The sequence below is a fragment of the Pseudomaricurvus hydrocarbonicus genome, assembly GCF_011602365.1.
Lineage (GTDB): Bacteria > Pseudomonadota > Gammaproteobacteria > Pseudomonadales > Cellvibrionaceae > Pseudomaricurvus > Pseudomaricurvus hydrocarbonicus.
In genome coordinates, this window is record NZ_JAAONZ010000009.1 from 57,672 (window position 1) to 173,014 (window position 115,343).

The window sequence follows — 115,343 nt, forward strand, 5'->3', positions numbered from 1 at the left end:
CTGTCGTTGCCCATCGATTCATGGTGCCAGTATAAGGGATTTATTGTTGCTGTGTGTAAACAATGCTTTGATATTTGGGGGGCTAATCATTGGTAGGGAAACAATATATAGTTGCCATCATCTGAGTAAAGCCGATGATAGGCTCTCTCATTTTTCGCTATTCTTCGTTTTGACGATGATTCAGATTTGGAGTTCTCACCATGAAAACACGCGCAGCCGTGGCCTTTGGGGCCGGTAAGCCACTTGAAGTTGTAGACGTCGACCTGCAAGGCCCAAAAGCCGGTGAGGTCATGATTGAGCTGAAAGCCACCGGCATTTGTCATACCGATGCCTTTACCTTGTCCGGGGATGATCCCGAAGGTGAGTTTCCTGCCATTCTGGGGCATGAGGGGGCCGGTATCGTGGTCGAAGTTGGGGCTGGCGTAACGTCTGTTAAGCCCGGCGATACGGTCATTCCCCTGTATACCCCGGAGTGTCGGGGCTGCGAGTATTGCCTGAACCCGAAAACCAATCTGTGTCAGGCCATTCGGACAACTCAGGGGCAGGGGTTGATGCCGGACGGCACCAGCCGCTTTTCACTGGACGGTCAGCCGCTGAAGCATTACATGGGCTGCTCGACCTTTGCCAACCACACGGTATTGCCCGAAATCGCCGTGGCCAAGATCCGCGACGATGCGCCTTTTGATAAGGTCTGCTACATCGGTTGTGGTGTCACCACGGGGGTTGGCGCTGTAATTTTTGACGCCAAAGTGGAGCCGGGCTCCAATGTCGTGGTGTTTGGTCTGGGGGGAATCGGCCTGAACGTTATTCAGGGCGCACGTATTGCCGGGGCCAATCAAATCATCGGTGTCGACATCAACCCTTCCAAAGTGGAGTTGGCACGAAAATTCGGTATGACCGGCTTCATCAATCCCAAAGAAGTGCCGGATGTGGTTGAGGCGATCGTGGAAATGACCAAGGGTGGGGCTGATTACAGCTTTGAATGCATTGGCAACGTCAACACCATGCGCCAGGCGCTGGAGTGTTGTCACAAAGGCTGGGGTGAGTCCATCATCATCGGTGTCGCCGGTGCGGGTCAGGAAATCTCCACGCGGCCATTTCAGTTGGTTACCGGTCGGGTCTGGCGCGGGTCCGCGTTTGGCGGCGCCCGAGGACGTACCGATGTGCCGAAGATTGTGGATTGGTATATGGACGGCAAGATCAACATTGATGATCTGATCACCCATACCATGCCACTGGATGACATCAACAAGGGTTTTGATTTGATGCATGCGGGCGAGAGTATTCGCTCGGTGGTTTTGTATTAGCAGTCAGTGTCGAGATGCTAGTCACTAGTAGCGAGTAGCGAGATCCTGGAAACTAGAAACTAGAAACTAGAAACTAGAAACTAGCAAAAGCAGATGAGAATGGGGTGTGATTTTGGAAATAGTTGCTGAGAACAAGTGCTTTGGGGGACGGCAGTTGCAGTTCACTCATGAGTCTTCGGCTCTGAATTGTACGATGCGTTGTTCCATTTTTGTGCCGCCGCAGGCTGATACGAGCAAGGTACCCGTTTTGTACTGGCTGTCGGGGCTGACCTGCACCGATGAAAATTTTGTGCAAAAAGCCGGTGCGCAACGCATTGCCGCCGAGCTGGGGGTGGCCATTGTGGCACCCGATACCAGCCCGAGGGGCGAGGGGGTGGCGGATGATCCAGAGGGCGCCTACGACTTTGGCCTGGGGGCGGGGTTTTATCTCAACGCCACCCAGCCGCCCTGGAACCAGCATTACCGCATGTACGATTACATCAGTGCCGAACTTCCGGATTTGATTGCGTCGTCGTTTGCGGTGGATGCCGAGCGGGCGGGTATTTTTGGACACTCCATGGGCGGGCACGGCGCCTTGACCATTGGTCTTAAGAATCCGCAGCGGTTCAAGTCGATCTCCGCCTTTGCCCCGATTGTCGCTCCGACCCAGTGCCCCTGGGGCGAGAAGGCTCTGAGCGGCTATCTGGGCGATGATCGCGAGCGGTGGAACGCTTACGACGCCTGTGAGCTGTTGCAAAGCGTTCAGCAGAAGCCCGCGGCGTTACTGGTTGACCAGGGCGACGCGGATAACTTTTTGGTGGAGCAACTGAAGCCGGAGCTGTTGCAACAAGCCTGTGATGCCGCCGGGGTGCCGCTTACCCTGCGTTTGCAGCCGGGTTACGACCACAGTTATTTCTTCATTGCCAGTTTCATCGAGGATCACCTTCGTTTCCACGCAGACCAGTTGTAAGCCCCAGACAGAAAGACAACCCACCCTTGGGCTGTCTTTCTGTCTCCAGGCGTTAGCCTAACTTCGTCACTCGTCACTCGTCACTCGTCACTCGTCACTAGCCTTGCCAGAGTTGCGATCAATCACCCAGCCTCCTATTATGCATGCCCCTGAAAAGGAGTAGTGCCCAATGACTGAAGGCGACAACCCCAAGACTGTGCCACCCCGTTCTGTACTTAACATCGGTTTGGATGGTATTGCTGAAGCCAATCTGGAAAGCTTACAGCGTATTTTTACCATTCCTGAAAGCGGTGACTCCACCCTGGCACAAATTGATGCCGCCATTTCCAGTAATTTGGATGGTTTTCTCCACGAACACATCGTGGCCATCGAAAAGCCTCTGTCAGAGATTGAAACAGCGTTTGCCTCGGCAGAGATACCGCAGCAGCCGTTTTATGTCTCGACCTATACCGACTTTATTCTCAAGCAGCTGGTGTCTCAGTCCGTGCACACCTCTGCACCGGGTTTTGTGGGGCATATGACTTCGGCACTGCCGTATTTTATGTTGCCGCTGGCAAAAATTGTTACGGCGTTGAATCAAAATCTGGTGAAAGTCGAAACGTCCAAGGCCTTTACTCCGATGGAGCGTCAGGTATTGGGCATGCTGCACCGCTTGGTCTATGGGGAAAGCGAGACGTTTTACGATCAATGGCTGCACAATGCCCGCCACGCTCTGGGGGCGTTCTGTTCCGGCGGCACTGTGGCGAATATCACCGCGCTGTGGGCTGCCCGCAATCATCGATTGGGCGAACAGCAGATCGCTCGCAAAGGGCTTTACGGTGCGCTGCAGGCTGCGGGGCTGAAAGGTCTGGCGATTCTGGTGTCGAAGCGGGGGCATTACTCGTTGGCCAAGGCGGTGGACTTGTTGGGCATTGGGCGGGATCAATTGATCGCCATTGACACGGATGAATACTATCGCGTCGATATTGAAGCCATGCGCGCCAAAGCCCATGACTTAAAATGTGACGGTATCGCGGTACTCGGCATTGTGGGGCTGGCAGGGGCTACGGAAACCGGCAGTATTGATGATTTGGACGCGCTGGCAGACTTGGCGCAAGAGCTGGGTTGTCATTTTCATGTGGATGCCGCCTGGGGGGGCGCCACGTTATTTTCCCAAACTTATCGATCGCTGTTACGGGGAATAGAGCGAGCGGATTCCGTGACTATCGATGCTCACAAACAGTTCTATGTGCCGATGGGGGCGGGGATGGTGTTGTTTAAAGATCCGGAACGCCTGTCCAGCATTGAGCATCACGCGGAGTACATCATCCGCCAGGGTTCCAAGGACCTGGGAAGCCACACACTGGAGGGGTCCCGGCCGGGCATGGCGCTGCTGGTTCACGCCGGACTCAATATTATTGGCGCTAAGGGCTACGAGCTGTTGATTGACCAGGGGCTTGAAAAAGCCCGGTATTTTGCCGCTCAGGTCCAGCAGCATCCGGATTTTGAATTGGTGGTAGCCCCGGTGTTGAATATTCTGGGTTATCGCTATGTGCCCGGCTGGCTGCAATCGCTCCTGCCCACATTGCCTGTGGAGTCTGTGTCCAACATTAATCTGTTGCTGGACCAGATCACGCAGTGGATTCAAAAGTCCCAGCGTGCTGCGGGCAAGACGTTTGTGTCCCGCACGCGGGTTAATGCTCCACGACATCAGCAGCAGGTCGTCACCGTTTTCCGGGTGGTGTTGGCGAACCCGCTGACGACGCACGATGTGCTTGACTCGGTACTGGCGGAGCAGCTGGAGCTGATCAACGCGCCGGAAGTGGGCCTCTGGATGGATCAAATTCGGGACCTCGCCGAATCCTAGGACTTGTGTCTAGCCTGTGCCGTCATCCCGCCGGCCGTCCTGGTTGGCTACAGATCTCCGTTCTGAATACTCGCTGACCTGGGCCGTTTCATCTGCCAGGGAGGCTGTCACGGCCCGTTCTACAGCTGCACATTTATTTAATTTAATTAAATTTATGGTTGTAATCGTAGGGTTTTATACTTTATTATTTAACTCAATTAAATAAAAGAGCCGAACGCAATTGCGCTATTTTCGGTAAACGAATGGGAATTGGTAGTGTATGTTTGATCCTCTAGAGTCGCTTTCGCAAGCTGACTTGCCCGCAGTCTGGGAACGGTTGGCGCAAATCGCTGAGGCACAGGGTGAGCTGAATATTCGTGCGCAATTTGACCGTGACCCTGAAAGGATATCCCGTTTTACCCGGGAAGCCGTTGGGCTTAAGCTGGATTTTTCACGCCACGCCATCACCCCCGAATCCTGGACTGCCCTGATTGACCTGGCGAGCACCGCCGAAGTGCCTCAGGCGGTGACGCAAATGCTGTCCGGCGCGGCCATTAATCATACGGAAGGGCGTAAGGTCCTGCATTGCGCCCTGCGTGGGGGCACAAACAAGTCCCTTGAAGAGAGTGTACTGGTTGCTGAAGTGCGTGAACGCCTGGCGGCGCTGGTAAACAGCGTATTACGCGGTGAGCGCACGGGCTTTTCCGGTGAGGCCTTTACCGATGTGGTGAACATTGGTATCGGTGGCTCCGATTTGGGGCCGGCAATGGTTAGCGAGGCTCTTACGCCTTATCACCAGCACCTAAAGGTGCATTTTGTGTCCAACGTTGATCCATCGCATATGGTCAATACGCTGGCCCAGCTTAATCCGGCCACAACGCTTTTTATCATTGCGTCCAAGACCTTCACGACGCTGGAAACCTTGGCCAACGCAAAGGCCGCCCAAGGTTGGTTGCAGGCAGCGGCAGGCAGTGAGCAGTCATTGTCTGATCACTTTGTGGCGGTCTCTTCGAATGTGGCTAAGGCCGAAGAGTTTGGTGTCGATGTGGACTCAATTTATCCCATGTGGGATTGGGTCGGAGGTCGTTATTCGCTCTGGTCTGCCATTGGGTTGCCGATTGCGATAGCGGTGGGTTGGGAGAACTTTAACCAGCTGTGTGAAGGTGCCGGGGCGATGGACGAGCATTTTGCGTCGGCGCCGTTGAGCGACAACCTGCCGGTGATTCTGTCGCTATTGGAAATCTGGTCGGTGAATATGTTGGGCGCGCAATCCCACGCCGTTTTGCCTTATGACCAAAATCTATGTCAACTGCCGGCATTCCTTCAGCAGTTGACGATGGAAAGCAACGGCAAGCAGGTGGATCGGTCCGGAAAGCCGCTGGGTCGGGCGTCGTGTCCGGTTGTCTGGGGGGCGGCGGGCACCAACGGACAGCATTCTTTTCATCAGCTGTTGCATCAGGGGACACAGCCCGTGCCGGCCGATTTTATTGTTCCGATGCAAAGCCATAATCCTTTGGCAGATCAGCATACGCATCTGGTGACCAACTGCATGGCCCAGGCGCGAGCGCTGCTGTTTGGAAAGTCTTTGCAGCAGGCTGCCCAGGAGTTGAGCGATGCAGGGTATTCTGACGAAGCAGTCCAGGCTCTGGCTCCGCACAAAGTGCTGCCCGGGAATCGCCCCAGTCTGACCATTTCTTATGACAAAACATCACCTTACCGTTTGGGGGCATTAATCGCGCTGTATGAACACAAGGTATTTGTGTCCAGTGTTATTTGGGGATTGAATGCCTTTGACCAGTGGGGGGTTGAGCTGGGCAAACAGATTGGTGTGGAAATTTACAATGAGATTGAAAAACGGCGCTCAGGAATTCCGGGCGACGCGGCATTCGATCCGTCAACTGAGGCATTGTTGAATCAGTTGTTGGCGTCGGAGCAGATTGAAAACGCCTTGTGAAGGCATTGAATGTAATTGGTTTGAACCGCTGTTAAAGATTTTTTTGAGTACTGTGTTCTTGTCTCTGCACTTTTACAGTTTGTAAAAATGTGGCTTATGGCGCTTCGTTTGAAGCGCCTTTTTTTACCCGTTACTTTTGAATTCTGGATTTTTTCCTGCAGTCCCGCTGCTTCATGGGGCGTGATCTTATTGTTGGTTTTAGGGACTGCTGAGTTTAAACTGTTGTCTCAATAATAACTAAGCTCATTGAGCCAGCCGGATTCACAAGAGGCTGTAGTGTGGGAGGTCTATACATGAAGACAGAGGGTGAAGGGGATTGTCCGTTTGCGTTTAACTTTGAAGCGGACACCTTTAAGGTCGGAGATACGGTCAGTTACCGGGTGCCGGAAGGCTTTGACGAGATGCCGTTTGTGGGGATTCTGTTGGAAGTGGCTGAGGATTATGTCGTCATCTCGCCGAATGATCCGTCTGATCCGGATCGAAGAATGCGGGGTACTCGGGAAAGCCGTCCTGTGGTCAGTATGAAAGAGGCGACAGGCTGACGGAGATTGCCATCGGGGGCCGAGGAGTCTATCGGTACCCGATGCGATCTTGGGGCGGCGCTGTATTGATGCGCGCTTTTTAAGCAACAGGCTTATTTCTGGCAGAGACTATTTTCGCTCCGCCTTGGTGTTGTCTAAGCTTTCTTTGATTTTCTTCAGGTGTTCATCAATGCCTGGGCTGCGCTTTAGCGCCAGGCCCGTCGCCAGAATATCGATAATCGTCAGGATCATGATTCGAGTCGTCATCGGAACATAAATGGTGGTGTCTTCCAGCTCACTGCCAGAGGTGATGACAATATCACTGGCGGCCGCGAGGGGAGAGTTGGGCTCGGTGATGGCAATGACCTTGGCACCGCTGAGCTTGGCGGTGTGCGCGGTTTCAATGGTGGCGTGGGTGCGACCGGTAAAAGAGATAAACAGAATCACGCTGTGTTCATCGGCGGCGGCCGCCGCCATCCGTTGTTTCAGGTTGTCTTCGTAGGCAATGGTGGGGGTGCCCAGCCTAAACAGCTTGTGCTGTGCATCCTGAGCGATAGAAGAACAGCCTCCCATGCCGAAGATCTCAATTCGCTTGGCTTTGTCCAGGGCTTCGACGGCAGCTTCGATGGTGCTGATATCCAGCTCCTTGCGCAAATACTCCAGTGCCCCCTGGTTGGCGCTGATCAGCTTGTTGACGTAAGTGTCGGCATTGTCATTTACGGATACAGAGCGGGTAACGTAAGAAGTATTTTTGGCCAGGTTCTGAGCTAACTGAACCTTGAATTCCGGAAAGCCTTTACAGCCCAGCCCACGGCACAGACGGGATATCATGGGATCGCTGACTTCAGCTTTTCGGGCAATTTCGGCCGTAGTGGCGTGTACCGCAGCTTCCGGGTCGGCAAGAATGACTTCGGCAATGCGCCGTTCGGATTTGCTCAGGTTGTCAAGCTCGTGTCTGAGGCGGGTCAATATCATCTTTATCCCTGCAGATATTCTATTAGGCTATTAATAGCCCTTCGTTAAAGGTGCAACTGTAACAGTAACCGAATTTCAGGCGAACAATTTGTTTTCTGTGATTTAACTTAGTTAAACAAAAGTCATTGTTAAGTGCCTTTTCGATGGGTATAATTTAACTCAATTAAATGGTTTCAGCCAGACCGAAGTGCATTTTTTTGCGTAATTTAAGGTCAGCTGGTGTCTTTGAGGCTAGTGGTCCAAGGTTTGAACAGGCTTTTGGGAGTTTTCCAACTAGAACTCTGTCGCAATAGAATCTTCAGTTTGGTTTGAAAGCATAAGACTATATTACAAATAGTGAATAATAGTTTATAGAAACCGTGATTCGATCCGAAAATGGGTGGTTGTCGATGAAGCGGAAAGCTGGTTCACACATTGCATTGATAAAGTATCAGCTTCGGGCCGGGCCACTCATGACCGGCTGCGAGCCTGGGTGCGGTCTGTAGCACTTAAACACATAAAAACGTTAGAACGTTGGGAGAAAGATGCATGACGCACGACTTTGATATGGTCATTTTCGGTGGTTTGGGTGATTTGTCGTTGCGCAAATTATTGCCTGCTTTATACCGCTCTGAAGTGGCTGGGCACCTTCCCCGCAACGGACGTATCTTTTTGATTTCCCGCGCTCTGGGTGAGCGGGAAGAGGAATTGACGCGTATCCAGGAGTGGCTGACCAACCAGCTGAAATCCGGTGAATCTCCCACCTCACACTGGCCCGAATTTGAGCAGCGCCTGCACCTGTGTGCTTTCGATGTGACGGAGGATGGCGAGGGCTGGGCTGACCTGGAGCAACCTCTGCTAGAAGTGGACGCCGCCGAGGGCAAGCGTGATCGAGTGTTCTATCTGGCTATGCCTCCCAGCCTGTATGGCACCATTTGTGAACAGTTAAGTGGCAGGGGGTTGATTAATGAGACGTCGCGTGTCGTGCTGGAAAAACCTTTAGGTTACGATCGCACCACCGCGAATGAAATTAATGCTCAGGTCGCTAAATATTTCCCCGAAAACAGCATCTTCCGAATTGATCATTATCTGGGTAAAGAAACCGTTCAAAATCTGTTGGCACTGCGTTTTGCCAATATCATGTTTGAACCGCTGTGGAATGGCAACTACATCGATCATGTACAAATCAGCTTGTCGGAAGAGGTAGGCCTGGAGGGACGCACTGCCTTTTATGACCAAGCCGGCGCCATGCGTGACATGATCCAGAATCACTTGCTGCAGCTCTTGTGTCTGGTGGCTATGGAGCCGCCGCATAAATTACAGGCTGACAATATTCGTACCGAAAAGCTTAAGGTGTTGCAGGCGCTGCGGCCGCTGCAGGGCTATGAGGTTCAAAGCCATACCGTCAGAGGCCAATATGTGGATGGCATGATGCACGGTAAAGCTGTACCGGGTTACCTGGATGAGCTGGGTAAAGACAGCCAGACGGAAACCTTTGTAGCCATCAAGGCACACATTGATAACTGGCGCTGGAGCGGGGTGCCATTTTATTTTCGCACCGGTAAACGGCTGCGTCAGCGCTGTGCTGAAATCGTCATCCAATTTAAGTCGCTGACTCACAATGTCTTTGATGGCGCATCCACACAACTTTCGGCCAACCGTTTGGTGATCCGTTTGCAGCCCGATGAGGGCATCGAAATGACGGTCATGGCAAAAGAGTTAAATCAGCTTGATATGCGCTTGCAGGAAGTGCCCCTCAATCTGAACTTTGCGGAAACCTTCCAAAATATACACAGTGATTCGTACCAGCGTTTGCTGCTGAATGTCATCGATAACGATTTAAGTTTGTTTGCCCATCGCGACGAGGCCGATCTTGCCTGGGCCTGGGTTGACCCGATCATTAACGCCTGGAATAAGTGTGGGACACCTGTGCAAGCGTACGAGGCCGGTAGTTGGGGCCCCGACGCTTCGGCTGCACTGCTGCACAGCGATAAGCGGGCATGGCACAACAATGGCGGCAGCAAGCGAGGCAAACGATGATCAATGAATTTCGTTTTGATTCCAAAGAAGCCTTGTTGAACTGTTTGTATGACGATGCACTGGAGTGCATTGGCGCCGATCTTGAGCACAGTGGCAAGGCGACCATCTTGTTGTCGGGTGGTTCGACGCCAGGGCCCTTGTACGAACGTTTGTCCAAAGCCGAGCTGGACTGGGCAAATGTTCATGTTGCGCTGGTGGATGAGCGTTGGGTAGAGCCGGATCATACCGCCAGTAACGAGCGTTTAATCAAGCAGACCTTGCAGCAAAATAATGCGGCAGCCAGTAGTTTTATCGGTATGAAAAATGCCTCAAAAACCCCCTTTGAGGGTCAGCTTGAGTGCAATGCGCAGTATCAATTATTGCCGCAGCCATACAGTTTCTGTTTGTTGGGCATGGGGGGAGATGGTCATACGGCGTCACTGTTTCCACACGCGCAAGGGCTAACCGAGGCGTTAGCGTCTCAACAACTGTGTGCTGGAATATTGGCGAAGCCTTCTGATGTGACGGGGGTGAATTTAGAGCGCATGACTATGACTCCCCAGGCCATCTTGCAATCGAAGAAGGTCGTGCTGTTAATCACCGGCGACGATAAATGGGCGGTCTACGAACAAGCTCGAGTGAATAGTCAGGTTGAAGACACGCCAGTGAGTGTATTTCTGCAACAACATCACGTGGACATTGATGTCTACTGGGCACCGTAACACGGCATGGCAGGGTTAAGCCGTCCCAAAGTTAACCATTGATGTGCCCGAATCTATACGGACGCCCGTGAAAGAACGAATTTAAGAGGTGAAAACAAATGAGCAAATTGCACGAAACACTGCAACAGGTCACGGACACGATTATTGAGCGGAGTCGCACGAGTCGCAACGCGTACCTGAAGCGTGTGGATGCCGCCGTACAAAAAGGACCCCATCGAGGCGAGTTGGCGTGTGGGAATTTAGCTCACGGTTTTGCCGCCTGCAGCCCGGGTGAAAAAGCGGATCTGACCGCCGATGTAAAATCGAACATTGCCATTGTGTCGTCTTACAACGATATGTTGTCAGCCCATCAGCCATTTAAAGATGCCCCGGATCTGATTAAGGCCGCCATCAGTGAAGCGGGTGGCGTTGCGCAATTTGCCGGCGGTGTTCCCGCCATGTGTGATGGCGTCACACAAGGGCAGCCGGGGATGGAGTTGTCGCTGTTTAGCCGCGATGTGATTGCCATGTCGACGGCGGTTTCACTCAGCCACAACATGTTCGATGGAGCATTGTATCTGGGCGTTTGTGACAAGATTGTTCCAGGGCTTTTAATCGGTGCGCTGACGTTTGGTCATCTGCCGGCGGTATTTGTGCCAGCCGGCCCAATGACCACGGGTATGTCGAACAAAGAGAAGGTGCGTATCCGCCAGTTGTACGCGGAAGGGAAAATTGGCCGCAAGGAGCTGCTGGAAGCCGAATCCAAGTCATACCACGGTCCGGGCACCTGTACTTTTTACGGGACCGCCAACAGCAACCAGATGATGGTTGAAATCATGGGGTTGCACCTGCCCGGCAGTTCATTTATTAATCCCTACACCCCACTGCGTGATGAGTTAACCAAAGCGGCCGCCAGGCAAGTGCTTAAATTTACGGCGCAGGGCCAGGACTTCCGTCCTATCGGCCATGTGATTGACGAGAAGGCGATCGTTAATGCGATTGTGGGATTACTGGCGACCGGCGGCTCTACCAACCACACCATTCACTTGATTGCCATTGCCCGGGCAGCGGGTATCAAAATTAACTGGGATGACTTTGATGCGTTGTCCAAAGTTGTACCGTTGGTAACTCGTATCTATCCAAACGGTCAGGCGGACATCAATCACTTCCAGGCAGCGGGTGGCATGGGGGTTTTGATCGACAAATTACTGCAGGCGGGCTTGTTGCACGCTGACATTATTACCATAGGCGACGATCGAGGCCTGCAATATTACAACCGTGAGCCGGTTTTGCGTGAAGGTTCTCTGGTTTGGCAGGCCTCGCCTGCAGAGTCGCTGGACCGGGATGTGCTGCGTGGCAGTGATGAGCCTTTTGACAACACCGGTGGCCTGCACCTGTTGCAGGGGAATTTGGGGCGCGGGGTGATTAAAGTCTCTGCGGTTCAGCCAGAGCATCGCGTGGTCGAAGCCCCGGCGATTGTGTTTGATGACCAGAATGACATTGTGGCGGCATTTAAAGCCGGCAAATTGGAAAAAGATTTTGTCGCGGTGCTGCGTTACCAGGGCCCGCAAGCGAACGGTATGCCTGAGCTGCATAAGCTGACGCCGCCACTGGGAGTGTTGCAGGATCGCGGATTTAAAGTGGCACTGGTTACGGATGGACGTATGTCAGGGGCCTCCGGGAAGGTGCCTGCGGCGATTCACCTGACGCCGGAATGTGCGGCCGGAGGCCCTTTGGCAAAAGTTCAAACTGGCGACCTGATTCGTCTGGATGCGAATACTGGCCGCCTGGAAGTGGTGCTGGATCAGCAGGTCCTGGATTCCCGTATTGTACTGGCTTCATCAGAAGGCAGTCATCGATTTGGTATGGGGCGTGAGCTGTTTGGAGGCTTCCGCCGTCAGGCTTCTTCCTCCGAGTTGGGCGCGTGTACCTTATTTTCAGAATTTGATCTGGAAGATTAACCCTGGCGCCGGAGGCTTGTCCGGACTGTTCAGTTGATTTTGCAATAAAACATTCGACCCAGTTGAATGAAACGAGAGAACGAAAGACTATGGCTATTGCTATCAAAGATATTATGGAAACATCACCGGTGGTCCCTGTGATGGTGATTGAAAACCTGGAAGACGCGGTGCCGCTGGCAAAAGCTTTGGTAGAAGGCGGGCTGAAAGTTTTGGAAATTACCTTGCGTACGGCGCCGGCACTTGAAGCCATTGCGGCGATCAAGGAATCAGTACCCGATGCTATCGTTGGCGCGGGAACAATTATCAATGTTGAAACCCTGCAGGCTTCTCTGGATGCCGGTGCTGAGTTCATTGTGACCCCTGGATCCACGCCAGCCATCATTGATGCGGCGCAAAAAGCCGGCGTTTCCATTCTGCCGGGCGTGAATTCCCCCAGTGAAGCGATGGTCTTGCTGGAGAAAGGTATCACGGCGATGAAGTTCTTCCCAGCGGAAGCGGCGGGCGGCATACCGATGTTGAAATCCATTGCTGGACCGTTACCGCAGATCTCTTTTTGCCCCACGGGTGGTATCGGTCCAAAGAACGCCAAGGACTATCTGGCACTGCCTAATGTTGCCTGTGTTGGCGGTTCATGGATGGCGCCGACAGATTTGGTGAAAGCGAAAAACTGGGTTGAGATTAAACGTCTGGCGGCAGAAGCTGCAGCTCTTAAACCTTAAATTTTGATACTGGGTGGAATGACTGTTGTTGAATGTGTTTTTCTTGGCAATCAGCCGCTCAGAGGTTGCAGTTTGAGTTGCGTAGCCCAATTGAATACTAGTTTTGAACCCGTCTTAGCGGGGTAGAAAATCAAGATGAGCGAGGGAGTTCACCCTCGCCAACCATACAAAACCAGAAATGGTATAAGAGCCGGTACAACGGCTCACCCTAAGTTGTGTGCAGTGAGTTTTCAGGACTGCAGGCAAGCTCCAAGGTGCAAGAGACAGGTACTTTTAACTGGAATAGGGTGATTATTATGACAATTCGCGTAGCAATTAATGGATATGGCCGAATTGGCCGAAATGTTTTACGAGCACTGTACGAATCTGGTTATCGAGAGCAGATTCAAATTATAGCGATTAACGACCTGGGTGATACCGAGTTTAACGCACACCTGACAAAGTATGATTCGGTGCATGGGCGTTTTCCGGGTGAAGTGAGTGTGGATAATGATGCGCTGGTGGTGAATGGCGATATCATTAAAATATTCAGCGAGCGTGACCCGCATAACTTGCCCTGGGGCGATCTGGCGGTAGACGTGGTCTATGAATGTACGGGTTTTTTCACCAGTCGTGAGAAATCACAGGCGCACATTGAGGCCGGTGCAAAAAAAGTCATTATTTCAGCGCCGGCATCCGGAGTGGACGCGACCGTGGTCTATGGCGTTAACGACAATGTCTTGACCGCGTCCAGCCAGATTATCTCTAACGCGTCCTGTACCACCAACTGTCTGGCACCGGTGGCCAAGGTTCTGAACGATGTTATCGGCATTGAGCAGGGATCCATGACGACCATTCATTCATACACCAATGATCAAAAACTGCACGATGTGTATCACTCTGATATCTATCGCGCACGCTCGGCGACCCAGTCGATGATTCCCACCAAAACCGGTGCGGCACAAGCGGTCGGTCTGGTGTTGCCAGAGTTGGACGGTAAGTTGGATGGTATGGCGGTGCGGATCCCTACCGCCAACGTGTCTCTGGTGGATCTTCATTTTATTGCCAAACGTGATACTTCAATTGAAGAAGTTAACGCCGCGATAGCTGAGGCCGCCGGCTCTGCGCCATTACAGGGTGTCCTGCAGTATAATGTTGAGCCTTTGGTGTCGATTGACTTTAACCATAACCCGGCTTCTTCCAGCTTCGATGCCACCCAAACGCGGGTTAATGGGAAAATGGTCAAAGTCATGGCCTGGTACGACAATGAGTGGGGTTTTTCCAATCGAATGTTGGACAATACACTGGCGTTAATGCAGGCTGAATAACTGAGCATGTGGTTGTAAGTTAGGTGTGTTTTGAAAACACTTCAGGCACAGAGCAACGGGTGTTGGTTTAAAACCAATTAGCCTCTTTTGAGTTAAGGATTGATTTTGATCAGACGTACTAAAATAGTTGCAACGCTGGGGCCGGCAACGGATTCACCGGAAGTACTTGAAAGCTTGATTCACGCCGGTGTGAATGTTGTACGCTTGAATTTTTCTCATGGGTCTCCTGAAGATCACATGGAGCGTGCCGCTCTGGTTCGAGAACTGGCGGCCAAGCATCATCGAACGGTGGCGATCCTTGGTGATCTGCAGGGTCCGAAAATCCGCGTGTCGCGCTTTTCGGAAGGGCCAATACAATTGTCCGTTGGCGATGAGTTTTATCTGGATGCTTCGTTGGACCGGGATGCCGGCAACCATATTGAAGTGGGGATCGACTATCCCCAGTTGCCGGATGATGTCACGGCCGGTGATCGTTTGTTGCTGGATGATGGTCGAGTAGTACTGGAAGTCACCGGTGTTGAAGGCCCCCGGATTGCCACTAAAGTGGTGGTGGCGGGTAAGCTGTCTAACAACAAAGGCATTAACCGGGAAGGCGGTGGCTTGTCTGCCGACGCCTTAACGGAAAAAGATTTTCGCGATATTGAGTTGGCGGCAAAGCTGGAAGTGGACTATCTGGCGGTGTCCTTTGTTCGCAGTGGTGCGGATCTGAATAAAGCCCGGGAGCTGCTGCATAAAGCCGGAGGTGATGCCGGTTTGGTGGCCAAAGTGGAGCGGGCCGAAGCCGTCCTTCCCGAGGTGCTGGATGATATCATTCGGGCGTCGGATGCCGTGATGGTGGCGCGGGGTGATTTGGGGGTAGAGATCGGCGATGCTGCTCTGGTCGCTGTGCAGAAGCGCATGATTGACCGCGCACAATCCCTGAATAAACCCGTGATTACAGCGACTCAAATGATGGAGTCCATGATTGAAAGCCCGCTGCCTACGCGCGCGGAGGTGTTTGATGTGGCCAACGCCGTTTTGGATGGCACGGATGCGGTTATGCTGAGTGCCGAGACCGCAGCCGGCAGTTTTCCGATAGAAGCAGTGGAGGCGATGCATCGGGTTATCGTTGGTGCAGAACTGCAGCCTTCGGCGATGATTTCCAAGCACCGGCTGCATGAAAGCTTTGGCAGTATTGATGAAGCTATCGCCCTGGCGGCCATGTACACGGCAAACCACCTGGAGGGAGTGAAAGCGATCATCAGCTTTACCGAGACCGGACGCACCCCTCTGTATATGACCCGAATTGACTCTGGGCTGTCGGTTTTCGCTTTTACAGACCATAAGCGCACGGAAAACCGTTTGGCGTTATACCGCAGTGTGGTCCCCGTGACCTTTGATACCTCAAGTTTTGCCCCTGAGCAATTGAACCAGGCTGTGGTTGATGAGCTGTTGCGCCGTGAGGTTGTGGAAAAAGGCGACTTGGTGATTATCTCCAAAGGTGACTTCCTCAACGTCCATGGTGGCACAAATACCATGAAAGTGGTTCGGGTTGGGGATGCGATTCGCTAGGTATTTGGACGCCAGTAGCACGAACGCGCTGCTGGTTTAAAAGCGTACAATCTGATGGATATTTGAATTGTGCGCCAGATGCTGTATTATGCCGCCAGCTGAACATGCGGCTTGAGGACAGTTGATTGATTTACTTGCCGTGAATCGCTCGACCAGCTCCTTAAGCCAGTAAAAGCTCACCCATTGGATGAGCTTTTTTTATGCTTGCTGTTTGCCCCTGTTGCGGGGGCGCTCCAACAAGTTCTCTGTGAGATTCGATGTGGCTCAGGCCGTGTGCATTGAGGAGAGCCTTGGGATGGGCGATAAAGCCGTGTGTGAAACCTAGATGTGCTTATACGCGTTTGCGGTGGGCAGTTTTTACCTGAAGAAGTAACAGGAGCTCTGATGCGTCCATTGATTAAGTTGGTGGTATTGAATCACCGTGTCATCGCCAAAGGAAAACTTGGTGGCCTGATGATGGTTGAGGGGCAGAGAAACGGCGGATTTTGGTTTTAATCCCCCGGCTGGCTCTAATACCGGGGTAGTACTTGGCCAGACTGGCCGGCAATGCACGGAGTGAGGGCTAATGACCTCGGGTGACTTCGTGCATTGTGTTCTGGCTCAATACTTCTTTTCAACTGTGTTGCCCGGGGCGTGAGTTAAAACGTATAAGACGCACCGACCGAGTAAAAATCGGTTTCAAACTTATCCATATCGAAATATTCATATTCTGCACGGATGGCAAACGAACCAATCTGGAATCTTGCTCCAATTCCGTACACCGGGTCTGTGCCAGAGTCAGAATCGCTACCGCCAAAATCCAGATCAACATCAGTGTCCCAGTTGATGACACCACCTTTGGCAAACAGGCCAAACGGCCCAAATTTTAGACCTACCAGGCCAGTGGCAGTCCAGCCTGTGATATCCACGTCGGCCCGTAGAGCATTATTGATATCACCCTTTTGAGAACCGAAATCCACGTATGATCCTTCAATCGCAAGGTCAATCAGGGGAATGATGCCGAAGTTGAAGCCGCCAAATGCCTTGTAGGCGGTGTCGTCCTCGTTAAATTCAACCTTTCCAAAGTTGGGGACTCTGTCGGAATAATCCACTTCGGCGTTACCAACGGAGCCGCCAATATAAAAGCCGCTATCTGCGCCAGCCCAGGCCATTCCGGCGGTAAACATAAGAACAGATGCGGATAAAAGGGATGTTAGACGTTTCATGGTGAACCTCTTCTCAGTCGTATCTCGGACTGTAATAGATGGTTGGTGTTACTGTTTAATGAATGGTTCTTCTTTGGCCGTAGGTGTCACTTCAATCAGCTTGACGCTTAAAATGTATAAGTTTTATTGAGTCACCTGTTTAAAGCTTTGGGTGAGTTATGCAGCGCTTTTTTCATTTTTTTACCGTTACGGTTTGATCTCCTCATAACCTACTAATGAATAGTAGAACATCTTACCGAAACAACAATTCGGTGGCTCAGACGCTGTGGCATTCGCCACGGATATTGGCGTGTAACCCTACTGTCGGGCGAAAGCGGCGTTTATTCCTTGGTGTTGTGAGCTAAAGCGTGAGCGGTGTCATGAACCTTTGTTGTGACAAGGGGGCGAAGGCTGTAAAAAAGTAGACGCCGTAACGTGATGGTGTGTCAAAAGTGTTGCGGACGGGTGTAGAGCAGAGGATGCTCCGGTATGTCTGTTTCAGCGAATCCTTCCCACTGCTGTCTTGTTGCGGTATTCAGCGGGAGAAAGGCGTGTAATTGCAATTCGCCCACAGAGGCGTTGCGTTCCGGTTCTACCCCGGTAATCATGGTGCGACTGGCGAAGATTTCCTCGTTGACCGGTGTTTTATAATAGACATCATAAAAAGAAACCTGCCGGGCTCCTTTAGCGCGCTGCGCCCAATTTTCCGGTAATCCCGGGTAAGCCTGCAGCCAGGTGCTGAGTTCTTTCAGTTTAGAGTCGCCTGTGAGCAGGTGTTGCTCTTTGATTTTCAGTAACAGAAAACAGGCGAGCTCTTCCCAGTTAACAATATGTTGTCGCAGGCCAGCCTCTGAAAAATAAAAATCCAGAAGGTTTGCCGCCGGTTGTTCAAATTGCTCCAACGAGTTGGTGCTCCTGATCATTGCCAGCCAGGCGCGATTACACAGCACAATGTCACCAATTGGATTGATAACCAGAGCAGGGAAGGGCTCGTGTTTAGCCAATATCATGCTGAGACTGTCTTTCAGGGCTCTGTTTTTCGCGTCAGTCAGGTCAAGAGGGGCTGGATCGTGAGTAAATCCGGCAGCCAGTAACAGGGTTCCCAGGTTCCGTTCTCCCAGCGTCAAGGCCTGAGCCAGTCGCAACACCATTTCGCGGGTGGGCTTGGAGCGTCCCGTTTCAAGGAAGCTGATATGGCGCGGTGCAGCTTCGACACTGGCGGCCAGCTGGGCCTGGGAAAGTTGCAGGGTATTGCGCCAGAAACGAATTAGCTGACCAAAGGCATTTTCACTAGAGGGTGGCCGGGCTGGGGGGGTGCCAGGTGAAGCGTGGTGGTTAACAGTAGTGTTTGAAGACATTGAGTCCGAGTGCTTCCCTGTCAGGTAATTGCTGCTGATTATAGGCTGTGTCAGACTGGGGCTCAATCGTCATCAGATCGATATAGGGAGTGGGTCGTAACCCCATGACAGCACAAGAAAAAATACCTGAATCACTGTCAATAAAAACCACCCGGCCCTTGCGGATTTGCCTCCTGGGCTACCGCAGTCACCCTTTTGTTGGTGGGCAAGGGATATACCTCAATTACCTGAGCAAGGCATTGGTGGACATCGGACACCGGGTGGATGTAATGTCCGGGCCGCCTTACCCTCAGCTTGACCCACGGGTCACACTAATCAAGGTGCCCAGTCTGGATTTGTTTGAAGCCCCCAGTCATGTTACCGCGCTGCGCCTAAAACATCTGAAATCGTGGTCGGATTTCTTTGAATGGTGGTCGATGCTCACCGGTGGTTTTGCTGAACCGTATACTTTTGGCCGGCGCGTGGCCAAATTAATGAAAAGTGTCGGTCACCACTATGACATCGTGCATGACAATCAATCTCTGGGCTATGGCTTGTTGGCCCTCCAAGAACAGGGAATCCCCACGGTAGCCACTGTCCATCACCCGATTACCCGGGATTTGAAGCTGGCATTGAATGCGGCACCGAATTGGCGGCATCGACTGCTGGTGAGACGCTGGCACTCGTTCCTTGGCATGCAGAAAAAGGTGGTGCAACAGCTCCGGCACATTGTGACGGTTTCGGAGTGCTCCAAACGAGATATTGCCGAAGCGTTTTCCCGACCGATAGATACCATTAGCCTGATTCATAACGGCATTGACACGGAAACCTTTCAACCCCGGGCTCACATTGCAACGATTCCTTTTCGTGTCATGACCACCGCCTCTGCGGATCAGCCTTTAAAAGGCTTGCGATTTTTGCTCGAAGCCATTGCCGAATTAACCCCACGTTACCCGGACATCGAGTTGCTGGTCGTCGGGAAATTGAAACAGGGTGGGCAGACCGAAGCATTACTGAAAACTTTGGGTTTAAAAGACCAGGTCCGGTTTGTGTCAGGTATTTCGACGGAAGCGTTGGTGGATTATTATTCTGCCGCCAGTGTGGTGGTCTCACCGTCGCTCTATGAAGGATTTGGATTGCCGGCGGGTGAGGCAATGGCCTGTGGCTGTGCGGTGATTTCGTCGGACGGTGGCGCCTTGCCTGAGGTGGTCGGCGATGCTGGCATCATCGTCCCTGCTGGAGACAGTTCCGCATTGTCAGAAGCTCTGGGCCGAGTCCTTTCGGATGAGGTGTTGCGCAAATCCATGCAGCTCAAGGGCCGGCAGAGGATTCTCGAAAAATTCTGCTGGAAGGTTGCCGCTCGTGAATTTACCGATTATTACCATCAGATTTTGGGGCCGGTGTCATCTCCTGATCCGCAGCAGGGTGGAGTCTTAAAACATGCAAACCATTGATTACGATCGCCTCCACTTGCGCGATGGCGATCGCGTTCTTGATGTGGGGTGTGGGGAGGGGCGCCACACCATCGGGGCTTATTTGTTCGCCAATATTGACGCAGTGGGAGTGGATCTTAGTGAAAAAGATTTGCAGACAGCGCGACAGCGATTTTCCGATTTTGAGGTGCAAGACACCCCTGGTAAAAGTTTGGTATTCCAGCAGGCTGATGCGCTGCATCTGCCATTTGCCGATAATAGCTTTGATAAAGTCATTTGCTCCGAAGTGCTTGAGCACATTCCTGATTATCAGGGGGTACTGGCTGAAATAAACCGGGTATTAAAGCCTGAAGGGCTTCTGGCTGTGAGTGTCCCGCGCGCCTGGCCAGAAGAAATTTGCTGGAAACTGAGTAAGCCCTATCGTCAGGTAGAAGGTGGGCATATCCGGATTTTTAACGCCACTCAGCTCCGTCATGATGTTGAAGACCTGGGGTGGAATCGCTATGCACGCCACTGGGCCCACGCGTTACATTCGCCTTTTTGGTGGTTGAAGTGTTGGTTCTGGGGTAGGGATGACGTGAAAGTGGTGCATTGGTATCACCAGCTGTTGGTCTGGGATCTGATGGAGCGCCCCTGGCTAACGCGCAATCTGGAAAGACTGTTGAACCCGCTCATGGGCAAAAGTGTGGTGATGTACTTCAAACGGGGTACAGACGTTGATTAAACTGCAAGGGAGGGACGTCGACAATGGATAGTCTTTTGCTCAGCAAAGGAATTTTTCCTGAAACTTTTCTGCGCAAGACCGTTGATTATATCCTGTCGGTACAACAGGACAATGGCTGTATTCCGTGGTTTGTCGGTGGTAAAGCCGATCCCTGGGACCATACCGAAGCCGCTATGGGGCTCAGTATCGCCGGTGAATGCGAGGCGGCCGAAAAGGCTTACCAGTGGTTACAGCAAGCACAATTGGCCGACGGCAGCTGGTACGCAAATTATCAGGATGGCGAGCCGCTGTATTGTGAGAAGCGTGAAACCAATTTTGTGGCCTATGTCGCGACTGGGGTCTGGCATCACTATTTGATCAGCCAAAACAGAGGCTTTTTGCTACGTGTTTGGCCCATGGTAGAAAAAGCCATGGAGTTTGTGTTGCGCAATCAAGCGCCGACCGGTGAAGTCTATTGGGCGGTCAGTGAAGAGGGCGCGCCGCTGCGAGACGCCTTAATTACAGGCTGTTCTTCTGTCTATAAAAGTCTGGAGTGTGCCGTCAATATAGCGACGGTACTGGATCAGGATAAGGCTGCGTGGCGAACCGGTTATCACCGGTTGGGCAAAACCCTGCGTCACCACCCGGAGTGTTTTGATCGCACTTGGGAAAGCAAAGAACGCTATTCCATGGATTGGTTTTATCCCATTCTTGCCGGGGTATACCGCGGAAGTGAAGCGAAATCCCGAATTCAGGAGCGCTGGGAAACCTTTGTCAAAAAAGACATGGGATGCCTGTGTGTCAGCGACGAACCCTGGGTGACGGTGGCGGAGTCTTGCGAGCTGACGATGGCGTTGCTGGCAGCGGGAGAGCGGACCAAGGCCATCAGCCTGTATGGCTGGTTGCATCAGTGGCGCGATGGCGATGATGGTGGCTACTGGACGGGCTACCAGTATGTGGAAAATATTATTTGGCCAGAAGAGAAAACCACCTGGACGGCAGGCGCCATTTTATTGGCGGCTGACGCCATCACTGAGCACACTCCGGCGGCCAGATTGTTTTTGGAAAACAATCTGTTGCCCGAAGCTCAAGTGGCGCAGGCGGCAAGGGAAGTGAGGGCTTGAAGGCAGGTTCCAGTATCCAGTGGCGAGCTGCGAGCAAGAGGGGCTGAAAAATTTAAGACGAGCGGTGTTGATATTAGCCGCTCACCTTGTATCCCAGTTAGGGTTGAGCGTTATTTTCTGCGAAACAGGCCGAGGGTGTTGACGGTTGGAAGCTCTTCGAAAAGACCCGACGCTTTTGCCAGTTTCCAGATGTTGTAGGGCGCTTGGCCGCCGTCCTCGGGGTTGGGGAAGATGTCATGAATGGCGAGAATGCCGCCGGGTTTGATGTGGGTCGACCAGCAGCGGTAATCGGTTTGAGCCGCTTCTTCACTGTGACCGCCATCAATGAATACCATGCCCAGTGGTGTTGCCCAGTGGCGGGATGCTACTGCAGAAGAGGAGACAATCGGTACTACGGTGTCTTCCAGTTGTGCTTCTCGCATGGTGATACGAAAGGTGCGAAAGCTGTCCATCAATTCGATGCCGGCATCATACAGGTCGGGGTCATGGTATTCCTCACCTAGCTGGTGCTCTTCTGAGCCGCGGTGATGATCCAGTGCGTAAAGTATGCTGTTGTTTTGTTGGCAGGCTGTTGCAAAGTAGATAGTGGATTTTCCACAATAGCTGCCGATTTCCAGGCAGGGCCCTAACTTGGACGCGGCCAGTGCGTATTGGTATAACGCGAGGCCTTCATCTGCGGCAAGAAAACCTTTTACGCTATTGATGTCAATGGGAAGATTTAAGTCAGCGGGCATATTGATTCTCGGGTTTGTATTGCTTTATGAAAGAGCAGTAGTGATTTTGAATGTAAATATTAACGCAATATTTAAGCGCCGACATTAACCAGAGCGTCACAGAATAACAAGTTCTATTGGTGAGAATAGAAAGGTTATACATTATATGAACGCGATTTAAGAAAGGGATATCAGTTTGCGACGTAATCACAGTCCGTACTTTATTAAAAAAATGTCAGGTCTATGGAATGACTTTCTGGTCAGTCATTTTTTTGTGAAACACTTTGATTGTTTGGGAAAGCACCCGATGGTGGTTGCACCGATGTCCGCCGAAATATTTGGGCGTAACATTGAGGTGGGAGATTACCTGCATTTGATCAGTTCGAAAGATAATCCCGTGCGATTAACCACCTGGAGTGGTAAAGGCATGGATGGAAAAATTACCGTGGGCAGCTATTGCTTAATGTCTCCTGGCACAACGATCACGGCGGCAGACAGTATTCACATCGGTGACAATTGTATGTTCGCGGCCGGCTGTTATATTGCCGACAGCGACTGGCACGGGATCTATAACCGGTTGCGTCCTTTTCGCTGTACCAAACCGATTGTGTTGAAAGATAACGTTTGGATAGGACATGGGGCCAAGGTTTGTAAGGGTGTTACCATTGGTGAAAACAGTGTGGTGGCAGCGGGATCTGTTGTTGTCAAAGATGTCCCGGATAATGTGGTAGTGGGCGGCAATCCGGCCAAGGTGATAAAGACGATTAACCCGAAACGCCGGATGTTGAAACGGCAGCGATTGTTTGAACGGGGAGAGTTCTATGCGCAAAACCAAAAAGCTCTGGATCGCTATGTGCTGAGCGGTAATACGTGGTGGGATTGGTTGCGCTCTATGGTCTTTCCTACACGCCAGGATTGAGGCTGCCTCTGCGTTTAACGCCCCAGTTGTATTCGAAAGGCCTCTTCAATATCGTCTGCCAGACGCAACTGCTTAATGCGCTCGAAAAAATCGTTGGCCGCAGGGTATTGCAGTCGTAAATAGGCCAGCCACTGTTTGATGCGATTGCCCAGAAATTTGTGCGGGTATAGGGCTTTGGTGGTTTGATAGTACTGATACAGCATGCTGACAACCTGCGCCCAGCTCATTGCCGGATTGATTGTCGCGCTGTGGCTGCCTTGCCCCAAACAAGTGTGTGCCTGTTCGGCGAGGTATTCGGCGTGGATGGCCAGGGCCAGATCCGGACGAGCCAGTAGCCCACGCCCCAGCATAAAGTCTTCACAGCCCGATTGTTCGCGACAGCGACGCCAATCGTCAACACTCCAGATTTCTCCGTTGGCGATCACGGGAATGCTGATCTGTTCTTTTATCCGGCCAATGTACTCCCAATAGGCGGGCGGCTTATAACCGTCGGCTTTGGAGCGAGCATGGACGGCCAGTTCGTTGGCGCCAGCTTCATAAATGGCGCAGGCGTTATCCAGATACAGGCTTCGATCCTCAAACCCCAGGCGGATTTTCGCACTGACTGGGACATTGGCAGGAACTTCTGCCCTGACAGCCTTGACGATCTCAAAGACTCTCTGCGGCTCTCGCAGGAGGCTGGCGCCACCGTCACTGTTATTGACGGTTTTGGCTGGGCAGCCAAAATTCAGGTCTATGGCGGTGGCACCGACTTGTACCGCTTTGGCGGCATTTCGGGCCAGTGCCTCCGGATCACCCCCCAATAACTGCAGGCGCACGGGAGTGCCAGAGGGGGTTCGGCAGCCGTGCGCGAGCTCTGGGCAGAGCTTATGAAAGACCCTGTCGGGCAGTTGCTGGGAGCCACTGACCCTGACAAACTCGGTGACACAGACATCAATGCCGCCAATTGCGGTTAACAGTTCGCGGACATGGTGGTCAACAACACCTTCCATTGGGGCTAAGAACAGTCGCATAGGTGATTCTGTAACGTTAAAGGAGGAATAAGCCTGCCGAAATATTGGTCTGATTGGCTATGAGTTGATGAGTATGTCTGCCGTGAGAGGCCATTGTAACCATGCGCTGAGTGAAGAACCACCGGTAAGAACCAATACTCGAAGAGCTCGTCCCTGAAGTTTGGCGTAGTCCCCTGAGTCGCTATCGATTCATGGCGCCATTGCCTGGGGGGATTGGCGGCAATATATACCTTAATGGGGTTAGATTTGGCCATTCAGGCTTGAATACTGGCCGTGCCGTGATAGTCTGAGTAGTTATTAAATGGGTGGGAATGGCATTTTGTAGTAATTAAGAAAATTTGCCTACAAAGCGACTTCAGGCTACATTCCTGCTCCCCTACAAAGGGGATGCGTAAAACGCCCGCAATTGAGTATGATATAGCCGTATTGTGCATGTATCGGTCAATTTTGAGAGGCGCTGAGCTTATCCGGCTCAAAAACGTAACACTAATGAGACCAGGCAGGTGTCCAAGAGACACATTGCTATCCCCAGTGCCATGGATCTGACCCCATGGTTTGGGACTTAAGAGGCTGAACTTACCCATGCAACAAGAAATCATGCAACAGGGCGTCGATCTGATGCTCTTCGGAATGGGATCTGTTTTTGTATTCCTGACCGTTCTGGTGATCGCCACCATGATCATGTCTTCCCTCGTTCAACGCTTTTTCCCGGAACCCGTGCCCCTGCCGGTTCCTGCTGCCAAAGCACCTGTTCCGGCAGGCGTTAACGATCCAAAACTTTTGGCCATTATTAAAGCCGCCGTAGACAAGCACCGCGCAAAAAAATAACCACTGTTTCGAGTTGGTTTTGCGTATTGCCTTTTTGAAGGCTGCGGGCGGGGTGTTGGAAGCATTCTGAAAAATGTCATGCCGCATTGAATGCAATGGGCGATATTGGCGGCTTTGAGGCCGTTTGCTTTCGACACACGTTCCGAACTACGGCTCCTTTGGATGGTATGGCTGGTGACTTAGCTAACGATAGCCAAGATCGTTAAAAAGCCAAACCAAAGAGCAAACACTATTTTGATTGATAAAAAACTAAGGGCTTTCTCATGACTGAGAACAAAAAACCATTAGGGATTACCGACGTTGTGTTGCGTGATGCACACCAATCGCTGTTTGCGACGCGTATGCGTTTGGACGACATGTTGCCAATTGCTGCAAAGCTGGATGATATTGGCTTTTGGTCATTGGAAACCTGGGGTGGGGCTACCTTTGATGCCTGTATCCGTTACCTGGGCGAAGACCCCTGGGATCGTATTCGTGAACTGAAAAAAGCCATGCCCAAGACCCCGATGCAAATGCTGTTTCGCGGGCAGAATATTCTGGGTTACCGCCATTACGCCGATGACGTGGTGGAAAAATTTGTAGAGCGTTGCGCTACCAATGGTGTGGATGTGTTCCGTGTGTTTGATGCGATGAACGACATGCGCAACATCGAAACCGCACTGAAAGCGGTCAAGAAACAAGGCAAGCACGCTCAAGGAACCATTTCGTATACCCTGAGCCCGGTTCACACTGTGGATATGTGGGTCGAGCAGGGTAAGAAGATTGAAGACATGGGCGCAGACTCAATTGCCATCAAAGACATGGCCGGTCTGTTAAAGCCTTATGTGGGTTATGAGTTGGTCAGCCGCTTGAAGGCCTCCTGTGATATTCCCGTTCACATGCAGTGTCATGCGACTACGGGCTTGTCGACGGCTACCGCCCTGAAGTGCGTTGAGGCCGGCATTGACAATATTGACACCGCTATTTCCTCTATGTCCATGACTTATGGCCATAGCCCCACCGAGTCGGTCGTGGCCATTCTGGAAGGGACTGAGCGTGATACCGGCCTGGATCTTGAAAAGCTGGAAGAAATCGCCAATTACTTCCGTGAAGTCCGCAAGAAGTACGCCAAGTTTGAAGGTTCGCTGCGGGGTATCGATGGTCGTATCCTAACCGCTCAGGTGCCGGGTGGCATGCTGACCAACATGGAAAGCCAGCTCAAAGATCAGGGCGCCGAGGACAAGTTTGGCGAGGTTCTGGCTGAAATCCCACGAGTCCGTGAAGACCTGGGTTTCATTCCTTTGGTGACTCCAACCTCTCAAATTGTTGGGACCCAGGCGGTTCTGAACGTATTGACTGGCGAGCGTTACAAGTCCATCTCAAAAGAGACGCAAGGCATCTTGAAGGGTGAATACGGCGCGGCGCCGGCACCTTACAACAAAGAGTTGCAAGCTCGGGTGTTGGATGGTGCTGAGCCAATCACTTGTCGTCCAGCGGATCTTTTGTCCCCTGAAATGGATAAGCTGGCCGCTGAACTGAAAGCCGTTGCCGCTGAAAAGGGCATCAAACTGGCTGCGGGCGATCAGGAAATAGATGATGTACTGACCTACGCGCTGTTCCCGCAGATTGGTCTGAAGTTCCTGGCAAACCGCGGCAATCCCGACGCGTTTGAACCGGCGCCGACGGGTAAAGAAAGCGCCGTGGTCACTAATGACGCGGGTGAAGAAGTTTATACCGTTGAGGTGGAAGGTGCTTCGTACACCGTGACGGTGTCCAATGGCGGCGATTTGACTGGCATTGTTCCTGTGGGTGGTGCATCGCTAGCGGCACCGGCACCGGCGGGCGCACCGGCAACCGCTGGCGAACCTCTGCTTGCGCCACTGGCGGGTAATATCTTCAAGGTCCACGCGACTCCGGGGCAAGCGGTACAGGAAGGTGACCTGGTGATAGTTTTGGAGGCCATGAAAATGGAAACCGAAATTCGTGCCTTCAAGACCGGTACCATCGGTAGTGTGAATGTTAAGGAAGGTGACGCTGTCGTTGTTGGCGATGCGCTGCTAACCATTGCTTAAGTCCTGGGAGATGATTTGATGGATAATTTGATAGGACTTTGGCAAGACTCGGGGCTGTATTTGATGGCCCCGGGGCAGGTTGTCATGATCTTGGTGGGTTTGCTGCTGTTGTTTTTGGCCATCAGCAAGAACTTCGAGCCCTTACTGCTGGTGCCCATTGGCTTTGGTGGTATTTTGGCGAACATTCCCGGTGCCGAGCTGGCCTCATCTGCGGTTGATGCGGCCTTACACGCTGCCAACCCGGATGTAATGGCTGCCTTTGCGCACTCGTTGGGATTGGATGGCCTGGCGTCAGTGAAAGAAATTAAGCACGCCTTTGAGCTGTCTACGCTAGCACAGCACACGGCTATAGAGCAGCTGGCGGGAGATTTCGGTTACAGCAATGGCATGTTGTATAACTTCTATTCTGTAGCGATTGCATCGGGGGTCGCCCCGCTGGTTATTTTTATGGGTGTGGGGGCCATGACGGACTTTGGTCCGCTGCTGGCGAACCCTAAAACCCTGTTTCTCGGCGCGGCTGCTCAGTTCGGTATTTTTGCCACCGTTTTGGGCGCGGTGGGGATGTCATATTTAGGTTGGATGGATTTTACCATTGCTGACGCGGCCGCGATTGGCATCATCGGGGGGGCCGATGGCCCGACTGCAATCTATGTCTCCTCCTTATTGGCGCCGGAGCTGCTGGGGGCCATTGCGGTCGCTGCCTACTCCTATATGGCGTTGGTGCCGTTGATTCAGCCGCCTATCATGCGTGCCCTGACCACCGTCGAAGAGCGCAAGATCACCATGACCCAGCTTCGTGTGGTGTCCAAGCGTGAGAAAATTGTTTTCCCGATTGTGGTGTTGATTCTGGTGGCTCTGTTTTTACCTTCAGCAGCACCTCTGCTCGGCATGTTCTGCTTTGGTAACCTGATGAAGGAATGTGGTGTTGTTGATCGTTTGAGCGACACAGCCCAGCATGCCCTGATTAACATTACGACCATCTTCCTCGGCTTGTCCGTGGGCTCAAAGCTGGCTGCCGACAAGTTCCTGGACCCCAAAACCATGGGGATCCTGGCGTTGGGGATCGTTGCCTTTGGTATTGGTACCGCCATGGGCGTTTTGATGGCCAAGCTGATGAATAAATTCAGCACCCAGAAGATTAACCCACTTATTGGTTCGGCAGGTGTTTCGGCCGTTCCTATGGCGGCCAGAGTATCAAATAAGATTGGTTTAGAGGCCAACCCTCAAAACTTCCTGTTGATGCATGCGATGGGGCCGAACGTGGCCGGTGTTATTGGCTCGGCGGTGGCTGCTGGGGTGATGATTTCCATGGTTCAAGCGATGGGCAACTAATATCACTGCCCAACCGGAACCAAATCACAGTAATCAAAGTTGAAAGCCCTGTCGGAAACGACGGGGTTTTTTCGTATGCCCGAGACATTATTATGATCGGTGCAATACTATATTGAACATAATATAGTGTGTCGCGGCACAAACCTGTTAAAAAATAATAAGGAGTTAAAATGGCTTACAAGGTCCTGAGTGCAGGAATAGGACTTTTGCTCTTGGCTGGTTGTATACCCTTGACGCCGCCGCCGGATCAGAAGCCGGTCGAGGCACCCATGGAGTGTCCCGTCGTTGAGCCCGTCGTGTGCCCTGAGCCTCCGAAAGTGGTGGAAACCAAACCTACTACTAAAATTGAGCCAAAACCTGTTACAGTAGAAAGCTGTCCTAAGGTAGGCTCCGGGAAAGGTAAAATGAACCCGTTGGGGCAGGTAGAATATGTTGATATCCTACCGCTGGGGTTTCGGCAAAAGGCCAGAATAGACACCGGAATTGAGATTACCTCGGTTGAGGTGTTTGAGCTGGTTGAGTTCGAGCGGGACGGCAAACCCTGGGTTAAGTTTTCCCTGGTAGATCGTAGCAATGGCGAAGGCATTACCATGAAAGAGCCAATCAAACGAACGGTTCTGGTCAAGCAAAAGGGGCAAGGCGACATTCGCCGGCACGTGGTTTTGCTGACGCTGGCCATAGGTGACCTCAAGGATGAAGTGGAAGTTACACTGGCGGGTAATGAGAGTTTTGAGTACCCGATTTTGATCGGCCGTAACTTTTTGCAAGGCAGGGCGATGGTCGATGTCAGTCGGAAATTTTTAGCATTAGAGAAGTAATATCGCGGAGTAAAGGCATGCTTTCATCGGCCAGACAAGTTCAATTGTTAGTTGGACTGCTTTTTGTAGTTGGGTTTGGCGCTGCGGCCTATAAGCATTTTTTCCTGGGCTTCCCGCTGTTGGCATCGGAGACAGAAACCGTTTGGCAGCTCGAAGGTCGAATTGTATTCGAACCCGGAGAGGGGCCTGTTGAGGTTCGCCTGAACTTGCCTGACGGTAATGCCGCACGTCGGGTGGTGTCTTCAGACTTTGCCTCTCCGGGTTTTGATTATGAGGAGATTGTCGAAGACGGTGTTTGGTTGGGGCGCTGGAAGGCTGAGCGGGCCAGCGGAACACAGGTCATCTACATTCGTTCACAGAGCTATTTTGCGGATACCGCCGAAGAGGCCGAGAGACCTCTGTCAAAACCGATGACGGTCAATCTGGACGATGCACTGAAAGTATCAGCAGAGGCGTTACTGAAAGATCTGGATCAGACCGTCAGTCAGGAAAATGCGTTAAAAATACTGCGCAAGTTAAACCGCCCTGGCGACTCGCGGGTGGCTACCCTGTTAAGAGACAATTCCAGTCCAGCCAAACGCACACAAATTGCCGGTCAACTGTTGACCATGGCGGGGTATTCGGTACAGCATGTTCGCGGTATCTTTCTGGACGATAAGGCCCGCAGCCAATCCATTTACAATTTTCTCGAGGTGTCGCTGGGGGACAAAAAAATCCTGCTGGATGCGCGAGAAAACGCCAGCATTCCCTGGGACCGCGTTATCCTGTTACAGCGGGGCGACGAGCCCTTGCTGGAAGTGTTTGGTGGCAATAATTCCCGCACGACTTTTGCGACCACTAAAGTGCAGCGGGCAGCCTTTACTTCGGCGGTAGAGGCGGCAGGGCATGCAAAAAATCCGTTGATCGATTTTTCCATTTACAGCTTGCCACTGTCGGAACAAAACACTTTTAAACTGCTTTTGGTGATGCCGCTGGGTGCTTTGGTGGTGGTGATTTTGCGTAACCTGGTGGGGATCAGAACCTCCGGGACCTTTATGCCGGTGTTGATCGCGCTGACTTTTCTTCAAACCTCACTGATCACCGGGTTGATGCTCTTCATCATCGTTGTCGGTGTTGGCCTGGTCATGCGCTCCTACCTGAGTTCTTTGAATCTATTGCTGGTTCCGCGAATTGCCTCTGTGCTGGTGTTTGTCATTATTATTTATGGCGCTATTGGGGTCATGAGTACCAAAATGGGCTGGCAGGGCGGTTTGAAAGTGACATTTTTCCCGATGATCATTTTATCGTGGACTATCGAGCGGATGTCGATTCTTTGGGACGAAAGTGGCCCTCATGAGGTCATGATTGAAGGCTTTGGCAGTCTGTTGACGGCGTCTTTGGCTTATCTGCTAATGAGTAATTCATTTGTGGCTGATACGGTGTTTTTGTATCCGGAATTGCTGTTGGTTTTACTCGGAGTGATTATTGCGATAGGGACCTACAGCGGTTACCGACTGTCAGACTTGCGCCGTTTTGAACCGATGGAGCGCCACTGATGTTTTTGGGGTCTTTATTGGGGTTGGCCTCGCCGAAAGCGCTGCGGGAAAGCGGCATAGTGGGTATGAATCAACGCAACGTTCGTTACATTGCCCGCAATAACCCCCGCCGTTTATACCCCAAAGTCGATAACAAATACCTCACCAAGTTATTGTGTGCTGAGCATGGCATCGCCGTGCCTAAATTGCTGGGGGCCTGTCGCTTGCAGGGGCATATCAAGGAGCTGAAAGAATTCCTGAGCCCGCTGCCCTGCTTTGTGATTAAACCGGCTCAGGGAAGTGGCGGCAAAGGTATTCTGGTGATTGCCGGGCGCGATGGAGAGGATTACCTCAAGCCGAACGGCAAGCGAGTGACACACGATGAACTCTGCCGGCATGTTTCAAACATTCTGAGCGGGTTGTTCAGTTTGGGCGGCAAACCGGATATTGCCCTGATTGAAGATATGGTGAAATTCACCGACGATTTCCAGGGCTTTTCCTTTGAGGGGGTGCCGGATATTCGGGTGATTGTTTACAAGGGGTTCCCGGTGATGGCGATGACCCGTTTATCCACCAGCGATTCCGATGGCAAAGCCAACCTGCACCAGGGGGCTGTCGGGGTGGGTATCGACATGCTCAAAGGCGTGGCACTACGGGGGGTTCAACATGGCCGCCCGATTGAAAAACACCCGGACACGGGTAAGTTGCTGTCTACGTTAAAAGTTCCGCACTGGCGGGATTTGCTGATGTTGGCGGCCAGAGGCTACGAGGTGAGCCAAATGGGCTATTTGGGGGTCGATATCGTCCTTGACCGGCATGAGGGGCCTTTGCTGTTGGAGCTCAATGCGCGACCGGGGCTGGCGATTCAAGTGGCCAATGGCCGGGGGTTGAGGCCACGACTGGATTTCATCGATAAAGCCCCGGCAAACCTCTCCTACAAAGACCGCGTTAATTTTGTGCTGGAGCACTGGGATCAATAATGAGTGACGTCACGGTCCAATTGGCCGACTTTTCCAACCGCCAAGACCGGCAAGCGCTGCAGGATTTAATGCAGGAGTACGCCACCGATCCGATGGGAGGGGGGGAGCCGCTGAGCCCGATCGTGCTGGAGACGCTAGCTGATAAATTACTGGCTTACCCGGGCGCCTTCAGTGTCATCGCCTGGCGGGGCGATACCCCCCTGGGATTGATCAATACCTTCGAAACCTTGTCGACGTTTAAAGCCAAACCGCTGATTAATATCCACGATGTGATCGTCACTCGTGATTGTCGGGGCATGGGGTTGGCTCACAAAATGTTGGTGGCTGTTGAACAGCGGGCAAGAGAAAAAGGCTGCTGTAAGCTTACCCTGGAGGTGTTAGAAGGAAACGAACGCGCCAGGCACGTTTACCGGGAGTTTGGTTTTTCGGGGTACGAGTTGGATGAACGTTTTGGCAAAGCCATGTTTTGGGAAAAGCCACTCCTTTAACGTTGCGGTACTTACCGTACGGTCGCTATTTTCTGTCTCTTAAACCTTTCTGGTACTGCCCTGGCGACATGCCGGTCCAGCTTTTAAACGCGCGTATAAACGAAGCGGTTTCGGTGTAGCCAACTTTTTCCCCCGCCTCGGCGATCGAGGCGCTGTCCTGACTCAGCCAGTAGATGGCCTGATCCCGGCGTAAATCATCTTTCATTTGTTGAAATCGACTGCCTTCGGCGGTGAGTTTGCGGCGCAAGGTTCTCGAGGTCATGTGCAATTGTTCAGCAATGTCCTCCAGAGTGGTTTGATGGGGGCTGCTGGACTGTTCCAGAAGTTGCATGACACGTTCAGTTTGAAAATCGGCAAAGCGCTGCTTGCGAAACCACTGCAGGGGAATCTGGGCAAGGTAGCGTTTCAGTTGTTCCATGTTGCGATGAACGGGAAGCTCCATGACATGCTTGGGCCAAACCAGTGTGTTGTGCGGCTGGTTGAATTCCCGCTGGGTGGGAAACAGCAATCGATACTCTTCGGCGTGCTGCGGTGCAGGGTAGGCCAGTTGAACGCGGGTCAATGGAATCACCTGGCCGATCAGCCAGGAGGGAAAGCGATGCCAGATCAGCAATAACAGTTCTATCAGGACATGTTCAGGGTCCAGTTCTGGCTTATCCAGCCTGAGACTTACCCGGACCTCGGTATGGCTTTCTTCTATTTCAAATCGAATGGCGCGCGTAATCAGTCCGTAAAAACGCCGGGTTTCATAAATGGCTTCACCCAGTGTGCGGGTGTGAATCAAGTGTTCGCAGAGCAGCGGGAATACGCCAAAGCGACAGGGTTCTGACGCCAGCCCCAAAAACTCATCGTCGGCCTCCGTCATGATTTTGATCAACAGGCGTGCCAATTGTCGGGGTGCCAGGCGGGAGCCTTGTTGCTGCAGGAGCGAAGGGGAGAGCGCAGCAAATTCCAGCAGCGCCTGCTCATCCAACCCCAGCCGCAGGCCATTTTGCAGGTGCGCACGGGCAAAGTAGCTGGAAACAGTATGGCGTATGTCGTGGGCTTCTATCATGTTTGTCGTGCGACCTTGAAGGGGGAGTGTTGTGTCCGTATTTGATAGTGTAATCGCTTAATTTGACCAATATTAGCACTACTCCTGTGTTTTATAGAATTTTATTGTCCGTTTATGCTAACTGAATGACAGTATTGAACATTGTCGCCTGGGGGATGGCGGCGCACAATGTGGCTAAGATACCGAGTGCGCTTGTTATCTCGAATGGATAGTAAGCGTGATAACTGGCTTGATACACACGAGGCACCCCTAATGACCGACCCGGCAGTGAGCAATGAAGAATTAGAGTTATTCCGCGACATGGTTTTGCGCTTTTTCGAACAGGAAGTTCACCCCCACTACGAGCAGTGGGAAAAGGATTGTATGGTGCCGCGCCAGCTGTGGAATACCATGGGACAAGCTGGCCTGTTGTGTGTGGATATGCCGGAAGAGTACGGTGCCGCTGGTGCATCGTTTGAAATCAATCAAATGATTGAGTGGGAAATGTCGCGTCTGGGGTATGGCGGTCTTGGCAGTGGCTATAACATCCACTCCAATATTGTGGCGCCATACATTTTTAACCTCGGCACCGAAGAGCAGAAAAACGAGTGGCTGCCAAAGCTGGTGACCGGGGAGGCCGTGGGCGCGATTGCCATGACTGAGCCAGGCGCTGGCAGCGATCTTGCGGGTATGCGCACGACCGCAGTTCGGGACGGTGACGAATTTGTTATTAACGGGTCTAAGGTGTTTATCACTAATGGCATCCATACGGACCTCGTGATTGTTTGCGCCAAGACAGATCCGGGAGCGGGTTCTAAAGGGGTTTCCCTGTTTCTGGTGGATGCCTCCTTGCCCGGATTTTCCAAAGGTCAAAAAATTGAGAAAATCGGCCAGCACGCCAGTGACACGGCGGAGCTGTTCTTTGACAACCTCAGAGTTCCGGCTTCGGCTTTGCTGGGGGGCGAAAATCAGGGCTTTATTCACCTGATGGAAGAGCTGCCTCGTGAACGTTTGGGGTGTGCGACTCAGGCGGTTGCACAGGCACAGGGTGCCTTTGACCTGGCCGTTGCTTACGTTCAGGAGCGCCAGGCGTTTGGTCAGCCCATTGCCCGTTTTCAAAATACCCGATTTAAACTGGCGGATGTCAAAGCGGACATCGCGCTGAGTAAAGCGTTGCTTGATCAGAACATGGCAAAATTTAAAGCCGGCACCATGACGGTTGATGATGCCGCGATATTAAAGCTGACAACCACCGAAATGCAGTTGCGTGCGGTGAATGAGTGTCTACAATTGTTTGGAGGCTATGGTTACACAACGGAATACCCCATTTCACGCTTCTATGTTGATGCGCGTATCCAGACCATATATGCAGGAACCTCAGAAATTATGAAAGAAGTGATTTCTCGTGGTATCCTTGGCCGCTGATTTTTTGAACACTGGGTTATGGGCATTTCAGTAGAGTCCATAACCATCAGAATGAGATTGCTAAGGGCGTCAAGCTCGGAGAGATTAGCAAGATCTATAGCCCGCCTCGTGCGGGTTTTTTTTTGCCTTTTGCTAATACCAACCGCCTCCGAATGGTTGTTGTTTCGCGACTTGGGGCTTTTGTCAGTAAGTTGGCCGATTTGGGCAATGTGTACTGACCGCTCCCTGGTCAATAATGGCGATAAGCAAGAGCGATAACATTAACAGTCAAAGGCAGTATTCAGTACTGCCTTATAAAGAATTGGACAACAAGCAGGAGAGCCTTATGAGTGACTTGGTGAAATACGAAATCGACGGCAATATTGCCACCATTACTTTTCAAAATGGCAAGGTCAACGCCATGTCGCCAGACCATCTGACGGCTATCGATGCCGCTTTGGATAAGGCTGAAGCCGCAGGTGCCGTGGTTATGCTGGTGGGGCAGCCGGGTATTTTTTCAGCCGGATTTGATTTGAAAGTATTCCAAAAAGACCCCAAAGAAGGGGTTGAGATGGTTACCCAGGGGTCTAAACTTTGTCGCCGGTTGCAGTCATTTCCTACTCCGGTGGTGGGTGTCTGCACCGGCCATGCGATTGCTCAGGGTTGCTTTACTCTGTTGTCCTGCGATTATCGAATTGGCGTCGCCGGTCCGTTTCAGTTGGGGCTGAATGAAGTTCAGATTGGTATGACCATGCACCACGCCGGTATCGAAATGGCAAGATTCCGTCTGACACCTTCCTTCTTCCAGCGTTCTGTGATTAATGCCGAGATGTACGATCCGGCTATGGCCGTGACCGCCGGCTTCCTGGATAAAATAGTGCCTGAGGAGGATCTGATGGTGGCCGCCAAGGCGGAAGCCACACGGTTGGCGGGTCTGAATTTACCTGCTCACAAGGCCTCTAAGCTCAAAGCCCGCGCCGCGCAACTGGATGCTCTGGATCAAGCCATCGCCACGGATCACAAAGATCAAATGGCGTTGTTGGGGGGCTAAAATCGTCATTGACGCAAGCCCGGTAAGCGATGCGAGACAGTTGAATTCGCCGCTGTTTCGCCGCTCAACTCAAGTGAGTGGCACCCATCACCCCAGCGTATTTCCGCCCGCGGGAAGAGGCTGGCTGACGCGCCTCTCTATTTCTCTGGGTGATACCCTCGCATTAGGCAAATAAACTTATCAGCCTCCGGTGGGTGTGCTTAGATGATGCCATTAGAACAACAAAAATTAGCCTGTTGCTGCGGAGAGAGCCATGTCTGACGAAATTATCACGCATTATCGTGCCTGCCATTTATGCGAGGCCATTTGTGGCCTGGAAATCAAAACTCAGGGTGCGCAGGTCCTGTCGATCAAAGGGGATAAAGAAGACCCATTCAGCCGGGGCCATATCTGTCCAAAAGCCACCGCGCTGCAGGATCTGCACTTCGATCCAGACCGCCTGAAGCATCCGGTAAAACGTGTGGGTGACGGCTGGCAACAGATCAGTTGGGAAGAAGCGTTCGACACGGTTGCCGAGAACCTGGTTCGCGTCCAGCAGGCCGGCGGTAACAATGCCGTGGCGCTGTATTCCGGCAACCCAAACGTCCACAACTATGGCAGCCTGACCCATGGCGGTATCCTGCGCAAGGTGCTGCAGACCCAGAATAACTACTCCGCGACGTCACTGGATCAGTTGCCGCATCAACTCATTTCTTATGCGATGTACGGTCACCAGTCACTGATACCCATCCCGGATATTGATCGCACGCAATATATGCTGATCATTGGCGGCAATCCGCTGGCTTCCAACGGCAGTATTATGACTGTACCGGATGTCAGCAAACGCTTGAAAGCGATTCAGGCTCGAGGCGGCAAGTTTGTGGTGATCGATCCGCGTCGTACTGAAACCGCGGCGATTGCCGATGAGCATCATTTTATCCGCCCTGGCAGTGATGCCTTTTTGTTAATGGCCGTCATCCACACACTGTTTGAAGAAAACCTGGTACAGCCAGGGCATTTGGCTCCGGTTCTGGATGGTCTTGATGAGGTCAAACAGGCAGCGGCAGGCTTTACCGCCGAGATGGCGGCTGAGCAAACCGGTATTGATGCCTCGGCGATTCGACAAATGGCCCGGGACATGGCCGCCGCGGAAGGCGCCGTGTGTTATGGCCGCATGGGGGTATCGGTACAGCTGTATGGTTCGCTGTGCCAATGGGCCATCCAGGTGATAAATATTCTGACCGGTTCGCTGGACGTTCCAGGCGGCGCCCTGGTGACGTCCCCCGCGTTTGGCTACATCAAGCCAGGGGAGTCCGGAGCGGGCAGTTTTGGGCGCCGACACAGTCGAGTGAAGGGGCTGCCGGAATTCAGTGGTGAGTTTCCCAGTTCGGTCCTGGCAGAAGAAATCTTAACCCCGGGCGAAGGCCAAGTGCGGGCTCTGGTGACGCGGGCGGGCAATCCGGTGCTGTCAGCGCCCAACGGCAATGAAATGGATCGGGCACTGGAAAGCCTCGATTATATGGTGGCGGTGGACCTGTACATCAACGAAACCACTCGGCATGCGGATATTATTCTTCCGCCCACAGGGCCGCTGGAGCACGATCACTACGACATTGCTTTCCACCGTTTGGCGGTGCGCAACACCACCCGTTATAACGAGCCGGTGTTTGAGCCTGAGCCAGACAGTCGCCACGACTGGGAAATCTTCAACGAATTGTCCGCGCGAATTGCCGCGCTGAAAAATATAGAGTTCAAGCCTTTGCCAGCCCCTGACCAGTTGCTCGATTTGGCTCTGCAGTATGGCCACTATGGCAAAGCCACAGGCGCTCAGGAAGCCCTGACGTTAGAAAAACTGAAGGAATATCCGCACGGTCTGGATTTGGGCCCCCTGCAGACGGGCTTGGCGGAACGTTTGTGCACGCAAGACGGTCGCATTCACATGAATGTGGAGTATTTGTTGGCAGACGTTGAGCGCTTGCGTCACAACCAGACAGAGTGGAATGCGGATGAATTGTTGTTGATTGGTCGCCGTCACGTGCGCAGTAACAACTCCTGGATGCACAATTATCAGCGGTTGGTGAAGGGGAAGCCTCGCTGGCAGCTGTTGATGCACCCGGACGACCTCGCCCGGCACCACTTGAGTGACAACAGTGAGGTGACCATTGAATCCCGTGTGGGTAAGGTCACCACTACGGTAGTGGCCAGCAACGAAGTCATGCCGGGCGTGGTGAGCCTGCCGCACGGCTGGGGTCACAAGCGCAAAGGGGTGCAAATGGGAATCGCCGCTGAACAGCAAGGCGTGAGTTGTAACGACTTGACCGATGAGCAGCGGTTTGATCCGGTGAGCGGGAATGCCGTCCTGAACGGAGTCCCGGTTAAGGTTTTTGCGGCCGATCAGTAGGGAGTCTGGCGCCAGCCCCAGCCTTGAATTTGTCCTGCAGATGTTTCACGCTCTGGGCGTAGTGGTGGTCGGTGCGGATGGCGCTGACCACCGCTGCGGAGCCGACACCGCACCTCAGTACTTCTTCAAGGTTGTTGTGGGTGATGCCGCCAATGGCGACCAGCGGGAACGTTGAAGCCAATACCTGGCACCAGGCTGTTAAATTTGCCAGTCCGATGGTTCGGACGGTTTTAGTTCCTGTCGGGAACACCGAGCCCATGGCAATGTAGCTCGGGTTGAAGTTTGCCGCTCGCAGCCATTCGTACTCGCTGTGGGAGCTCAGCCCCAGCCGCAAGCCACTTGCTTGAATCGTTTTCAGCGGCGCTGTATCCATGTCTTCCTGGCCGAGATGCACTCCATAGGCTTGATGTTTGATGGCCAGCTGCCAGTGGTCGTTGATGAATACACGGGCGTTGTACTGCCTGCCCAGTGCCACAGCTCTGCCAATTACTGTATCCAGATAACCCTGATCCAGACTTTTCACCCGCAGTTGCAGGGTGGTGATGCCCAGTGCCAACAAGCGATCTAACCATTCCACCGAGTTGACGATGGGGTACAACCCCAGGAGGTGAGTATTGCAGCTGGCGAAGGCTGGCTGGTCAAAGCCCTGTGGGGTGTTTGAAACTGCAGGGTAGTGGCAATAGTCTTGTGGCCAGCCGGTATTCGCGAGTCGGCCATGTTTTTGGCCGATCGCAAAGCCGCGGCTGATCCCCTGATGAACGTAAGCACTGGCCAGTACCACGGCATCGGGCAGGCGTTTTCCCTGTGCCACAAAGCTGGCAATGGCGGAGGCCAGAGTACAACCCGTGCCCCGGGTATGCTCGGATATCAGGCGAGGTTGCCGCAGCCAAACTTGATGGGTGCCATCGTCGAAATAATCCAGAACGTGGTCCGAGACACCGACGCATTCATCGCGGTGGCCTCCTTTCAGCAGTACCGCTTGAGCCCCCATCTGACGTAACTGGGCGGCGGCAGCGATCATGTCATCATCGGTTTGTATCTGCCGGTTGAGCAGCCGCTGAGCTTCAGGAATGTTGGGAGTGATCAGGTCTGCGGCAGCGATCAGCGTCGAGTAAGCTTGCAGTTGCGCCTGAGAACTGAAATCGGTTCCGGTGGTGGATGACAACACCGGGTCAACGATCACGGCACAATCAACCTGGCGGGCGAATTGAGCCGCCTGCACAACCTGATCGGCCGATAGCAACAGGCCTATTTTGATGGCCTGGACAGAGAGGTCCTGTCGGATCGCGTCCAGCTGGGCGGCAAAGCTTTGCTTGGACGCTGGTTCAATGTGTGAAACCGCTTGCGAGTTTTGTGCAGTGAGTCCACTGATGACGCTGGCACCGTGGACCCCCAGATCCTGCATCACCCGCAAATCACATTGAACACCGGCATGGCCACTGCAGTCCGAGGCGGCAATGGCACAGGCTACGGGGAGAGCGAGGTTAAGCGCTGCGTCAGGTTTTTTCATGGTGGATTACGACTGGTGCCAAAAGGGTTGCCCGAGAGTCGGGGTGGAAGGGGAGGCGGTCTGGCTCTTGTGGATCAAACCGGCCAAATGGGCGTCGCGGCCGGCTTCAATGGCTTGCGCAAACGCGTGTGCCATGCGCACCGGATCACTGGCTTTCGCCACCGCGGTGTTTAACAGTATGCCGTCAAATCCCATTTCCATGGCCTCGGCTGCCTGCGACGGCGCACCCAGACCGGCGTCAATAATGAGGGGGGTGTTGGGAAGACGTTCACGCAATGTGCGCAGGTTATAGCGGTTCATTAACCCCTGACCCGTGCCGATCGGGGCACCCCAGGGCATTAATACTTCGCAGCCAACATCCAGCAGTTTTTGTCCCAACACAAGATCGTCCGTGGTGTAGGGCAAGACCTTAAAACCGCGTTTAACCAGCTCGGCGGCGGCTTCCACCAGACCAAAGGGGCAGGGTTGCAGATTGTAATCGTCCCCGACCACTTCCAGTTTTAGCCAGTTGGTGTTGAAAATTTCACGACTCATTTCAGCCAGGTTGATGGCTTCTTTGGGGGTTTTGCAGCCGGCCGTATTCGGCAGTAATCGACAGCCGGAGTCGCGGATGTACTGCCAAAACGTCTCGCCGTCCTGTTGGCTTTGATCTTGCTGAGGGCTTTGCCCTTGCAGTTGGCCGCTCCCGGTTGTTGGGTTCTGCCGGCGTAACGATAATGTAACCATGCCGGTGCGGGCTGCGCTGATGCTGTCACGCATCGTTTGCGGGGAGGGGTACAGCGCTGTCCCCAAAATAAAGCGGCTACTTAAGCTCTCACCGTAGAGGGTGAATGGAGTATCGGAAAATGCCGGCTGAGTTTCTGGGTTAAGTGAAGGCTTACGAGACATGCCTAGCCACCTCCTACGGGTTTCACAATATCAATTTGGTCGCCTGCGGACAGTGTCACCTGGTGGTATTGGCTGCGAGGAATGAACTCCCCATTGATGGCTGCCGCTGCCAGCGTGTCACTCAGTTGCCAGTGCGCCAGAGCCTCGGTCAGGCTCATGGTTCCGGGCAAAGTATGAGGTTCGTTATTCAGACTAACCGTTAACATAGTGAATGTTCTCTATTCGATGGCGAAGGCTTTTGGTTCGATGGCGAACGCTTTAACGATGTCGATATTCCCCGGGTTATGTGCGAAGTAAACACACTGGCCTCAAGTTCTAACACTTCGGCCAGTATGCACTCCACCACCGCCGGGGCCAGCAGGTAGCCGTGGCGGTACAATCCGTTGGCTCTGACTAAACCGGGCTGACGTTCAAGCCGGGGCCGGTTGTCCATCAGTGATGGACGTAAATTCACATCGGTCATAACGACGCGAGCTTCGGCAAAGGCCGGGTTTAACGCATAGAGCGCACTGGACAGTTCCAGATGGGAGCGCAAGCTGATCGGTGATCGATCCTCCGATTCAATTTCGGTTGCGCCAATAATGAACTGCTGGTTGGGCTTGGGTACGACGTAAAGCTTGTAACGGGGGTGCATAAATCGCACCGGGCGTTGCAACTCAAGCTCCGGGGTTTGCACCCATAAAACTTCCCCGCGGACACCGCGCAAATCCTTGATGTCAGGTTTAGCCCCAACACCGCGACAATCAATCACTTCATCAAAGCTGAGGCTTTGATGCTGGGTGTCGACCCGGTGGGCTTGCAGGCTCTGCACCGGGGTGTGCTCAAGCGTGCGCCCCCCCAGCGCCTGAATGTCGGCCAGCAGTTGATCGAGCAGCGCGTGATTGTCGAGGTGGGCTTCCGTGCGCAAATACAGGGCGCGATGAAAGTGGCTCAGATCACTTTCCAGTCGGGCAATTTGTGACTGCTCCAGCCATTCATAGTCGCTGCCGCACTGATCGCCGAGATGATGCTGCAGTTTGGCGGCGAATTGGGTGAGCTGAGAGGCATCCTGGGTGTGGGCGAGTACCAACGAGCCGCGTTCAGAGTAGCTGATCGGTCGTTGCAGTTGCCGGTTCCAGGCAGGCCAGAGTGCTAAACCGGCCATGCCCATGTCGTAAATCAGACGCTCACTGTCGACCACTTCCGACAGCGGTGAAATCATCGCGGCGGCGGTGCGCGCAGCGCCGGGACAGACACTCAAAGAGCCTGCCTCAAACAGTGTCACGTCACAGCCAGCCTGCAATAAACGCCAGCTGGTGAGGCGACCTAACAGGCCGCCGCCCACAACTCCAATGTTTTTCATGCGCGTTTACCCATTGATTGTGCTCAGACTTCTTTGTAGAGCTCGCTGCCCTGCGCTTTAAACTGTTGAGACATGGTGGCCATGCCTTCAACGGCTTCCCGACTTTCAGCGTCAAGCTTTAAAGAGCCCTCAGCGTTTATTAAAGAGCCCTCAGCGTTCAGCTTCGCCGAATAGTCACGGACTTCCTGAGTGATCTTCATGGAGCAAAACTTCGGTCCACACATGGAGCAGAAGTGCGCTACCTTGGCCGAGTCTTTGGGTAAGGTTTCATCGTGATAGGCGCGGGCGGTGTCCGGATCAAGACTCAGGTTGAACTGATCTTCCCAGCGGAATTCGAAGCGGGCTTTTGACAGCGCGTTGTCACGAATCTGCGCACCGGGCATGCCCTTGGCCAGGTCACCGGCGTGTGCCGCAATTTTATAGGTGATGATCCCTTGTTTAACGTCTTCACGGTTGGGCAAGCCCAGGTGTTCCTTGGGGGTCACATAGCAGAGCATGGCGCAACCGAACCAGCCGATCATGGCGGCACCGATGCCGGAGGAGAAGTGGTCGTAACCGGGGCTGATGTCAGTAATCAGGGGGCCCAGGGTATAGAACGGGGCCTCGTGGCAATGCTTCAGCTGTTCGTCCATGTTTTCTTTCACCATGTGCATGGGGACGTGGCCCGGACCTTCGATCATTACTTGCACATCGTGCTTCCAGGCAATCTGGGTCAACTCACCCAGGGTGCGCAATTCGGAGAACTGGGCTTCGTCATTGGCATCCTGTAAGCAGCCCGGGCGCAGGCCATCACCCAGGGAGAAGGAGACGTCGTACGCCTTCATGATTTCGCAGATGTCCTCAAAGTGTGTGTAGAGAAAACTCTCTTTATGGTGGGCAAGACACCACTTGGCCATGATGGAACCGCCGCGGGAAACAATACCGGTTAAGCGTTTGGCGGTCATCGGTACGTAGCGCAGCAGGACGCCGGCGTGAATGGTGAAATAATCCACGCCCTGTTCGGCTTGTTCGATCAAGGTGTCACGGAAAATTTCCCAGGTCAGGTCTTCAGCCACGCCGTCCACTTTTTCGAGGGCCTGATAAATGGGTACCGTGCCAATGGGGACCGAGGCGTTGCGCAGAATCCATTCCCGAGTTTCGTGAATGTGTTTGCCGGTGGACAAGTCCATCACGGTGTCGGCGCCCCAGCGAGTACCCCAGACCAGTTTTTCGACTTCTTCTTCGATGGACGAGGTGACGGCCGAATTACCAATGTTGCCATTGATTTTGATGTGGAAGTTGCGGCCGATGATCATGGGTTCCAGCTCAGGATGGTTGATGTTGGCTGGAATGATGGCACGGCCTTCGGCCACTTCTTTGCGAACAAACTCCGCGGTGATTTCCTGGGTGACGTTTGCGCCCCAGGTCTGCCCCGGGTGTTGATGGTTGATCACGTCGTCCTGGCTTAACTGGGCACGGACAATGTTTTCACGGATGGCAATGTATTCCATCTCAGGAGTGATGATGCCCTGGCGGGCGTAGTGCATCTGGCTCACGTTGTGACCGGCTTTGGCAATACGGGGCTCGTGTTTACCATTAAAGCGCAGGTTTTCCAGCGCAATGTTTTGCTCGCGAATCTGGGTGTATTTGGAGCTGGGATTGGTCAGGACTTCAGTGTCGTTGCGTTCCAGAATCCAGTTCTGACGCATTTTGGGCAAGCCTTTACGGACATCGACATCTACATTGGGATCGGTGTAAGGGCCGGACGTATCATAGATGCGGATGGCCGGATTAATTTCCAGAGAGCCATCTGCCAGGTGCGTGGGAGCCAGTTCGATCTCACGCATGGGGACCTGAATGTCCGGGCGTGAACCTTCAATGTAAATCTTTTTCGAGGCGGGAAACGGGGCGGTGGTGAGCTCCTGAACGCTGGCGGTTTCGCTCAGTCTGGGAATGCCGGATTTGGTTTCGGAGCTGTTGGTGTTCTTGGTGGTGGCGTTGTCGATAGTGGCGCTGGTCATGGCAATGATTCCCTGAGTGATGCAATGATCGTCGGGGGCTGCCTGACCTTGGCTTTTGAAGAAACCGAGGTCTCACTATTGGCTGATGCTCAACGTATTAAGCGTTTAATGCCGCTTGGTCTGTTGCTCAGTTGAAACTCTTTTACATCAACCGAGGCTGACGCTGAGGGTCATAGTGAACTACTTGATTCCTACGCAGGTGCTAACCTGATCAGGTGCAGCGGGTTTCTTTTGATCTCAGCCAGGCCGTTTGTAGCAACGGTCCGGCACCCCGACAAGTGGGATGAAGCCTAGCGATTTTTTTGATTGGCCGCAAGCACCCCGAGTGATTTTTTTATTGCTCGGTGTGGTGTGGACGATTTTTTGTGAGACGAGAGAGCGTTTTTGTACGAAGGATTTTTAATCTTGAAGGGCGTTTAATAAGTTTTTGAGACGTTTTTCACACTTGTCCACGTACTCAGGCTGCTTCAGTGTCAGCCACAACCATTCCGTGAAACGTACGACAAAGCGAAACAATTTCAGTGAGTTATGATGACTGGTTTCGCTTTTGGTTTTCAAGGATTTAAGTCCGCTGTTGCTCCAGTAGGTGTTTGAAAGCAGTTGGGTTTGTTTTTCCGAAAGGTTAAAAAACTCCGCAAGGCTGGCGAGCTCAAAGTAGGGGGAGTTGTAACAGGCATATTCCCAGTCGAGGAAATAAAATGTCGAGTTCCGGTACAAAATATTGTCCGGGTTCAAGTCGTTGTGGCACAAACACTGATCGGGATGTTCATCAAGGATCTTCACCAGTGCGTGTCTGGCTTGAGCAAAAAGACGGATGGAGTCCGGTGGCAGCTGTTTGCCCGAAGATTGAATGACGCTGTCCCAATAGCGATCACAGTGTCGCAGTAAATCAAAACTGGGCAGCTCGCAGTTTTGGCTGTGCAGCTGGTGCAGTGATTGACACAGGACATCGAGATTCTGAATGGGTTGCCAGGGTTCGCCCTCAATGTATGCCGTTACCAGAGAGGCTGAATCCGCCCAGACAATGCCGGGGGCGAGATTGTCGACCAAACCCATTAAGAAAATTTCTTGCTCCCTGGTCATGGCCAGGGCACGACTTCCATGGTTTTCGATGCGTACGGCAAACAGCGTCTCATCGTTGCCGACGAGGTACGTCTGATGACTCAACCCGCTGTTGAGGGAACCTTTCAGGTGTGGCTCACTTTGCAGTTTCGAGGACCACTGGGGCCATCGTCGAAGTGTCTCTCTCAGCGGCTTGGACACCGGTATTGGCACTGACGGGTTACCGTGTTCAGCCATTGGAAGCAACCAGCTTTGTGTCTTTTTGCGTGAGCTCGTCCTTTAGCTGGCGCTGCCAATTGAAAAAGCCAAACACACAAATGACCAGATAAGCGACAAACAGCACAGCAGTTAAATGCAGGCCGCGATCCAGATACATAAAAATAGAGATGCCATCAATGACCAGCCAGTAAAGCCAGTTTTCCAGCACTTTGCGAGTCACCATATAGGTGGTCAGTATACTGCCCCAGGTGGTGAACGAATCCACATAAGGCCAGGCAGCCGTCGTGTTTTCATGCAGTAAATAGCCACTGCAAGCGGCAACAAGGAGGACCGCGGAGATGGCCGACAAGTGGTGTTTGCCGCTCCAGGTGTGGATGCGGATGCCGTGATGATCGGTGGCCCCAAACTTCCATTGATACCAGCCGTAAACCGCCATTACCAGGTAATAGATTTGCAGAGCCGATTCCATCAGCAGGCTGGCGTCCCAGAACAGGGCAATAAAGATCAAGGTACTGAAGAAGGCTGCGTACCAACACCAGAGGCTTTCTTTCATGGCCAGCAGTAGGTACAGCACGGCGAGGATGACCGCGACAGCTTCCCAGCCTGACATGGCGTGTAAGGCCGACACAATGGATTCTGGCCAACCGGTCATCCAGTCGCTCATCTAAAGGGCCTCATAGGCCGGCAAAAATTTGGTGACGAACACACCCATACCGTGTTTTTCCCGGTGGGCCTTCATCTCGACTTTTAGGATGTCCATCACCCGGTCAAAGTCACCCATGACAACCGTCGCGGTGGGAAAGGTTTGCACCTCAACGTCGTTGTATGTGTTGAGTCGATCAATGAAATCCTGAATGGGTGGAATAAAATCTTCCTGATTCGGGTAGAGGCTGATATCAACGCTGACTTTCATAATAAACACTCACTCTTTCACTGCTGTTAACCATTGTAGACCCCTTAATGATACGTCATTGCGAGCGGAGCGCGGCAGCGAGGTAAATTGCCCGGCGAGCCGCGCATCGCACTAACCACGCATCTTTCTGAATACCATTACCGTGCTTGGCCCGCAATGGCCTATATCTGTATTTTAGGGGGTCTGATCTACATTGTACGTTTAAAAACTGTAGCTGCCCCTGACACCGACGATACGCGGTTCACCGTATTGGTAGTAAGGTTCGGTGGCGTAGAATTTCCGAGGGTCATTGCCAAAGCCGCCAAAGCCGCGCACCTGGTAATCCTCATCGGTCAGGTTGCGGCCCCAGAGTGCCAGCTGCCAGTCTTTTGCGTCATAAGTGATGTTGGCATTCCACAGTTCATAAGCGTCAGATTGTTCGTCGTGGTTGTCGGAAAAATAGAACTTGTCTTTGCCTTCCACCTCCAGTCGAGCGCTTAGACGTTCGGTGAAAAAGTATTGACCGCCCAGGCTGAATTGATAAGCCGGGGCGTGAGCCTGCTCGCGGCCATCCAGGTCTTTGCCGTCGGCGTTGACGAAATCTTTCAGCTCCGTATTCAATAAACCGAGACTGCCATCAAGCTGCCAATTGGTTGAGACCTGCCATAAAAGCTCCAGCTCCAGTCCGTAGTTATTCCCTTGCGCCGCGTTGGCCTGATAATCAATAAATTCGCAAGGGCAACTGCTGCCTGCATTGGGCACCAGCGTAGACTGCTTTACTTGAACATCATCGCGCTGTTGGTAAAACAGGGCTATCTGCGCATGCAGGCTGTTGTCGCGCAGGCTGAATTTGGATCCGACTTCGTAATTGAGCATGTGCTCGGTATCGTAATCGCGCAACTCGTTAGGTAGGCTGGGGTTGTTGTTGACGCCGCCGGTTTTGTAACCGCGGGACACCAATCCATAGACCATGGTGTCAGCGTCGAGTAAATATTCCAGGGCGAGTCGACCGCCCCACAGGTCTTCATCCCGATCGAACGTGATCAGGTTGTTGTCGCTGAAGTCGGATTCGTGTTGCTCCAGGCGCAAGCCCGCCGTGAGCGTAAGCTGGTCAGTCAAATGCGTTTCCAGCTGAGAGAAGACGCTCATATTGGAGGTTTCGTAATCGCTGAGATAATCCTGGCTGGCGTAGGTGTATTCGCGCTCTAGGTCTTCATCCTGATGGCGATAGTAAATTCCTGCAACCCAATCCGTTGTGCCATTGAACAGTTTACCGTCCTCGGTTGATACCAGTCGCACCTCGGCAGTTTGCACGCTTCGGTTACGGATGTAATTGTCCTTGCTGTTGTACTCCCAGCCGTCACAGGCCTGGCCGGCGCAGATGGCGGGGTAGGCCCAGTCTTCATCGTAACCGTATTCCATGTTGGTGTTGGACGCGCTGGCCAGGACCTGGGTCTCAAACGCTTGGGCACCGCTGTAGGTGGCTTTTACGCCTGCTGCCACGCTTTCCTGGTGATCGTGCCCGGGTTCGTCCGATAACGTGTGACGGGTATTGTCCAGTGAAAAACCGTCGTAGCCATTGTCGACATCCACATAAAACAGATTGGTGTCGACGGTGAGTACGTCAGAGGCCAGCCAGCGAAGTTTGCCGCGCAGCGTTTGTTCATCACGGTTATTGGTGTCGTCACGATTCAGGTAATCGTTCTCGATATAGCCGTCGCTGAGGTTTTGCTGAGCGGAAAAGCGGTACAGCAGGGCGTCTGTTAACGGGCCGCTGACGACGGCGCCGAGGGAGTAGGAGTCATACTCGCTAAGGCTGGATTCAACCCGCCCTTCAAAATTTTCACTGGGATCGGCGGTTTTCAAATTGATCAGCCCGGCGAGTGCGCTGGCGCCAAAGCGTGTTCCCTGGGGACCGCGTAATATTTCCACCTGTTTGACATCCAGCAGGGTTCCGGCCGTGCCTAAACCGCTGAAATCCATGTCGTCAATGATGACACCAACCGACGGATTCAGCGGCTCAACAAATTGGCTGCGCTCGCCAATACCCCGTATCTGGTAAAAACGGGCTCGGGACGCACCACTGGCGTAATTGACGTTCGGCGCCAGGTTTAAAATCTCTTCGAGATGCAAAGCGCTGCGCTGTTCGATCACTTGTTCACTGATCACCGTTAGGCTGGAGGGGATTTCGGTGACTTTGGCGTCGCGGAAATCCGCTGTAACGTTAACGATGGGCAGGTCATTGCTCGTCGCAGACAGCACCTGAGTGCTGGCAAAACTGGCGCTCAGCAGTATGAAGGGCAGGGCTAAAGGGGGAAATTTGGGGTGTTTCACGGCGGTCTCCACTACAGTTATAGAGACCCGGATGAGATGCGTATTATTAAGGTGAGTGGCGGCCTGTGGGTGTATTCTTCACTCGTGCTCGAGTGTCGTGACAGGCTGCCTCCTATCCCTACGCCGGCATGATCCGGATCAGGTTCAAAGGGTCAGCAGCGTGACTGCTTCTCAGGTCCAGGACCTCCCCTTAGGAATGCCGCCATTGTATGCCTTAGTCGAGGGTGTCACAAGCGGTCTGCACGCCGTAACCTGTGCCTCGTGCGAGCAATGGGAGAATCAGCAAGAACGAGTACGTCCTGAGGCTAATATGTTGAGTCTAATGCGGTGGTGTCCATGTCGGTGGCCGCAAGCGGTATCCCGCCGCTAGCGTTGGCCGACACGGCGTTGCGCCAGGTCTGGGAGGTCCAGGGCCTGGTGCTTTTTCAGCAACCCGTCAATTTGGGTTTTGATCGTGGGTGGGAATGGCTGTGTTCGCCCTGAGTCCGTATCGACATACAGCACCAACAGTTCGGTAAACGCGAGCTCTTGTTGGCTGTCACTGTGAATCATTCGATGACAAAAACGCAGCTTTTTATCACCGCTTTCCAGCAGTTGCGTGATCACAATGAGGGGCTCACCCAGGCTGACTTCCTGCAAATAATTGATGTGGGCCTCAACGGTATAGGCTGAGCAGTGATTCTGCTGGCGGTATTCGCTGCCGATGCCAAGCTGTTCATAGAGGTTATCCGTGGCATACCCAAACACCAGTACATAATAGGCCTCACTCATGTGGCCGTTGTAATCAATCCACTCCGCAAGCACGGGTCCCTGATAGGTTATGGGGCGTGAATCCGTCGGCTGGAGAGGGGCTTGGTGTTGTTCGGACGATGAGTTGAGGGACATAGGGGCAGTTCGCGTATTAGACAGTCGGGTTGTTATGGTAATCTTGCCGGGTCTAGACTGTTGATTGTAATCGACACAAAATTGTTCATTTCCGACAGGTGTTAGCCGTGTTTGCCGATCGTACCCCACAGTTGCCGTTGCGTATTACGTTTCTCCTGATTCCGGGGTATTCCATGATCGGGGTGTCCGCCATGATTGACCCCTTGCGCTGGGCAAACCGAATCAAGGAGAAAGATGTTTACGAGTGGGAGATTGTCTCGCTGGAAGGTCAGTCGGTGTGTGCCAGTAATGGTCTGATGCTTGAGTCCGTGCGTCGGTTTGCCGATGTCGAAAGCACGGACATGCTGGTGGTGTGTGCCGGGTTTGATCCGCAAAGCCATGAAAGCTCTGCGGTCTTTGGCCCTCTGCGGCGACTGGCACAGATGGGAACCTTACTGGGGGGGCAGGATACCGGCAGCCACCTGTTGGCTGCTGCAGGCTTGCTGGACGGCTATCGAGCGGCCATGCACTGGGAGCATCTCAACAGTTTTACCGAGGATTTTCCGGACGTTGAGGCCGTCGACGACATCTACGAGGTCGACCGGGACCGTTTTTCCTGTTCCGGGGGCTTGTCAGGGCTGGATCTGATGCTGTACCTGATAGAGACTATGTACGGCAACGAACTGGCTCTGGCGGTGTCCGATGAGCTGATTTACACCCATCGCCGTCAAGCGGACCACCCGCAGCGCATGACGATTCAGGCCCGTTTTGGTATCAACAACGCCAAGCTCATCTCGGCGATTAAATTAATGCAGCGCAAGCTGGAAGACCCTTTGAGTATCGGGACCCTGGCCAACCAGGTGCATGTCTCCGAACGCGAGCTAGAAAGGCTGTTCCGTAAGTTTCTGGACACTACGCCGGCAACATTTTACCGGGATTTACGCCTGGAACAGGCGCGCCTGCTGCTGCATCAAACCGCCCGTAACATCACCAGTGTCGCGGTGGCCTGCGGCTTTACTTCAGTATCCCACTTTTCCCGCTGTTACAAGGCCCGCTATGGCCGCACACCCAGCAAAGACCGGGTGGCGGAAAGTTACAGTGCCTCTTGATCCAGCGTTTTGTCGGTTTTTTGACAAAATACGTCGGCTGCGTGCCGGGGCGGGAATATAAACCCGGTATATTAGCTCACTGTTTTGCCTGGTGTTGGCTAGAGGCACTATGTCCACCGCACCCAGGTGCCCTAAATACAAACAGTGAGGCCTCCTATGAATCATGAAGTCATTATTACCTGCGCCGTGACCGGCTCCGGGGATACCGTAGGAAAGCACCCGGCCATCCCGGTCACCCCGAAAGAAATTGCCGACGCCGCCATTGAATCTGCCAGCGCCGGCGCAGCGGTGGCACACATCCACGTCCGCAATCCGGAAACCGGGCAGTTTACCCGAGAAGTTGCCTATTACCGCGAGGTAGTGGAGCGTATCCGGGAGAGCAGCAGTGATGTGATTATTAATCTGACGGCCGGCATGGGCGGGGACCTGGTTCTGGACCCGCAAAACCCTTCGCAGTTCATTGCCGGTACCGATCTGGCCAACGCCACGGAACGCCTGGTACATATCGAAGAGTTAAAGCCTGAGATCTGCACGCTGGATTGCGGCAGCCTGAACTTTGGTGAATCCATTTACATCAGTACCCCCGATATGTTGCGGCAAATGGCGGCTCGCGTGAAAGCGTTGGGGGTTAAGCCCGAGCTGGAAATCTTTGACACGGGTAACCTGATGTTTGCCCTGCAGATGATGAAAGAGGGCTTGCTGGATGAGAAGCCGCTGTTTCAATTGTGTCTGGGTATCCCTTGGGGGGCGCCGGCCGATACGGCGACCATGAAGTTGATGGCTGATTTGCTGCCAGAACACGCGAACTGGGCTGGCTTCGGTATTTCCCGTATGCAAATGCCCATGGTGGCCCAGGCAATGTTGCTGGGCGGCAATGTTCGGGTGGGGTTGGAAGATAACCTGTTTTTGAAAAAAGGTGTTTACGCCAGCAACGGTCAACTGGTCGAGCGCGCCGTGAGCATCATTGACAATCTGGGAGGGGCTGTGGTCACACCAGCCAGGGCCAGGGAAATACTCGGCTTGCGAGGTACCCAGTAATGCAGGATATGAACGTGAATGGGGGACAGTCAGAACGTCCAGCTCCGGCAGACGTCACCGCCGTCGGCATTTTGGGTACCGGTGTTATTGGCGGCAGCTGGGCCTGTCATTTTTTGCGGTATGGCCTGGACGTCGTGGCTTTTGATCTGGCACCGGGAGCAGAGGAGCGGTTGCGTAAGCGGGTACTAGACGTTTGGCCACAGCTGGAAGAGCTGGGGTTAAAAGGTGATGCCAGCCCGGGTAAGCTGCGTTTCGTTGACAGCCTGAAAGAATTGGGTCAATCGGTTTCCATCATTCAGGAAAGTACCCCGGAAGATTTGGCAGCCAAACAAACCCTGTTTGCCGAAATTGATGCGGCAGTACCGGGCCATGTTGTGATCTCGTCCAGCACTTCCGGTTTTCCCATGACTCAAATTCAGGCGCTGTGTGCCAATCCTGCGCGCACCGTTGTCTGCCACCCATTTACGCCGCCGCACATTGTGCCGTTTTGCGAAGTCGTGGGTGGTGAAAAAACCGCTGTAGAAATCGTCGATTGGGCAGCGGATTTTTTTCAACACTTTGGTAAACAAGTCGCGAAAATGGACCAAGAGCTTTATGGCTTTATTGGCAATCGCTTGCAGGATGCCATTTGGCGTGAAGCCCTGCACATGGTTGCGAATAACGAATGTTCCGTGAGTGATATTGATAAGTCCATTGCCTATGGTCCCGGACTGCGCTGGGCGATTTTTGGCCCCTGCATGAATATGGCGATGTGCGGTGGTGAGGGCGGTATGGCACGAATGCTGGATCACTTTGGTCCATCATTGAAAGAACCCTGGACACGACTGGAATCCCCGGAACTCACCGATCAGCTCTACGCTGATATGGTGGCGGGTGCGGATGAAGTCCTGGCCGGTCGCTCCATGACTGAGTTGATGCAGGAGCGGGATGAATTGCTGATTCGTATTCGTAAAACCATCGAAGACTACCGGGCTGAAAAGCAAAAGCAGTAGCAAATTAAAGCTATTCGTCTGTGGTGTAGTGATTTTGGGGTGGATGTAGCCAATTTTACGTGCGTACTGGACGTGTTGGTTGCCCGCCTTGAAAGGCATTACTCGCTGTGCGAGTATTCACCGGTTGGGTATTCCATTGGTGGTGCAGGAGCCCCGCCAATGGAATACCCAACCCGCATTTAACGCCGAGGAAAACGGTTGGTTAAATGCGTTCGACGTACAAGGTAACGTAAGGTTTGTCAGAAGCGTACGACTGGAAGTTATGATCGACACGCTGTGACGATGTGCTGTGAGAAAATAGTCATATCAAAGGTCGGTGTAGTTATCCACTTACTGACCCTTTGAGTGTTAAATTGCAAGCTTTACCTTGTTTGTCCTTTTTATCTCAGAGCCACTGCCCGTTGGTGTCCTGATGATTTCTTAAAGTGCTCCTGTTGATCGTCAAAAGTTTAATATTAAGGTTGATTACAACGTGGAAGCTCAAGCGGACTCTGATACGGGCCTGTCCAACCCGACAAAAAACTCTTCACTGGATTTTTCTGTTTTCATCCCGTCCTTGATAGTGACATTCGCTGCTGTTTTTTTTCTGCTCAGTGATCGAGAGCTGGCGGCTTCTGTCGCGAGTGGTGCTATGGCGGCGGTGACGGGAAATTGGGGATGGGTATTTTATTTTTTTTGCTTTAGCACTTTCGTTTTTTCCATATGGCTGGCTTTTGGCCGTTTTGCTCATGTGAAGTTAGGCCGGGCCGAAGAGGGCAAAGAGTTTTCTGAGCTCAGCTGGGCTGCGATGATGTTTTCCTCGGGTATCGGTATTGGCCTGGTGAGTTGGTCCTTTGTAGAACCTATTTATTATTTGCAAAGTGCGCCCATGAATATTGCTGCACACTCTTCGAAAGCGGCTGAGTGGGGGCATATGTATGCCTTGTTTCACTGGAGTTTTGTGCCCTGGGCATTATACGCCTTGCCCGCTGTCGCAGTGGCTTATGGACTCTATGTTGAGCGCAAACCATCGTTACGCATCAGTTCTGCCTGCAGTCGTGTTCTTACAGGTCGTACAGCAAAGCCATTAAACTCGCTCATCGACACTCTGGTCATTCTGGGTTTGGTGGGTGGAGCCAGTACCTCACTGGGGCTGGGGGTACCTTTAGTGTCCGCCTTTGTGGCCAACATATTTGATGTTCCGGATACTTTCTGGACCCAGATGGGGGTCCTGCTGGTCTGGACAATAATTTTTGGTACAAGCGTGTACAAGGGATTAAAAGCCGGTATTCGAATTCTGAGTGATATCAATATTTTTCTGGCGATTGCGATTGTCCTGTTTATTTTGTGTGTGGGGCCAACCGTTTTTATTCTCTCGATGACTTCCAACAGCTTTGGGTTGATGCTGAATAATTTTACCCGCATGAGCTTTTGGTCAGACCCTATCGAGCACTCGGGTTTTCCTGAGAGCTGGACGTTGTTTTATTGGGCCTGGTGGGTGGCCTATGCCCCTATGATGGGGTTGTTCTTTGGACGAATATCGAGAGGCAGAACCATTCGTCAGCTGATTTTAGGGGTGGTCGGTTGGGGCAGCCTGGGCTGTGTTTCTTTTCTCTCGGTCTGTGGCGCCTATGCTATTGATCTGGAGCTAACAGGGAAATTGCCCGTGTCAGATCTTCTGTCCGCCAATGGAATTCCCCAAACGGTCGTGGCTATTGTCAATACCCTGCCTTACAGCGGCATTATTTCCACCTTGTTCACATTGTTGAGTTTTGTCTTTTTGGCCACCACGCTGGATTCTGCGGCCTACGTGTTGGCCAGTATCAGCACCAAGAATTTGAAGGGCAATGAAGAGCCGGCTAAATACAATCGCCTGACCTGGGCATTTGCTCTGGCTGCAGTGGCGGTGGGGCTGCTGCATGTGCAGGGGCTGAAAATCGTTCAGTCATCGACCATTGTCACGGCATTGCCGCTGATCCCGGTGTTAGGTCTGTTGCTCTGGTCCATCACCCGATCCCTGAATGAAGACTTCGGTCAACGGTTAGGCCACAAAGCAGTCTCAATCGACGATAAACGGAAAGAATGATCGGTTCTCGGCGGATTTAGACGGGTTTTGAGCGGATTTAGTCATAAATCCAGAACGCTATCACTCTACAGTTTACGGCTTAAGTTTAGAGTTCTAAGCTTTGAGACCCGAAGGCAGGATGGGCGAGTCTCAAACCTCAGGTACTCCGGACGTTATTGGTGTGTAACTCAGGAGAAATTAATGAAAAGATCCATTTTGGGCGGTGCCGTTGCCGCTGTGGCTCTATCCGCAACTGCTGGCGCTGACAACTTCGCTATTGAAGAAGTCGTCGTCACGGCACAAAAGCGTGCAGAAAGCCTGCAGGATGTGCCGATCGCCATTACGGCTTTCAACAGTCAAATGATGGCCGAAGCGGGCATTGACGGCATCGATAATGTGGCACAGTTCACTCCTGGCTTCGCCATGACCTCTTACAACAAGTCCACCCCGCAACCGTACATTCGCGGGATTGGCACCAACACTTCGGGAGCCGGTGACGACGCCTCGGTTGCCATGTTCATCGACGATGTCTATATCAGCCGAGCGGGTGCCTATGACAGCAACCTGTTTGATCTGGAGCGTGTCGAAGTGCTGCGTGGCCCACAGGGCACTTTGTACGGTAAAAATGTGGTGGGCGGTGCGCTGAACATCACAACTCGCAAGCCAAATATGCAGGAGTTTGAAGGCCGCCTTCGAGTCGACCTGGGCAACTACAACAAGCGTGATTTTCAGGCTTATTTCTCTGGCCCACTGACAGACTCGCTGGCCGGTAAGATCTCACTGGCCGATGCCAAACGCGATGGCTACATTGAAAACACCCATACCGGTAATGATGTACAGGACGAAGACTCACAGGCCGTTCGCGCAGGATTGCTGTGGGATGCGGCCAGTAACATTACGGTGAACTGGGGTGTTGATGCCTCTAAAGTTCGGGAATCCGGCGTGGGGCGCGTGTTGAACGGCGATCCCATATTTGGCATCTCGGCCACATCGCCAAACATTAACGATCGTGACAAAACCTTCAGCCCCCATGATGGTTTCACCGATCGTGATGTGGCGGGCACTTCCCTCAAAGTCGATTGGGAAACTGACTACGGCACCGTAACGTCGGTCACAGGCTACCGCACGTCCGATTATCAATTCTATGATGACCTGGTACCCGCGGTGGATTTGAGTGGTCGAAACTTGAGTTATGCCAGCAACTATACCGACGAAAATGAGAAACAGTTTTCGCAAGAAGTCCGACTGGTGAACCCGCTCAGCGACAGCCCCTGGGAGTGGACCGTGGGTTTGTATTACTTCCATGATGACATAGACCGCCTGGAACAGTGGGGCACAGAAGCTCTGGGCGGCGGCACTGCAGATTTTGATGCCACCAATACCACAGAAAGCAAGGCGGTGTTTGGTCAGCTTAGCTACAACCTGAATGACTGGCGTTTTACCGCCGGTGGCCGTTACACCAATGAACGCAAGGACTTTACCCTGGATACATCCGGTTACGAGCCCTATTTTACCGCGATGTACAGCCCGTTTAGTGTAGACGCCGATAAAAGCTGGGATAACTTTTCCGGTAAGTTCAGCATCGATTACATGGGGATTGAAAATGTCCTCATCTACGCCTCCATGAGTGAAGGCTTCAAATCCGGTTCGTTTAATTCCCTGGCGCCAGCCACTGATGTGGCGGTTCAGGCTTTGGATCCTGAATTGGCCAGACAGTATGAGTTAGGCCTGAAGTCCCAGTGGTGGGATGACCGTGTGCGCTTCAATGCGGTGGCGTTTAATATCGATTATCAGGATTTACAATCGTTCCTAACTGACAGTAGCGGACAAATTATTGTAGAAAACGCGGGTAAAGCAACGTCACAGGGGATTGAGCTTGAACTGACCGTTCTGCCTCTTGAAGGACTGGAATTGAATGCTACCTACTCTTACCTGGATGCCACCTATGATGAGTATGTCTCTGGCGGTGCGGATTACTCCGGCAATCGCCTGACCCGTGCGCCCAAAAACACCTATACGCTGTCCGGCAGTTACACTTTTGCGATTGGTGAGAGTGGGGATCTGAGCTTGCGTCTAGATTACCTGAATCAGGGGGATATATTCCGCACCGCTGACAATGATGACAACAGCAAGATCGACGGTTACGGGTTGTTGAATGCCCGGGTAGGGTTTACCTCCTACGACGGCTCTTGGGAAGTTGCGCTCTGGGGTAAAAATCTGACCGACAAGGAGTACGCAGTTTTTCGCAATGACTTCTCGGTACTGAATTCTTTCTACAGCAACGATGGTGTGACCACTTCGGATATTTTGGGGGCTCCCCGTACTTACGGCCTGACCCTTACTTACAATATGTAACAGGGGAGGGAGTGACATAATACCGTCGCGTAAAACGAACGCCTCCTGTTGGGGGCGTTTTTTGTACCAATTTCTGGAACGCTGTTCCTATCATCAGGAGAAAACTATGCGCTGGACTCAAACAGCACTGGGCCTATTGAGTGTTTTGGCGATGATGAGCCTGCTGGGCTGCCAGAAAGCCGCCGTTGAGCAAGAGTCGGCCGGACTTAAGGCTACGGACTCGCTTTACAGTGTGGGTAATACCACCGTGTTTATTCACGATAAGTCACGAGCATATGATTCCGTTGCCGGTGTGAATACGGGCGTTCGTACCTTGATTACTGAAATCTGGTACCCCGCAGATAGCGTTGAGGGCGTCCGCCGGGCGACCTACGGTGACTATGTATTTGGCAGCCGCGAAGCACACAAACGCATGATGACGGAAACCACATTTTTTCATTTAACGCCGGAAACTGTTCGTGAAGGTGTAACCGCGCAGCAGATGAATGCGGCCATGGACGAGCTTTTTGAACGTGAGCGTGCTAGCTATGTGGATGCCACGCCGGCGTCTGCGGGCGAGCCATTTCCCGTGGTGGTGATGACCCACGGTGATGCCGGCAGCCGATACAACATGCAGGGTGTATGCGAACTGCTCGCAGCACACGGTTATATTGTCATAGCGCCTGAGCATACCGGTAATACCCCATACAGCATGACCGGTGAGGATCCGGCTCTGTGGGAAGAAGGGGGCGATCCCGAGTTCAAAGCTGAAATGGCAACAGTACTGCCGCTGTTGGATGAAATGGGCATGTACAATCACAACGCCCAGTGGGGACAGACCTACGCGCCGGGCAAAGATTTGATGACGCCTGCGGGTCTGCAAGCTTTCGACGCCGAATTGCTGGAGCGGGTCAACGATTTACGTGCGGTGATTCAGCAGTTGGACGTCATGAATCAGGGGGGACGCTTCGAAGGTAAAATTGATCTCGACAAACTGGGTCTGATGGGACGCTCATTTGGAGGGGCCACGACCCTGGCTGGACTGGCATTGGTAGACCAGTTCAAAGCGGGTATGGCGGTGGTGCCCCCGGTGTTGCCGGATTTTCGAGGTATGTTCCCGAGCGACATGCTCAAGCCGCAAGGCGTTGAATCGACGATCCTGGCCAGCCGCGGCGAGACGATATTTGACCGCCTGCACAAGCCCACCCTGTTGCTGTCCGGGGCAGAGGATAAAACCATCATTGGGATTGAAGTGATGCTGGCGTCCGCCCTGGAAGCGCCAAAGCCGACACCCAAACAGCCACTGCCCATGCTGTATCAGTTGTTTAAAAATTCTGAGCAGCCTGCGTATTGGGGGCTGCTGGCGAATACCAATCATGGCTCTTTTGCCGAGTCCAGCCCCTATTGGTGGCCAGACATCAAACCGGACACATTCCCCCGAGTGTTGACCGAGGGTGAAGACTATACCTTACTGGACGCCAGCAAAGCGCACCAAATTCAGCAACAAAAAGCACTGCAGTTTTTCGATGTGTATGTAAAACGGGACGTTGCTGAAACGCCCAAACTGATCGCCAATCCTTTTGCCGCTGATGGGTTGGAATGGGAGGTCAAAACACGTTAAAGCACCAGCGATCATGGCGCATTGCATGGTGTCAACCAGGCACAAAAAAAGGGGCTGTCAATGGCCCCTTTTTTAATTGTCGGTTTTGAATGGTCAACGCTGCTATCGGCTGATATGAGATTGACACACGCAATCTTTGATAAAGCCGGTGATGTCATTGACGGTCATGTTGGCGGTATTCCTTCAAGGCGTTATACAGCCAGTCATGTGATGTCAGCTGCTTGCCGTCTGCGGTCACCACCGTATAGGGCTTGCGGGTGATTGAGCTTTTACTGGCCAGGTTGTCAATGAAGTCTTCGGCGGTCCTGGCGTAACGGGCCGCTCGACGGTATTTCATCGCGAGATGCTCTGCCGCATCTTTGGCGGTGTGGTCACTGCCATTGCGGGTGAAGGTCGCGTTACTCTCGGCAATGTAGCGAATTAAATAGTCTATTTCCTGCCTGGCGGCAATGTCTTCTTCAGTTTCACCGGCATAGGCCCTGGAAGGTGGAGCGGCCAGAAACAGGCTGCTCAGGAAAAGAGTCGCCAGCAGCATTGTCAGCCGGGTGCATCGGGTGAGAGGCTCAGTGCTCAATAACATTCAGAACATCCGGTAACGTTTCAGGCGTGACTGTGCCTATTTTAGCGAGGGCATTCTTAGCCAGGGCATTGCTGGCCAGGGTGGCTGGCGTGGGTTTATTCACAGGGCTCAGGTCAACGTTCACCAACAATGGGTTGTGGTCCGAACTGGAATAGGTCGGCACTTCAGTATCACTGATGTCTATGCCCCGGACCCAGACATGATCCAGGGGTTGTCCCCAAAAACGGGTGCGGTTATCGTGGTGAAAATCGGCCGAGACGAGACCCGCTGACTGCAAGCGTTCATCCAGTAATTTACCTCGGCGAAGGCTCCAGCTGTTTAAGTCACCCGCAAAGACGACGGGGCCCTGATGCTGCTGAATGATGGCAATTACGTCATCCAGTTGCTGCCGGTAATCTGCCAGCCCCAGAGAAAAATTGATCGCATGTAAATTGATGGCCAATAAACGCCGCCCATCACTGATCACATATTCGACCACATTGGTGGCTTTGGGGGTCCTGAGCCAAGGTTCCTGATGGACAAAGTGACAGTGCACCGTGGCAGGCCAGCGGCTCAGTGTTAATACGCCCGATTGAAGAGTGCCATCGCTATAGCCGGGCGCAAAGCGCCAATAGGGTTTGAGCCCCACCAGCTCATGATTGAGCAGTGCCTCTTGCAGCAAAACGATATCAGCCTGGCTGTTGAGCTGAGCCAGATCCCGTGTCAGGTTTTCACCTTGGGCCTTGTATATATTCCAGCTGACCAGGGCGATCTGATCAGGCAGTGCGTAATTGTCGGGGTAGGTATTGGCCTGGCTGGTCCGCAGCTTTTGAATGCAGTTGTCAGGTGCCAATACCAGATCTGTCCGCCCGGCGCGATCATCGGAGGTTAATGCACCCATAACGTCAAGCGTCGTCGTTATCGCGTTAGTCAATACCGCGTCTGCAGGTAGGGCAACAGAACCCGTGCCGGTGTTTGGGCTGGGTAGCCGTCCAGCGAATGCCGCCGGCACTGACTTGTTAGACGCTTGTGAGTTCTCCGTGACCGTGCACCCGGCTAATGTCAGGCTGAGCAGGGTGGCAATAGCTGAGAGTAACAGGTTAAATTTGGTCAATGGGTTCGCCCGACGTCAATAAGAAACCGTTAGAGTTTATTGCAGTACCTTTTGTTCCACTAGGAACAAATAATTCTACCTTCAAAAGTATCGCTCTGTGTACGGTATAAGGCAGCGCAGAACAGGGTTGTTGGCTACGCTTTAAGCTTAAACCGCTAAATTGACTGCTGAAATGGATAACTGCTCAGATGTATGAACGCTTTTGCTTCATTGTGAACCGGATTAAAGAACGCCTGTGGGTCAAGCCGTTGTTGATGTGTGGTTTATCCATTGTTGCAGCTTTTCTCGCCCAAATGGCGGATGACGTGAGTTTTATGAGTATTCATGCGCCAGATGTGGCGCCGGAATCGGTCGAAACCCTGCTCACGGTCATGTCTTCCAGCATGCTGGTGATCGCCACCTTTTCGGTGGGGTCCATGGTCACGGCATACGCCTCGGCGAGTAACACCGCCACACCTCGTTCCTTTCCTCTGGTGATCGCGGACGATGTTTCCCAGAATGCCTTGTCGGCGTTTGTCGGTGCTTTCATCTTCAGTATCGTCGCGCTGGTCTCGGTGCAAAACAGTGCTTACGACAAGGCCGGACGCTTTGCCCTGTTTGTGCTGACAATATTGGTCTTTGCTCTGGTCATTGTCATGTTTGTTCGTTGGGTTGATCGCATTGCCCGCTTGGGGCGCCTGGGGTCCACGGTCGACAAGGTCGAGGCGGCGACGGCCAGCGCCCTGACGTTGCGACGGCAGGCGCCAACCTTAGGCGCTTCTGCCGTTGTCGGACGCAGCGACCTGGCCGCTGATCCAGCAGCTGTGGCCATATACTCAGAATCCATTGGTTATATTGAGAGAATAGATGTACCGGCGTTACAAGAGTTGGCCCAAAAAATGAGTATCCGGGTTGAGGTGGCTGCGTTGCCGGGTACCTTCGTAGCACCGGGTCGAGCTTTAGCGTATGCGTGTGAGCAGCTGGATGGCGGGAACGGCAAAGACAAAGACAACCCCGAAGCGTTTGACTTGAGCAAGTTAGCCGCCCCCTTTTTGATTGGCCGCACCCGCACTTTTGATGAAGACCCCCGTTTTGGGCTGGTGGTGTTGTCGGAGATCGCCAGCCGAGCGTTATCCCCGGCCGTGAATGATCCCGGCACTGCCATTCAGGTGATTGGCAGTTTTGTGCGTTTGTTTTCGCTGTGGGGCGAGTCGGCGGACACAGGGCAACAGCCCGAGGTGAAGCACGATTTAGTCTCAATGCCGGAGCTGTCCGTTGATGACCTGTTTGAGGATGCCTTTGTGGCCATAGCTCGCGATGGCGCGCACAACATAGAAGTGGTCCTGCGTTTGCAAAAAGCGTTGCAGGCACTCGCGTTGATCGGTGACGAGCCGATGCGAAGCGCGGCCATCCAGCAGGGGCTGCTCACCTTGCAAAGGGCGGAGCTGGCACTGGATTGCGATCGGGATTTACGCCTGGCCAGAGAATCTGCGGGTTTTGCTCTCACGGGTGGCAGCAAAACCCCATAGCGGGATTATACGCATAGCTCGTGTAGATAAGGTGTCGTCAGTATTTGGCTCATGTTCGGGGGCACCGTCTGTAAAACGGCCCGTTGGCTGGATACGGTGAGGATCAGGGCTTGAAGGTGTTACAGCAATGTTATCTGAGGGGTGTAGAGGCGTACTTCGTCGCCCACTGCAATCTTCCCGCTTTGCAGGATTTTACAGCACAGACCCCCATAGCCGAACATGGCAGCCAGACCGCCCGGGCCCAGGGCGTGTTCCATTCTGATACAGGGGTGGCACAGCGCATTGGCCTCAAAGATCGCTTCCCCTATTTGAAACTTTTGGTGCCGCAAGGCATTCAGGTTAATGCCCTTAACGACCAGGTTGCGGCGTAACAACTTGGGGTCAATGGGACCGGTGTCGGGATCAGGATTGTTGCGCAGCTCCCGGTTGAGGTTCAAATAATGGGCGGTTAATTGAATGAATTCTTTGCTGATGAGGGTGACCTGGCGGGATGACCCCGGAGTTTTCTGCATGCGGTGGTCACCCTCCAGGCCTAAATCCATGACGGCATTGGCGGACTGGACAACCGTCATCTCCGCTTTTCGCTCCGGCCGCAGACCAATCCAGGTCAGTTGTCCCGGAGGTAATTTGCCAATGTAGCGTGACATGAGTTGTTGCTGAGAGTTCATGTATGCACCGGTTGATCGAACACAAATGATTGGCTTTTCTTTTTAAAGGATAGCTTATGACGCCGTGTCCAGCTGTTGCCAAAGGGTCTGGTAAATGGTCAGCACACGCCGGGCTTCCCGGGCGTTTTCTCCCAGAGTTCGTCGCTGGTAATGTCGGATCAGTTTGGACAGGTAGCGATGATGCACTGCGTCGTTTAAATCCCAGTGTTCACCGGTTTTGCTGACTGGCTGGGGATGTGGCTGTGGTGAGTTCCAGCGTGCACAGATGATTTCATAATCCCGGCCTTTCTCTGTCACCATGGTTTCATGCTGCAGTTCAAACGGCTTTTCCGCCAGATATTCGCGCAGATCAAACTGGGTTGTGGTCGGGCAAAAGAGGAAGTCCAGAGAGTGACCCTGATGATTGTGCAGAATTTGATGAATGATATCGATACTGAGCTCTCCGCCAATACCCGCAATGATGATCAGCGGACGTTTATCGGGGGCCAGTTGCAGCTGGCCGGCGTCGGCGGTAAACGCCTGGTAGCGGTCAGCAGGATACACTTTGAGTCGCTGTTGTAAGTCGTCAATAAGGTGCCGCGCCTGATCCACAAAGTAGACCTGTTCGCAGAGTTCCTGGGCCAGTATTTTGATGCCAAGATAGCCGTGGTCGCAGCAGCAGTCCCAAATTTCCTGGTAAGATTGAATGGCCTGAGCCGACTCTATCCATTCATAGATGGCTCTCAGACGTGCGCCCAGGTAGGGCATTTTAGGCTGGATAACAGCTGCTTGAGTGGGTGCGGACATCGACTTGGTATCTGGAGGGTGAAAAGGACGCTATTCGGAGCCGCCATCTTAAGGAATCTGCCATAGGATAGCTACCAGTGGATAGTCGCTGAAACAGGAGCTAAGGTCTTAATGGCCTCAGTTTAGCCGCCCAGGATTGGCTTGCTGAATGTGACACAAGCAGCGCTTTGGCGCGCCCGAAGGCGACTTTAAGCCTGTTTTAGCGTTACCACTGGTCTTGGGATGGTCAAATCGCAAGACCTGCAGTCGTGTAAAAAGACCATGACCGCTGTACACTTCTGAACGGATTGACGTTCACCTGGGGTATGGGGTGCAACTTGCCCATTATTGAGATGGTTTATCGAGAGTGTAGTGAATGAAAAATTGGGTCTTTTTGCTGTTTGCGATTGTGTCTGAGGTGGTGGCAACATCTGCCCTGAAGCAAAGCGAAGAATTCAGCAAAGTAGGCCCCACCATTGTGGTTGTGGTGGGGTATTTGATTTCCTTTTATTTTTTGTCTCTGACGTTGAGAACGATACCGGTTGGGATTGCTTACGCGGTCTGGTCGGGTGTCGGGGTGGCTCTGATCAGCCTGGTTGGCTGGGTGCTATTTGATCAAAAGCTGGACGCACCGGGAGCCTTCGGTATCGCGCTCATTGGCGCGGGGGTGATAGTCCTGAATGTGTTTTCAAAAACGGCTGTGCATTAGACCTGGTGGCCTTTGAGGCCGGGTAATGTTTGAGCAGGGAGGCAGGCACACAGGCCCGTCGTGCAGGCTGTCTGAAATGCAAGCAGTGTCTGAAATGTAAACAGTGTCTTTAATGAGAACAGTGTCTTTCATGTGAGCAGTGACTGTAACGTAAAGCGTAGCTGCCAGCAGTCGCAGTCAACATGGTTTTTTTTGAACAGGGTCACATGGCAATCATAGTTGCCGGTTAAGCTGACCGGCACCAGTATTTGACGGATTAGGGATAGGCAGATGGCAGGTACTAGTTTGCTGGCATTGCTGGATGATATTGCCAGTATGTTGGATGATATTTCCGCAATGACCAAAGTCACGGCCGGTAAAACCACGGGTTTACTGGGGGATGACTTGGCTTTAAACGCCAATCAATTGACGGGACTCAGGGCCGAGCGGGAGTTGCCGGTGGTGTGGGCGGTGGCTAAGGGGTCGTTCATCAACAAGGGGATCCTGCTGCCCTTGGCGTTCCTGATTTCTGCCTTCATTCCCTGGTTGATACAACCACTATTGATGTTGGGTGGCGCTTACCTGTGTTTTGAGGGCGCTGAGAAAGTCTGGCACTTTTTGGCTCGTGGTAAAAAACACACTACGCCGGCAGTGGTTGTTGCTGGAAACACCGCTCACGATGCAGCCGCTGCCCAGCTAACCGAAACCCGAAAACGCACAGAATCGACCCGTAATAAGTTGACTAAATCGCGCGAAGAGCTGCTGGTGTTCGAGAAAGATAAAATCAAAGGGGCCATTCGCACGGATTTTATCTTATCCGCTGAAATTATTGTCATTGCGTTGGGGACGGTTCAGCACATGGCGTTAATGGGGGCGATTGTTGTCGTCTCATTGATTGCTGTTCTCATGACAGTTGGGGTCTACAGTTTAGTTGCCGGGATCGTCAAACTGGACGATGTGGGACTGTATTTAATCACCAGAGCCGGTGACGATACGGGCGCGTTTTCGGCCAGGCTGGGACGTGGAATTTTAAGCATGTGCCCGGGTATGATGAAAACCTTATCCATTGTGGGGACACTGGCGATGTTCCTGGTGGGTGGCAGTATCCTCATGCATGGGGTTCCTGTTTTTGCGCATGGGGTGGAAGAGTGGTTTCATGCCCAGCATCTGGCAGCCTGGGTGAACTGGATCGGCATTTTGCTGGTCGAAATGCTGACGGGCCTGGTTCTCGGCAGTGTTTTGGTGGTTATCATTTCGGCCATCATGCCCGCCTTTCAAAAAGAAAAAGCTTAGAGGCGAGGGTGTTGATGTCTCTGGACTTCGATGCGCCCAAGGCTCAATGCAATCAACAGTTCAAGGCAGTCCACAGCTCAGTGAAATTCACAGCTCAGTAAAATCAGAATTTTAGCCAATGAGGGTAGGTGTTTATGCTATATAAGAAAAGTGTTCAAGGGCTCACTTGGCAGGCTGGTATTAACGCCTCAGCCGCAGTATTGCTCTGCGTATCCACGTTGAGTGTTATTGGCTGTACTTCTGAGGCGAATAAGGATCAGGCGCCTGGTGAATCGGTGCACGTGCCAGACCCACAGCAAGCGGCGTCCATTCAGCAGTTGTCGATTCAAAATTTGCACCACCCGGAATCAGGCGTCTACTCCAGTGGTCAGCCCACCAAAGACGACTTCATTAAACTCGCGGATGCCGGAGTCAAAAACATTATTAATTTGCGCCCAGATGATGAACTGGACTGGAATGAAGGCGAGTATGTAGAGCTGTTAGGGATGAACTACTATTCTCTGCCGATCACCACAGCTGATGATCTGACCGTCACCAACGCCACCGTGCTCGATGCCCTGTTGCGCAACCTTGACGGTGAAACGACCCTGGTGCACTGCTCGAGTGGTAATCGGGTGGGAGGTCTGATTGCCGTGCGTGAGGCAGCGATCTATGGGAAAGATACAGAAGCTGCGCTGGAAACGGGTGAGGCATGGGGGCTGACGCGCCTGAAGCCCATTGTTGAAAAAATCCTCAAGGCCGAAAACCCGGAATAAACACTTCGGGGATGGCGGCCTCGTTCACTCCTTTGTGTCACGCCGTAGTTCAAATCTATTGCCAATAGGGTTCAAGTCAGTGAATTGAACCCTGGCCCGAGTGCACTAAACCGACAGCGCAACGCCTATTCGGACTCTATGCTGGAGGGTGTCGTGGCCTTGCTGGTTGGGAGGTCCGCCGTACTGCCCGGTTCCTCGTTTAACACCTTATCGGCTTGCGACAGGTCAGCATCCAGAGGCTGGGAGGTTTCAGTATCATCGGCAGGCACGGCCTTGGTTTCATCTTTCGCAGCAATGCCGATATGGTAGGCCGCAAAACCCGGCAACATCACCTGGTTGAGGGCCATGCCTAAAATGCGGCCTTGGTGTGGAGACACCACATCGTGACTGACATTCGTAATGGGGTCAGTGACCGTGCCCAGGACATCACCGGCACTGATTTTTTCACCAAGCCGCGCCTTACTGAACAGGATGCCGCCATGATTGACCCGAATCCAGCTGGATTGGTAATACACCGGCTCGGGTTTGCCCCAAAAGCTGAACTTTTTGATCATACCCATGCTGTTGAGGAGAGTCTGAACCCCCGCAACGCCGTGACTGACAATGCTTTCCTGAAGTCGGTTGGGGCCTCCGGCCTCCAGAGTGACGGCGGGGATGCCATTTTCAGCGGCCGCACGGCGCAATGTGCCTTCCGCTCCCGTGCTGTGCAGTACGACGGTCGCACCAAAGTTATGGGTTAACTTGGCAATGTCCTTGTCCCGCAGGTCTGCTCGCAGTTGAGGTAAATTCGTTCGATCGAAAGAGCCGGTGTGTAAATCCACCAGAGCATCACAATGACTGATGACGCTGTTGAAAAAGGAATGTGCGATCCGGGATGCTGAACTGCCGGTATCATTGCCTGGAAAATAGCGATTGAGGTCACGGCGATCGGCCAGGTAACGGGAGTTTCGGCGGAAGCCTTGCAGGTTCACAATGGGGACACCAATGACTGCGCCGGACACTTCTTGCGGATCAAGACTATAAAGGACGCGACGTACAATCTCGATCCCGTTCAATTCATCCCCGTGGACTGCGGCGGTCAGGCACAGGGTCGGGCCGTTTTTTGCTCCGTTGACCACCAGTACAGGGGTGGGCATGGAAAGCCCTTCAAACGACAGACTGGGGGACCAGGCTAAACGAGTCGACGTCGAGGGCGGTACCTTGGTGCCGAGGATTAGCAGCGTATCGGCTGCTGGAATGTTTGCACTCAGCTCGGTTTGTGGCGTTTGGTCTGCGGTAGGCTTGGGGGTTTGTTTTGGGGTTGCATCATCTGCTGGCACGCCAGCTTCAGCCGCAGTTTTGGTTGCGGCCGCACCTTCTCCGGCGCTCGGCCGTCCAATCGCAGGGGGTTCGGTATGGGGGGGCTCTTCAACCGCGTTCAAGTCTTCTGTGGAAATGGGTTCGGCAAGATCGACGCTTTTGGCTTCGGGGACTGCCTGATCCGTTTCGGGGGGAGACGCGGGGCCACTGTCAGCCAGAGAGAGCGCTGCGCCCTGGCTGACAGTGGCGGCGTTGGTTGTGCGCGTTGGATTGTCGATACCAATGTGGGTGTTGTCACGGGGTGCGGAGGTTTTGACAATCAGTGTTCTGGCTTCTTCAGCAATATTTCGGGCTTCGATTTCATTCGCTACCGCCGCGTGACTGAAAAAAGCGACCGTTGCGGCACATAGCAACAGGCGACGCAAAGAGAATGATAGGTCTTTTACGGACAAACCTGAAATTTGATTAACAGGAGAGTGAAAAGGATCTTCCCTTTTTTGAACTTGTTTTTGAAAAAACGTTGCGCGCTTAATGGTCATTAATTGATAAACCTGAGGCCATAGCCGTGTTAAGAATAGTCTCTCGCTGTTAACTTAAAAAGTGTTATATGCGGTTGCCCCAATTATATCTAAAAATTGATCAAAAGTGCGCTAAATAATAAAAAATGCTGTGAGTACGAGGCTTGTTATTAAAATGAAACAGACGACAAAAATTGAAACTATTAGGTCAAAAGTGGTCGGAAAGTTCCCTTTTGCTTTGTTGTTGTCTGCCCGGGCTTTGTGGAAGCCAGAGCTGAAATTTAGCTTTACGCAATAGTACTGCAGCATGGTTTGTTGCCACAGTTGCTGTGTAACTTAAATGCGCCAGCTCTCCGGTAGCGATATGTTGGAAATATCATTACCAGGAAGAAAAGCGCTCAGGGAAGTTAAGAGATATAGCGAGAAACCAGAATCAATAGGGAAGGGTTCACTTTAGCCGGAGGCGTGCTGGGATGAGTGGAAAAACGGGATGCTCGTTGAAAGTTTCGAGTGATTTTTTTGATGGCATGTTTGCAAAGATAAAGTTCGATGATGTGCCGTGACACCATTTTTAAAATGCTGCGGACGGAGTCGCGTTTTCGCTATTAGTAATGGAGCTTCCGCCTTCCACAACCTGTTCGTCAACAGGTTGTGGTTTGTCAGTCATCTTCAGTGTTTGGAGTGGGCCGCTCGGTGAAGGCGTGATTTCGATTTGCTTCCTCGATTGAATGTTACTTGCCGGGTCCAGTGACGTTCTCCGTGGCAGTCACACACGTTGTTGCAATTTGTGGCAATGACCCTTTTTGGGGTTTGCAGCCTTTCAGACCGTAGTGGGTAATGTAGATGTAACATATCAGTGGTAGGTAAAAGGCCAGTTGCAGGCCCACGGCATCAGCAAACATGCCATGAAGGACGGGAATAATGGCTCCGCCAACAATGGCGCAACACAGGATTCCGGAGCCATGACTGGTTGCCGATCCAAGTTGGTTTAGAGCGAGACTGAAAATCACAGGGTACATGATAGAGTTAAAGAACCCCACTGCGAGGATGCTCCACATCGCGGTTGAACCCTCGCTATTAATAGCAATGGCAATCAAGAGCGCCGCCATACAGCTGTTAAACGCCAACACCTTGCCCGCGGGAATTTGACGCATTAGGGCTGCACCGATAAAACGGCCCACCATGGCACCGCCCCAGTAGTAGGTTATGTATTTTGCCGCCTGGGGTTCAGGCAGTCCCGCGATATTGGCTTCGCCTAAAAAATTGACTAAAAAACTCCCAATAGAAACTTCGGCGCCAACATAAACGAAAATCCCCACAGCGCCTAACACCAGGTGACGATGAGACCATGCCGAGTCGCGTGAAGAGCCCGCATCTTCCCGGTAGGTGATTTTGGGGAGTCTCACGCAATAGAAAATGAGCGCGAGGCCGGCCAGAGTCAAACCTAAAAATACATAGGGCCCTTTTACGCTGGCGGCTTCATTGCCGGCGGTAGCCGCCGATAAGATCAGAACGGCGCCGAACCAGGGCGCGATGGTTGTGCCCAAGGAATTAAAAGCCTGCGTCAGAGTCAACCGACTGGAGGCGGTGCCAGCGGAACCTAATGCCGTTACATAAGGATTGGCGGACACCTGAAGGATAGTAATGCCTGAGGCCAGGACGAACAGCGCCATCAGAAACAGCGGGTAGGTGTGATACGAACCCGCAGGAATGAACAAAAAGCACCCGATGCTGGCAATGGCCAAGCCGATCACGATGCCGTGTTGGTAACCGATTTTTTTTATCAGTCGGCCGGCGGGGATTGAGACTACAAAATAGGCACCAAAAAAACAAAATTGAACCAGCATGGCCTGGGTGTAGCTCAGGTCGAAGGCCGTTTTCAGGTGGGGAATTAATATGTCATTTAAGCATGTGATGAACCCCCACATAAAAAACAGGCTGGTTAAGGTCACCAATGCAAAGGTGTAATTGGAAGAGGTGGGTTCGTCGATTTCTACGTTGGTGGCAATCACTTCAGCCATAGGGTTCTCCGGATCGTTTTTTATCGTGGGTGCATTTAAGGGGTATTTGGTGCTCTTTAAGTCCGTCGATTTTTCCGCGTACAGGATTAGGACGCATGGCGGTTTGAATTCCGCCCGCGCAATATTTTATCGCTAACCCGGGTGAGTTCAGACGGCCAGGCTGGTGCTATTGCCGGATGTTTTGTGAGTCGGGCCTGGGGGAGTCAGGTGCCGGGGCGGATTGCAGAGGACTGTGCGTCTTACAAGAAGCTGATACAAACAGATTACTGGGGGGCAAATGAACAAATACCAAAAGATAGGTCAAGCCACGTTGGCACTGTGTGTTGTGATGATGTGCCTGCAGGGGTGTGATAGCGACATCACCGATGAGGCAACGGCGTCAACGGTGCTGCATCCGCCAGGCCGTTCCCAGGCAACGGTCAACGCTGCAGTCTCGGGCGTGTCAGCAGTGTCGGGTGGGGCGCAAGCCGCCGAGTGGCCCAATGTGGTCTCGGCGGTTGACCGTGATGCGGCGGTAGAAAACCGGGTGACGATGTTACTGGACAAGCTCACGCTAGAGGAAAAGGTGGGGCAGATCATCCAGCCTGAAATTAAATTTATCACTCCGGAGCAAGTAAAAAAATACCACATTGGCTCGGTTCTTAATGGTGGTGGGACCGCGCCAAACAACAATAAATTTGCGCCGGTCTCAGAGTGGGTAGCGATGGCCGATGCGTACTACACGGCTTCTGTGGCCGGCAATGGCGCGGGAGTTCCGCTGATCTGGGGCAGTGATGCGGTTCATGGTCACAATAACGTAGTCGGTGCTACGCTGTTTCCTCACAACATTGGCCTCGGTGCAGCTCGGGATAAGGATTTAATTCATCGCATCGGCGAGGCAACGGCACAGGAAGTGGCGGTGACCGGCATTGACTGGACTTTTGCCCCTACCGTGGCCGTGGCGCGCGATGATCGTTGGGGGCGAACTTTTGAAAGCTATTCAGAAGATCCGGAAATCGTTCGGGGGTACGCCAGGGAAATGGTGCAGGGCTTGCAGGGCGTCGGTGATCAGCTGCTGAATGAAACTCATGTGGTGGCCACGGCCAAGCATTTTCTCGGGGACGGCGGTACCGACCGGGGCATTGATCGCGGGGATACCCAGGTGTCAGAGTCGGAATTATTGACGATTCATGCGGCCGGCTTTATTGCCGCTCTTGAAGCCGGTGTGCAAACCGTTATGGCCTCCTTTAACAGTTGGAACGGTGTGAAGATGCACGGCAGTCAGTATTTGTTGACCGATATTCTCAAGGGGAAGCTGGGTTTTGATGGGTTTGTGGTCGGTGATTGGAACGGTCATCGTCAGGTCCCGGGCTGCAGTGTCACCAGTTGTCCCCAGGCCATTAACGCCGGGCTGGATATGTTTATGGTGCCCAGCGACTGGCAGAAACTCTATGAGAACACGCTGCAGCAGGTGCGAACCGGCAAGATCAGCAGGGCGCGTCTCGACGATGCCGTCAGCCGTATTCTTCGAGTGAAGGTGCGCGCCGGGCTGATGGACAAGGGGCTGGTGTCCAGGCGATCGCTGTCAGCCAAGCCGGAGTTGATGGGAGGCTTCGGGCACCGCGCTCTGGCTCGTGAAGCGGTTAGAAAATCCCTGGTCTTACTCAAAAATAATGGCGCTCTGCTGCCCATCAATCCCGCACAAAAAATTCTTCTGGCCGGCAGTGGTGCGAATGACATTGGCAAGCAAAGCGGCGGCTGGACCCTGTCCTGGCAGGGGACGGGCAATACCCGTGAGGATTTTCCCGGCGCCACATCCATTTTTGACGGTTTCCGAAAAGTGATACTTGAGGCCGGAGGCAAGGTGGAGCTGAGTCTGAATGGCAGTTATTTGGAGCCACCGGATGTCGCTGTCGTCGTTATTGGTGAAAACCCATACGCCGAATGGCACGGGGATATAGCGTCTATTGAATATCAGTACGGTGTCAAAGAAGATCTGGCGCTGTTGAAAAGGCTCAAGCAGGCGGGGATTCCTGTCGTTACGGTGTTTCTTTCCGGCAGACCCCTGTGGGTGAATAAAGAGATCAACCTGTCGGATGCCTTTGTGGCGGCATGGTTGCCGGGCTCTGAAGGCGATGGCGTTGCGGATGTGCTGGTGGGGGACAAACAGGGTAAGGCGCGATATGACTTTGTGGGTAAATTGTCATTTTCCTGGCCGAAGTATGTTCACCAAACGCCACTCAATCATCGGGATCCGGATTATGACCCGCTGTTTGCCTATGGTTATGGCCTGAGCTATTCGGACTCCACAGTGATGGCCGCGGATTTACCGGAAGCAACGACACTGCCAAGCAGTGGTGAACTGGAGGATGCATGGTTGTTTGTGTCGAGAACCTTGTCACCCTGGGGGCTGTTCATCGCCAGCGGCTCAGGCGATCCGGTCGAAGCCACCGGAAACAGCCACCTCAGTGGTGACAATGAAAACCTCAGCGTACTCTCCGTCGATAAGGAATCACAGGAAGACGCGCGAAAAATTCGCTGGCTGGGGCTGGAGCAAGGGCGTGCCTACCTGGCCGCGAAAAACCCTCAGGATTTATCCGCCTTCGCCCAGCGCAATGGGTATTTACAGTTGGATTTGCAAGTCACAGAGGCCCCATCAAGCTCGGTGATGGCGGCCATCGGGTGCGGCGAAGGTTGTGAAGTCGCAACGTCGCTGGATTCGATATTGCGCGAATGGCCTCTGGGAACATGGCGTTCGGTGACAATTGATTTGCAGTGCTTCCACAATGACCGCATGGACTTCAGTCGCGTGAACGTGCCGTTCTCCCTGTCGACGGAGGGCAGCCTCACCGTATCGGTGGCCAATGTGAAAATCATCCCCCGAACCGCCGACCCGTCTTCTGCGACCCGGCTAGTGGGCTCCTCTGAGCAGGTTGCACTCAGTTGCAGTGGTAGCTGAGTGATGTCGGAAAATACGCAACGGCTCAGCGTGGTGTGTGACCGGTCTGCTTTCTCGATGTTTCGTTACTGGCTCAGGGTGACGGTGTGCATCGGCATGATCCAATGTGCGTCCGCGGACTCAGAGGCTCGGCAGGGTGAAGGTTCAGCGGTGTTACTGGGAACGTCACAACGCTCAATCACGGTTGAACCGGAAACGGGAGGACGAATCAGTTCTTTTAAGGTGGCCGGACGAGAGTTTTTGTACGGCAAATCTGCCGCAACAGCGGGGAGTAACAATTGGGGGTCTACCTTTTGGGTGAGCCCGCAGAGCCTTTGGAATTGGCCTCCCGTTCCAGAGCACGACAGTTTGCCGTATGGCATTCGACAGCTTCAGGCCCGGAGCCTGTCCCTGGTGGGTCGCCCGGGCTTGGGGGTTCAGCTCTCGAAAGAGATTGAATTGCCCTCCGGTGATCAACATCGGGTGAAATTAACCTATCGTCTGCAAGCGGCGAAACATTTCAGCGAAATTGCGGCATGGGAGGTCACAAGAGTCCGGCGAAGAGGCTTGGTGCTTTTCCCGGCTCGGGCATCCAGCCTGGCAATACCGATGGGAGACGTGTCGTATCAGGCTTCAGATAAAGTGGTATGGATTGATCTGGACAGTCAGGACAAGCCTCCAGAAGGTAAATTGACCGCCAATGGGGTGGAGGGGTGGCTGGCCTGGATTGATCGCGGCGTAGTTTTCATGAAACGCTACCCACGGGTTGACGCTGATCGTGTGGCCACCGGTGAAGGTGATGTGGAAGTGTATTTAAGTGGTCAGCAGGAGTACATGGAATTGGAGGTGCAAAGTGCGGCACAGACCCTGGCTGAGGGGGACAGTTTGTCCTGGGAGGTGCACTGGTTGGTGGCGGACGTGCCGGAAGGGCTTCGGGTTGAGGTGGGCAATGCCGAGTTAGTCAACTGGTTAAGGACGCTGAGGTAAACCGGGCCACAATCAGAAACAGTTGATGTCCCTTATGGGGATGAGTAGTATCTGATCTCTTAGGGAGTCATAGACGACTCAGGTACCTTATACCTTCCCCAATACATCAAGTCGTTGATGGAATGTAAGGGATAGTACCGAATGTAACGTATAGTACCTTTTTAAAACGTGCAGTCAGAATGTAAAGCATCAAGTGTTACACCGAAAACCCGCGCAGTGGCTTTTCGGTGTGCGGTTTAACACATCATAACAATAAGATAGGGCTGTCTGTATTGATGCTGGCGAACAGGCGGACCTTAAACAGAACTCGAGTTTTACGGTTTATGCCCGGACCCTCCGCAGTAGTGGTATTGCTTCTTACCCTGTCGACAACGCCGGCGAGTCAAGTGCTGGCTGCATCATCAGGAACGGATGCCGGGTCCAGCCCAGAATCTGCAGTCGAAGCGTCGCCCGTGCTGGCCGAACCAGCTGATCCCAAAATATCTTCACAACCCTCTTCCACGCCGCAAGTTCATCCCCCCATTGCTGTTCGCTCGGTTCAATTCAATATTCCTGCACAAAGGTTGTCAAAAGCCTTGCTGGTGTTTTCTCAGCAAAGTGGTGCCGCGGTTTTGATGCCATCCGAATTAGACCGGACATTACAAATAGAGGCGCCTGCCTTAAATGAACGTATGGCTATCGAAGCGGGGTTGCGGCGATTATTGTCCCAGTCTGAATTAACGTTCGAAATGGTGAGTGATCAGAGTTTCATTATTGTGCCTGTTGCGGAGGCGGGAGCGTCTGCTGTCGTTGGGGTTGGCCCGGGGCGCCAAAGAGCCACTATCGAAGAAATCACGGTGACGGCCACCAAGCGGGAGACACGATTGCAGGACACCCCGCTGGCAATTACCGCACTGGATCAGCACGTTCTGCACGAACATCGAGTATCGAGTCTGTTTGATTTTATGGCCTTGGTGCCAAGCTTGCAGGTTGCCCGCCGCGGTGATCATTCGGCATCCATGTTGTATTTGCGCGGGGTGGGCTCTGACAACCCGACCGAGGCCGGGGATTCCGGGGTGGCCACGCACGTGGACGGCATCTACAGCAGTCGCAGTCAGGGGGCTGCGGTTTTACTGTATGACCTTGCTCAAATTGAGGTGCTGCGTGGACCACAGGGAAGTCTGTTCGGTAGAAACTCAACCAGTGGCGTCGTCAATTACCACACGAACGCACCTGCGCAAGAGTTTGAAAGCAGATTGGAGTTGGCCATGGGCAACTATCAATATCAGTCTGCCCGGGGGGTGTTGAATGTTCCTGTGACCGACAGCTGGGCGATACGGCTTGCCGGGGCGCTTGAAAAGCAGGACGGGCAGCTGGACTTCGCCAGGGGGTCTGTTTCAAATCGCGAGGCGGATCAGTACAACAACCTCGATCACGACAGTGTACGACTTAGCTCAAGCTGGAAAATCAACGAGGCTGTTAATTGGTGGCTGAGCTACGAACGATTCAACGACCACAGCAGCGGTAATTTGCCGGCCGTTGATTACGACGAACCGGTGCTCATTGATTCTTTGGGGGTGACGGACCTGGAAATGACCAGCGTTCGAAGCCGACTGGACTTTCATGTCAATGAGGCTCTGCATGTGGCTTACATCGCGGGCTATACCAGTATGGATCGCACGCAAAACTGGGATGGTGATGGCGTCAGTCCCTTAGGCAGTGAGACCAATCCCCTGCAGTATCATCAAAATAACCAGACGGTTTGGTCCGATTACTACTCGCGGCAACATGAAATTCAATTTAAGGGGGGAGACGGGCAACGATTTCAGTGGCTGCTGGCCTATTTTTCTTTTGAAGAGGAAACCGATATACGCTTTGACCTGGAGCATCAGGATGCCACTGGCAGTGGCTGGGGAGGTGCAGCTTCGCACAGTTTTCAACAGCCGCATCGCGGGTCCAGGTTTGCCGCGGCTTATGGTCAGGTGAGCTATGACTTCACTGACCGTTGGGGTGCAGCGATGGGAGCGCGAACCGGGCGGGATCAACGTTATGACAAAGGCGGCAGAAATGTCGGTTGTCCCGACCTGATCAGGGCCGACCGGCATGGTGATTTAGGGGACATTGCGGTGAATCGGGAATCGGCTTCGGACGGTCAGTGTTTTGTCTCCAGCTACAACGATGTGGATCAGGCGTGGGGCAGTACCACCTACATGGCCAGGCTTGAATACCGGCCTACCGACGACATCTTGCTCTATTGGATGTACGCAGAAGGTTTTAAGCCCGGTATCGTTGAAGACGGCAACAGTCTGAAAGGACTTTTCAGTGGACCTGACGATCCCGGGTTTCAGACAGCGTTGATGGAAACCATTGCCATCAACAATGGCGATCAAGGCAATGCTGCGGCGTATATTGAGCCTGAGCAAAGCCGCAACCTCGAATTTGGCTTTAAACTCACCTTGTTGCAAAATGCGGTGACGTTAAACGGGGCGCTGTTTAAAACCGCCTACGATGATCTTCAGGTGTCCAGTGTGGCGATCGATGCCGTGGGCAGTGAGGTGTTTCGAAGTTCCAACGCCGCCTCCGCCACGATCAATGGCCTGGAGCTGGAGCTGAATTGGGCCACGTCGCTGCATGGCCAGCTGAGTGGGCAATTGTCGTTTTTGGATGCCCGCTACGACAAGTTTTTGGCCATCGACAGCAGCTTTCCCCAGTATGGACAGACCTGGAATCCCAGTGCCCATGACCCCAGCGTGCCCGACCTGGTGGATTACAGTGGTAACCAAATGAAACAGGCGCCTAGGTTTCGATTCAGTGTGGCCTACAAACATCACTTCCGCTTGAGTTCAGGGGCTCACCTGACGCCGTCGGTGCTGTTGACCTATTCTGACAAAGTGTACTTCAGTGAAGCCAACCGCGAGCATCGCAGTGGTCAGTTGCTGGATAATCGGACCGGTCAATGGGTCGCGGACCCCAGTGGCGCAGCCAGTCACATCGACGTTCAGCCTGCCTATTGGATGGTGAACGCGAGGTTTAAATTCGAACCACTGAAAGGCCCGTGGTGGCTTGAGGGGTACGTTGAAAACCTGACAGATGAACAAGTCGCCTATGATGTCTTTGGCATTGAGGCCGCTCAGCCCCGGTTTTATTTGGCAGCCCCCCGGACTTTGGGCGTAAGGGTTGGCTTTCGCTTTCACTGATTGGCTTCCATTGGCTTTGATTGACTTCGATCGGCTTCCATATTGCGCCGCACGGCCTGCTGATTTCAGCGTCGGGCTGTGGCTGATAGTTTTTGGCTATAAAATAGCAGCGTATCCAACAGCTATAATTCAGTGTGTTAGCGCCACGCATTTTTTTTCACTGCAGGGGGGCGGACCGAAGGGGCTCTTGCGTCTTATGGGTAAGACACCTTCAGCTTCCAATAAGAAAAAGCGTTTGAGCGGTGTTCATAGAGAGAGCCAGTGAGCATGTATTTTAATAACAGACATACAATGACCTTGATATGGTTGATAGCAGGTGCTGACCTTTGAACGCGTCCACCAGTATGGCAAGCGTGAATATCGGTAAAGATCTGGATTATTACTATGGTGAATATCGCCAGGAGCTGTGTCGCTATGCCGCTCAAAAATTCGGTATCGCGTACACTGAAGCCGAAGATGTCGTGCAGTCGGCGTTTGCACGATTGGCAACCATGTTGGGCACGAGCAAAATTGAAAATGTTCGTGCGTTTTTGTACCGCACGGTACATAACGCCTGTATTGATTTGATTCGACGCAGGCAGGTGCGGGAAAGTTACAGCCAGTCCAAGCAAGCCGACGACGCTGAATTGAACCACCTGGGGCCTGAGCGGACGGCGTTGAGTCAACAGTTTGTGCAATTGATCTCCCAGGCTCTGGGCCTTATGCCGGGAAAAAGAAGGAAATTGTTGTTAATGAATCGTATCGATGGTCTTTCGTATGCGGAAATTGCACGTCGTGAAGACCTGTCCGAAACTGTGGTCAGAAAGCATGTGTCAAAGGCCTTGGCGGATTGCCAGAAGGCATTACGGCCAGGTTCTGGAGACAGTCAATGAATCACAATCAGGTTGAGTATCCCGCAAACAACGGGGTCACGAACAGCGCCGACATCTCCGGACTTTCCAGCAGTGATTGGGAGCGGATTGAGGCGCAGGCAAGAACGTGGTTTTTGCTGCAGCAGGAGCGAACCCTGAGCGACGCAGAGCAAATTGAATTTGCCGCGTGGTTGAGGCTGCAGCCCGCACACCAATACGCCCATGAACAGCTGCAAGACATCTGGCAAGGGATGGCGGAGGCCGAGGCTGTGCGGCAAGTAACGGAAACCGCTTTGGCGTTTGAGTCAGAGCTGAGTTATGGAACGCCGGGAGTTGCCGAGCCCTCAGGCCTTACTCCGTCTTCACGTACCTCAGCGCCCACAAGTCTCCTTGAGACAGTTCAGCAAAAAGTGGAGGCATGGTGTTCAAAACTGGGCAGCGAGAGTTTGCACGCGAGATGGGCCGTTGCGAGTGCGGCGGTACTGGTCGTCGGCTCGTTGGTTTGGATGTATGGTGGTGAGAGTGGACCGGCCTTGCCCGAGCTCCAAACCTACCGTACCGCAATCAGCGAAATTAGAGAGCTGCCGTTAACAGACGGCAGCGTCGTAACCTTGGGGGCTGAATCAATCCTGACGGTGAAGTTTGAAGAGGGAAAACGCCAGGTTCAGCTGAAAAGAGGGCAGGCTTTCTTCAATGTCGCCAAGGACTTGAACCGACCTTTCTTTGTGGCAACCCGGCACGCAACGGTACGGGTTGTTGGAACACGATTTGAGGTGTACCAAAACCTGGACCAGGTAAAGGTTTCTGTGGAAGAAGGGGTTGTTGAGGTCATGCGAAATTCGGCGGCTTCGCCACCTCATGTTCAGAGCCGTCTATCAGATCCGCTTCAGGAGCAGACCTTGGTGGCCGGTCAGCAGGTCAAGGCATCGGCTGTCGGAATTGGCAGGGTCCAGCAGCTGGTTGGGTATAAAGTGGCTGGCTGGCGTGATGGGCGTTTGGAGTACCGGGATACCCGGCTGGCGGATGTGATTGCGGATGTAAACCGCTACCGCGATGGAAAGATTTCGCTCGGCACCGAGTCTCTGAAAAACACAAAAATCACCACGTCTTTTTCTGTCGATCAAGTGGATACTGTCGTGTCGATGCTGGAAAAATCCCTGCCCGTGACGGTTCATCAGGAGTCCGATGGTCGGGTTTTGATCTTGCCAAAGTCCACGGGTCAATAATGATGAAGGCACTAAGCGTTATGTTTTCTGGTCTCTGTCGTTTGTGGTGTCCCTGAAGTTTGCGGTGTCTCTAAAGTTTTTTGGTGTCTCTGAAGTGAGTAGTGCTTCGGTAGGTATGTTGTTTCTTTAGTTTGTATTACTTCTATCGTCGAGCTCGTTGTTGAACTTATTGCCAAGGCCTTTCAAAGGCCTTTTTTTTCGCCTGTCGCATATGCAGAGGTGTCAATCACTGAGAACAGGTCTTGTCGTTTTTAAATGCAGCATGACTGGACCGAAACAGTTGGAAAAATAGGTAATTAAATTTACAGGGGGAGCGGTTTGCTATTTTCATCCGTCTTATTTAATAGCGTTGAAGTGATGATAAAAGCGTAATTAAAATAATGTCGGAGGAGTTGTAATGCTCAGTAACTATAAATTGAATGCCTTGTCCGCAGTGATTTCTGCTGCGATCACCTTGCCTGCACTGGCGGCAGGCTCTTATGAACTGGAGGAAGTGGTTGTAACCGCAACCAAGCGAACAACCAGCTTGCAAGATACGCCGTTGGCGATTTCTGCCTTTGATGAAAGGGTATTAAAAGAAAATCACGTCACCAATATTTATGACTTGCGTGGTATGGCGCCAAGTTTACAAATTCGTTCCAATGGCGATCACGGGGTACCACTGATCTTCATACGCGGCCAGGGCACGATCGATCAGACTGAGGCGGGAGACCAGTCCGTTGCGTTTTATACCGACGGTGTCTTCTCTGCCCGCTCACAGGGTTCTACCGCCATGATGTATGACATGGAGCGGGTGGAAGTCTTGCGTGGGCCACAGGGTACACTGTTTGGTCGCAATTCGACGGCCGGGGCGGTCTCGTTAATCACCGCCAAACCGAAGGATGAATTTGAAGCGAATGTCAGTGTGTTATTGGGCAGTCGTGACCGGCATGAGCTGAGATTCATGTTGAACACACCGGTAACGGACAATTGGGCTTTACGGTTTGCCGGTGTGTCTGACGAGCAGGATGGCGAGACGGATATCGTTTCACCCAGCCCCTTTGCTGGCGAAGACAATTACGGTACCAAGGATATGTTGTCGTATCGCCTGGGCTCAATGTTCACGCCCAACGAAAACATTTCGTGGTTTTTGTCTTACGAAAAATTCAAGAATCAAGGCACGGGTGATGTGACTACACCTGACGGCGAGGATCGTGAAAACGTTGCAACGGCACCCGGCGAACTGGATCTGGATGTGGACAGCTTTCGTACACGGTTTGATTACACGTTTTCAAATGACATGATGTTCAGCTATATCGGTGGTTATACCGACATGTCACAAACCCAGCTCTACGGGAATGAGGCTCAGGGTGATACTCGTGAAACGGTTTCTTCGGGACATTCAGCGACGCAGCACGAAATCCAGTTAAAGAATTCGGATGACAAACGCTTCCGCTGGACGGCGGGTTTGTTCTGGTTTGAAGAAGAAAATGATATCCGCTTTGATATGCGACACAGCAGTTGGGGTTTTACTGCAGCCGATGGTCCGGTCACCCTGTCATCGTTTAATCAGCCCGATCGGACACTGGAGTCGAAAAGCGGCTATGTGCAGGGAACCTTTGACATCACTGAAAATTGGCGTGTTACCGCAGGCTGGAGGCGCACGGATGATACCCGCCAGGACCAGGGGGGGCGCAGTATCGATTGTAACTACGACCATGGTACAGGACCTATCAACATCGATTATCCTTCCCGGGCGGCGGCAGATGCCTCAGGTATGAGTGACATTTGCTTCTATCGCCAGGTGAATGATATGAAGGATTCCTGGAGCAATGATACCTACCTGGCGCGTTTGGAGTGGGATGTGAGTGACGACATCATGTTGTTCCTGTCCTATGCCACAGGTTGGAAGTCCGGAGTGTTGGTGGATGGTCGGGATGCCAATACGGATCCTTCAGCGGGACCGCTTAATACCAATGACAACCCTAACATTGCGGCGAACAACTCACTGATTCAACAACCGGAAGAAAATGACAGTTTTGAACTGGGGATGAAATCTTCGTTGCTCGATGGCCGGATGACGTTGAACGCCAACTTGTTCTACATGGACTATACGGATATGCAGGTGACCTCGGCGGTTATTGATCCGGTCACCACAGAATCGGTATTAACCAAAACCAATGCCGGTTCGGCGACGATTCAAGGTCTGGAGTTCACCATGAATTTTGCCATGACCGAAAACGGTGTGTTGACATTGACGGGGTCGCTGCTCGATGCCACGTATGACGAATACATCGGTTCTGAAACCAACTTTAACAGCGAAGCCGGTCTGCAGTGGAACGATTGTGGCACGGGGCGTGATCCTGCCGGTGGATGTGTGGACGGACTGTGGGATTTCTCCGGAAATACTTTACCTAACGCCCCCGAGGTTATGTTGAGCCTGGCGTACAAGCACGACTTTATACTCAGCAGTGGTGCAACGCTTACCCCCCGTGTTCGGTTAACCTATCAGGACGACACGTATTTGACCTACGAAAATCGGGGTGATCGACCCGCTGGCAGTTTCAGTGCGACTGATCCGGGCGAAACTGATATGGATGTTCAGGAGGCCTACACCAAGATTGACGCCAGTGTGGGTTACACCAATCAGGCCGGAACCTGGGATCTGGAGTTGTATGTCAATAACCTGACGGATGAACAGATCAAACAGGAACTTAATATTGGACCTGTTGAAACGTTTGTAGGTTGGGCACCTTCCCGGGAAGCCGGCGTCAGGTTTAGCTACAATTTTGATTAACCCTTTGGGTTTTCATACGATTCAAAGTCAGGTCTTGAATAGCTGACCTTTTGGCTCACCTCTCACGAGGTGGGCCCTTTTTGTTTATCCTACCTGAGGGTGCTGGATTATGGTCCATACACGCAACAACAATAACAGTATTCGCCAAATTGTGATTGTGGGCGGTGGTACGGCCGGGTGGATTACGGCCTGTTCTCTGTCCAAGGTGTTGTCCGCAGGCGATTACGCCATTACGCTGGTGGAGTCGGACGCTATAGGTATTATTGGTGTCGGCGAGGCTACGATTCCGACCATTCGTGATTTCCATAAAATGCTTGGTATTGATGAAGCTGAGTTTGTTCGCAAGACGCAAGCCAGTTTTAAACTCGGGATTGAATTTCACAACTGGCGCAATAAAGGTGAGTGCTATTTTCACCCCTTTGGTCAGCACGGCAGAGAGTTTGATTCTGTTTCCTTTCACCAATATTGGATGCGTGCCAACCAGGCCGTGGACTGCGGCGATTTGTCCGAGTTTTCGTTGTGCACCCTGGCGGCGGCGGCGGGTAAATTTGTGCCTTCAAACAATGACCCTCAGTCGGTCTTGTCCAACATGGGCTACGCCTATCACTTTGATGCGTCTCTCTATGCGAATTTTTTGCGAGAGATCGCTGAAAAGGCGGGTGTAAAGCGTGTCGAAGGCAAGGTGGTGGATGTCAGGCAAAACCCTGAAAATCGTCACATCGACAGTATCTTTCTGGAATCGAACCAACAAATTGATGGCGATTTGTTCATTGATTGCAGCGGCTTTGCGGGTCTGTTGATTGGTAAAACCTTAAACGCCGAGTTTGACGACTGGTCTCACCTATTGCCAGCCAACCGCGCTGTTGCGGTTCCGACCAAGAATGTCGGTGCTACCAAACCTTACACCATGTCCATTGCGCACCCTGCAGGCTGGCAGTGGCGCATCCCACTACAGCACCGCACGGGCAATGGCCTGGTCTACAGCTCAACGTTTATGTCTGATGACGAAGCCACGGCCACGTTGATGTCCAATCTCGAAGGTGAAGCCCTGGATGAGCCCAGATTGCTGCGTTTTCGCACCGGCCGACGTAAAAACGCCTGGGTTAACAATTGTGTCGCTATTGGCTTGGCGGCGGGTTTTCTCGAGCCTCTCGAATCCACCGCCATTCACCTGGTGCAATCGGCAGTGTCGCGGCTGTTACAGATTTTTCCCGGCCGGGAATTTAACGACGCCGATATCCGCGAATACAATCAGCAAACCGCTCGGGAGTACGATCTGGTGAGAGATTTTGTCGTGCTTCACTATCACGCGACTGAGCGAACCGAACCACTGTGGGAGTACACCCGAAATATGGCGGTGCCGGATTCCTTAACGCAGAAGATTGAACTGTTTAAAAACCGCGGCAGATTTTTTGACCGTCAGGATGATTTGTTCAAAAAAGCCAGCTGGCTGAGTGTCATGCAGGGGCAGGGCATCCACCCCGGAGCCTACGACCCTGTGGCGGATGCGAAGCCCCTGGATCGACTCATCGAAGTGATGCAGCAGATGCGTCATGTGTTCCGTGAAAGCGTCGACGCGATGCCGACACACGATGAATTCATCGCGGAGCACTGTAAAGCCAGGCCTTTTTAAGGCGGCCCATTGGGTGTTAATCCTTTCTGTTCTTGCAGAATTTTCTGTAGCCCGGTCAGACGTGTTAGCGCAGTCCGGAGCTTTAACGCTACCGGGGCTTTCCCTTAACCTGGCTCAAAACCCCAGCGTTGAGACTCGGGCACCAGGTCATTGATAAAAAACGCAACCGCAGGTTTTATAGCAGCTCAGCCATACAGGTGGAGTCGTCCTGTATCCGTTTGCGTTTTATCTGGCGATAGTCCCGTGAGGTCAATCAATGATTGCCTGTTGCAGAGACGACAGGTAGGGGCGTTTTCATTAATTCCAGCCCAGGCCAATTGCACGTTGTAGCGCCGCCTCATCTGATATCGTTTGTGTTGTTGACCTCTCCCGTAACGTGTACTTGAGTGGCGGTAATCGTTATTATTGCGCGAACGGCGATTGGCTGATCGCACCGGCCAAGGGGGCGCTTGCAGTAATGTTTTGCCAGAGCAGGCCTTTAGAGCCCTTATGTTTGTTGATATTGACGTCGGCAGTTGATCAAGCGGCTAGCTGAAAGAGCGCTTTTAAATCCACCTTTTGTGGCTGGCGGATCATTTGAATTAATGGGTAATTTTATGAGTATGAAACTGTGGCACTGCAAAGATACGCGGTCACTGCGGCCCTTATGGACGCTAGAAGAGTTGGGGCTGGATTGTGAGATAGAGGTTCTTCCTTTTCCCCCGCGCTTTCTGCAAAAGGAGTATCTGGACACGAATCCTCTTGGCACTGTTCCATACTTTCAGGATGGTAAGGCTACCATGACCGAGTCGACCGGTATCTGTCACTATCTGGTGGAAAAACACCCAGACACCAGCTTGCGTATAGCGCCGGATCATCCGGATTACGGCAGTTACATTAACTGGTTGTTTCACAGCGATGCGACTTTGACCTTCCCGCAGACACTGGTACTTCGCTACGGCCGATTCGAATCAGCAGAACGTCGCAATCCTCAGGTTGTGGAGGACTATCGACGCTGGTATTTGGCGCGCTTACAGAGGCTCAACCACCATCTGCTGGACAATGAGTTTCTGTGCGGCGGACGTTTTACCGTTGCCGACATCGCGGTTCACTACGCGTTGTTTTTAGGGGAGCTGGCGGGCTATGCCAACGAATATGAAGAGCAAACTTTTGAATACCTGCAACGCTTAAAAAAGCGACCTGCTTTTGAGCGAGCGCGGGCTTACAGTCATCCCGCTCAGCCTCAGCCGTTCTAGGAATTACCGGGATAATTTAGATTGTCGCGGCTTCCTTCTCACATGACCCCGTTACAAATGTGTAGCGGGGCCTTCGCACGCAGGTTCTAACCATACAGTGGTGGCAGGCCGGAATCGGTTTGCGCCTTATCGCGGGCAACACCGTGTCGACGTATATCAATAATCGCCTGCTGCAGCGGCTGTGCGTCAAAGCGCGAAGAGCCCTGCCCATACAGACTGGCTTCCAACTGATTCAGGGAGGCCGCCAGTGGCGGCCAGATATCACCGAGTTGATGCAGCGACGACAGGTTGGGGGCGTTTTCATAAACCCTGGCCCAGGCCAGTAACGCGGTGCGAATGGTCTGCGGCTCTGCACCTTGCAAGGCCTGCTTGAGCTTCCTGTAGGCCTGCTTCTCGGTGGCTTGTGTGTCCGTGGCAGCAGCGGGTGTGCTGGCGGTGGCCGTTGATGTTTTACGGGCGGTTCGCCACAGCATCGCGAAAAACAGGGTAGAGAACGCCAACAGCACGGTGGTGTAGAACCAAAGTCCCCGCTGCTGGAGTGACCCGGAAAAGGAGGCAGGAGCCAACGGGGAGGGTTGGGCGGCATCCTCGGCAGCGTATTGTTGGCTGGGGTCTTGTTGGGCTCCTGAGGCCGGGTTCGGGCTTGTTGCGGCGCGGCTCTCGGCGACCTGGATGGTTTGCACCGGCAAGCTGGCTTCCTGGATGCGATTATTGACGGTATCCCACCAGGTCAGGGTGACGGCGGGCAGGGTTATGGTGCCAGGCTGGCTGGGAACAATGGCATAGCTTTCGGTTTTAACGGTGTTTATGCCGGCTGCGGAGACGGTTTCATCGGCCTGGGGCTGATCCGGGTAATATTTAACGCCGCGGATGTCCTGTATGGACAGCGGTGGCAATTGTGACGCCATTAACCCTTTGGCGTGGATCGAGATGGTGCGGGTAATGGGCTCACCCACCTTGAAGTTATTCGGCTCCTGACTCCAGCTTTGGCTGAGCTCGATCTGCGAGGCGGGGAGCCATTGAGCTGCGGTGTAATTGCCGGGCTTGGGCAGCACATCAATGGTGTCGCCTTCGCTTCTCAACCGCAGTCGCTGGCCGCCGCGGCTGAGAAAGGGGTCATAGCGATAGCCCTGGTTATTTTGCACCGCAACCGTCCAGAGTACCGGTGGAATGGTGAGTACTCCGCTCTTTTGCGGGAAAATTGCGTACGAGGTTTCAACCACGCCATAGGGCCGGCCATTGATGTTTTTCTGGTATTGGTTTTCAGCGACTTGCTTGACCAATGCGTCGGGGACGGCGAAATCGCCGCGATCCAACCCGCTCAGGTCAACCGATGTGAACAGGCGAATGGTGTAGATCAGTTGTTCCTGTACAAAGGCTTTGTTCTTGCTGATGACGGTTTCGATAAAAACCGGTTTTTCACTGTCGATACCGGTGGTGCCGGAGGGTTTTTCGACACTAATCTCTATGGCATCGCTGTAACTGCCTTCGTACTCAAACGAGGGGATTAACAGTTTGCCTTCTTTTTTGGGGGCCAGTACCAGCGACCATTGTGTCCAGGATTCCGCTTTACCATTGATGCTGCGATACTGGTTGCCACGTTGCTGGCTGAGAATGTCGAAATTTTGCTCCAGCCCGGAAAAATCCGGTTCGCCAAACATTACCTGCTCGTTATAGCGCACGGTGAGCTTGAACGTTTCTTCGAGACTCAGTTGCGTGCGATCGACGCGTGAAGACAGTTGCCCCTGTGCCTGCACCATGCTGGTAAAGAACAGGGTAAACGCCAGCACCCATAAGGCTGGTAAAGACGTGGTATTGAGTGAAGATCGGGTATTCATAGTCTTTATCAATGTCGCTGTTGTATGGTCGTTCGGGGTTTGTTAAACAAACCGGTTTATTGAGCGTCTACACCGTCTGTGCCAGCCGGGCTTACCATCGCTTGTTGGCTTGATTGTCTGGCGGAAGCCAGGAACCCTGTTGGTACTCCAGGCGACGTTGGCGATATTGGTATTCAAACTTTTTGCGCATCAAACCACTGGGGTCATCGGGTATCTTGCGCAACCATTGCTCCATGGCCTGTTTTTCTTCATCACTGAGCTCGCCCTCCTGAGCCTGGGCTTGCACACTGTCGGCGTCGGACGCGTGCTCTGCGGCATCTTGTTGAGCCTCATCTTGCCCGGCAGCTTGCTGATCTTGATCCTTATCCGCTTGCTGTGTATCTGAATCCGGGTTCAGCCGGTCCTGACTGTTGGCCGGGTCAGAATTGCTGGAGTCCGCATCGTTCTGTTCTGACTGTTGTTGTTCAGAGCTCTGTTGTTCAGAACTCTGTTGTTCAGAATTGGGTTGATCAGAGCCCTGTTGCTCAGCGTTTTCCTGATTGGGATCCTGACTGTCTGAATCTTGCTGATCAGAGCTCTGTCCGTCGGAGCCTTGATCCTGATCTTGAGCGTTTTGGGGTTGTTGATTCTGGTCGTTGTCCTGTGACTCGGAATCATTGTTTTGGCTCTGTTGCTGATTTTGTTGCTGTTGCAGCAGTTGTTCTACCAGCTCTTTATTGGCTTTCGCATCGTCAAAATCGGGTTGTTGCTGCAGTGCTTCGTCATAAGCGTCAAGGGCTTCGGGGTATTTCCCTGCTTTTGCCAGGGCGTTGCCCCGGTTGTAGTGCCCCTGGGCGCTGTTGTCCTCAGCAAAGCCCTGTGCAGCGGCTTCAAAGTTCTGGGCTTTGTATTGAGCCGCAGCCTTCCAGTCCTGACGTTTGAACGTCTGCGCCGCTTCTGCCGCTTTATCTTCTTTCAACAAGGCCTGCGCTTGTTGGTCGGGCGTTTGCCAGAGGTCTTTCCAGCCAAAGGCGTAACTTGGTTCTGGCAGTATCAGCAAGAGGGGGATCAGCAGTAGCCAACCTCGACGAAAACCCAAGGCGACAAATGGAATCAACAACAAGGAGAGCCAGGCACCCCGGTCCACCCAGGTGTCAAACTCTCTTTCCAGTTGTCGCGTCTTTTGACTCAACAGTTCGGGCTGCGTCATGAGGGCGTTGATGTCCCGGTCATTGTGGCTCAGGGTGCGATATTTTCCGCCGCTGGCTTTGGCAAGCTTGGACAGTTCCGTGGCATTGAGCTTGGCCAGCACAATGCCGCCGTTGTTGTCTTTGGCAAAGCCACCGTGGCGTATTGGGACCGGAGCGCCGGCTTCCGTGCCGACACCGAGTATGGATAAACGGAAGCCCGCGGGTAAGGTTCTTCTCAGGTACTGCTGGGCCTCGGTAGCGACACCATCAGTGACCAGCAAAATATCGCCTTGCAGCAAGCCGCCATCTTTAAAGAGTTTCAAGGCCTGATCCATTGCCATTTCGGTATTACTGCCGCTCAGGGGCATTACCTGGGGTGAAAGGGCGGGCAATAAACTGATGACCGTATCACTGTCATCGGTCAGCGGGGTGACGGTATAGGCTTCGCCGGCGTAGGCGACGAGTGCCGTTAAGCCTTCTTTGCGCTGCTTGAGTAAATCGGTCAGCTTGAGACGGGCACGCACCAGCCGCGAGGGTTTGAGGTCTTCTGCCATCATCGACGGTGACATGTCCAGCAGGATAATCAGGGCATTTTCGGTTTTGTGGATGGGCTGGGGCATTTTTTCCCAGCTGGGGCCTGCTATTGCCAAGCAGGCGAGTATAAGTCCGCAGGTCATCATCCACACGGGCCAGCGCTGCTGTTTGCTGAGTGAGCCTTGCAACAGGTAAGGCAATAATTCCGGGTTAATCAGGGTTTTCCACTGATTGCTCTGGGATTGGCTGCGCAGCAGATACCAACCGGCGAGCAGGGCCATGGGAATACCCAGCAACCACAACGGGCGCTGCCAGTGAAATTGTTCGATCAGGGAGGAGACGACGGCATCAGGCATGGCGTTTCTCTCCCTTGGTTTGGGTCGGGCCATTGTTTTCGGACAAGGCCAGTTTGTGCCAGAGGTCTTGAGCCAATCGCTGTAAAAACATAAAGGCACAGAGCCCCAAGGCTAACGCCAGTGCCCAATAGAACAGGGATTGAGTGGGGCGGAAAACCTCGGCCTCCTGATCTATGGGTTCCAGTTTGTCCAGTTGTAAGTAGATGGTTTGCAAGTCCTCGGGGGAGCGGGCCCGAAAATAGATGCCGCCGGTTTGTTGGGCAATGGATTTGAGGGTGGACTCATCCAGATCGGCGGAAGGGTTGATTCGGCGAGCTCCAAAACTGCTGCCAAACAGACCCGGAGTAACCATTTCGTCGGCACCCACCCCGATGGTGTAAATTTTCACTTTGGCCTTGGCAGCCAGCTCCGCCGCTTTGAGGGGGGATATCTGACCGGAAGTGTTGGCGCCATCGGTGAGTAAAATCATGACGCGGCTGTCCTGGGGGCGTTCACGCAAGCGCTTAACGCCCAGACCGATGGCATCGCCGATGGCGGTTTTTTCACCGGCAAACCCCAGTTGGGCTTCCTGCAGTAACTGGTTGACCGTGGTGCGATCGAAGGTGAGTGGGGCCTGCAAGTAGGCGCGAGAGCCGAACAGGATCAGTCCCAGCCGATCGGCCTCACGTCGTTTGACGAAATCACCGACCACCATTTTCACGATACTCAGCCGGTCATAGCCTTCACCTTGCCATTGCATGTCGCGGGTTTCCATGCTGCCGGATATGTCGACGCTGAGCAGCAGATCCCTGCCACTGGCAGGCATGGAGATGGCATCACCGACCCACATGGGCCGGGCTGCGGCGGTGAGGGTAGCCAGCCATATCAGGGTCAGCATCAGGATGCGCAGCCAGAGAGTTTTTGATGGTCCGCTGACTGCCGTGCCGGTAGTGGGTAAGCGTTCAAAAAAAGGTACCAGCAGGGCGGCATCTTCTTGCTTGGCCGCAGGCCAAAAACGGTAAATGATCCACGGCAGTGGCAATAAAGCAAACACCCAGGGCCATTCAAGATGCAGCATTGATATTTCCCTGTTTGTGGGTTTCGGGGTCGCCAGCAGGCGAGCCGGGTGTAAGGCCCTCGACCGATTTTTGTTCTTGTGAGCCTCGATCCATTAACGCCAATCTGGATTCCTTAACGTGCTTTCGCAGCCAGTCTTTGGCGTAGTCGAGCAGGATTGCAAGGCTCTCGGTTTGGGCGGCAGGTGCGGCATAGAGTCCAGTGCTCAGCAGGTCCGGCACTTGTGCGGGTTGCACCAGGTCCGGGGCGGACTGGCGTAAAAACTGGCTCCAGGCTTCTCCGTAAAATCCGGCAATGTGGGTTTGGGGGTAGGCGACCAGAGCTGCTCGTTTCAACACGGCATTTATGGCTTGCAGCGATGCGGAGCTGTTCTCACCATTGACGTCGATTTGCTGCAGCAGCTGCAGCGCGGCTCTGCGGTATTGGTGGGCATCGCGGTGGCGACGCCATGCCGCATAGCCGACAACCAATGCGATGAGGATCAGGCCCGCCAACACCCACCAGCCAGGAGCTATCGGCAGTTGGGTCACTTCGGTCGGCAGGTGAATGTCCCGCAGACTGGCCAGAGGGTCTGCTGGCACGGGTTGGGAGCCGGGCAAGCCCGGTCCAGCGGCTGAAGTCAGGGGCAGTGGTGCCGAAGTCGAATCGGTTAGCGTCGGCATGACTGTTTTCCAAAGAGAGGTTGCAGTTGGGTTAAAGCGGCCTGGTCGGTACTGATGTTCAAGAGCGGTAACGCCAATTGCATGGCAAGTGTTTGCAGGTGCTCCAGGTGGCTACTGTATTCTTGCTGGTACAGGCGAGTAAAGGTGCGGTTACGGGTGTCCAGTGTGCGCCGCTGTTGACCGTTGCTGACGGTTAACCGCAGGTTGTCGGGTAGCCGCATTTCCAGTGGGTCCGACACATGCAGCAGGCTAATATCGCCATGGCGGGCCAACTGGTAGAGCTGTTCATCACAGGCGCTGTCGAGATCGTGAAAATCACTGATGATCAGGATGGCACTGCCGGGTTTGGCGATTCGGCGTAGATCACTCAGTCTTTCGGCCAGGGTGATTTTATTGGCCGGGGACAAAGGCGATTTCAGCTGCAGGTTAAAATTCTGGATGGCCTGTAAGATACTCAACAGGGTATGACGGCTGCGTTTCGGGCGGATATCTCGCTCTTCCTGATCACTGAACACGAGAGCCCCGATGCGGTCGTTGTTGTCCAGCGCGGCCCAGCCCATCAGAGCCGCAACGTGTGCGGCAAGGACAGATTTAAAACAGTGTTGACCACCAAAGAACATCGGTGCCCGTTGGTCCAGCATCAACATCACCGGACGCTCTCGCTCTTCACGAAATATCTTGGTGTGAGGCACTTGAGTGCGGGCTGTGACGCGCCAATCGATACTGCGGATGTCGTCGCCGGCCTGATAGTGGCGAACTTCTTCAAACTCCATGCCGCGGCCGCGAAACCGGGTCCGCACGCCGCCACTCATTTGAGACTGGCTTAACTGCCTGGGGGTTAACTGCAGCTCGCGAGAGGCAAAGCGCAATCCAAGCAGGTCATCGAGTCTGACATAAGCGCCTACCGAAGGCTGTCTGAAGTCCAGGTGTTTCATCAAGCAACGGGCACTCGCTGAAGAAGTTCGTCGATGATTTTGTCTGCGGTGATGCCAGAGGCTTCCGCTTCAAAACTGAGTAACAGCCGATGTCTGAACACATCCGGCAAGACGGCCTGGACATCATCCGGGCTGACGAAGTCGCGACCATTGAGCCAGGCGTGGGCACGGGCGCAGCGGTCCAGAGCAATGGTGCCGCGAGGGCTGACACCAAATTCGATCCATTTTGCCAGCTCTTCCCCATAGGGTGCAGGCCAGCGGCTGGCGATGGTCAAGTTGATGATGTAGTCCTCAACGGATTCGGCCATATGCAGGGCCAGTACTTCCCGGCGCATGGCAAAAAGGTCGTTTTGGGTGACCATGGCGGGTTGGGTAACGGTCGTGTGAGCCGCTTCGTTGCGGGCCAGACGCAAAATATCCCGCTCAGCGTCTGCCTGAGGATAGCTCACAGTCACGTGCATCAAAAAGCGGTCTAACTGGGCTTCTGGCAGGGGATAGGTGCCTTCTTGCTCAATGGGGTTTTGTGTTGCCATGACCAGAAACAACTCCGGCAGCGGGTACGACGACCGGCCGACACTGATCTGACGTTCGGCCATGGCTTCCAGCAGGGCTGATTGCACCTTGGCGGGGGCACGATTGATCTCATCCGCCAGTACCAGATTGTGGAAAATGGGGCCAGCCTGAAACTCAAAGCTGCCATTCTCTGGACGGTAGATGTCGGTGCCGGTCACATCCGAGGGCAGCAGGTCCGGAGTGAACTGAATGCGGTGAAAATCCCCTTCAATACCGTCCGCCAGAGTTTTGACAGCCTTGGTTTTGGCCAGGCCGGGAGCGCCTTCGACCAGCAAGTGACCGTCCGCCAAAATGGCAATGAGCAAACTGTCCACCAAGTGGCTTTGACCAATGATTTGTGATTGCAGCCATTGTTTCAGTGCGTAAAGCGAAGACTGTGTATTCATAGTGCTGTGGTGTATCCCCCGTGGGTAACTTCTCAGGCAAGCGCTTGTAAGCCGGTTTTGTTGCGGGCGGTTCAGCGATTCCCCAGTTAGTCCCTGTTTTTTTGATTAGGTCTCTTGGTCAATTTAAGAGAGTCTTTGGTCTTCAATTTAAGAAAGTCTTTGGTCTTCAATGAGCTCCCATCTGTGCGTTTGCCTCTGCTCTCGAGAAAAACCGCAGGCAGCTTCTTAAAATAAGCCTCTGAATTAGCATGAGATTCTACTGTTTGAGGCGTGTGAATCAAGCGCTCCGTGTGCCAGAGTTTGAGTAGACCACAGACTCTCAGGTCGGTTCCATCATTGTCGGTTCTCCACCATCATTCGTGCGACAAAACGGCTGTGCGTTACAAGGCCATAGTCTATGCTTTGTAAAGGCTCCATCCCCTATAAATCGTGCGCTAAAGTCGGCGTAAAATGGTTGTGTACAGCTTGCATTTCGGGTCTTTAACCGCAGGCCCCAACCGAGGAAATCACAATTAGAGCATGTTAAAGCGGTTGAAATACAACACTTAAAATGTTTTATACGATGGAACATTCAGGAAAGAGGTATAGCGTGGACATTAGTTTGGTTGCTGCAGATACGAAAGAGGTGTTTTTTGACCTGCTGGCGGATTGTATTGATGAAAAGTTAGCCAACCAGAAGACCGGGCAACTGAAGGCCTTTACCCATATCTATTATGGCCAGTCAGAATTGGATGAGCTTGAGGGAAGGCCGCTGAATGATGTGTTTGGCAGCGCCTTTGGCTGGTGGAATTTTATCCAGCAATGGGACTTCCCAGGGCCTAAAGTGCGGGTTTTCAATCCCAGCCTGGAAGAAGAGGGCTGGCTCTGCGCGCATACAGTTATCGCTGTTTTGCAGCGCGACATGCCTTTTTTGGTGGATTCGATACGCATAGAGGTAAACCGTCGCAATATCACCCTCCACGAGATCAAAAGCACCGTAATGTCTGTCAGTCGCGATAAAAACGGCAAGTTGATCGACGTGGTGGCGAAAGGTCAGCACCCGCAAGACAGTAAAAAACAACAATATCATCATGAAGCGATGGTGTATCTGGAGATCAATCTCCATACCAATGAATCAGCGATGCAGGAGTTGGCCGACAGTTTACGGTCTGTATTGAGAGACGTGGATGTAGTGGTATCGGATTACCCGCCATTACTGGACCAGCTTCAGCGCTCCTGCCAAAACCTGAAAAAAGCCCAAGGTAAAGCCTTAACAGAAAATATCAGCGAGGCCGTGGATTTTCTGCATTGGTTGGGCGATGCCCATTTCACCATATTGGGGTTTGTGGAGTATGAATTCACCGGCAGCGCCAAGAGCCGGAGGTTGCAGGAAAAAACCGATTCACGGTTAGGTTTGTTCCGTATGCACGGCAGCAAACCGGACAGCGTTAAGGTGACCGATTTTAATATGGGGATGAAGCAGTTTCACCTGGGGCCGCAGCTTATTTCATTCACAAAATCGTCTGTGCGGTCAAGAGTTCATCGGCAGTCATATTCCGACTATGTGGTGGTCAAGCAGTTTGATGATGCCGGTGAGGTTTGCGGTGAAAGTCGTTTTATGGGGCTTTATACGTCCCCGGTATACACGGCATCCCCCAGTAATATACCGCTGATTAAGCAGAAAATTACCCATGTCCTGGAGCGCTCCGGGTTGGATTTACAGTCCCACGACGGCAAGGCGCTGAAACAGGTTCTGGAGACATTTCCACGGGATGAATTGTTTCAGAGCAGTGAAGCTGAGTTGTATGAAACCGTGATGGGGGTTGCTCGGATCAAAGAGCGACACCGTGTAAAACTCTTCATTCGGCGCGACCCTTACGGCAAGTTTGTCAACTGTATTGTGTATGTGCCGCGTGATGATTTCAGTACTCAGATTCGCATCAAAATCCAGGACATCATTGGTGATGCCATCAATGCTCAGGAACATGAGTTTACCACGTATTTTTCTGAGTCAGTGTTGGCCCGTTCGCACATAGTTTTTAAAGTTGATCCCAGTGATGACCTTGATATCGATGTGAAACGCCTGGAGCGACAAATTGTTGATATCACACGCTCCTGGACGGATCGATTGTACGAATCCCTTTGCGATACTTATGGCGAGGAAAAGGGCGCACGGTTGTATGCCAATTTTGGGGAGGCGTTTTCATCCAGCTACAGAGAAACGTATGAAGCCAGAGCGGCGGTACAGGATTTGGAAACGATTGCCCAATTGGATAATGAAAACAGGCTGGCAATGAGTTTCTATCAACCCATCGGTGCTGACAAAAAAGACATGCGCTTTAAAATATTTCACCTGGATAAAGCGTTGGAGCTTTCTGAAGCCATCCCGGTATTGGAGAATTTGGGGTTGCGCGTGATCGGTGAGCACCCCTATCGAATTCAGGAAAAAAATGGCATTTGTGTGTGGATGCAGGATTTTGGGTTGCGCTTTGGCCTCAATACAGAAGTGGATGTTCACGCCGTGCGGCACAATTTTCAGGATGCGTTTGCGGCCATCTGGACCAAAAAAACCGACAGTGACCCCTTCAATCGACTGGTGTTGGGGGCTCGTTTGAATTGGCGTGAAGTGTCTATGCTCAGGGCCTATGCCAGTTATATGAAGCAGACCATGTTCAATTTCAGTCAGAGCTATATCGCCAACACCTTGTCGCGTCATCTGGACATTACCCGTAATCTGGTTGCCCTGTTTAAAAGTACTTTCGATCCCAGAGTCAATGAAAAGTTGTCAAAAGATAATAGTCGTATAGAGCGGTTATCGAAAAAAATCATCGACAGTCTTGAAAAGGTCGACAATCTCAGTGAAGACCGCATCATTCGCCGTTACCTGGAATTTATGCAAGGTACGCTGCGGACCAATTTTTATCAGCTGGACAGCAGCGGAAACCCAAAAACTTACATTTCCTTTAAATTCAATCCGCGCACCATTGCCAATATTCCTGAACCGCGTCCCATGTACGAAATTTTTGTGTACTCGCCCCGTATGGAAGGTGTGCATTTACGTGGCGGCGCGGTGGCGCGTGGCGGGTTGCGTTGGTCAGACCGTTTGCAGGATTACCGGACCGAAGTACTTGGCCTGGTGAAAGCTCAGCAGGTTAAGAATGCCGTCATTGTCCCCAGCGGTGCCAAGGGCGGTTTTGTGGCCAAGAAGCTGCCATCCAGTGGTGGCCGGGAGGCCTACCAGAAAGAGGGTATTGCCTGCTACCAAACCTTTATTCGAGGGCTGCTGGACATCACGGATAACATTGTGGATGGGGACATTCAGGTGCCCGAGCAGGTGGTCAGAAAAGATGGCGATGACCCTTATCTGGTGGTGGCGGCCGACAAGGGGACTGCGACCTTTTCAGACATCGCCAATGAAATTTCCAAGGAATATAATCACTGGTTAGGGGATGCCTTCGCATCTGGCGGGAGCCAGGGTTATGATCACAAAGGTATGGGAATTACGGCGCGCGGCGCCTGGGTGTCTGTGCAGCGTCATTTCAAAGAAAAAAACATCAATGTTCAGGAGCAGGATTTTTCAGTGATCGGCATCGGTGATATGGCCGGTGACGTATTTGGTAACGGTATGCTGATGTCTGAACACATTTGTTTGAAAGCGGCGTTTAACCACCTGCACATCTTTATTGACCCCGCGCCGAACGCCGCCAGCAGTTTTAAGGAGCGCCAACGCCTGTTCAATGCTCCTGCAGCGTCCTGGGCGGATTACAACAAAACGTTAATCTCCAAAGGCGGCGGTGTTTTTCCCCGCTCGGCTAAATCGGTCAGTATCACTGCAGAGATGAAGGCTGCGTTTGGCATTGAGGCGGATAAATTAACCCCCAACGAGCTGATTCACGGGTTGTTGAAGGCCCCGGTGGACTTGATCTGGAATGGGGGGATTGGCACTTATGTCAAAAGTGCTGATGAAAACCACGCGGATGTCGGCGACAAGGCCAACGATACCCTGCGAGTCGATGGCAACCAGCTGCGCTGCCAGGTGTTTGGTGAAGGTGGCAATCTGGGGATGACCCAGCTGGGGCGAATAGAGTATTGCTTGCAGGGCGGACGCTGTAATACCGACTTTATTGACAATGCCGCCGGGGTGGATTGCTCCGACCACGAAGTCAACATCAAGATTTTGCTGGATGGTGTCGTAACTAATGGTGATCTGACCGGGAAGCAACGCAACAAGTTACTGGAAGAAATGACCCCGACGGTCTCCGCGCTGGTACTGAACAATAACTACCTGCAGACCCAGGCCATTTCACTGGCGGAGTATGATGCGTTGACCCGGGTAGGGGAGTATCGGCGCTTCATCACCACGATGGTAGACAGTGGGCGACTGGATCGTGCTCTGGAATTCCTGCCCACCGACGAGCAGATTGTTGAGCGCCAGCAGCAGGGAAAGACCCTGACCCGCCCGGAATTGTCGGTGTTGATTTCGTACGCGAAGGTGGAATTAAAAGAATCCCTGGCGAATGAGCAATTAACCGATGATGCCTACATGGTGACAGCGATCGAGTCGGCCTTTCCTGCGCTACTGCAACGCAAATATCGGGATCAAATCTACAGTCATCGTCTGCGAAAAGAAATTGTGGCCACCCAGGTGGCCAATAACATGGTCAATTATATGGGGATTAATTTCTGCCATCGTTTGATTGAAGCCACCGGCGCAAGTGCTATTGATGTGGCCAAGGCCTATGTTGCTGCGCGGGATATTTATCGATTGCACGATTTCTTCAGCGCCGTTGAAGCGTTGGATTACAAGATCGATACTCAGTTGCAATTCAAAATGCAATCCAAAATGATGGGTAATATGCGTCGTGCGACCCGTTGGTTTTTGCGCAATCGCCGCGGGTATCTGTCGCCTGCCAATGAGGTAGAGGCGTTTGCGGCACCGGTACAGCGGTTGGTTGATCAATTGCCCAGTGTTATGTGCGGTACCCCCAAAGAGGATTGGGATCGCGACTCGAAACAGTTTGAGCAACAGGGAATAGACTCTGAGCTGGCATCGTGGGCAGCATTGCCTGCCAGCGTGTACTCGGCGCTCAATGTGGTTGAGGCGGCTCGCATGACAGAAGCGGATCCGGTGGATGTGGCCAGTGTCTATTTTGCGTTGGGAGACCGGCTTGGTTTGCATTGGTTTGCCATGCAGGTCTCGGACGTCAAGGTGGATACCTACTGGCACGCCATGGCGCGGGAAGCGTTTATGGACGATCTTGAGTCGCAAATGCGAACGCTGGCCACGTCCATCATACGTTTGAGTGGCGAGACGAGGGATGTGACCGAAACCCTGGACCGCTGGAGCGCTCAACACAGCGTCTTGATCGGACGCTGGCGCTCCATGATTACTGAGTTGCAGGGCAGTGCCGGGACGGATTTTGCGATGTTTTCCGTGGCCCTGAGGGAATTGTTGGATCTGGCCCAAGCCAGTCAACACTGTACCTCTCTGGATGACGACAGCAACGCTTGTAGGTTGGGGTTCTAGGGAAACGGGGCGCATTGAGAGGCATACGCCGGGGTGCTGATGGCGGCGGGGGCCCGAGGCCGGAGGGTTTACCCGCCGGGTGGCTGGTCGCCTCGCAATACGGCCTTCTTTCCAGTATCCTTGCGACCTATTGATTAACCTGTAGATTAACCTTCCCCGACGTGCTGTTTAGTCCTCTTACACACAAACCCCATTGGGATTCTTCACATGTATGATTTAGCTCGCAAACTCATGTTCCGGCTGGACCCGGAAACTGCTCATGAACTGACCATCGATATGTTGGGGGCCGGTGAGCGGCTGGGGCTGATTCGGCCTTTCATAAAGCCGGTGCCTAATAATCCGGTCGAGGTCATGGGGATTACGTTTCCAAACCCGGTGGGGTTGGCCGCAGGTCTGGATAAAAATGGCGATTGCTTTAACGCTCTAGGGCAGCTGGGGTTTGGGTTTGTGGAAATTGGCACTATTACCCCGCGACCACAACCGGGTAACCCTAGACCCCGCCTTTTCCGTCTGCCTGAGTTTCAGGGCATCATCAACCGGATGGGGTTCAATAACAAAGGGGTCGAACACCTGGTTGAACAGGTCAAGCGCCGCCGTTTCTCCGGCGTTCTGGGGATCAATATTGGCAAGAACTTCGACACTCCTGTCGAAAAGGCTGCCGATGATTATCGCCTGTGTATGCAGGCGGTCTATGAGTACGCGGATTACATCACGGTCAACATTTCTTCCCCCAATACTCCGGGGCTGCGCGATCTTCAATTTGGTGACAGTCTGAAGTCATTGTTGAGTGAGGTGAAAAAAGAGCAGTTGGGTTTGGAATCCCTACACGGCCGCTATGTGCCGATCGCCGTTAAAATCGCACCGGATATGGATACTGTGGCGATTCAGCAAGTGGCTGAAGTTCTGCTGGCCAGTGGGCTGGATGGTGTCATTGCGACCAATACCACCATCTCCCGTGACGGTGTGGAAGCGTCTCCCGTGGCTCAGGAAGCCGGGGGCTTGAGTGGCAAACCGGTCAGGGCTAAATCCACGGAAGTGATCAGAACGCTGGCGGAGGCGCTAGAGGGTAAGCTGCCAATCATTGGTGTCGGGGGAATACTCAGTGGTCGCGATGCCGCCGAAAAGATTGAAGCCGGTGCCAGTCTGGTGCAAATCTACAGTGGGTTTATTTACCGGGGACCGGAGTTGATCAGCGAATCTGCCCGAGCAATCGCTGCGCTTCAGCGACAAACGTCGACGTAACCTGTGAAAAATATGGGCAGTGATTTGACCCTGCGCCCCGAGAAGCTCTCGGTTGAGCTTCTTCGGGGAAGGGTGAAAGAATGGGGTTTTGTCTAAAGGTTGCTTAATTTTTGAGCCAGAGCGGCTTTGTTAAACCCGTCCCAATGATCCGTGCGTCCTTCTCGCCAGCCTGTTAACCAGTTTTGTCTTACGGTTTCATTTTCATGAGGGCAGAGACTGCGAGAACGCCCATCGATACCAGCTTGATAACCTTTGCTGTAGGCGCGTGAAGTTTGACTGCGTTTTTGGGTTTTCATATGAAAGGGTACCTCTCAGTGTTGATTTGTTGTCTACGCTATCTGAATCGGACGCTCTTTTGTGAGCGAATCGTCAGTGAACAAGTCGCAGAACTGTTGGTATGTCTGAGAAAAAGTACTGCACCGCGCCGGGCGACAAGAACCCTGGTCACGAACTTGCAGTACACCAAATTTATGTCGGGCTTGTGAATGATTTATTTCTTATATACCCGTCGCTGGTTAGGCCGATGTGTTCTAGTTTCCAGTATTGTTCTGTAATTCGTATTTCAACTACTTGAAATACATTGTTTTTCTGAAGGGCATGATGACCATACAACAATTTTTTGCCACCTGTCCGAAAGGACTGGAAGGCCTGCTGATGACCGAGCTGCAGTCTCTGGGTTTCGATGATTTGAGAGAAACTGTCGCAGGAGTCTACTTCTCAGCCAGTTTGAAGGGGGCGTATCGTGCCTGCCTCTGGTCCCGCATTGCGAACAAAATCTTCCTACCGTTGGGGCGATTTGAAGTGAATAGCGCAGAGGATCTGTACGATGCCGCCCGCAGCATTGATTGGCAGCAGCACATGCTGCCGACCGGAACGCTGCTGGTTGACTTTACCGGTTCCAGCAATGTGATCCGCAACACCCAATTTGGTGCGGTGAAGGTGAAGGATGCGGTAGTGGATGGCTTTCGCGAAAGTGCCGGAGCGCGTCCCAGTGTGACCAAACAGGATCCGGACTTGCGCATTAACGCGCGTCTGAACCGCGGGCATGTCACGTTGAGCATTGACCTCTGTGGCGACAGTTTGCACCGGCGTGGGTACCGCACCAAGCAGGGCGCCGCGCCCTTAAAAGAAAACCTCGCCGCGGCTTTGCTGATGCGCGCCGGCTGGCTGGAAATAGCCGGGCAGGGGGGCGCCTTGATCGACCCCATGTGTGGTTCGGGGACCATTTTGATTGAGGCGGCCATGATGGCACTGGATATCGCACCGGGCCTGGACCGCGCCGGTTTTGGTTTTGAGCGCTGGTTGAATCACGATGCAGAGGCCTGGGCCGAGCTTCGGCACGAGGCTCAGAGCCGCTACCGAGAAGGGTTAACGCGCGATATCCCTGAAATCCGTGGCTACGACGCCGATCGTAAGGTGTTGTTTGCGGCGGAATCCAACATCAGTCTGGCGGGCCTGGACGACTTCGTTCGCGTGGTCTGCAAGCCGTTGAGTGAGTGGGTCAGGCCCACCCATAAGGCGCTTGACTGTGGTCTGATCCTGACCAACCCTCCCTATGGTGAGCGGCTGGGGGAGCAGGAGGCCCTGAAGGGCTTGTACCGCCAATTGGGGGACAAGTGCCGGGAGCATTTCGAGGGTTGGAAGCTGGGGGTCTTTACCGGTAATCCCGACCTGGGCAAGAGCCTGGGGTTGCGTGCCAACAAACGCTACAAGTTATTCAATGGCTCCTTACCGAGTGAGCTGCTGCTCATCAATGTTGAGCCTTCCCAGTACGTCAATGCCCCACCGGCAGAACTGAATAAGCCCAAGCCCTTGTCGCCGGGGGCCGAAATGCTGGCCAATCGCTTGCGCAAGAACCTTAAGCAGTTGTCCAAATGGGTGAAAAACAACGAGATCAGTTGCTATCGGCTCTACGATGCCGATATGCCAGAGTATTCCGCCGCCATTGATATCTACGGCGATTATGTCCATGTACAGGAGTACGCTGCTCCAAAGAGCGTGGATGAAGAGAAGGCCATTGCCCGCTTTGAAGAGATTCAGGCGGCGGTGCCGGCTGCTTTGGGCGTTGATCACGAGCATATAAGCTTTAAGCAGCGCCGCCGCAATCGCGGTAAAGACCAATACCAGCGACAATCGGAGCAGCGGCATCCGCTCATTGCGGTGAAAGAAGGGCCGGCAACGCTGTTGGTGAACCTTTGGGAGTACCTGGATACGGGCCTGTTTCTGGACCACCGACCCGTGCGCCAGCGTATTGCTCAGATGGCCCGAGGGAAGCGCTTCCTGAATCTGTTTTGTTATACCGCGACGGCCACCGTTCACGCGGGTCTCGGGGGCGCCAGAGAGTCTGTCAGTGTCGATATGTCCAACACTTACCTGAAGTGGGCAGAAAAGAATTTTGAGGCCAATAATCTGTCGACCGCGAAGCATCAACTGGTACAGGGGGATTGTTTGCAGTGGCTGCAGGATTGTCGCGAAGGCTTTGACCTGATCATGCTGGATCCGCCCAGTTTCTCCAACTCCAAGCGGATGGAGGGAGTCCTGGATATTCAGCGCGATCATGTCGCCATGATTGATCGGTGTATGGAAATCCTGCTGCCCGGAGGTTGCCTGGTGTTTTCAAACAACCTGCGCAGCTTCAAGCTCGACGACGAGATTGGGGCTCGCTATGCGGTGGAAAACATCACCCAGCAGACACTGGACCCGGATTTCAAGCGCAACGCCAGGATTCATCAATGCTGGTTGATTCGGGCTGTCTGATGGGGTGCTTGCGGGGCGTGCCCCGGTCGCAACACGTCTTATGCCGGTCCGCCAGGGAGTGCCTTGTCGAGTCGCGGGTTTCCTGAGACCATAGGCGATTGTTTAACGCCTGTTTTTATTTGTCAGCATTAGTGATGTAGCCATGAGTAAGCCCTTTACCGTTTCCAGTCCATTCAAGCCTTCCGGAGATCAACCAGCGGCCATCAAGGGGCTGGTGACAGGAATTGAGGCCGGCTTGGCGCACCAAACATTGTTGGGAGTGACGGGCTCAGGCAAGACCTTCACCATTGCCAATGTGATTGAACAGGTGCAGCGGCCGACCATGATCATGGCGCCCAATAAAACCCTGGCGGCCCAGCTGTACGGTGAGTTCAAAGAATTCTTTCCCAACAACGCGGTGGAGTATTTTGTCTCCTACTACGATTACTACCAGCCCGAGGCGTACGTGCCCTCATCCGATACCTTCATCGAGAAGGATGCTTCGGTCAATGAGCACATTGAGCAGATGCGCTTGTCGGCGACCAAAGCCCTCATGGAGCGCAAAGACGCCATTGTAGTGGCCACGGTTTCAGCCATTTACGGCTTGGGAGACCCGGATTCCTATTTGAAAATGGTGCTGCATCTCGTGCGCGGTGATCACATTGACCAACGTGAAATCGTGAGACGTCTGGCGGAACTGCAGTACACTCGCAATGATGTGGATTTTCACCGAGCAACCTATCGGGTGCGCGGGGATGTGATTGACATCTTTCCCGCGGACTCGGATCACCTGGCGTTGCGGATAGAATTGTTTGATGACGAAATTGAGCAGCTGTCTCTATTTGATCCCTTGACCGGCGAAGTGACGCAACGCCTGTCGCGTTTCACGGTGTACCCCAAATCCCACTATGTGACCCCGCGGCAAACCATCGTGGATGCCATTGACGACATCAAGGAAGAACTGAAAGAGCGCCTGCAGCAGCTGCGTGATAACGACAAATTAGTCGAAGCGCAGCGGCTGGAACAGCGGGTCAAGTACGACGTTGAGATGATGCAGGAGCTGGGGTATTGCACCGGCATTGAAAACTACTCCCGCTACCTGTCCGGTCGACCGGCCGGTGAGGCGCCACCGACGTTATTTGATTACTTGCCCGAGGATGCTCTGCTGGTGATTGATGAGTCCCATGTAGGGGTTCCTCAGATCGGCGGTATGTACAAGGGGGATCGCTCCCGCAAAGAAACACTGGTGGAATACGGTTTTCGCCTGCCATCGGCGCTGGATAATCGCCCCATGCGTTTCGACGAGTGGGAGCGGCAGGCTCCGCAGATGATTTTTGTGTCAGCCACGCCCGGCAACTACGAAGCTGAGCACGCCGGACAGACGGTGGAGCAGGTGGTGCGACCGACCGGTTTGGTTGACCCGGAAGTCGAAGTGCGCCCTGCGGGTACCCAGGTGGATGATGCCCTGTCGGAGATTCACAAGCGAGTGACAAAGGATGAGCGGGTACTGATCACCGTGTTAACCAAACGCATGGCGGAGGACTTGACGGATTACCTGCAGGAACATGGTGTGCGGGTGCGTTATCTGCACTCGGATATTGATACGGTAGAGCGCGTCGAGATCATCCGGGATTTGCGTTTGGGGGAGTTCGATGTGCTGGTCGGCATTAACCTGTTGAGGGAAGGGCTGGACATGCCTGAAGTGTCGCTGGTGGCGATCTTTGATGCCGACAAAGAGGGGTTTCTGCGCTCTGATCGCTCATTGATTCAGACCATTGGCCGTGCGGCCCGCAACGTCAACGGTAAAGCCATACTCTACGCGGATAAGATCACCGGCTCCATGCGTCGCTCCATTGATGAGACGGAGCGACGTCGGGCCAAACAGGTGGCTCACAATGAGAAGCACGGTATAACCCCTCAGGGCATACGCAAAAACGTTACCGATATCATGGAAGGTACTTATGTGCCTGGCGCCAGAGCGCAACGCAACAGCCGCAAGGCGGCTGAAAAGCAGGGCAAATATGAAGCGGAACTGGCCACCGGGGATGTTTGGAAGCATGTGGCGACTCTGGAAGAAGCAATGTTCCAGGCCGCCAAAAACCTCGAGTTTGAAGAAGCGGCAAGATTGCGGGATCAAATCAGCCGCTTAAAAGCCTCGCAAGCCTGACGCAGACCTGGCAGGCCCCCCACGCTTGGAGCTTTAGCGCATTGCCTGAAGGCTAATACAGGTCCACCACAACCCGGAAGCCCACGTCGCTGTAACCGATGTCAGGGTTTCTTTTGTCGCGGATGAAATTGGCGGTGTCGGTGTCACTGCTTCGCATTGATCCTCCACGAACACTTCTCATGCTGCAATTGTTTTGCTCGACAGCGCTGCCATCTTTGGGGGCGCCGAGGTAGTGATCCTGGTAGCAGTCCTCTACCCATTCTGCGACATTTCCCGAGGTGTCAAAAATCTTGAAGGGGTTACTGGGAAAGGTGCCGACCGGGGCTGTTTTCGAGCGGAAGAAATTGCTGAAATCACTTTCACAGCCGCGCCGACAGTTGGCTTTTTTCGCGCTGCTGCCTTGCCACCAGAAATTGCCTTTGGTGCCAGCGCGAGCAAAGTATTCCCACTCGGCTTCGGTGGGTAAGCGGTATTTGCGGTCGGTGGTTTTACGCAGCCAGGCCACATAATCCTTGGCGTCCTGCCAGCTGACGTTGATCACGGGACGACTGCCTTTGCCCCAGCGGTTGCTGTCCGGTAACGGGCGCTTGGTGGCCTTGGCAAAGTGCTCAAAATCCGCAAAGGTTATTTCATACTGACTGACCGCAAACGGGTTTTTTAACCGCACCTGGTGGGTCGGGGAGGCGGTGCTGTTGCCGGCGTCGCCCATGGTGAAGCGACCGGCCGGCACGATCACCATGGAGGGGCCCTTGCGGCCTCCGGCCAGCTCGTTGTAAAAGGTGGCACCGGGTACCGGGATCTTGCGCAGGGACACCGTCAGCTCTGTGTCATCTTTATCCAGCTCAATCCATTCGCGGTAAGTGTCGTAACCATTGCTGGTGACCTCAATGTGATAGCGGCCGGGGAGCAGGGGAATGCCTGGATAGTAAGGCTCCCGAATGTTTAATATCCGCACTTTGGCGTCGATAGGGGAGGCATTAACCGACAGTTCACGGCGAGGCGGTGGCGGTGTCACCGGTGGGGTCATGGAGGGCGTGGTCGGGACAATGACTTCCTCCAGAACCGTCTCATCTCCAGCCGTGACCTCAATGGCTTCGGCAGCGTCATCGGCCAGCGCGGGTGTGTCGGCGACGCTGGTTTCTGGTTCGGGGGGCTGCGAGCTCTGGAGCACGGAGTTCACCAGGTCATTGGTAACATCAGACGCTTTGACAACCGCTTCTGGTATCGACGCTTTGAAGGGGACGTCAAAGCGACTGATGGCCATGCTCAGGGCAACCCAGATCAGACTCAGAATGACGGCGAGCGACAAGCCGCGCATGGCGGTGCCCAGCCGACGGCTTGGCAAGGTTTGATAATGAGCGGCTTTTTGTATTCTGGTCGAGACGATCGTGGCACGATTGTCTTCAGCAGTATCGGCGCTGGTTCGTATCTCGGTTACCGTCACTTTCGGGTGCCGGTAAATACCGCGCCTGGGGGTCCAGCGCCAACTGAATACCCAGTGCCCAAACGCTTGCACCTGACTGCTGATGGCGGCGAAACTGGTTAAGATCAACGCTTTCAACAGAGACAGGATCTGAATGGTGTTTGGATCCGTTTCGGTCAGATAACGAGGGTTGGTGTTATTGCGGGTCCCCTGCAAAGTCTGGATCGATTCGACCACTTCTCGCCCGCGCTGGAAGCGATCGTCCGGCTCCTTGGCGAGCAGCTTGTTCAGCAGCGGTTGGAACAGACTGTACTGACCTGGAAGCTTTGGTATCGGCGCCGTTAAATGCTTGATGGCAATGGCGATGGCTTCTTCCGCTTGATAGGGAACGCTGCCGGTCAGCATTTCGTAAAAAACCACACCCAGGCTGTACAGGTCAGACCGTCCATCAATCGGTTTGCCACGGGCTTGCTCGGGGCTCATATAGTGCGGGGTGCCCACCACGGTGCCGGCATTGGTCATGCGCGAAGCGGTGCTTACTGTTTTGGCCACACCAAAATCGGACAGGACCGCAGTGTCATCCTCCCGGAACAGAATGTTTTCGGGTTTGATGTCCCTGTGGATATAGCCTTTTTCGTGGGCGTGGTCCAGGGCGTTGGCAATTTCCTCGGTGATTCTCAAGGCTTCATTGGCACTCAGGCCCTGAGACATTTTGTCGTGCGCAGAGCCACCGGCCAGGTAGTCCATGGCAATGTAGTTGAGGTTTTTAAAGCGACCGATGTCGTAAATAGAAACGATGTTCGGGTGTGACAGCTGGCCAACAATATTGGCTTCGCGCTGAAATCGCTCACTGAACACCGGGTCTGCGTTGAGTGCCGGAGACATGACTTTCAAGGCGACTTCACGGCCCACACTGAGTTGAATGGCCAGGTAGACTGTGGACATGCCGCCTTGATTGATTTTCCGAATTATTCGGTAGCCGGGGATTTGCATTAACGTATTATCCTGACCTACCGTATTGTCCAGTAGCCAATGAGTAAGGCGCTAAACAACGCCAAACCATAGAGGCTGAAATCTAACCAGTCGTGGCCTGTGACCCGCGGTAACCAATCGCGCAACTTATACAGGGGGCTGCGGGCAAACAGCGGGGACTCAATCACCTGAATGGTGATGTTGTCGTGACCACCGTTGTCCAGCGCCTGATTAAGGAGAGCTTGCGAGGCCTCTTTAGGGGTGCGAGCCTGGCAGAGGATTTGAGCCATCGTGCTGTTGTCTACTTCATCGGTCAGGCCGTCACTGCAGAGAATGATCCACTGCTGTTTTTGCCATTGTCCGCGCACGGTATCGACTTTGATGTGGGGTGTTTCCAGTGAGCCAATACATTGGGTAATGATGTTTTTGTCCGGGTGGTGATCGACCTCTTCGGAGGAGATGGCTCCGGAAGCGAGCAGCATTTGTACGTAGGAGTGATCGACCGTGAGCTGCTCTAGGCGTCCGCCATCACGCTCTTCTGTCCACAGGTAAGCGCGGCTGTCCCCCACCCAGGACACCTGGTAATCGCTGTCATCAGTGTTCAGGGCAACCACGGTTGACCCCATTCCGGAGGCCCCTTCACCGGTGGTGGAGGCTTTGATGACCGCTTTGTGTGAACTGTGGATGGCATCTTCCAACGACCGTCCGCGAATAGAGGATTCCGCCAGTGTTCGCTTTACAATCGCACTGGCCACTTCACCGGCTTCATGGCCACCCATGCCGTCGGCCACTGCCCACAGGCCTTTTTCGGGATTACTGAGGTAGCAGTCCTCATTGTTATCCCGGTATAGTCCCTTATCTGTTACCGAGTGGGATTGTAATGGCGGCATAAAATCTCAGTCCGTAGGATCTTTCTGATTTTCTTCATTGTTGGTGGCGCAGTAACCCGATTTTGGAAACCCTGTTGCTCAGTCAACTCGATCGATAGCTGTTTTGTAACACTATAGCTGTCAAAACATTGTACATGAGGACGTTTTCAGTCACATCCGCTGTAGGGAACCCTGTTGCTTAACTGTGCTCTTTGTCATCCGCCTTCTGCAGAAGGATACTGGCTTAAGCGGCTAACTCTTCTCTGGTATACCCAGGCCGAGATCATCTTTACCTTCTTAAAACCTGCCTCAATTGTCAATTGCATCATGCAAAAGCTAATACTAATGCTAAATCCTATAGAATAAAGTGAAATATTTCACCTAAGCTATTGATCGGATAGAGGCTTTTATGCATTATCAAAGCAATTTTTCAGGACAGATGATTAGGGAATAAGCCGTTTATGCTCAAACTCCGCTTCACAAATAACAAGCAAAATGCGGTGTGGCTTGTTGAGCCTAAAGTCGTTATTGGCCGAAATACGGCCTGCGATCTGGTGGTTGATCACCCTGAGATTGATCCGAAACACGCAGAAATTCGCGTGAATCATGAACAACTGCACTTGGTGTTATTGGCCGAAAGCGGCAATACCTTGCTGAACGGAAGAGTTGTACCTGTGCGCAAACTGGTGCCGCTTAAAGCCAGGGATATTATACGCCTGGCGGATTCAGAACTGGAGGTCATCGATCCTAAGCAGGAGGCGAGGGCTGCTCCGACGATCCCGCGACAAGCGGAAAGTACCGGGTGGGCCTTAAAAGCCAACCATCCGTCGCTTTCCAGTCGAGTTTTTCCCCTGCTTGAGGTCAATCTGGTGGGGCGCTCAAGTGAATGTGACATCACCCTGGGCGCAGCACACTTGTCGCGCCGACATGCAGAATTGATTGTCAAAGACGGTTTGCTTTACGTCAAAGATCTGGGGTCTTCCAATGGCACCTTTGTCAATGGCAAGCAGGTGGATCATGCGAGGATCAAGCGCGGTGATGATTTGCGTTTTGATACTCTCAGTTTTGGCGTCATTGGTCCAACCGATGACTTGGACAAGACAACGCTGAGGGTTGTATCGCACAAAAACCCACCGGCGGCATCCTCAAAAACGCTGTCCAGCGCTGTTTCCGGTCATGACAGCATGCTCTCAGGCCGAGCCGGCGCCAAGCCTCAACAGGCTGAAGCGGGCAATTGTGCTCGTCGTCCGCGTCCGGTTTCCAGTGCTGGCGTAGAGTCGATAGAGCCAACACCTCAGGCAGCTGGACGTGGTAGCCTTATTGGTGCCGCGCTTCTTATCTTAATTGCCGGGGGCGGCTTCCTGGTTTGGCAAAGCGGCTTAATCTGATTTCCAGGCTGCTGATACAACGGTTAACGTGACGGCTTGCTGCAGACATGAAAACACTTTATTTGTACACCACCCTGGGGTGTCATCTTTGCGAGCAGGCAAAAGCACTTTCCTGGCCGGTATTGGAACATTATGGATACCGACTGCAGGAAGTCGAAATTGCTGATGATGATGATTTGATGGCTTGCTACGGGGTTCGCATTCCGGTCGTCCGGCGTGAAGGCCTCGAACAGGATTTGGGGTGGCCTTTTAGTCAGGAAGAGCTTGCGCTTTACCTGTCAGCTGGCAACGATTAGTTTTATCCGTTCAGGGTGGGTTTGCCCACCACAGCCAAGCTGGCTTATTGCTTCATCGACAACCTGTTACTTCGTTTACACCCTATTGCCTCATTGACAACCTACAGCAACAGAAGCCTGCATGTGCTGGTCTTCAGGCGGTGCATGCTTAAGGGCCCTCGACCGCTCCCTGTGGCCGCTCTGAGCCTTCTAAATTGTTATTCCCCGTTGCTGAGATCTCGCCCTACAGGGTTTCATGGCTTTCATGATTGCTGAGCATAGCCGGTGTTGTACCGGTTCTGTACCCATAAATAACCGAATAGGCCAGAACGTTCTGGACATATTTGCGGGTTTCATTGAAAGGAATGACTTCAATCCACACATCATAAGGCAGTTGATTGGCAGACCTTTCCTGCCATTTTTTGACCCGATGCGGGCCGGCGTTATACGCCGCCGCGGCTAAAATCCGATTGCCATTAAAGTGCTTGAGCAGTTCCGTGATATAGGCACTGCCCAGATTGATGTTCTTTTCGGGCTTAAATAAATCACTGGGCTGATACTTCAAGCCATTTTTATGGGCCGTTTGCCTGGCCGTGGCTGGCATTAATTGCATTAAGCCCATGGCGCCGGCCGGTGAGCGGGCTTTCGCTGAAAAGGCGCTTTCCTGGCGAGCGATGGCAAATACCAGCAGTGGCGATATTTGATTCTTTTGGGCAGCGTTAAAGACCTGCTGGTTGTAGGCCAGGGGAAAACGAAGTTGCAGGTCGTCCCAATATCGAGCGGACGCCATGGAAATGATGGCTTTCTGGTGCCAGCCCCATTGATGGGCAATTTTGGCCATGGCGATGTGCTCATCCGCGTGCGTAAAACTCTGGTTCAGGTAATACCATTCTCGTGTTGCGCTGAGATTATCGTTGACGGCCAGTAATTCTTTGGCGCGCCGTGTCGACGGGTTGCTGGCAACCGCTTGCAGAACTTCGTCCGGCGGGTTGGCCGGGATATCCCCCAGCTGGTACTGGTGCCCCAGGCGATCAGCCGCCAAAAAAGCGTAAAAACTGCGTTGGGTAGCCAATTGCTGATAGATCTGGGTGGGGGTGGTTTGTTCGGGAGAGCTGATGTTCAATTCTTCCATCGCTCGGGCCAGCCAATAGAGCCAGCGCTCTGATTGCTTCTCTTCATTCGGCAAGAGTTCGATGTAGCGGTAAGTTTTATCCCAGTCCTGTTCTTTCAAGGTCTCGCGGATCAATATGCCGGCAGTATAGGCGTCGTCCAGACGGGATATGCTGGATAAGAGTTCATCGGCTTCGGAGTGAAATTCTTTCAGGGCCAGCCGGGTGGCCAAATATTGTTGTGCTTCTATGCGCTGGTCTTCACTGAAGGTGAACTGCTCATCGTAGTATTGCCATTCCTGCATTGCGCGGATCGGGTTCAGGCGTGAATAGCGCTTAACGCCATGCAGAATGACACTCTGCATGGCCTCTGACTGTTGCTGGAACTTTTTGTGTTGACGAATTTTATTGGGGTTTCGGTCCACCTCAAGCGCCAGTTGTGCCAGTGAGGTATAAGGCGCCTGAAGCTTGCTGGATAGGTAACTGGCCAATGATCGGTTGCCGGCGGCCAATGCTTTGTTAAATCGATCCCAGGCGATCTGCTGGGTGAGGCCGCCATTTTTCGTCCATGTTGCAAAAATGTAATCACACTCGTCCGGCTGTGAGTTTGCCACGTTCCACAGCTCTGCCGTTTCACTCAATGCGTCTTTGTCTCCGGTGAGAAAACGGGCCTGTATATAGCGGCAGGTTAATGCGGTGGTGGCCACGTCAGGCCGGTAATATTTTACAAAGTCTTTCCAGCGTGACCTGGAAGCCAATGAGGATAGCCAGCTCTGGCGTATTCGACCGACCAGGTGGCCATTGTCACCGTTCAAAAATTCATCCAGTTTTTTGACCGGGTAGTTAGGGGCATAGCGCCTGAGGTTGTAGTAATCCAGATATACCGCCAACGGGTAATCATCCAGGCCTGACCGCAGCGTGCGAAATTCCTTTAAATCGCCTCGGCGCAGTGCTTTGCGGGCCAGCAGGTAGTTCTTACGCTGCTCTTTCAGTTTTTCATCATCGGCAGGAATCTGTTCCTGGCCTGGATGGCTATCAGCCGATGTGGTCCCCTTGGCAGAAGGGGGTAATGCTCTGTAGGCGGCTTGAGCGATGTGAGTGACGGGCGCGTCTGCTTGCAGGCGTTGCGTTTCGGTTGCCGCCAGCGATGACGTTAGGGCTGGCTGATCAGCTTCAGACGTCAGCCCCTGCGGTTCATTGATCGCTGGCTGAGGCTCGCTATTGATTGGCCGAAGCTCTCCATTAACTGGCTGAGGCTCTCCATTAGCTGGCTGAGGCTCTCTATTAATCGGCTGAAGCTCTAAATCAACCAGTTGAGGCTCTAGGTTAACCCGTTGAGGCTCTTGCGTTAGATGTGGAACTGCTGTCGAGGGTGACGCTTTGTGCTCATCGGACTCTGCAACTACAGTGGCCGGATGTGTAGAGCAGAGAAAGAAAAGCAGGGTGGTGAGTGAAAATACATTGATGTTCGTAGGTTGACGTCTAGGGGAAGGTGAACTTTTTCTCATGCAGCTACTTATAATGAGATGACGTATTTCTGGTGAAATCGCGTCGAGACCGATTTTGGAGTGTTGTTGAAGTTGAGTCACGTTAACGGATCTCACGTTTGACTGAAAGTGCCTATGCAACACAACCGTAAAATTTTATGCGTTAAGTTGGGGTTTAGTCGACTGTGCGTCGTTTGTGTCTTTTTTTTGATGACTGAAAGCGTCCTTGGTTTACAGTGTAGGGTAAAAATGCCGGAATGGCCTGCAGGGAACAGCTGGAATTATAAAATTCTCTCCGGTATTGCTTGTTGGTTTTTTGATCAGCCTGGTGGGCGTGCTTGAGGGCCGGGTTGCGACTCCCTGGCATTGTCGACGCCCGCCATGACGCAAGCCGGCAATGCCCAACTGGAAGCAGCAAGACCTTTTGGGAAGTGCCCAGCGGGTCTCGTTAAAAGGCCGTTACTCGGGGGCAATCCCTCGAACGGGTCGTATCGGGTGTATTCGGCAGGGCCAGATTCTATTGGGAGACGACGCCGATTACAGGTACTATGGCGGCCTTAATTGATCCCCGATCGAGCCCAGCCGATCCAAAGTCCCAGGTTTTACACATTATGTCCTTGATTGAATTAAAAAACGCCAGTTTGCACTACGGTACCCAAGTTCTTTTGGATGGCATTGATCTGTCCATTGAAAAAGGGCAGCGGGTCTGTCTGATCGGGCGCAATGGTGCGGGTAAGTCCAGCTTATTGAAGGTATTGACCGGGGATGTGGCGTTGGACGACGGCTCTGTCTGGCGTCAACCGACCTTGAAGATAGCCCGTCTGGAGCAGGACCTGCCTGAAGCCGACGAGCTCAGTGTCTACGACGTTGTCTCCAGTGGGTTAAATGAGGCCGGTGAGCTATTGGCCGAGTACCACCACATCCTGCTCCGTGTTGAGCAGGGAGACGAGAAAGCTTTGGTTGAGCTGTCCAGAGTCCAGCAAGCCATTGATAACCAGGATGCCTGGAGTCTTCAGCAGCGTGTAGAAACCGTGATCAGCCGTCTGGATTTGCCCATGGACAAGACCATGGCTGAGCTCTCGGGGGGGTGGCGTCGTCGCGTTGCGCTGGCCAAAGCCCTGGTCATTGACCCCGACCTCCTGTTACTGGATGAGCCGACAAACCACCTGGATGTACTGGCCATCGAATGGCTGGAAAAGCAGGTTCTGGATTTTCGGGGCGCGGTGGTTTTTATTACCCATGACCGTTCCTTGTTGCAAAGTCTGGCGACGGACATCGTGGAGCTCGACCGTGGCCATATCCGCAACTGGCATGGCGACTATGCCAGCTTTCTGGAGTTCAGGGAGCAGCAGTTATTGGAAGAAGAGCGCCATAATGCGCTGTTTGACAAGCGGTTGGCGGAAGAAGAGGTTTGGATTCGTCAGGGTATCAAGGCCCGGCGTACCCGCAATGAAGGTCGGGTGCGGGCCTTGAAGGCCATGCGTGATGAGCGGTCTGAGCGGCGTGAGAAACAAGGTACAGCTCGTATTGAGGTTAACGCGGGCGGGCTCTCAGGCAAGCTTGTGGCGCAGCTGGAGAATGTTAGTCAGCAATTTGCCAGTGGCGGCAAGGTGGTGGACCGTTTCACCACGACCATCATACGGGGGGATCGGATAGGGTTTATCGGTCCAAACGGCGCAGGCAAAAGTACCTTGCTGAAAATTATCCTGGGGCAGTTGACACCGACCGATGGCACGGTGAAATGCGGGACCAATCTGGAAGTCGCCTATTTTGATCAGTTGCGTGATCAATTGGACCTGGAGAAAAGTGCCGTTGATAACGTCTCGGAGGGCCGTGACAGCATTACCATTGGCGACCGCAGTCGCCATATCATCAGTTATCTCAGTGACTTTTTGTTTACCGGCGATCGAGCGAGAACCCCGGTGAAAGCCCTTTCGGGTGGCGAGCGAAATCGAGTGATGCTGGCCAAGCTGTTCAGCAAGCCCAGCAATCTGCTGGTGCTGGATGAGCCAACCAATGACCTGGACGTGGAGACGCTGGAGCTGTTGGAGGAAATACTGGGCAAATACGATGGCACAATTTTGCTGGTCAGTCACGACCGGGCCTTTCTGGATAATGTTGTCACCAGTACGATTGCCTTTGAAGGCAATGGCGCTGTTCGGGAGTATGTCGGCGGCTACGATGACTGGTTGCGCCAGGGTGGCAAGTGGGGAGCGGCATCAGCCCAAACAGGGCGGGAGCCCGATGCGGATGGCGGTGCTCAGGCTGAGGGGGCGTCAGCAAACACCGTCTCTGCTGACGCACTGCAAGAGCCTGCTTCAACAACACCGCAAGGTTCGGTCGAAAAAAAGACAAAGCTCAGCTATAAGCTTCAGCGTGAATTGAATACTTTGCCCGCTGAAATCGAAAGCCTTGAAGAAGCCGCTGGTGATCTTGAGGCCCAGATGTCGGCACCTGATTTCTTTGAACAGGACCGTGAGCAGGTAGAAAAAGTGGTCGCCCGACTGGGTGAAATTCAGGCAGAACTTGAGATTAAGTACGCGCGCTGGGATGAGCTGGAGGCAATGTGACCCTGTGTTTGCTGGGCGTTTTTGCTCCGCACCTGCGGGTAAGGGGCAGGTGCGGAGGAAAATAGGTTGCTGCCCCGGCAGCCAGTCTGTGGCGGCTGCCACAGTCGGGGAAGTCTCACGGATATTATGGCGGTCAATCTTTGACTCGTACCGCTAGCACATCCGTCAGCGCACCGTGGAGAACGCCGTTAGCGGTTGAACCCAGTAACAAAGCAAGTCCTTTGCGGCCATGGCTGCCGACAACGATGAGGTCTGCGGCCAACTCTTTGGCCAGATCGTGAATTTCAGCTACGGGTTGCCCCACGATGATATGACGGTCCTCGGTGGCAATGTTGTAAGGCGCGGCCAGGATTTTAAGTTGTTCGGTGGCCTGGGATTGCAGTTGGTCCTGTATTTCACTTAAGTCAACGGGGATGTCACCGCCGTAGGCGAAGGTCAGGGGTTCAACAATATGCACTAAAGAAAGCTTGGCGTTATTCGCTTTGGCTAGCGCCGCCGCTTTTTCGATCACCTGAGGCGATTCTTCGCTAAGGTCCAGACCTGTAAGAATATGCTTATAACAAGACATAGAGAGCTCCTTTTCCTAGGCTCATTGGTTATAGTTACATCGACCATCGTAACGATGATTACCGACTTATAATTGATCTCAGTCAACTGTATTGCGCAAACAGGCGAGGTTCAAATCAGTAACTAAATATCATAGTAGACCTTCTGTTCATAATTTCCTAGAGGCAGAGGGATGAGTGGTTGATGCTGGCTGAGTGTCTTAATTATTTCTCGCATGGGCTCTGGCGGCCGGTGAGTGAACAAACCTTTTACAACCAAGAGAAATTAACTCATGTGGTTACCGATATTGATTTGTTTGGCTGCGGTTGCTTTACTGCTGGGGCCTGTGTTGCTGATGCAGCCTACGGCTTCACAGCGAAGAGAGGCGGCTTTGCGCAATTTGGCGATGCAGAAAGGTTTGCGGGTCCACCTTCAGCCCGCTCCCGCTGGAGTTGATCTGCCGGCCCGGACTAAAACCGTGCCGATTTACTGTCGGCCCTGGACCGATAAAAAAAGTGCAAACCCGGCCTGGGTGCTGATTAAAAAGAAATACGACCATGGTTTACACGCGCATGGAAACTGGGATTGGAGTAAAAAGCCTGACGGTGCTTCGCTTGAGTTGCGCTTTGGCACTTTCTGGCCGCTGCTCGATCAGCTGCCTGAACGTGTCGTGGGTGTGGCTAATGGCCCGCAAGGGCTGTGTTGCTACTGGAATGAACTGGGGGGGGAAGAGGTTGTCAGTGAAATTCAGGAATGGCTTGAAAAGGCGTCATTGGCACTAAAACAAAATTAAAAAGTGGCCTGGCCTAATGGGATCAGTGTTGTGATACAAGCGCTGATTGAAGATGGGTTTCGACGAATCTTCGTTGATTTGAGTGAATAATGTCTTGAAATCTCAGGGCATAGCCCGCACTGATGGAACTGTGGTGCGGGCACTGAATCGGCACTGGGTCTTTCCTTTTAACGGGGAACTATCACCGAGTGGGGGTTTCCAATCCCGCTGAATGTGTGTTATCTGTAAAAAAAGAAAAAGTGATTTAGTGGTTGTTTTGTGCAAATTCAGGCTTTTTGCACTTAAATCCACAAGATGGCTTGACCCTTGACGGTCTAGCAATTATACATGCGCAACCTTACATGCCGAGGCGGTCGTTGCGACGGCCATTTGGAAATTAAGCTGTTTGAAGCTGTCGTATAAATAGAAGGAAGATATGGGTAAATCCTTAGTCATTGTTG

Annotated in this window: 87 protein-coding genes and 2 riboswitches (2 of these 89 cut by a window edge); of the genes, 53 read left to right on the forward strand and 34 right to left on the reverse strand. The window is 53.1% G+C overall.

Translation table 11 applies throughout. The features are described from left to right. Positions 1-22, reverse strand: the start of a protein-coding gene (locus G8770_RS12655; protein ID WP_167187093.1) for a LysR substrate-binding domain-containing protein. The gene continues 866 nt to the left of window position 1, outside the view; the window shows 22 of its 888 coding nt (coding positions 1-22); the start codon lies at positions 20-22; its stop codon lies off the left edge, out of view. A 178-nt stretch (positions 23-200) separates the two neighbouring features. On the opposite strand from G8770_RS12655, the gene G8770_RS12660 reads away from it, so the two are divergent. The 5 genes from G8770_RS12660 (at position 201) to G8770_RS12680 (ending at position 6,577) form a co-directional block, all read left to right on the forward strand. Then, entirely contained in the window at positions 201-1,307 is a 1,107-nt protein-coding gene (locus G8770_RS12660) for an S-(hydroxymethyl)glutathione dehydrogenase/class III alcohol dehydrogenase (RefSeq protein WP_167187095.1), read from the forward strand. A 112-nt stretch (positions 1,308-1,419) separates the two neighbouring features. After that, entirely contained in the window at positions 1,420-2,256 is an 837-nt protein-coding gene (gene fghA, locus G8770_RS12665; RefSeq protein WP_208022237.1) for an S-formylglutathione hydrolase, read from the forward strand. Between the two features lie 169 nt (positions 2,257-2,425). Next, a complete protein-coding gene (gene panP / locus G8770_RS12670) occupies positions 2,426-4,102 on the forward strand; it encodes a pyridoxal-dependent aspartate 1-decarboxylase PanP (RefSeq protein WP_167187101.1) in 1,677 nt (558 codons plus the stop codon). A 259-nt stretch (positions 4,103-4,361) separates the two neighbouring features. Continuing rightward, positions 4,362-6,035: a glucose-6-phosphate isomerase gene (gene pgi / locus G8770_RS12675; RefSeq protein ID WP_167187104.1), complete on the forward strand. Its 1,674-nt coding sequence runs from the start codon at positions 4,362-4,364 to the stop codon at positions 6,033-6,035. A gap of 293 nt (positions 6,036-6,328) precedes the next feature. Next, a complete protein-coding gene (locus G8770_RS12680; protein ID WP_167187106.1) occupies positions 6,329-6,577 on the forward strand; it encodes a hypothetical protein in 249 nt (82 codons plus the stop codon). 108 nt (positions 6,578-6,685) lie between these two features. Here the strand turns inward: G8770_RS12680 and hexR are convergent, their stop codons facing one another. After that, positions 6,686-7,531, reverse strand: a complete 846-nt coding sequence (gene hexR, locus G8770_RS12685) for a transcriptional regulator HexR (RefSeq protein ID WP_167187108.1) — start codon at positions 7,529-7,531, stop codon at positions 6,686-6,688. A 528-nt stretch (positions 7,532-8,059) separates the two neighbouring features. On the opposite strand from hexR, the gene zwf reads away from it, so the two are divergent. The 6 genes from zwf to pyk all read left to right on the forward strand — a co-directional run bounded on the left by zwf (position 8,060) and on the right by pyk (position 15,768). Further along, positions 8,060-9,550 carry a glucose-6-phosphate dehydrogenase gene (gene zwf, locus G8770_RS12690; RefSeq protein ID WP_167187111.1) on the forward strand — a complete coding sequence of 497 codons (1,491 nt, stop codon included), beginning with the start codon at positions 8,060-8,062 and terminating at the stop codon, positions 9,548-9,550. Beyond that, positions 9,547-10,251, forward strand: coding sequence for a 6-phosphogluconolactonase (pgl, locus tag G8770_RS12695; RefSeq protein WP_167187114.1), 705 nt, complete (start codon positions 9,547-9,549; stop codon positions 10,249-10,251). Before zwf ends, pgl begins: the two co-directional genes overlap by 4 nt. A gap of 98 nt (positions 10,252-10,349) precedes the next feature. Continuing rightward, a complete protein-coding gene (edd, locus tag G8770_RS12700; RefSeq protein ID WP_167187117.1) occupies positions 10,350-12,191 on the forward strand; it encodes a phosphogluconate dehydratase in 1,842 nt (613 codons plus the stop codon). Between the two features lie 89 nt (positions 12,192-12,280). Further along, complete coding sequence (locus tag G8770_RS12705; RefSeq protein ID WP_167187120.1) at positions 12,281-12,910, forward strand: bifunctional 4-hydroxy-2-oxoglutarate aldolase/2-dehydro-3-deoxy-phosphogluconate aldolase; 630 nt, start codon at positions 12,281-12,283, stop codon at positions 12,908-12,910. A 296-nt stretch (positions 12,911-13,206) separates the two neighbouring features. After that, positions 13,207-14,217 (forward strand): type I glyceraldehyde-3-phosphate dehydrogenase, encoded by a 1,011-nt coding sequence (gap, locus tag G8770_RS12710; RefSeq protein WP_167187123.1) that lies wholly within the window; start codon positions 13,207-13,209, stop codon positions 14,215-14,217. A 105-nt stretch (positions 14,218-14,322) separates the two neighbouring features. Continuing rightward, the gene (gene pyk, locus G8770_RS12715) at positions 14,323-15,768 is read left to right on the forward strand and encodes a pyruvate kinase (protein ID WP_167187127.1); all 1,446 of its coding nucleotides are present in this window, start codon (positions 14,323-14,325) and stop codon (positions 15,766-15,768) included. A gap of 638 nt (positions 15,769-16,406) precedes the next feature. Here pyk and G8770_RS12720 read toward each other — a convergent pair. Continuing rightward, complete coding sequence (locus G8770_RS12720; protein ID WP_167187130.1) at positions 16,407-16,973, reverse strand: porin family protein; 567 nt, start codon at positions 16,971-16,973, stop codon at positions 16,407-16,409. A gap of 425 nt (positions 16,974-17,398) precedes the next feature. Beyond that, positions 17,399-18,310 (reverse strand): helix-turn-helix domain-containing protein, encoded by a 912-nt coding sequence (locus G8770_RS12725; protein WP_167187133.1) that lies wholly within the window; start codon positions 18,308-18,310, stop codon positions 17,399-17,401. Between the two features lie 104 nt (positions 18,311-18,414). On the opposite strand from G8770_RS12725, the gene G8770_RS12730 reads away from it, so the two are divergent. Genes G8770_RS12730 through G8770_RS12740 form a run of 3 tightly spaced genes read left to right on the forward strand, consistent with a single transcriptional unit; the run spans position 18,415 to position 21,549 of the window. After that, entirely contained in the window at positions 18,415-19,743 is a 1,329-nt protein-coding gene (locus G8770_RS12730) for a glycosyltransferase family 4 protein (protein ID WP_167187136.1), read from the forward strand. Next, on the forward strand, positions 19,730-20,446 hold the full coding sequence (locus G8770_RS12735; protein WP_167187139.1) for a class I SAM-dependent methyltransferase: 717 nt from the start codon (positions 19,730-19,732) through the stop codon (positions 20,444-20,446). Before G8770_RS12730 ends, G8770_RS12735 begins: the two co-directional genes overlap by 14 nt. A 23-nt stretch (positions 20,447-20,469) precedes the next feature. Beyond that, positions 20,470-21,549: a prenyltransferase/squalene oxidase repeat-containing protein gene (locus G8770_RS12740; RefSeq protein ID WP_167187142.1), complete on the forward strand. Its 1,080-nt coding sequence runs from the start codon at positions 20,470-20,472 to the stop codon at positions 21,547-21,549. 110 nt (positions 21,550-21,659) lie between these two features. On the opposite strand, the gene G8770_RS12745 is transcribed toward G8770_RS12740, so the two are convergent. Continuing rightward, a complete protein-coding gene (locus G8770_RS12745) occupies positions 21,660-22,283 on the reverse strand; it encodes a class I SAM-dependent methyltransferase (RefSeq protein ID WP_167187145.1) in 624 nt (207 codons plus the stop codon). Positions 22,284-22,458: 175 nt separating this feature from the next. Between G8770_RS12745 and G8770_RS24405 the strand changes: the two genes are divergently transcribed. Then, positions 22,459-23,181, forward strand: coding sequence for an acyltransferase (locus tag G8770_RS24405; RefSeq protein ID WP_279537156.1), 723 nt, complete (start codon positions 22,459-22,461; stop codon positions 23,179-23,181). 14 nt (positions 23,182-23,195) lie between these two features. Here the strand turns inward: G8770_RS24405 and G8770_RS12755 are convergent, their stop codons facing one another. Beyond that, complete coding sequence (locus G8770_RS12755; RefSeq protein WP_167187148.1) at positions 23,196-24,194, reverse strand: tRNA dihydrouridine synthase; 999 nt, start codon at positions 24,192-24,194, stop codon at positions 23,196-23,198. Between the two features lie 582 nt (positions 24,195-24,776). Between G8770_RS12755 and G8770_RS12760 the strand changes: the two genes are divergently transcribed. The 7 genes from G8770_RS12760 (at position 24,777) to G8770_RS12790 (ending at position 32,205) form a co-directional block, all read left to right on the forward strand. Further along, positions 24,777-25,022, forward strand: coding sequence for an OadG family protein (locus G8770_RS12760; RefSeq protein WP_167187150.1), 246 nt, complete (start codon positions 24,777-24,779; stop codon positions 25,020-25,022). A gap of 263 nt (positions 25,023-25,285) precedes the next feature. Further along, positions 25,286-27,073: a sodium-extruding oxaloacetate decarboxylase subunit alpha gene (oadA, locus tag G8770_RS12765; RefSeq protein WP_167187153.1), complete on the forward strand. Its 1,788-nt coding sequence runs from the start codon at positions 25,286-25,288 to the stop codon at positions 27,071-27,073. 18 nt (positions 27,074-27,091) lie between these two features. Further along, positions 27,092-28,405: a sodium ion-translocating decarboxylase subunit beta gene (locus G8770_RS12770; protein WP_167187156.1), complete on the forward strand. Its 1,314-nt coding sequence runs from the start codon at positions 27,092-27,094 to the stop codon at positions 28,403-28,405. A 404-nt stretch (positions 28,406-28,809) separates the two neighbouring features. Continuing rightward, on the forward strand, positions 28,810-29,223 hold the full coding sequence (locus G8770_RS12775) for an ATP-dependent zinc protease family protein (protein WP_167187159.1): 414 nt from the start codon (positions 28,810-28,812) through the stop codon (positions 29,221-29,223). A gap of 17 nt (positions 29,224-29,240) precedes the next feature. Beyond that, a complete protein-coding gene (locus G8770_RS12780; RefSeq protein ID WP_167187164.1) occupies positions 29,241-30,758 on the forward strand; it encodes a UUP1 family membrane protein in 1,518 nt (505 codons plus the stop codon). Then, entirely contained in the window at positions 30,758-31,717 is a 960-nt protein-coding gene (locus tag G8770_RS12785; protein WP_167187166.1) for an alpha-L-glutamate ligase-like protein, read from the forward strand. Before G8770_RS12780 ends, G8770_RS12785 begins: the two co-directional genes overlap by 1 nt. After that, a complete protein-coding gene (locus G8770_RS12790) occupies positions 31,717-32,205 on the forward strand; it encodes a GNAT family N-acetyltransferase (protein ID WP_167187169.1) in 489 nt (162 codons plus the stop codon). The genes G8770_RS12785 and G8770_RS12790 overlap by 1 nt, the downstream gene beginning before the upstream one ends. A gap of 25 nt (positions 32,206-32,230) precedes the next feature. Here the strand turns inward: G8770_RS12790 and G8770_RS12795 are convergent, their stop codons facing one another. Then, the gene (locus G8770_RS12795; RefSeq protein WP_167187172.1) at positions 32,231-33,259 is read right to left on the reverse strand and encodes an AraC family transcriptional regulator; all 1,029 of its coding nucleotides are present in this window, start codon (positions 33,257-33,259) and stop codon (positions 32,231-32,233) included. Positions 33,260-33,511: 252 nt separating this feature from the next. Between G8770_RS12795 and G8770_RS12800 the strand changes: the two genes are divergently transcribed. The 3 genes from G8770_RS12800 to G8770_RS12810 all read left to right on the forward strand — a co-directional run bounded on the left by G8770_RS12800 (position 33,512) and on the right by G8770_RS12810 (position 38,073). Continuing rightward, complete coding sequence (locus tag G8770_RS12800; RefSeq protein ID WP_167187175.1) at positions 33,512-34,663, forward strand: acyl-CoA dehydrogenase family protein; 1,152 nt, start codon at positions 33,512-33,514, stop codon at positions 34,661-34,663. A 325-nt stretch (positions 34,664-34,988) separates the two neighbouring features. After that, positions 34,989-35,693, forward strand: coding sequence for a crotonase/enoyl-CoA hydratase family protein (locus G8770_RS12805; RefSeq protein ID WP_167187178.1), 705 nt, complete (start codon positions 34,989-34,991; stop codon positions 35,691-35,693). A 253-nt stretch (positions 35,694-35,946) separates the two neighbouring features. After that, positions 35,947-38,073: a molybdopterin-dependent oxidoreductase gene (locus tag G8770_RS12810; protein WP_167187181.1), complete on the forward strand. Its 2,127-nt coding sequence runs from the start codon at positions 35,947-35,949 to the stop codon at positions 38,071-38,073. On the opposite strand, the gene thiE is transcribed toward G8770_RS12810, so the two are convergent. From thiE to G8770_RS12860, 10 genes are all read right to left on the reverse strand, one after another. Next, entirely contained in the window at positions 38,048-39,583 is a 1,536-nt protein-coding gene (gene thiE / locus G8770_RS12815) for a thiamine phosphate synthase (protein WP_167187184.1), read from the reverse strand. The two genes, G8770_RS12810 and thiE, sit on opposite strands and share 26 nt — an antisense overlap. A gap of 6 nt (positions 39,584-39,589) precedes the next feature. After that, a complete protein-coding gene (locus G8770_RS12820) occupies positions 39,590-40,471 on the reverse strand; it encodes a thiazole synthase (RefSeq protein ID WP_167187187.1) in 882 nt (293 codons plus the stop codon). A 2-nt stretch (positions 40,472-40,473) separates the two neighbouring features. After that, a complete protein-coding gene (gene thiS / locus G8770_RS12825; RefSeq protein WP_167187190.1) occupies positions 40,474-40,677 on the reverse strand; it encodes a sulfur carrier protein ThiS in 204 nt (67 codons plus the stop codon). Then, positions 40,671-41,813 (reverse strand): glycine oxidase ThiO, encoded by a 1,143-nt coding sequence (thiO, locus tag G8770_RS12830; RefSeq protein WP_167187193.1) that lies wholly within the window; start codon positions 41,811-41,813, stop codon positions 40,671-40,673. The genes thiS and thiO overlap by 7 nt, the downstream gene beginning before the upstream one ends. A gap of 23 nt (positions 41,814-41,836) precedes the next feature. After that, positions 41,837-43,813, reverse strand: coding sequence for a phosphomethylpyrimidine synthase ThiC (gene thiC, locus G8770_RS12835; RefSeq protein ID WP_167187196.1), 1,977 nt, complete (start codon positions 43,811-43,813; stop codon positions 41,837-41,839). 171 nt (positions 43,814-43,984) lie between these two features. Then, positions 43,985-44,097, reverse strand: a riboswitch (TPP riboswitch). Positions 44,098-44,212: 115 nt separating this feature from the next. Beyond that, a complete protein-coding gene (locus G8770_RS12840; protein ID WP_167187199.1) occupies positions 44,213-45,112 on the reverse strand; it encodes a phosphotransferase in 900 nt (299 codons plus the stop codon). Then, positions 45,105-45,758, reverse strand: coding sequence for a nicotinamide riboside transporter PnuC (gene pnuC / locus G8770_RS12845; protein WP_208022239.1), 654 nt, complete (start codon positions 45,756-45,758; stop codon positions 45,105-45,107). The genes G8770_RS12840 and pnuC overlap by 8 nt, the downstream gene beginning before the upstream one ends. Next, positions 45,759-46,007, reverse strand: a complete 249-nt coding sequence (locus G8770_RS12850; RefSeq protein ID WP_167187202.1) for a YkoF family thiamine/hydroxymethylpyrimidine-binding protein — start codon at positions 46,005-46,007, stop codon at positions 45,759-45,761. Between the two features lie 201 nt (positions 46,008-46,208). Next, positions 46,209-48,320, reverse strand: a complete 2,112-nt coding sequence (locus G8770_RS12855) for a TonB-dependent receptor domain-containing protein (protein WP_208022240.1) — start codon at positions 48,318-48,320, stop codon at positions 46,209-46,211. Positions 48,321-48,418: 98 nt separating this feature from the next. Next, positions 48,419-48,521, reverse strand: a riboswitch (TPP riboswitch). Positions 48,522-48,686: 165 nt separating this feature from the next. Further along, positions 48,687-49,205, reverse strand: coding sequence for a thioesterase family protein (locus tag G8770_RS12860; protein ID WP_167187205.1), 519 nt, complete (start codon positions 49,203-49,205; stop codon positions 48,687-48,689). Between the two features lie 107 nt (positions 49,206-49,312). On the opposite strand from G8770_RS12860, the gene G8770_RS24560 reads away from it, so the two are divergent. From G8770_RS24560 to G8770_RS12895, 7 genes are all read left to right on the forward strand, one after another. Beyond that, positions 49,313-50,293: a helix-turn-helix domain-containing protein gene (locus G8770_RS24560; protein ID WP_167187208.1), complete on the forward strand. Its 981-nt coding sequence runs from the start codon at positions 49,313-49,315 to the stop codon at positions 50,291-50,293. Positions 50,294-50,449: 156 nt separating this feature from the next. Continuing rightward, a complete protein-coding gene (gene cdhC / locus G8770_RS12870; RefSeq protein ID WP_167187210.1) occupies positions 50,450-51,331 on the forward strand; it encodes a 3-dehydrocarnitine:acetyl-CoA trimethylamine transferase CdhC in 882 nt (293 codons plus the stop codon). Then, complete coding sequence (locus G8770_RS12875; RefSeq protein WP_208022241.1) at positions 51,331-52,323, forward strand: 3-hydroxyacyl-CoA dehydrogenase NAD-binding domain-containing protein; 993 nt, start codon at positions 51,331-51,333, stop codon at positions 52,321-52,323. Before cdhC ends, G8770_RS12875 begins: the two co-directional genes overlap by 1 nt. Positions 52,324-52,402: 79 nt before the next feature. Further along, complete coding sequence (locus G8770_RS12880; protein WP_167187213.1) at positions 52,403-52,603, forward strand: hypothetical protein; 201 nt, start codon at positions 52,403-52,405, stop codon at positions 52,601-52,603. Positions 52,604-52,795: 192 nt separating this feature from the next. Then, a complete protein-coding gene (locus G8770_RS12885; RefSeq protein ID WP_167187216.1) occupies positions 52,796-54,388 on the forward strand; it encodes a BCCT family transporter in 1,593 nt (530 codons plus the stop codon). 180 nt (positions 54,389-54,568) lie between these two features. Further along, on the forward strand, positions 54,569-56,722 hold the full coding sequence (locus G8770_RS12890; RefSeq protein WP_167187219.1) for a TonB-dependent receptor: 2,154 nt from the start codon (positions 54,569-54,571) through the stop codon (positions 56,720-56,722). A gap of 106 nt (positions 56,723-56,828) precedes the next feature. Further along, positions 56,829-58,322 (forward strand): alpha/beta hydrolase family protein, encoded by a 1,494-nt coding sequence (locus G8770_RS12895; RefSeq protein ID WP_167187222.1) that lies wholly within the window; start codon positions 56,829-56,831, stop codon positions 58,320-58,322. Between the two features lie 154 nt (positions 58,323-58,476). Here the strand turns inward: G8770_RS12895 and G8770_RS12900 are convergent, their stop codons facing one another. Together G8770_RS12900 and G8770_RS12905 are read right to left on the reverse strand one after the other, a co-directional pair. Then, complete coding sequence (locus tag G8770_RS12900) at positions 58,477-58,902, reverse strand: DUF5329 family protein (RefSeq protein WP_167187224.1); 426 nt, start codon at positions 58,900-58,902, stop codon at positions 58,477-58,479. Continuing rightward, complete coding sequence (locus G8770_RS12905; RefSeq protein WP_167187227.1) at positions 58,886-59,782, reverse strand: endonuclease/exonuclease/phosphatase family protein; 897 nt, start codon at positions 59,780-59,782, stop codon at positions 58,886-58,888. Before G8770_RS12905 ends, G8770_RS12900 begins: the two co-directional genes overlap by 17 nt. Positions 59,783-60,183: 401 nt before the next feature. On the opposite strand from G8770_RS12905, the gene G8770_RS12910 reads away from it, so the two are divergent. Next, a complete protein-coding gene (locus tag G8770_RS12910) occupies positions 60,184-61,503 on the forward strand; it encodes a DUF2254 domain-containing protein (RefSeq protein WP_167187230.1) in 1,320 nt (439 codons plus the stop codon). A gap of 119 nt (positions 61,504-61,622) precedes the next feature. Here G8770_RS12910 and G8770_RS12915 read toward each other — a convergent pair whose 3' ends face one another. Beyond that, positions 61,623-62,171, reverse strand: a complete 549-nt coding sequence (locus tag G8770_RS12915; protein WP_167187233.1) for an MOSC domain-containing protein — start codon at positions 62,169-62,171, stop codon at positions 61,623-61,625. A 54-nt stretch (positions 62,172-62,225) separates the two neighbouring features. Then, positions 62,226-62,957 carry a tRNA (adenine(22)-N(1))-methyltransferase TrmK gene (locus G8770_RS12920; protein WP_167187236.1) on the reverse strand — a complete coding sequence of 244 codons (732 nt, stop codon included), beginning with the start codon at positions 62,955-62,957 and terminating at the stop codon, positions 62,226-62,228. 355 nt (positions 62,958-63,312) lie between these two features. On the opposite strand from G8770_RS12920, the gene G8770_RS12925 reads away from it, so the two are divergent. From G8770_RS12925 to G8770_RS12935, 3 genes are all read left to right on the forward strand, one after another. Next, positions 63,313-63,645 (forward strand): DMT family transporter, encoded by a 333-nt coding sequence (locus G8770_RS12925; RefSeq protein ID WP_167187238.1) that lies wholly within the window; start codon positions 63,313-63,315, stop codon positions 63,643-63,645. Between the two features lie 270 nt (positions 63,646-63,915). Next, on the forward strand, positions 63,916-64,917 hold the full coding sequence (locus G8770_RS12930) for a DUF808 domain-containing protein (RefSeq protein ID WP_167187241.1): 1,002 nt from the start codon (positions 63,916-63,918) through the stop codon (positions 64,915-64,917). Between the two features lie 134 nt (positions 64,918-65,051). Beyond that, positions 65,052-65,672, forward strand: coding sequence for a protein tyrosine phosphatase family protein (locus G8770_RS12935; RefSeq protein ID WP_167187244.1), 621 nt, complete (start codon positions 65,052-65,054; stop codon positions 65,670-65,672). A 125-nt stretch (positions 65,673-65,797) separates the two neighbouring features. On the opposite strand, the gene G8770_RS12940 is transcribed toward G8770_RS12935, so the two are convergent. Together G8770_RS12940 and G8770_RS12945 are read right to left on the reverse strand one after the other, a co-directional pair. Beyond that, positions 65,798-67,396: a succinylglutamate desuccinylase/aspartoacylase family protein gene (locus G8770_RS12940; RefSeq protein ID WP_208022242.1), complete on the reverse strand. Its 1,599-nt coding sequence runs from the start codon at positions 67,394-67,396 to the stop codon at positions 65,798-65,800. Positions 67,397-68,220: 824 nt separating this feature from the next. Beyond that, on the reverse strand, positions 68,221-69,510 hold the full coding sequence (locus G8770_RS12945; RefSeq protein ID WP_167187250.1) for a sugar MFS transporter: 1,290 nt from the start codon (positions 69,508-69,510) through the stop codon (positions 68,221-68,223). Between the two features lie 277 nt (positions 69,511-69,787). Here G8770_RS12945 and G8770_RS12950 point away from each other — a divergent pair, with 277 nt between their 5' ends. The 8 genes from G8770_RS12950 to G8770_RS12985 all read left to right on the forward strand — a co-directional run bounded on the left by G8770_RS12950 (position 69,788) and on the right by G8770_RS12985 (position 84,311). Next, positions 69,788-72,448: a glycoside hydrolase family 3 protein gene (locus G8770_RS12950; RefSeq protein WP_167187253.1), complete on the forward strand. Its 2,661-nt coding sequence runs from the start codon at positions 69,788-69,790 to the stop codon at positions 72,446-72,448. Positions 72,449-72,451: 3 nt separating this feature from the next. Then, complete coding sequence (locus G8770_RS12955) at positions 72,452-73,414, forward strand: DUF4380 domain-containing protein (protein ID WP_167187256.1); 963 nt, start codon at positions 72,452-72,454, stop codon at positions 73,412-73,414. Between the two features lie 323 nt (positions 73,415-73,737). Continuing rightward, positions 73,738-76,590: a TonB-dependent receptor gene (locus tag G8770_RS12960; RefSeq protein ID WP_167187259.1), complete on the forward strand. Its 2,853-nt coding sequence runs from the start codon at positions 73,738-73,740 to the stop codon at positions 76,588-76,590. Between the two features lie 326 nt (positions 76,591-76,916). Next, positions 76,917-77,462: an RNA polymerase sigma factor gene (locus G8770_RS12965; RefSeq protein ID WP_167187262.1), complete on the forward strand. Its 546-nt coding sequence runs from the start codon at positions 76,917-76,919 to the stop codon at positions 77,460-77,462. Continuing rightward, positions 77,459-78,667, forward strand: coding sequence for a FecR family protein (locus tag G8770_RS12970; protein ID WP_167187263.1), 1,209 nt, complete (start codon positions 77,459-77,461; stop codon positions 78,665-78,667). The genes G8770_RS12965 and G8770_RS12970 overlap by 4 nt, the downstream gene beginning before the upstream one ends. Before the next feature lie 397 nt (positions 78,668-79,064). Then, a complete protein-coding gene (locus tag G8770_RS12975) occupies positions 79,065-81,443 on the forward strand; it encodes a TonB-dependent receptor (RefSeq protein ID WP_167187266.1) in 2,379 nt (792 codons plus the stop codon). Between the two features lie 109 nt (positions 81,444-81,552). Then, entirely contained in the window at positions 81,553-83,076 is a 1,524-nt protein-coding gene (locus G8770_RS12980) for a tryptophan halogenase family protein (protein ID WP_167187268.1), read from the forward strand. Positions 83,077-83,672: 596 nt separating this feature from the next. After that, positions 83,673-84,311, forward strand: a complete 639-nt coding sequence (locus tag G8770_RS12985) for a glutathione S-transferase family protein (RefSeq protein WP_243760476.1) — start codon at positions 83,673-83,675, stop codon at positions 84,309-84,311. 86 nt (positions 84,312-84,397) lie between these two features. Here the strand turns inward: G8770_RS12985 and G8770_RS12990 are convergent, their stop codons facing one another. The 6 genes from G8770_RS12990 to G8770_RS13015 all read right to left on the reverse strand — a co-directional run bounded on the left by G8770_RS12990 (position 84,398) and on the right by G8770_RS13015 (position 91,820). Further along, the gene (locus tag G8770_RS12990) at positions 84,398-86,149 is read right to left on the reverse strand and encodes a BatD family protein (protein WP_167187271.1); all 1,752 of its coding nucleotides are present in this window, start codon (positions 86,147-86,149) and stop codon (positions 84,398-84,400) included. 91 nt (positions 86,150-86,240) lie between these two features. Beyond that, positions 86,241-88,208, reverse strand: coding sequence for a vWA domain-containing protein (locus G8770_RS12995; RefSeq protein WP_167187274.1), 1,968 nt, complete (start codon positions 88,206-88,208; stop codon positions 86,241-86,243). After that, the gene (locus tag G8770_RS13000; protein WP_167187277.1) at positions 88,201-89,265 is read right to left on the reverse strand and encodes a VWA domain-containing protein; all 1,065 of its coding nucleotides are present in this window, start codon (positions 89,263-89,265) and stop codon (positions 88,201-88,203) included. Before G8770_RS13000 ends, G8770_RS12995 begins: the two co-directional genes overlap by 8 nt. Next, on the reverse strand, positions 89,252-89,926 hold the full coding sequence (locus G8770_RS13005) for a DUF4381 domain-containing protein (protein WP_167187280.1): 675 nt from the start codon (positions 89,924-89,926) through the stop codon (positions 89,252-89,254). The genes G8770_RS13000 and G8770_RS13005 overlap by 14 nt, the downstream gene beginning before the upstream one ends. After that, positions 89,914-90,861: a DUF58 domain-containing protein gene (locus tag G8770_RS13010; protein WP_167187283.1), complete on the reverse strand. Its 948-nt coding sequence runs from the start codon at positions 90,859-90,861 to the stop codon at positions 89,914-89,916. Before G8770_RS13010 ends, G8770_RS13005 begins: the two co-directional genes overlap by 13 nt. Continuing rightward, positions 90,861-91,820, reverse strand: a complete 960-nt coding sequence (locus G8770_RS13015) for an AAA family ATPase (RefSeq protein WP_167187286.1) — start codon at positions 91,818-91,820, stop codon at positions 90,861-90,863. The genes G8770_RS13010 and G8770_RS13015 overlap by 1 nt, the downstream gene beginning before the upstream one ends. 589 nt (positions 91,821-92,409) lie before the next feature. Between G8770_RS13015 and G8770_RS13020 the strand changes: the two genes are divergently transcribed. Further along, entirely contained in the window at positions 92,410-97,326 is a 4,917-nt protein-coding gene (locus G8770_RS13020) for an NAD-glutamate dehydrogenase domain-containing protein (RefSeq protein WP_208022243.1), read from the forward strand. Positions 97,327-97,533: 207 nt separating this feature from the next. Continuing rightward, entirely contained in the window at positions 97,534-98,568 is a 1,035-nt protein-coding gene (locus G8770_RS13025; RefSeq protein ID WP_167187292.1) for a quinone-dependent dihydroorotate dehydrogenase, read from the forward strand. Positions 98,569-98,660: 92 nt separating this feature from the next. On the opposite strand, the gene rmf is transcribed toward G8770_RS13025, so the two are convergent. Beyond that, positions 98,661-98,864, reverse strand: a complete 204-nt coding sequence (rmf, locus tag G8770_RS13030; protein WP_167187295.1) for a ribosome modulation factor — start codon at positions 98,862-98,864, stop codon at positions 98,661-98,663. Positions 98,865-99,168: 304 nt separating this feature from the next. Between rmf and rlmKL the strand changes: the two genes are divergently transcribed. Further along, the gene (gene rlmKL / locus G8770_RS13035; RefSeq protein ID WP_167187358.1) at positions 99,169-101,325 is read left to right on the forward strand and encodes a bifunctional 23S rRNA (guanine(2069)-N(7))-methyltransferase RlmK/23S rRNA (guanine(2445)-N(2))-methyltransferase RlmL; all 2,157 of its coding nucleotides are present in this window, start codon (positions 99,169-99,171) and stop codon (positions 101,323-101,325) included. A 142-nt stretch (positions 101,326-101,467) separates the two neighbouring features. Beyond that, a complete protein-coding gene (gene uvrB, locus G8770_RS13040) occupies positions 101,468-103,471 on the forward strand; it encodes an excinuclease ABC subunit UvrB (protein WP_167187298.1) in 2,004 nt (667 codons plus the stop codon). Between the two features lie 52 nt (positions 103,472-103,523). Here uvrB and G8770_RS13045 read toward each other — a convergent pair whose 3' ends face one another. Together G8770_RS13045 and G8770_RS13050 are read right to left on the reverse strand one after the other, a co-directional pair. Beyond that, positions 103,524-105,839, reverse strand: coding sequence for a bifunctional serine/threonine-protein kinase/formylglycine-generating enzyme family protein (locus tag G8770_RS13045; RefSeq protein WP_208022244.1), 2,316 nt, complete (start codon positions 105,837-105,839; stop codon positions 103,524-103,526). 65 nt (positions 105,840-105,904) lie between these two features. Continuing rightward, positions 105,905-106,756 (reverse strand): PP2C family protein-serine/threonine phosphatase, encoded by an 852-nt coding sequence (locus G8770_RS13050; RefSeq protein ID WP_167187304.1) that lies wholly within the window; start codon positions 106,754-106,756, stop codon positions 105,905-105,907. 440 nt (positions 106,757-107,196) lie between these two features. Here G8770_RS13050 and G8770_RS13055 point away from each other — a divergent pair, with 440 nt between their 5' ends. After that, positions 107,197-108,123 carry an FHA domain-containing protein gene (locus tag G8770_RS13055; protein WP_167187306.1) on the forward strand — a complete coding sequence of 309 codons (927 nt, stop codon included), beginning with the start codon at positions 107,197-107,199 and terminating at the stop codon, positions 108,121-108,123. Positions 108,124-108,170: 47 nt separating this feature from the next. Beyond that, positions 108,171-108,419 carry a glutaredoxin family protein gene (locus tag G8770_RS13060; RefSeq protein ID WP_167187310.1) on the forward strand — a complete coding sequence of 83 codons (249 nt, stop codon included), beginning with the start codon at positions 108,171-108,173 and terminating at the stop codon, positions 108,417-108,419. A 223-nt stretch (positions 108,420-108,642) separates the two neighbouring features. Here the strand turns inward: G8770_RS13060 and G8770_RS13065 are convergent, their stop codons facing one another. Further along, entirely contained in the window at positions 108,643-111,015 is a 2,373-nt protein-coding gene (locus G8770_RS13065; RefSeq protein WP_167187312.1) for a transglycosylase SLT domain-containing protein, read from the reverse strand. A 590-nt stretch (positions 111,016-111,605) separates the two neighbouring features. Here G8770_RS13065 and G8770_RS13070 point away from each other — a divergent pair. Then, a complete protein-coding gene (locus G8770_RS13070; RefSeq protein WP_167187315.1) occupies positions 111,606-113,564 on the forward strand; it encodes an ATP-binding cassette domain-containing protein in 1,959 nt (652 codons plus the stop codon). A gap of 133 nt (positions 113,565-113,697) precedes the next feature. Here G8770_RS13070 and G8770_RS13075 read toward each other — a convergent pair whose 3' ends face one another. Continuing rightward, positions 113,698-114,132, reverse strand: a complete 435-nt coding sequence (locus G8770_RS13075) for a universal stress protein (RefSeq protein WP_167187318.1) — start codon at positions 114,130-114,132, stop codon at positions 113,698-113,700. Positions 114,133-114,402: 270 nt separating this feature from the next. Between G8770_RS13075 and G8770_RS13080 the strand changes: the two genes are divergently transcribed. Both G8770_RS13080 and topA read left to right on the forward strand, forming a co-directional pair. Next, entirely contained in the window at positions 114,403-114,903 is a 501-nt protein-coding gene (locus G8770_RS13080; RefSeq protein ID WP_167187321.1) for a hypothetical protein, read from the forward strand. A gap of 415 nt (positions 114,904-115,318) precedes the next feature. Next, positions 115,319-115,343 carry the beginning of a type I DNA topoisomerase gene (topA, locus tag G8770_RS13085; protein WP_167187324.1) on the forward strand. The gene runs 2,678 nt beyond the window's last position, so 25 of the gene's 2,703 nt are visible here — the first part of the coding sequence; its start codon is at positions 115,319-115,321; its stop codon lies beyond the right edge, outside the window.

What these genes read in the sequence shown, in the direction of transcription:
- G8770_RS13050 (WP_167187304.1), bottom strand. Translation starts at nt 106,756, where the DNA reads ATGCCGCCATTACAATCCCACTCGGTAACAGATAAGGGACTATACCGG.
- G8770_RS13025 (WP_167187292.1), top strand. Translation starts at nt 97,534, where the DNA reads ATGTATGATTTAGCTCGCAAACTCATGTTCCGGCTGGACCCGGAAACT.
- G8770_RS12740 (WP_167187142.1), top strand. Translation starts at nt 20,470, where the DNA reads ATGGATAGTCTTTTGCTCAGCAAAGGAATTTTTCCTGAAACTTTTCTG.
- rlmKL (WP_167187358.1), top strand. Translation starts at nt 99,169, where the DNA reads ATGACCATACAACAATTTTTTGCCACCTGTCCGAAAGGACTGGAAGGC.
- G8770_RS13060 (WP_167187310.1), top strand. Translation starts at nt 108,171, where the DNA reads ATGAAAACACTTTATTTGTACACCACCCTGGGGTGTCATCTTTGCGAG.
- thiC (WP_167187196.1), bottom strand. Translation starts at nt 43,813, where the DNA reads ATGACCAGCGCCACTATCGACAACGCCACCACCAAGAACACCAACAGC.
- G8770_RS12860 (WP_167187205.1), bottom strand. Translation starts at nt 49,205, where the DNA reads ATGTCCCTCAACTCATCGTCCGAACAACACCAAGCCCCTCTCCAGCCG.
- G8770_RS12705 (WP_167187120.1), top strand. Translation starts at nt 12,281, where the DNA reads ATGGCTATTGCTATCAAAGATATTATGGAAACATCACCGGTGGTCCCT.
- G8770_RS13055 (WP_167187306.1), top strand. Translation starts at nt 107,197, where the DNA reads ATGCTCAAACTCCGCTTCACAAATAACAAGCAAAATGCGGTGTGGCTT.
- G8770_RS12800 (WP_167187175.1), top strand. Translation starts at nt 33,512, where the DNA reads ATGACCGACCCGGCAGTGAGCAATGAAGAATTAGAGTTATTCCGCGAC.
- G8770_RS12945 (WP_167187250.1), bottom strand. Translation starts at nt 69,510, where the DNA reads ATGGCTGAAGTGATTGCCACCAACGTAGAAATCGACGAACCCACCTCT.
- G8770_RS12960 (WP_167187259.1), top strand. Translation starts at nt 73,738, where the DNA reads ATGCCCGGACCCTCCGCAGTAGTGGTATTGCTTCTTACCCTGTCGACA.
- G8770_RS13000 (WP_167187277.1), bottom strand. Translation starts at nt 89,265, where the DNA reads ATGCTGCATCTTGAATGGCCCTGGGTGTTTGCTTTATTGCCACTGCCG.
- G8770_RS12895 (WP_167187222.1), top strand. Translation starts at nt 56,829, where the DNA reads ATGCGCTGGACTCAAACAGCACTGGGCCTATTGAGTGTTTTGGCGATG.
- G8770_RS12925 (WP_167187238.1), top strand. Translation starts at nt 63,313, where the DNA reads ATGAAAAATTGGGTCTTTTTGCTGTTTGCGATTGTGTCTGAGGTGGTG.
- G8770_RS12915 (WP_167187233.1), bottom strand. Translation starts at nt 62,171, where the DNA reads ATGAACTCTCAGCAACAACTCATGTCACGCTACATTGGCAAATTACCT.
- G8770_RS13080 (WP_167187321.1), top strand. Translation starts at nt 114,403, where the DNA reads ATGTGGTTACCGATATTGATTTGTTTGGCTGCGGTTGCTTTACTGCTG.
- G8770_RS12920 (WP_167187236.1), bottom strand. Translation starts at nt 62,957, where the DNA reads ATGTCCGCACCCACTCAAGCAGCTGTTATCCAGCCTAAAATGCCCTAC.
- G8770_RS12995 (WP_167187274.1), bottom strand. Translation starts at nt 88,208, where the DNA reads ATGCCTGATGCCGTCGTCTCCTCCCTGATCGAACAATTTCACTGGCAG.
- G8770_RS12755 (WP_167187148.1), bottom strand. Translation starts at nt 24,194, where the DNA reads ATGCGACTGTTCTTAGCCCCAATGGAAGGTGTTGTTGACCACCATGTC.
- uvrB (WP_167187298.1), top strand. Translation starts at nt 101,468, where the DNA reads ATGAGTAAGCCCTTTACCGTTTCCAGTCCATTCAAGCCTTCCGGAGAT.
- pnuC (WP_208022239.1), bottom strand. Translation starts at nt 45,758, where the DNA reads ATGAGCGACTGGATGACCGGTTGGCCAGAATCCATTGTGTCGGCCTTA.
- G8770_RS12900 (WP_167187224.1), bottom strand. Translation starts at nt 58,902, where the DNA reads ATGTTATTGAGCACTGAGCCTCTCACCCGATGCACCCGGCTGACAATG.
- gap (WP_167187123.1), top strand. Translation starts at nt 13,207, where the DNA reads ATGACAATTCGCGTAGCAATTAATGGATATGGCCGAATTGGCCGAAAT.
- pgl (WP_167187114.1), top strand. Translation starts at nt 9,547, where the DNA reads ATGATCAATGAATTTCGTTTTGATTCCAAAGAAGCCTTGTTGAACTGT.
- G8770_RS12820 (WP_167187187.1), bottom strand. Translation starts at nt 40,471, where the DNA reads ATGTCTCGTAAGCCTTCACTTAACCCAGAAACTCAGCCGGCATTTTCC.
- G8770_RS12840 (WP_167187199.1), bottom strand. Translation starts at nt 45,112, where the DNA reads ATGGCTGAACACGGTAACCCGTCAGTGCCAATACCGGTGTCCAAGCCG.
- G8770_RS12970 (WP_167187263.1), top strand. Translation starts at nt 77,459, where the DNA reads ATGAATCACAATCAGGTTGAGTATCCCGCAAACAACGGGGTCACGAAC.
- G8770_RS12785 (WP_167187166.1), top strand. Translation starts at nt 30,758, where the DNA reads ATGTTTTTGGGGTCTTTATTGGGGTTGGCCTCGCCGAAAGCGCTGCGG.
- G8770_RS12950 (WP_167187253.1), top strand. Translation starts at nt 69,788, where the DNA reads ATGAACAAATACCAAAAGATAGGTCAAGCCACGTTGGCACTGTGTGTT.
- G8770_RS12930 (WP_167187241.1), top strand. Translation starts at nt 63,916, where the DNA reads ATGGCAGGTACTAGTTTGCTGGCATTGCTGGATGATATTGCCAGTATG.
- G8770_RS12990 (WP_167187271.1), bottom strand. Translation starts at nt 86,149, where the DNA reads ATGAATACCCGATCTTCACTCAATACCACGTCTTTACCAGCCTTATGG.
- G8770_RS12955 (WP_167187256.1), top strand. Translation starts at nt 72,452, where the DNA reads ATGTCGGAAAATACGCAACGGCTCAGCGTGGTGTGTGACCGGTCTGCT.
- G8770_RS12760 (WP_167187150.1), top strand. Translation starts at nt 24,777, where the DNA reads ATGCAACAAGAAATCATGCAACAGGGCGTCGATCTGATGCTCTTCGGA.
- G8770_RS12975 (WP_167187266.1), top strand. Translation starts at nt 79,065, where the DNA reads ATGCTCAGTAACTATAAATTGAATGCCTTGTCCGCAGTGATTTCTGCT.
- zwf (WP_167187111.1), top strand. Translation starts at nt 8,060, where the DNA reads ATGACGCACGACTTTGATATGGTCATTTTCGGTGGTTTGGGTGATTTG.
- G8770_RS12890 (WP_167187219.1), top strand. Translation starts at nt 54,569, where the DNA reads ATGAAAAGATCCATTTTGGGCGGTGCCGTTGCCGCTGTGGCTCTATCC.
- G8770_RS13010 (WP_167187283.1), bottom strand. Translation starts at nt 90,861, where the DNA reads ATGAAACACCTGGACTTCAGACAGCCTTCGGTAGGCGCTTATGTCAGA.
- G8770_RS12775 (WP_167187159.1), top strand. Translation starts at nt 28,810, where the DNA reads ATGAACCCGTTGGGGCAGGTAGAATATGTTGATATCCTACCGCTGGGG.
- G8770_RS12660 (WP_167187095.1), top strand. Translation starts at nt 201, where the DNA reads ATGAAAACACGCGCAGCCGTGGCCTTTGGGGCCGGTAAGCCACTTGAA.
- rmf (WP_167187295.1), bottom strand. Translation starts at nt 98,864, where the DNA reads ATGAAAACCCAAAAACGCAGTCAAACTTCACGCGCCTACAGCAAAGGT.
- thiE (WP_167187184.1), bottom strand. Translation starts at nt 39,583, where the DNA reads ATGAAAAAACCTGACGCAGCGCTTAACCTCGCTCTCCCCGTAGCCTGT.
- G8770_RS12875 (WP_208022241.1), top strand. Translation starts at nt 51,331, where the DNA reads ATGCAGGATATGAACGTGAATGGGGGACAGTCAGAACGTCCAGCTCCG.
- G8770_RS13015 (WP_167187286.1), bottom strand. Translation starts at nt 91,820, where the DNA reads ATGAATACACAGTCTTCGCTTTACGCACTGAAACAATGGCTGCAATCA.
- G8770_RS12910 (WP_167187230.1), top strand. Translation starts at nt 60,184, where the DNA reads ATGTATGAACGCTTTTGCTTCATTGTGAACCGGATTAAAGAACGCCTG.
- G8770_RS13065 (WP_167187312.1), bottom strand. Translation starts at nt 111,015, where the DNA reads ATGAGAAAAAGTTCACCTTCCCCTAGACGTCAACCTACGAACATCAAT.
- G8770_RS13045 (WP_208022244.1), bottom strand. Translation starts at nt 105,839, where the DNA reads ATGTCCACAGTCTACCTGGCCATTCAACTCAGTGTGGGCCGTGAAGTC.
- G8770_RS12905 (WP_167187227.1), bottom strand. Translation starts at nt 59,782, where the DNA reads ATGGGTGCATTAACCTCCGATGATCGCGCCGGGCGGACAGATCTGGTA.
- thiS (WP_167187190.1), bottom strand. Translation starts at nt 40,677, where the DNA reads ATGTTAACGGTTAGTCTGAATAACGAACCTCATACTTTGCCCGGAACC.
- G8770_RS12735 (WP_167187139.1), top strand. Translation starts at nt 19,730, where the DNA reads ATGCAAACCATTGATTACGATCGCCTCCACTTGCGCGATGGCGATCGC.
- G8770_RS13075 (WP_167187318.1), bottom strand. Translation starts at nt 114,132, where the DNA reads ATGTCTTGTTATAAGCATATTCTTACAGGTCTGGACCTTAGCGAAGAA.
- panP (WP_167187101.1), top strand. Translation starts at nt 2,426, where the DNA reads ATGACTGAAGGCGACAACCCCAAGACTGTGCCACCCCGTTCTGTACTT.
- hexR (WP_167187108.1), bottom strand. Translation starts at nt 7,531, where the DNA reads ATGATATTGACCCGCCTCAGACACGAGCTTGACAACCTGAGCAAATCC.
- thiO (WP_167187193.1), bottom strand. Translation starts at nt 41,813, where the DNA reads ATGAAAAACATTGGAGTTGTGGGCGGCGGCCTGTTAGGTCGCCTCACC.
- pgi (WP_167187104.1), top strand. Translation starts at nt 4,362, where the DNA reads ATGTTTGATCCTCTAGAGTCGCTTTCGCAAGCTGACTTGCCCGCAGTC.
- cdhC (WP_167187210.1), top strand. Translation starts at nt 50,450, where the DNA reads ATGAATCATGAAGTCATTATTACCTGCGCCGTGACCGGCTCCGGGGAT.
- G8770_RS12790 (WP_167187169.1), top strand. Translation starts at nt 31,717, where the DNA reads ATGAGTGACGTCACGGTCCAATTGGCCGACTTTTCCAACCGCCAAGAC.
- edd (WP_167187117.1), top strand. Translation starts at nt 10,350, where the DNA reads ATGAGCAAATTGCACGAAACACTGCAACAGGTCACGGACACGATTATT.
- G8770_RS12780 (WP_167187164.1), top strand. Translation starts at nt 29,241, where the DNA reads ATGCTTTCATCGGCCAGACAAGTTCAATTGTTAGTTGGACTGCTTTTT.
- G8770_RS12680 (WP_167187106.1), top strand. Translation starts at nt 6,329, where the DNA reads ATGAAGACAGAGGGTGAAGGGGATTGTCCGTTTGCGTTTAACTTTGAA.
- G8770_RS12980 (WP_167187268.1), top strand. Translation starts at nt 81,553, where the DNA reads ATGGTCCATACACGCAACAACAATAACAGTATTCGCCAAATTGTGATT.
- G8770_RS13005 (WP_167187280.1), bottom strand. Translation starts at nt 89,926, where the DNA reads ATGCCGACGCTAACCGATTCGACTTCGGCACCACTGCCCCTGACTTCA.
- G8770_RS12770 (WP_167187156.1), top strand. Translation starts at nt 27,092, where the DNA reads ATGGATAATTTGATAGGACTTTGGCAAGACTCGGGGCTGTATTTGATG.
- G8770_RS12810 (WP_167187181.1), top strand. Translation starts at nt 35,947, where the DNA reads ATGTCTGACGAAATTATCACGCATTATCGTGCCTGCCATTTATGCGAG.
- G8770_RS12795 (WP_167187172.1), bottom strand. Translation starts at nt 33,259, where the DNA reads ATGATAGAAGCCCACGACATACGCCATACTGTTTCCAGCTACTTTGCC.
- G8770_RS12730 (WP_167187136.1), top strand. Translation starts at nt 18,415, where the DNA reads ATGACAGCACAAGAAAAAATACCTGAATCACTGTCAATAAAAACCACC.
- G8770_RS12805 (WP_167187178.1), top strand. Translation starts at nt 34,989, where the DNA reads ATGAGTGACTTGGTGAAATACGAAATCGACGGCAATATTGCCACCATT.
- G8770_RS12720 (WP_167187130.1), bottom strand. Translation starts at nt 16,973, where the DNA reads ATGAAACGTCTAACATCCCTTTTATCCGCATCTGTTCTTATGTTTACC.
- G8770_RS12725 (WP_167187133.1), bottom strand. Translation starts at nt 18,310, where the DNA reads ATGTCTTCAAACACTACTGTTAACCACCACGCTTCACCTGGCACCCCC.
- G8770_RS12850 (WP_167187202.1), bottom strand. Translation starts at nt 46,007, where the DNA reads ATGAAAGTCAGCGTTGATATCAGCCTCTACCCGAATCAGGAAGATTTT.
- oadA (WP_167187153.1), top strand. Translation starts at nt 25,286, where the DNA reads ATGACTGAGAACAAAAAACCATTAGGGATTACCGACGTTGTGTTGCGT.
- G8770_RS12745 (WP_167187145.1), bottom strand. Translation starts at nt 22,283, where the DNA reads ATGCCCGCTGACTTAAATCTTCCCATTGACATCAATAGCGTAAAAGGT.
- G8770_RS13070 (WP_167187315.1), top strand. Translation starts at nt 111,606, where the DNA reads ATGTCCTTGATTGAATTAAAAAACGCCAGTTTGCACTACGGTACCCAA.
- G8770_RS12985 (WP_243760476.1), top strand. Translation starts at nt 83,673, where the DNA reads ATGAGTATGAAACTGTGGCACTGCAAAGATACGCGGTCACTGCGGCCC.
- G8770_RS12935 (WP_167187244.1), top strand. Translation starts at nt 65,052, where the DNA reads ATGCTATATAAGAAAAGTGTTCAAGGGCTCACTTGGCAGGCTGGTATT.